Here is a 113,006-nt window from a genome sequence, read left to right on the forward strand (position 1 = left end):
ACGCGGGAGATGCGGCGTTCGGCGTTGGTGAAGGTGCCGTCCTTTTCGAGGAAGGAGCTGCCCGGCAGGAACACGTGGGCGAACTTGGCCGTCTCGTTGAGGAAGATGTCCTGCACCACCACGCACTCCATGGCCGACAGCGCGGCGGTGACGTGCTGGGTGTTGGGGTCGCTCTGGGCGATGTCCTCGCCCTGGCAGTAGAGGGCCTTGAAGGTGCCACCCAGCGCCGCCTCGAACATGTTGGGGATGCGCAGGCCCGGATCGGGCTGCAGGGTCACGCCCCAGGCCTGCTCGAACTGCGCGCGCACGGCCTGGTTGGAGACGTGGCGGTAGCCCGGCAGTTCATGGGGGAAGGAGCCCATGTCGCAGGAGCCCTGGACGTTGTTCTGGCCGCGCAGCGGGTTCACGCCGACACCTTCGCGGCCGACGTTGCCGGTGGCCATGGCGAGGTTGGCGATGCCCATCACTGCGGTGCTGCCCTGGCTGTGTTCGGTGACGCCCAGGCCGTAGTAGATGGCCGCGTTGCCGCCGGTGGCGTAGAGGCGGGCGGCGGCGCGGATTTCCTCGGCGGGTACGCCGCAGACCGGGCCGAGCACTTCCGGCGCGTTCTCAGGCAGGCTGACGAAATCACGCCAGCGGATGAAGTCGCTCGCCTCGCAGCGCGCATCGACGAAGTCCTGCTTGACCAGGCCTTCGCTGACGATGACGTGGGCCAGGGCGTTGAGCATGGCCACGTTGGTGCCGGGGCGCAGTTGCAGGTGCAGCTCGGCGCGCGCGTGGGGCGAGTCCACCAGGTCGATGCGGCGCGGGTCGATGACGATCAGTTGCGCGCCTTCACGCAGGCGGCGCTTGAGCTGGGAGCCGAACACCGGGTGGGCGTCGGTGGGGTTGGCGCCCATCACCAGCACCACGTCGGCCTGCATCACCGAGTCGAAGCTCTGGGTGCCGGCGGACTCGCCCAGGGTCTGCTTGAGGCCGTAGCCGGTGGGCGAGTGGCAGACGCGTGCGCAGGTGTCGACGTTGTTGTTGCCGAACGCCGCGCGCACCAGCTTCTGCACCAGATAGGTCTCTTCGTTGGTGCAGCGGCTGGAGGTGATGCCGCCGATGGAATCGCGCCCGTATTTCATCTGGATGCGGCGGAATTCGCTGGCCGCGTAGGTGACCGCTTCGTCCCAGCTGACCTCCTGCCACGGGTCGCTGATGTGCTTGCGGATCATCGGCTTGGTGATGCGGTCCGGGTGGGTGGCGTAGCCCCAGGCGAAGCGGCCCTTGACGCAGGAATGGCCGTGGTTGGCCTGGCCGTTCTTGTCCGGGACCATGCGCACCAGCTGGTTGCCCTTCATCTCGGCGCGGAAGGAGCAGCCCACGCCGCAGTAAGCACAGGTGGTGATGACGCTGCGCTCCGGCTGGCCGATCTCGACCACGCTCTTTTCCATCAGTGTGGCGGTGGGGCAGGCCTGCACGCAGGCGCCGCAGGAGACGCACTCGGAGTCGAGGAAGTTCTCGCCGCCGGCGGCCGCCACGCGGGACTCGAAGCCGCGCCCCGCGATGGTCAGGGCGAAGGTGCCCTGGGTTTCCTCGCAGGCGCGCACGCAGCGGTTGCAGACGATGCACTTGCTCGGGTCGTAGTCGAAGTACGGGTTGGAGACGTCCTTCGCATCGCCCAGGTGGTTGGCGCCCTCGTAGCCATAGCGCACTTCGCGCAGGCCGACCTGGCCGGCCACCGTCTGCAGTTCGCAGTTGCCGTTGGCCGAACAGGTCAGGCAGTCCAGCGGGTGGTCGGAGATGTACAGCTCCATGACGTTGCGGCGCAGTCCCGCCAGTTTCGGCGTCTGGGTGCGCACCACCATGCCTTCGGTCACCGGCGTGGTGCAGGAGGCCGGGTAGCCGCGCATGCCGTCGATTTCCACCAGGCACATGCGGCAGGAGCCGAAGGCTTCCAGGCTGTCGGTGGCGCAGAGCTTGGGAATGGTGGTGCCCAGCAGCGCCGCGGCGCGCATCACCGAGGTGCCGGCGGGCACGCTGATTTCGCGGCCATCGATGCTCAGGCTGACCTGTACGTCGCTCTCGCGGGCGGGGGTGCCGAGGTCGAGTTCGCTGGAGCTGGAATTGGCGGGATCGAAGTAGTTGATCATTGGTCGGCCTCCTGGGGCGCCAGACCAAAGTCGGCGGGGAAGTGCTTGAGGGCGCTGGTCACGGGGAAGGCGGTCATGCCGCCAAGCGCGCAGAGCGAGCCGTAGGTCAGGGTGTCGCAGAGGTCCTTGAGCAGGATCACCTGCTCGTCCCGCGCTCCGGCGTCAGTCGCTGCCAGGATGCGGTCGACGACCTCCACGCCACGGGTGGAGCCGATGCGGCACGGTGTGCACTTGCCGCAGGATTCCTCGGCGCAGAATTGCAGGGCGAAGCGCGCCATGCGGGCCATGTCGAGGCTGTCGTCAGCCACTACCACGCCGCCGTGGCCAAGCATCGCGCCCATGGCGGCGAAGGCCTCGTAGTCCAGCGGGGTGTCGAATTGCGACGGTGGTACCCAGGCGCCCAGCGGGCCGCCCACCTGTGCGGCCTTCAGTGGCCGGCCGGTGGCGGTGCCGCCGCCGTAGCCTTCTACCAGTTCGCGCAGGGTCAGACCGAAGGCGCGCTCGACCAGCCCGCCGTGGCGGATATTGCCGGCTAGCTGGAAGGGCATGGTGCCCAGCGAGCGGCCCATGCCGAAGTCGCGGTAGAACTGCGCGCCCTTGGCCATGATGATTGGCACCGAGGTCAGGGTGAGCACGTTGTGCACCAGCGTCGGCAGTCCGAACAGGCCTTGCAGCGCCGGCAACGGCGGCTTGGCGCGGACCACGCCGCGCTTGCCTTCCAGGGAGTCCAGCAGGGCGGTTTCCTCGCCGCAGATATAGGCGCCGGCGCCCATCCGCACTTCCAGCTCGAAGGTGCGGCCGCTGCCGCACACGTCTTCACCCAGGAAGCTGGCATCGCGGGCGATCTGGATGGCCTGGTTGAGGGCGGTGATGGAATCCGGGTACTCGGAGCGCACATAGATGTAGCCCATGGTCGCGCCGACGGCGAGGCCGGCGATGGCCATGCCTTCGATCAGCAGGAAGGGGTCGCCTTCCATCAGCATGCGGTCGGCGAAGGTGCCGGAGTCGCCTTCGTCGGCGTTGCACACCACGTATTTCTGCGCGGCCTTGGCGTCACGCACGGTGCGCCACTTGATGCCGGCGGGGAAGGCCGCGCCGCCACGGCCGCGCAGGCCGGAGTCGAGCACTGCGGCGACCACCTCGGCGCCGTCCATGCCGATGGCGCGGGTCAGGCCCTCGAAGCCGCCGTGGGCGCGGTAGTCGTCCAGCGACAGCGGCCGGGTGATACCGGCACGGGCGAACAGCAGGCGCTGCTGGGTCTTCAGATAGGGAATCTCTTCCACCGGCCCGAGGGCCAGCGGATGGCTGGCGGAGTCGCCGGTCGAGTCGCAAGAGAGTGCATCGAGCAGGGCCGGGACCTGGCCCACTGTGAGCGGGCCGAAGCCCAGGCGGCCATTGGCGCCTTCCAGCTCGACCAGCGGCTCCAGCCAGTAAAGGCCACGGGAGCTGGTGCGTTGCACGTCCATCGGCATTTGGCGGCGCTCGGCCTCGGCGGCCAGCGCAGCGGCGATTTCATCGGCACCCACCGAGCGGGCGACCGAATCGCAGGAAACGAACAGCTTCAGCATGCTCCATCCTCCAGGCAGCCGTTCACCAGCTCGCGCAGGCGTTCGGGGGTGAGGCGCGCATGCACGCGGCCGTCCAGCTCCAGGGCCGGCGAGCAGGCGCAGGCGCCCAGGCAATAGACCGGGCGCAGGGCAATCTGGCCGTCGGCGCTGGTGCCGTGGTCATCCAGCGCAAGCTGTTCACGCAGCTGCGCGGCCAGGCCTTCGGCTCCCATGCTCTGGCACGACTCGGCCCGGCACAGGCGCAGGGTATGCCGCGCTGGCGCAGACGTACGGAAGTCGTGGTAGAAGCTGATCACCCCGCGTACCTCGGCGACGCTGAGGTTGAGGGCGTGAGCGATTTCGGGAACGGCGACATCGGGGATGTACCCGATGCCGTCCTGGATGGTGTGGAGGATTGGCAGCAAGGCGCCGGGAGTCGCCTTCTGGCGTTCCAGCACGTCGTGAATCAGGGGCAGGTGGAGCGAGTCATCAGACATTCAGCGAACCTCGACATCGCGAACGCATCTGCCGTCCCCCGGCAGCGGTTCGGAACTCTTCGGCTGCGGCGTGCCGGCCACGTCACGGGAGCGTGGCTCTTCGGAGCGCCATTCTTGTTATCCGGCCAGGCATCTGGGCGCACCTGGTCCTTAACAGTATGGAAGCTTGCCATTGCGCCCACTTCAGAATTGCACTCGAGCGACGCTTCACGTCCTGAAACCGACAGAGGGGCGTGCGGGCGGGTGAGATGGGCTCGCCGCTTGGCGCGTTGATCGTCCATTACGAGGGGAGAGGGTGTGATGTCCTGCCAACCGCCGGAGCGGGCGTGATGCTTCACGCGCTCCTGGAGGCACTCCTGCTTCCGCGGTTGGCGGGCCGGTCAGGCGTCGCGGTAGGTGCCTTTCTGCTTGGCCGCGTGGCTGGCCAGCGCATCCATCAGGGGCGGCGACAGGCAGTCATAGGGCTCCAGATGCAGCTCACGCAGGCGCTTGCGGATCGCCTGCATCTGCGAGGGTGGGGTGCCGCTCTCGATCAGCGAGGAGACGAAGGCGGCGAAGCCCGGCGCCGACCAGCCCTCCTGCGGGGAGAGTTCGGTATGCACGAAGTCCAAACCGTAGAAGGCATGCCCCTTGTTCTCGATGCGGCCGAACAGGTGCACGCCACACTGGCGGCAGGCGTGCCGCTGGATGACGGCGTTCTCGTCGACGATCTGCAGCTTCTCGGGGTGCGCCACCACGCTGACCTTGTCTCGCGGCACCACGGCTATCACGGCGAAGGTCGCCCCGGCGGGCTTCCAGCACTTGGTGCAGCCACAGGCATGGTTGTGCAGCGTCTGGGCGCCGACCGCGACTTCCACCTTGTCGGTTGCGCATAGACATTGCAGCGTGCCGCCGGCAAAGCCGGGCTTCTCCGGGCGGATGCCGTTGTCCACCGATGGATGAATGTGAATCGCGCTCATGTGATTGATCCTCCTCGCGTTCGGTCCGACAGGGAGGACGCAGCGCCATGCCGCGTCGGGAACCCTGTCCGTCGAAATGGATGACGGCGCGACTGAATGGGTCGATGTGCATCAGCTCGAAGGCCTTGTCGATGCCTTCGAGGCGCAGGTGGGGGAGAGGCGAGAGCGATCCTGTCGTTCTTCGTGTCGTCCACCGTGCCGGGAAGCTGGGTGCGCCGCCGACGGCCGAACCCTTCCCCCTACGGCCGTGGACTCATGGGAAGGGACGAGGGCGATCTTCGTACCGGTGTCGACGATAACGATCGACCGCCCTCAATCACGATAGGCGAGTTTTAAGCTGATGATGCCCCGCTTCCTGAGGCATCTGCGGCACTCAGCCCTGCGGCACCACGCGCGCGTCACTGCCGGTGCCTTCGATGTAGACCAGCATGCCCTGGTTCAGGCTTGCATTGACTGGTTGGGTCACGGACACCAGCACGCCGCTCTTCATGCGGACGATGATCTGCTGGGCTTCCTTGGGCTGGTCGTAGCGTTTCTTCTCCGCATAGTTGCCGGCCAGGGCTCCGCCCAGGACGCCTGCAACCATGGCGACGTCGCGCCCGGTGCCTTGGCCGATCAGGCTTCCCAGCGCAGCACCGCCCACCCCGCCAAGGACCGCGCCGATGCCGCTGTCATGGTTGGTCTGCATCTGCGTCATGGTGATCTGTTCGATGCGTCCTGTTCGAATTTCCATTTCGCCGGGCCCTCCATTGCCCGGGCCGACAGTTGCGCAAGCGGTCAGGGAGGCTGCGACGAAGAGAGCGGTGATCCACGAAGTTACGGCTTTCATCAATAGGTTCCTCAACAAGGGCTGTTGCACGGGCGATCACTCTTTGCAGAGTGTCGTGTGCGGGTTCCATGCCATCCGGATGCTTTTTCCTTGCAGATCCGGATACCTGCTCCGCGATAGTCCGGGCAGGTCGTTGGGGCGTAGCGATGCAAAGTTTGCATGACTAGTCCAATAGAGTGACGCGCGCTCTATTTCTTGCCGGAACATTCGAAAGCCGCGTTATCGGGATTCGGTTCATGGCGGGAAAGGGCGGGTTCGTTATTTCGCGCAACTTCGGATGATCGGATTCAGGACTCTCATGCGGACCTCAAGGTGCTCGATGGGGATTCACCAAATGCTCTGCGGTAGTCCATCGAGAAGTTGCCGAGGCAGATGGTTGAAGTCGCCCGGGTCATTAGCCATGAGCCGCTGCATCTGTCATCACTCCTCATCGATTCGTAGGCCGAACGATCTTGGTGCGGATGCCAAAGCGTCGAATCATCCGACACGGGGCCCTACCACCAGCAGCCCCGTGCTCCCTGCTGATTCAGGGACGCGCGCTTGGTGCTCAGCCCGTATAACGGGTCGCTGGCACACTCGACGACAGGTTCGGCAGCAGCTTCTGCCGTGCGGCTTCATAGGCATCCAGATCGGCGATGTCCGGCAGGGCCGGGATGGTGACGAACTCGCCCAGGTCGAGCCCGGCGAGGGCCGCATCCACCATGTCTTCAGCGTTCATGACGATCGCACTGGGCAACTGCTCGACAGGTTTGCCTGAGGCTGCCCAGAAATCGGTGGCCGTAGCGCCGGGAAGAACCACCTGGACCCGCACGTTGTGGTCCTTGAGTTCGCTGTGCAGCGACTGGCTGAAGGCGAGTACGAAGGCTTTCGAGGCGCCGTAGACGCCGTTCAGCACTTCCGGGGCGATGGCCACGATCGAGGCGATATTGATCAGCGCACCGCCGCCGCGTGCGACGAAGCCCGGAATGGCCGCGTAGGTCAGGCGGGTCACGGCGTTCACGTTGAGCGCGATCAGGTCGTCCAGTTTGTCGATGTTCGATTCGAGCAGGGGGCGGGTGGCGCCGATGCCGGCGTTGTTGACCAGCAACGTGATGCTGGCATCAGTCCGCAGGATGTCCTCGACGCGCGCCAGGTCGGCCTTGGCGCCCAGGTCGGCGACCACGACCTCGATGGACCGTCCCGTTTCGTCGGTCAGGCGCTTCGCCAGGGCATTGAGCAGCGCCTCGTTGCGAGCGACCAGGATCAGGTCGTAACCGCGTCGGCTGAGCCTGTCGGCATAGATCGCGCCGATGCCGGAAGATGCGCCGGTAATGAGTGCAGTACCAAGTTTCGTCGTCATGGCTGTCTCCAGAGGGAGGGGTGGTTGTGCTCCCTGTCTGGAAAACATCCTATTGCTTGTTGGGGTGTCTCAAATGACATATAAGACACCTTTTAGGACATGGTGAATCCCCATGCATAGCATCGGCTTCGTCATCTTTCCCGGCTTCCAGATCATGGGGCTCACGGCCATCACCGCGTTCGAGCTCGCCAACCTGACCCTCGGCAAGCCTGTCTATGAAGTCACGCTGCTGTCGGAAGAGGGCGGGCTGGTGCCTTCGTCGGCGGGCTTCCGTATTGAAACCCAGGCCTTCGGCAAACGGACCTTCGATACCGTGATGTTCGGCTCCGGCACCGCCATCGCGCCGGTCACTGCCGGGCTTGCCAACTTCGTGCGGCAATCGATGGAGTCCGCGCGAAGAGTCGCCGCGCCTTGCGTCGGAGCCTTCGTGCTGGCCGAAAGCGGGGTGCTCGATGGCCGGCGGGCAACGACGCACTGGCTATTCGCGAAGGAACTGCAGGACCGATTCCCCGGCGTGAAAGTCGAGGCCGACAGGATCTACATCATCGACGGCCCGGTGTGGACCTCGGCGGGTATGACCGCCAGCATCGATCTGGCGCTGGCGATGATCGAGAAGGACCACGGTCTCGAGACGGCTCGCACCGTCGCCCGCAAACTGGTGGTGTACCACCGTCGCGCGGGCGGTCAGTCGCAGTTCTCGGTACTGCTGGACCTCGAGCCGAAATCCGATCGCATCCAGCAGGCACTGGACTACGCCCGGCGCAACCTGAGGAATACCCTGAGCGTGGAAGAGCTGGCAGAAGTCTCCCACCTGAGCCCCCGCCAATTCAGCCGCGCATTCAGTGCGGAAACCGGCCAGTCGCCGGCCAAGGCGGTAGAGCACCTGCGGGTCGAAGCGGCACGCATGCTGCTTGAGGGCAGCGGACACCCAATCGAAGTCATTGCCAGAGAGACGGGGTTCGTTGATCGCGAACGGATGAGGCGTGCGTTCCTGCGCACCATTGGGCAGACGCCTCAAGCGGTTCGGCGAAGTGGGACGCCAAGCGCCCAGTGAGAGCCTGGCAATGGTTTTCGCCTGGTTCGCTTCGGGTCGCAATCGACGCCGAAGCGTAGGGGTGAGAACCGCGGAGCCTTAGCCGCCCAGCTGGCCCGTCATTTCCACAAGGCGCTGGAGGAATCGCGGAAGGTCTATGATCGCCCGCCGGTGGGTGCCTGCGCCGATAACGCCCTTTTCATCCTGGCACTCCACCTGGAACACCAGCGACCTGCCCTCCAGGGCGGTGAGCTTGACTGTTGCCACTACCCTCATTCCAACCGGTGTAGCGGCAACGTGGCTCACATCCTCGTGGGTGCCTACCGTGCGTTGTTCGGGCGACAGGTAGGACCGAAGCCCCTCGATGCAGGTCTGCTCGATGAATCCGATCATCATCGCGGTGGCAAGGACGGGCGGCATGTCGCTGAAGCCTGGCCAATCGGGCTCCACTTGCGGAACCGTGTGGCGGTCAGCCACGACCAGCGTTTCGTTATGGATCAACCCGATGGCAAGCGGTAAAGGCTGGAGAGGGTTCATAGACGTCCGACTCTCATGTTGATGGGCCAGCTGACCGGGTGCCGCGTGGCGGGGTCTCCCCAGCATTTGGCCATGTCGGCGGCGAACTGGTGCAGCAGGTCTTCGCGGCCGGCCTCCCTGGCGCTGCGCACTGCCGACCAGGTCGAAACGTAGCCGAGGAACTCCTCGAGATTCCATTCCAGCTGAATGGAGATCTCCGGGGCTTGCAGCTCGGGAAAGGGGAGGTCTATGGTCGCGTAGCCGCTGTCCACCAGCTTGCGTTCAGCGGGCCAGTAGGGGCCGATCTCCTGCCCGTAGAACTGCTCGAAGCGAGCGCCCAGCATGCCTTCCAGGTGCAGCACGCCGTAACTGATCAACGCAAGAATCGCATTGGGTTCCGCCACCCGCCGCACTTCGGTGTAGAACCGGGGCAGATCGAACCAATGCGCGGCCTGGGCGGCGGTGATCAGGCTGGCGCTGCGGCCGAGCAGGGGAAGGTCCTCCGCCTGGGCACAGCCGTAGTTGATGTTCTCCTGCGGCACCGTGTGGGCGATCTGATCCATGCTGGGATCGAACCCGACTACCGCATCGAAGTGTTCGGCCAGCTGCCGGGTCAGTTGGCCGCTGCCGCAGCCGACGTCGACCGCGAGCAGCCGGTCGGGAGCGATCGAGGCCAGGTAGGCGGTGAGTTCCGCCGGGTATTCCGGGCGGAAGCGCGCATAGGCCAGACCGCCCTGGTCGAACCAGTTTCTCAGTTCGAGGTGTGGGCTATTCATGACATGAGCCTCCCGTTTCCAGACGTTGCTTGACGCTGTTCAGACGCTCCGAGAAGTCCTGTTTTTCGAGTGCTCTCGCGGTGTCTTCCAGAACGCGGCGCAACGGGTAGCCGATCTCGCTTTCCAGGTGCTCGATGGCTTCGAAGGTCGCAGCCCAGTGGGCATTGAGTTTGTTCACCAGCTTCTTTCCGGCCGGTGTCAGCTGAAGAACGCTCTTGCGGCCATCGTCGGCGCGCTGCCTGGAAATCACCCCGTCAGACTCCATGTGGCCGACGGTCTGGCTGATGGCGCCCTGGGTCAGATGGGTGCGCGCCGTGATTTCGGTGACCGTCTGCGCACCCGAGCGGATGGCGCGCAGCACCGGCGTATAGCGCGCACGGACGTTCAGCCCCGTCTGCTGGTAATGCTCTTCGGCACCAAGCTCCACCAGCTCTGACACGTAACGCAGCAGCTCGCCCAGTCCAGGCTCGTTCTTTCTGTTCATGGCAGCCCTCTCCAGCAATGGCTCGAAATTACATTAGCGCTAATGTAATTTGCAAGCCGGATCTCCTGGGCAATGGGGTGCCGCTGAGGGGAGGGTGGCAAGCCAGCGAATGGCTGGCTAATCCGGTTAGCTACTCGGGCCAGACAGCAGACAAATACGGGATTGAGCGCCTGTTTCTGGCCGGAAGCTGCCCTCGGTGAGCGGCTGCTTACTCCTGTGGATTCAACCCGAAGCGGCCTCTCGCGAATGCCACGGATCTGCCCTTCGACGCGGGGATGCGCTCGTCCGCAAGGGCCTGATCGCTCAGCTCTGCTGATGCCTGCAGAACCACCACATAGTCACAACGGCCGAATCCAGCTCGAACACGCTCCATTATCGACGGGGAGCAGCGCCTTTTGCCCTCAGCAGAGTAACGGCGGCAAGCACCCAACTCAGCACAACATGAGGGGCGATCATGAATACTCGAGAAGGGTCATGGTCGGTCGCAAAGAGACGGGTAAACAGGAGCCCGGAAAAAATACTCAATATCGAACAGGTCCAGATAAGCGAGCTGCGCCTTGTCGCTCTACTCACTGAGATATACATCAGCGCCGCTGGGCCCAGCACCACAATAACAAGCCCGAACACAAAACCACTGCTGGGGCCCGAGTGCATATCTACGTAGATGAATGAAGCCAAATTCACCAAGACGCAAGCTGCCGCAACAATGGCATTAGAACGCTCCATATTCTCCCCGCTTTTGGCCGAGACTCCGTTTCTCAAATAGCTAAGTTCCAAAGACGGCAAACGCAAGCGGCACCTCTGCGATCTGGCTCGTAGCCCCCTGAACCAAACCTGCCGATACCCCATCACCACGCCATCAGCTACGGCTCTGTCTGCACCGCATCAAGGTTGCAAGCGTGGTCTGCCCCCTGACCTGACGCTGAATACCGCGGGCAGCCCGAGCTACCGGATGCACGAGTGCGAACGCACCAGCAGCGAGTGTCGGTAGAGTCTGCACTGCTCAAGCCAACTCACTACGACCTGCCTTCGCTGGTGGAGCACCAGCCGGCAGGGCGCCTTCACCATGGTTGTCGAGCGTGCCGCTCAGGGTGAGGTCGAGTGCACCCTCTTTGCTGGAGCAGGCAAAAAGGGGCAAATAGGTGACAGATTCATTTTCCGTACTATAAGCGTCTGCTTCAGCCAATAGCTGCCATTGCATTCCTGTCCGCCGCCTACGTCTTGCCACGCAATGCGCCCGTATCGAACGCAATGCCAGTCAGGTCACGGTCTTCGCCTGGAGAGACAGCACGACGACTACCCATATGCCGAGCGTGGCGAGGAAGTTGATCGTGAATACCAGTCCGCGCAATCGCACATTCGTGGTGAGTATCTGCACGCCGCTGTGGGCCAAGCGTCCGAGAATGAAAATCCAGGCAAGCCAGACGGCGGCGTTGGCTGCGAGTTGGCTCTGGATCAGTAACAGGCAGGCGGCATAGAAGAATAGCGGCCACTCGAACTGATTGGAGAGATTGGCACTGATGCGCGGTTCTACGGCCGCCCATGGATTGCTGCCATCCGGACGTTTGCCGATCCCCCAGACTTTCGGCGCGCGCGCGACGGTCAGCAGTACGTAGAGAAAGGCGGTCAGCGCAATATGCGCTGACATGGGAGCTATGAGCGGGTGCACGTCAGGTTGCCCTCATTTCGCGATGCTGTTGATCGGCAGGTCGCCCAGGGCCCTGAATGAGGGTTTTGCAAGTGAGTTCCGGATTGCGACACACCATCCCTGCAGTTCCCTTGGCGCGTGGTGTTCAGGCTGGGTTGAGGCTAGCGCCGCCGCAGGCTGGTAGCAATCCCGGCCGTAGCTCCAGACGTGGGCGAGCGCTCAGGAGGCTTGCCGGGACCGATCCCGGACGCAGAGCAATGCCGCGACCTGCACGGCGGTCGCTTTGGCCGATTGCGGGTTCTGCCCGGTGACCAGGCGGCCATCGACCACCACCTTGGGAACGAAGGGCAGCAGGGCCTTCTCGTAGCGCGCGCAACGCCGATTCATTTCCTCTTCGGCGTTGTAGGGCATCTTGCCCGATACGCCGGCCAGCACTTCTTCCCGCCATGAGAAGCCGGTCACCCGGCGTCCTTTCACCAGCAGCGTTCCGTCGCTCAATCGGGTGTTCAGCAGGCCGCAATAGCCGTGGCAGACCGAGGCGACGATGCCGCCGCGCTCGTAGATCGCGCGGGTGATGCGCTGCAGGGGCTCGCAATCCGGGAAGTCCCACATGACCGCGTGGCCGCCGGTGAAATAGATCGCTGCAAAATCGGCAGGATCGATGTCAGCGGGGCTGGCCGTGTTCGCAAGCAGCGCCATCCGGCTCGGATCGGCCAGCCAGGCCTTGGCGGTGGCATCCGCATTCGGCCATTTGAGCGAGCGCGGTTCGAGCGGAGAGGCCCCGCCCAGCGGACTCACGATGTGCTGCTCGAAGCCGTTCTCGGCGAAGACCTGATAGGCATGGGTCAGCTCCGACAGCCACAGGCCGGTGGGCTGCGATGGATCGGTGTAGTGGGCGACATTGCTGACGACGTGGAGGATTCGTGTGCTCATGGGGCGCTCGTCTTTCCGGTGCCGGAGTGCTTCAGGTAGCGCGCCGATCACGGGTTGGTTTCCAGAAGCGTAGGAAGATGCAGCACGATCTGCGCGTCCTTGACGACGTCCAGGCGAACCATCGTCGAGGCTCCCAGCCCGTCCAGCAGCTGGCTCAAGGGCCCGCCATTGCGCGTGAGCCTTGCCTCGCGGGGGAAGAGCCGCTGCGCGAACTCCAGTGTATTGCTCTGCACCTGTGTCTGGTGCCAGCGGCCATCGACCTGGTGGACCATGGTTGTGCTGCCCAGGCGCGATTGCGGCGGGACTGTGTTCAGTTCTGGCAGCGGAGCCTGGAGGACCAGGTCGGCAGTGCCATCCGGCGCAGCGATGCTGGCGTATACATCGCTACCGATGGCCAGCGTGATGCCGGCACGCCATTTGGGCAGCTGGTAGCCATGCACGCCGCGCACCCGGGCGATTTCGGTGGAGACCGGCAGGGCCAGCACATGGGCGACGAAACTGCGCCGGCGCATTGCGTCGAGCAGCTCCAGCGCATGGCTGCCACGGGCGCCTGGACGGCGGATGACCACAGCGACCGAGACTTCGTCGTAAGGGTCGTTGTCGCACACCGAGTACGAGAAGAAGGTGAGGGCGACCAGCCCATGGCCGGGGAGCGCGCGCAGCGGCTCCAGCGGGGAGGGTAGCGCCGCGCGCAAGCGGTCGATGGGCGCCAGGAAAAGGAGCTGGATGCTGCTGGTGCGGTAGTAGAAGTTGGGCGCCCAGGTCGGCCCGACCCGCGATGCGATCAACTGCTTGGGAATGCGCCGGAAGTAGTCGATGTTCCCGGCGGACGGGTCTTTGGCCACTTCGTCCAGGTCCGGGTTCATCCGATAGCGGTCGTAGTAGCCGTCCTCGATCACTTCAACGGTGTGCGTGCCGAACTCGATTTCCTTGAACCGTACTGTCATCTGCTTGCCCTTTTCAGTGCGCTCTGGGAAGTCGCCCGACGTACCGGTCGTGCGACTGACAGTAGAACCCTAAGGTTAAAGTTAACTTTAATGTCAAGGTCTTTCGCGAAGCGATCAGGCCCAGGCTGATCTCACGGGCGAGACGAATGGCCAGGAAGGGGCGATTGGCGCGGAGGGGGGCGGCGTCACGGAACAGGCCGGTGGGGAGGTGTTGTGACGGGCGTCGGGCCCATGAAGTGGGGCCCGCGCTCGATGGCAGATAGTGATCTGCTGGGTGCACCGGCTGCCGGGAAGGCGCCGGTGCCGTGGCTTACTGCGGCTCGACGCTGACGGCGACGGCGGACGTGATGCGCAGCACCACCTGATGGCCCACGTACTCGGGCTTCATTTCCACGTCAGGGCGCACCTTGACGGTGTCCTGGTTACCGTCGGCGAATTGCAGGGTCGCGGTGCGCTTGGCGGTATCGATGGACTTGATCACGGTGGTGACCTCGACGGTATCGGCCGAGACCATGGCCGGCTTGTCGCCGAGGCGCGAGGTGGCCAGCAGGCTGGCGGCACCGTCCACGGCCGCTTCGCCGGGCTTGCGCAGGTAGACGATGCGCTCCAGGACGACGACGGCCTTGACCCGATCCCCGACCTTGAGCTGGTTGAAGTTACGCATCTCCGGCGGTGCCTGGATGGTGCGGCTGTTGCCCTGTTCGTCCTTGAGCGTGAAGGTGCGCTTGGCCGTGTCAATGGCCGAGACCGTGGCCCGCAGCTCCTCCGTCTCGGTAACCGCATTGCCCGGCACGCCTTTGGCGACGGTCTCGGTGCGGTCGTACTCGGTGTTCAGCGGCTGGTCGGCCTGGCTCTGGCAGCCGACCAGCAGGGCTGCGGCCAGTGGCAGGAAAACAAAACGGGATGCACTCACGGCGGGTCCTTGCTTATGGTGTTTGAGGTTCGGTTTCGCGAATTTCGTAGACGGCGTTGTCCGGGCGCATGGGCGTCACGCGGATCAGGTAGCTGGGGCCGGGCTGGAGGAGCATCATTTCATTCAGGTTGAAGCGCACGTCGAGCTTCAGGTACTTGATCTCGCCTGGCGCGATGGAGAAAGTCTGCTTGATGTCGCGCGGTTCCCAGCTCGCCTTGCGGGTCAGGCCGGTCACGCGGAGGCTGTGATTGCCTGGCGCAAGCTCGACGCGGCGATAGGAATTGAACTCCAGCGTACCGACGCTCTGCTCGTCGATCAGGATGTCCGGGTAGGAGAAGCGCAGGGGTTGCCGGCCCGGATTGTCGGCCTTGGGGCGGTACAGGTAGAGGGTCGCCTGCTTCGGACTGCTGGGGGGGATGGGTTCGAAATAACCGGGGCCGCTGCAGCCCGTGAGCAGGAGAAGGAAAGCGAGGAAAATAGGGAGCCGGCGCATGACGGTCTTTCGTGGCGGCCTGGAGCGGCTCAGCGTACCAGAGCCCCTGAGCGTCGTTCAATGCGCACTTGTACGATTATTGCGCCCGCCGCTGGCGGAGTGCGGCCCGTCACATTCGTCCAGGGCCGCTGTGCTCCAACAACTTCACCTGCGGCCCGGTTCGCGCTGACTGCTCAGTACTTGATGTCCCGAGCCCGCTCACGTCCTTGTTGCTTGGTCTGCCGTTTGTCCTGCCGGCATTCGTAGTTGTTTTTCTGATCCGCGGCGCGGCAGTTCTGCTTGGTCTGGCGGGCATCCTGGCGGGTTTCCTGGCGGACGTCGCGCGCCTCTCGACGTTGTTGAGCCTGCTGCGTCGCCCCCCAGGATGTGCCGACCGAAGCCACGAGGAGGGTCGCAGTCAACAACGCGGTAAATAGAGATCTTGCCATGGCATCGTGCCTCCAACTGAGGTGTCGGGAATGTCAGTACAGTCGATTTCTCCGGCGCTTGCCGGGTGATGTCGCTGGGTCGACGAAAGGTGTGAGCGGGCTGCCGCCATCAGCCATGTTGCTGGACTTTCAAGGTCGCCCGGCGCCAGTCTTGTCGTTGGCCCGTTCGTCGACTTGAACGGGCAGCGCCAGCCCGTGATTCTGCCCTGAAGGTGCTGGATAGAGCAGCAGCAAGCAGGGCAGCCAGGGGATTGTAAGTGGTATGAGCCTGGCGATTGAGGGATCTAGTCCATTTGGACGAGGCAATACGCCGCAGCATTTTCATAGTCTCGAACCACCCCTGGTTCTCCCTCAAGGGCGGTGAAGGCAATGAAAACAAAAAAAATCTGCCTGGCTGCGGTTCTCTGCGCTCTCTCTGCAGCCTATGTCCTGCTATTGGTCCAGCCCAAACCGGCTGCTGTGGCCAGTGCCGTCTATTGCAACGCCAATTACCCCAGCTGCTACGCGCCCGCTCCGTCGATCAGCCGGCTGCTGCCCTGATCGCCGACGCCAGGCACGTAACAGCCTGCGCGGGCCGTGCCCTGCGCAGGGCAGGACGCTGCTGCGCCTGACCTAGGGCATACAAGGCGGGTAGGCCCGCGACTCCGGCAGGCGCAGGTAGAGCCGCGCCGCCACCAGGAGCGGCGCCCAGCCGCCGATATGGAACACCAGTTGCCAGTGCTCGGCGCCGGCCGACATGCCGGCCAGCGACGCCAGCGCGCCGCCCAGTGGCACACCGCAGTACATCAGGCTGACCGCCGTGGCGCGGCGGGCGCTGCCGGCGGCCTCGGAGGTCAGGGCGATCAGGTTGGGCAGCGCGGCGCCGAGGCCCAGGCCGGTCATGAAGCGCGCCGCCAGCAGGCTGTCGAGGCTCCAGCTCTGGGCAGTGAGCAGGGAGAACAGACCGAACAGCGCCACCGCGGCGGTCAGCACGCGCTTGCGTCCGATGCGGTCCGCCAGCAGGCCGCCGAGGAGCGCACCGGGCAACAGGCCGAGAATGCTCGCGCTGAAGACCCAACCGAGCTGGATCTTGTCCAGGCCGAAGTGCGCGGCGATCCCTGGCCCGGCAATGCCCGAGGACTGGATGTCGACGCCTTCGAGCAGGGCAACGAGGAAGCACAGCAGGATGGTGAGGCGAGTGGCAGCGGTTCGCCGCGCCGCCGGAGCAGGGGTAGTGTCGTTCATGCCAATAGCGCTCTTGTAGTTTTTGTAGTTCGCAAATTAGTTAATTAAATTAACTAGTTTGTCGATGCCAGGAGGCTTGAACGGATTCGTCAACGGCACGGCCGTCCACCGCCGCGGGGCGGTGGACGGGGGCGATCAGGAAACTGGAGGGGAGCGGGGCGGGGAATTACGCGGGGGTATGGATCTTCTGCAGCAGGCCGAGCAGTTGTTCGCGTTCTGCGTCGTTGAGGCCGGCGGTGGCGTCGAGGTCGCTCTGCAAGGCGACGTCCTTGAGCTGCTTGAGCAGGGTTTCGCCTGCCTTGCTGAGGAAGATGCCGTAGGAGCGCTTGTCCGGCTTGCAGCGTACCCGCACCGCCAGTGCCCGGGTTTCCAGCTTGTTCAGCAGCGGCACCAGTTGCGGCGGCTCGACGCTCAGGGCGCGGGCGAGGTCAGCCTGCATCAATCCGGGATTGCTCTCGATGATCGCCAGGGCGGTGAACTGCGCCGGGCGCAGATCGAACTTGGCCAGCTCGTTCACCAGGTGCTGGAACACCGACAGCTGGGCGCGGCGCAGGGCGTAGCCGACGTAGCTGTCCAGGGGCGAACTCAGGTCCGGGCTGGCGGCCTCCTGGACCTCGTCATCGGGAGCAGCGCTTTTCTTGGCCATACGGTTACTCGTGTTAACGATTTTGGGCGATCTTCGCACTTTTTCGGGTGGGCTGGCCAGACGGTACGGATTTTCCACGCGCGCCGATGCGCTTGAACTCAGGAACGGGGCGGCTCGTCCTTGAACACCTGGCGCATCAGCTCAAGGTAGCGCCGGGCACCCAGGCCGAGCGGGCGGGACTTTATCCAGATGACGTCGACCCAGAGCCGCAGGCGGCTGGCCATGTTGTCGAAGCGGACTTCCGTGACCGCGCCCGAGGCAATCAGCGGTTGCACCAGGGGTTGCGGCAGGTAGGCCCAGCCAAGGCCGGACTGGATGAACTCCAGGGTGGCCAGGTAGCTGTCGGTCAGCCAGATGCGCCGCGACAGCACCATGCGCGGGTCGGACCCGGTGGACTTGCCCGAGGCGACGATGATCTGCCTCTGCTCCGCGAGCTGCTCCTCGCGCAGCGGCACGTCCTTATGCCGGGCGACGGGATGCTGCGGCGAGGCCACCGCGACGAGCAACTGGCTGCCCGCTTCGAGGAAGGACTCGCGCTCGTCGATGCCGGGGCGCTCGAACACCAGGGCCAGTTGCACGGCGCCTTCGTGGAGCATGCGTACCGCTTCCGCCTGCGTGGCCGAGCGGACCTCGATCTCCAGGCCGGGGAACTCCTCGGCCAACTGCACCAGGGGTTGGCCCCAGCGGCCGGTTTGCAGCTCCGGCGCAATCGCGATGCTCAACCGCTGTTCGAGCCCCTTGTGCAACTGCAACGCCTGGGCGTCGAGCAGGTTCAGCTGGCAGATCACCTGCCGGGCCTGGGGCTCCAGGGCCAGTGCGGCCTCGGTGGGCAGGGCCTTGCGGGTGCTACGGTCGAACAGGATGAGATCCAGCTCCGCTTCCAGTTGTGCCACCGCCATGCTGACGGCGGATGGCACGCGGCCGAGCTTGCGCGCGGCGGCGGAGAAGGAGCCGCTGTCCAGCACGGCGAGGAAGATCGAAAGCGAGTCGCTGGAGAATGCCATGGTTTTCAAGAATCCTGATGACGATCTTCGCCGGGTCCGGAGTTGCTGGCCTGAGTCCATTGAAACTCGAGAGTTGGCCTGTCTGGTTGTCAGATTAGCTGATGACAATCGTCTTTTTCGATCTTCCGGATGAGCTTACTTTGGTTCGCAATATTCGAACGAATGCATGCAGCCCAAGGAGGCAGTTATGCCGAATGCACAATGGCACGGCCAGGTCGCGTTGATCAGCGGCGCCGGCAGCGAGCAGGGGATTGGAATGGCGATTGCGCGGCGGCTCGGCCAGTGCGGCGTGAAGCTTATCGTCACCGCCAGCAGCCCGCGTCTGTTCGACCGCGTGGAACAACTGCGCGCCGAGGGATTCGACGCCGAAGGACGGCTGGCGGACCTCTCTGACGAGGCCCAGGTGGGCGCCCTGGTGGAATGGGCCGAAGCGCTCTGGGGCCGCATCGATATCCTGGTCAATAACGCCGGCATGGCCATGCAGGGCAGCCCGGAGCCCTTCGCCGACGTGGTCGACACCGATCTGGCGGCATGGAACCTGGCGCTGTCGCGCAACCTGACCACGGCCTTCCTGCTCACCCGCGGGGTGCTGCGCGGCATGAAAGCGCGTGGCTATGGGCGGGTGGTGCAGGTCAGTTCCACCACCGGCACTCGCGGCAGCAACCCCGGCGAGGCGGCCTACAGCGCGGCCAAGGCGGGGATGGTGGGCATGAACATGGGACTGGCGCTGGAAGTCGCCCGCCATGGCATCACCGTGAACAGCGTGGCGCCAGGCTGGATCGCCACCGGCTCCTCCACCGAAGAAGAAGCCATCGCCGCGCGCCATACGCCCGTCGGCCGGGCAGGGCGACCCGAGGAAGTTGCCGCCGCCGTGGCCTTCCTGGCGTCGCCGGAAGCGAGCTATGTGACCGGTGAGATGCTGGTCATCGACGGCGGCAACTGCCTGGTCGAAAACAAGGCGCCCTGAGTCCACGAAGGAATACAGCGATGAGCAATCCAGTGGTTCTGATAACCGGTGCGTGCGGTGGGCTGGGGCAGGCGTTGGTGCAGCGATTCGCCACCTCGGGTTGGTGGGTGTTCGCCACCGATCTGGACGGCGAGGCGTTGCGGCGCCTGGCGGAGGCGGAGGGCCTGGCTGGCAGCAGCGCGGGTGACATCCGCCAGCCTGCCGAATGTCGGCGGATAGTGGCCGATGCGGTAGCGGTGGCCGGGCGCATCGATGCGCTGGTCAATGCCGCCGGCGTCTGGCGCGAGGGGCCGGTCGATGAATGCAGTGAGGAGGACTTCGACATCGTGCTGGACGTCAACCTCAAGGGGACCTTCTTCATGTGCTCGGCGGCGATTCCGCATCTCAAGGACACCGAGGGGGCAATCGTCAACATCTCCAGCGATGCCGGCCGCCAGGGCAACCGCAATGCCGCCGCGTACTGTGCGAGCAAGGGCGGAGTGACGCTGCTGAGCAAGACCCTGGCGCTGGACCTGGCGCCCTTCGGCGTGCGCTGCAATACCGTGTCGCCGGGCGACATCGAGACACCCATGCTGCGCTTCCAGGCCGAGCGTTACGGCGGCGGCGATCCCCAGGGCTACTACCGCGAGCTGCTCGACAAGTATCCCCAGGGTGACAGGGCAGCGTTCATCCAGCCCGCCGAAGTCGCGGAGCTGGTGCATTTCCTCTGCCAGTCATCCGCTCGCTCGATCACGGGCGCGGACCTGGCGATCGATCGTGGCGTCTCCGCGGGCAACTGAGCGTCCCGATCCACCGTAGTCATGAGAACCACAAGGAAGGTCTCGCCCATGAACAACCTGCACCCGGAAAAGGATTCGCTCGTGCATCGTCCCATCGCCTGGCACGTCACCCACTGGAGCCAGGACATCTATTGCCAGGGCGCGTACAGCACGCTTCTGCCCGGTGGCACGCCGGCACATCGCGCGGCCCTGGGCGAATGCCTGGGCGGCCGTCTGGTCATTGCGGGTGAGGCCTGCAACCCCAAAGCGCCGGCCATGGTTCACGGCGCCTGGGACGACGGTATCCGGGCGGCGAATCTGGCCGTTCGCGCCGGCGCTCGTCGGGTCATCGTGATCGGCGCGGGATGCGCGGGCCTGGGCGCCTCCCGTCACTTGCGCGCACAGGGCATCGACTGCGTCGTGCTTGAAGCCCGGGAGCGCATTGGTGGCCGCACCCACAGCCTGCAACTGGGGCCGGTGACCGTGGATGTGGGCGCCGCCTGGCTGCAGCAGTTCGCCGACAATGCCTTGGCTCGCGAGGCGGAACGTCTGGGTTTGCGCCTGGTGGGGACTGATTTCAGCCAGCCTCTGGCTGCCGCCAGCGACGGACCTGTCGATGGCGTCGATGCCGCCTGGGAAGCGCTGCGCCGGGGAATCGATCGACGGCTGCCTCTGGCCGAGGGTGTGGAGCGCTACCTGGCAGCCCTGGAGCCGGCCGAGGCGCGCGCAACACGCTATGCCATCGACGGCAACCTGATCATCGAGGCCTGCCTGCCGCTGGTGGAGCTGTCGGTGGAGTCGCTGGACGAGGACGGTGTCGGCAACAACGACCATTTCCTGCCCGGCGGCTACAGCCAGGTCGTCGACCACCTGGCAACCGGGCTCGACATTCGGCTGGGGCAGCCGGCCACGCGGATCGACTGGCAGGGCGGCGAAGTCCGGGTGAACGACGAGCGCGGCGACTTCTGCATCTGCACCGTGCCGCTGGGGGTGCTCAAGACGCTGCAGTTCGTCCCGGAGCTGCCGCAGCCCCAGCAGGACGCCATGGCCCACCTGGGCATGGGAACGCTGGAGAAGGTGGTGCTGCAGTTCGAAGAGCGTTGGTGGCCGCGTTCGCCGACAGGCTATCTGCGTTGGTACGACACGCCGGCCAGTTGGGTCGAATGGCTGGACCTGACCGATGCGGTCGGCAAACCCACCGTGGCCGGGCTTATTGCGGCGGACGCCGTGGAGCGGCAGTTCAGCGGCCGCAATGACGAGGAAATCGCCCTGGCTGCCCGCGATGCCCTGCAAGCCTGGGCCTGTGCGGTCGAGGCGACGCTCTGAGATTCGTGGATGAAGGCCCGCCATCGGCGGGCCTTTTCATGGGGCGCCTCGGACTCAGCGCGCTGCCCAGGCATTGAAGCGCTGCTGCAGCTGCTCGCCGTGGTCGGCCCAGAAGCTGGCGTTCATCGCCAGTTGCTTGTCCAGGTTCTCCGGCGCGCTGGGCAGATCGCGGGCCTGGGCGGGGGCGATCTCGGCGGCGGCGGCGAGGTTCACCGGGCCATAGGCAATGTGGTCGGAGTAGGCCTTCTGCTGCTGGGTCTGCAGGGCGAACTCGATGAACTTGCGGCCCTCCGCGGCGTTCTTCGCGCCCTTGGGAATGGCGTAGGTCTCGATGTCGTAGATACCGCCGTTCCAGACGACCTTCAGGTTGCTTTCGTTCTGCACCGCGGCGATGCGGCCGTTGTACACCGCGCTCATCACCACATCGCCGGACATCAGGTACTGCGGCGGTTGCGCGCCGGCTTCCCACCACTGGATGTACGGCTTGATCTCGTCGAGCTTGCGGAAGGCGCGGTCCTGGCCTTCCTGGGTGGCGAGCAGGTCGTAGATGTCCTTGTAGGGCACGCCGTCGGCCATCAGCGCGTACTCCAGGGTGTACATCGGGCTCTTGCGCAGCCCGCGCTTGCCCGGGTACTTCTTCACGTCCCAGAAGTCGGCCCAGCCGGTGGGTGCGACCTTCAGCTTGTCGGCGTTGTAGGCCAGCACCGTGGACCAGACGAAAATACCGGCGCCGCAGGGCTGGACGGCGCCCTTGACCAGCTTGGGCGTCATGGCGGCGATGGCCGGGTCGCTGCCCAGTTCCTCCAGCAGGCCTTCGTCGCAGGCACGGGCCAGTTCGGGCATTTCCAGTTCCACTACGTCCCAGGTGACGCTGCCGGTGTCGACCTGGATCTTGACCTTGGCCATCTCGCCGTTGAACTCGTCGGCAATGATCTTGCTGCCGGTCTGGGCGCTGTAGGGCTCGTAATAGGCTTTCTGTTGCGCGGCCTTGTTGGCGCCACCCTGGGAGGCGACGGTGATGTCGGCCAGGGCGTGGGTTGAAAGGCTGGCGATGGAAAGGCAGGCAATGGAAAGTGCGATGGCGCTGCTCAGAGACTTTGGCATTGTTATGGGCTCCGATGGGTCGTTGGGTGCTGCCGGTGGCAGTGGGCCGGACGGTGAGGTGGGTGCGGCTTGCGCACCAGTTTCGCCACGGGACGGGCGTCGCGATATCAGACGGATTTACAAATCGGCATGACCTGGTTCATATCTTTGTATGGAGTTCATGGCGCTGGGCCGATGGGATCCTCTGCCGTTGAAAACCGCGGGTGAAACCCCCGCCTGCCGGAGATGCCATGTCGATTTCGATTCAGGACCTGCTCGCTGCCCCCGCGCTCTCCACGCGCCTGGTCAGCGGCGCCAGCCAGGCCGGGCGGCGCCTGCGCTGGGCGCATGTGTGCGAACTGCCCGACCCGTCGCAGTGGCTGGGTGAAGGCGAGCTGCTGATGACCACTGGAATCGGCATCCCGGCCGGTGCCGGCCCGCAGCGGGAATACATCGAGCGCCTGGCGGCGGCCCACGTCGCCGGGCTGATGATCGGTGAGAACATGCAGGCGCCCGAGGAGCTCGGCTCGCTTTACGACACGGCGCTGCGCCTGGACTTTCCCGTGCTGCTGATCCATCACTCGGTGCCGTTCTCGGCCGTCGCCCGGGCCATCATCGACGCCAGTCGGCAGGAGGAGCAGGAGCGCCGCAACGCGGTGACGCGCATCTACGAAAGCGCCCGTATGGGGCTGCGCAACCTCGGCCTGGAGTTCCTGCTGCAACGCCTGACAGCGGACCTGCACGCGCAGCTCTACCTGTTCGACGTCGCGACGCTGGAGCCCTGGCATGCCGGGCTCAGGCCGCTGCCGGCGCATTGGCGCGAGGCTCTGGGGAAGCGCTCGCCTACTGCGACCACGGTGACCCGCCTGGCGTCGGAGGAGGGCGATGGCCTGACCATGGCGCTGCCGTCGGTGCCGGCCTGCAAGATTCTCGCGTGCGGCGGTGGCCTTCTCGACTACGGCCTGCTGCACCATGTGACGGCGGTGTTGGGGATCGAGCTGGAGCGGCAGCAGGTCGAGCATGAGCGGGTGCTGCGCCAGGGCGGGGAGCTGCTGGACGATCTCCTGCAACAGCGGCTCAATGAACGACCCGCCCATGAACGACTCGCCGCCATGGGCTGTCAGGTGGGCGACGCGGTGTTCGCCGTGGCTCGCTGCCAGGCGGAGCTGCCCGAGCGCTGGTCGCAGCGCCTGCATCTGCAAGGTGTGACGCTGCTGGCGCGGGTGCAGGGCGAGGAGCTGATCCTGCTGCTGGCCTCGCTCGAGGCCGCCGAGCAGGTCCAGCAGGTGCTCGGTTATCCGCTGGGCCTGTCCAATCCCCTGGGGCATGCCGGCCGCACCGGCGAAGCGCTGCGCGAGGCGCGCCTGGCCCTGGCCCATGCGTCGGCCAATCGTCTGGTCGCCCATTACGGCCGCGCCGCCGGGGAACTGCTGTGGCTGCCGTCGAGCCTGGAAGAGGCACTGTTGGTCTACCGCCGCGCGCTGGGCGCCCTGGCGGATTACGACGCGAAGCAGGGCGCCCAGTTGCAGCACACGCTGCAGGTCTTCCTCGAACAGAACCGCTCCTGGCAGAAGACCGCCGAACGGCTCAACGTGCACCGCCAGACGCTGGTCTACCGCATCCGCCGCATCGAGGAGATCACCGGCCTGTCGCTGGATTCCACCGAGGATGTGGCGGTGCTCTGGATCGCCCTGCGCGCCGGGCAGATATCCGGCATCGGCGCCGGCCTCAGGGAATGATCACGAAGCTCTTGCGCAGGGTTTCGCGGATGTCCCAGGTGCCGTGGCAGTTCGCCGGGAAGAGGATGGCGTCACCCGCGCGCAGCTCGATCGGCTCACCCTCGTCGGGGATGAAGAAGCCGTGGCCGCTGATGAAGTGGCTGAACTCGCGCTCCATGACCTGACGGCGGAAGCGCCCCGGCGTGCATTCCCAGACGCCGGTGTTGAGGCCGCCCTGGCCCGCGGCGGCGTGGGTGGCGGCCGCGGCCACCGGCGTGCCGATGGGTTCCTTGGCGGCAACGGCGGCGGGTAGGGCGAAGCCAGCGGTATCGGGCAGATGGATCAGGGGATTCATGGGGGTCTCCTTGCGTGCTCAGACGCTCTTGTCTTCCAGGCCCGCCGGGGCGAATTTGCTCAGTTGCAGGTCGATCCAGGACGGCTTGCGGTTCTTCGATTCCTGCGCCTCCTTGCGCTGCACCGCGCCGCGCACCAGCAGGCCACCAAAGTAGCGGACGGGTTCCGGGGGGAAGCGCTTGGGACGACGCCCCACCAGGCCGCAGCGGCTCCACTCGTCATTGCGCCCCAGCACCAGGCTGGCGAGGATGCGCCCGCCCAGGCGAGTCGGGCCGACGCCGTTACCGCTCCAACCGATGCCGTAAAAGATGTGCGGCGCGCCTTCCAGATGACCGAACACCGGCATGCTGTCGTAGGTGCGGTCGATGGGGCCGCACCAGGTGTGGCTGATCGGCTCGTCGGCGAGTTGCGGGTAGGTACGGCGGAAGTCCTGTTCGGTCTCCTCGGCCAGCCGTGGGTTGTCGTCGAAGCTTTCGTCGATCTGGCTGGCGTAATTGATCATCCCGGTGCCCTTGCCGAAGGCGATGCGGCCGTCCTGGGTAGTGCGGTAGAAGTCGACCATCAGCTGCGAATCGGTGATCGACTCGCCGCCGGTCCAGCCGATCTGCTCCAGGCGCTTCGGGATCGGATTGGTGGCGACGATGGTGCTGGTGACCGGCAGGATCACCCGGCTCAGCTCCGGAATCTGCGCGGCCCAGGCGTTGGTGGCGAGCACCACGCGGCGCGCGGTGACCGAGCCGCTCGGCGTGCGCAGCACGGCGGGTTGGCTGCGCTGGATGTCTTCGACGGGCGTGTTCTCGAAGATGCGTACGCCTTTCTCCAGCGCCACCCGGCGCAGGCCACGGGCGAGGCGGGCGGGCTGGACCGTCGCGTTGCTGTCCTCGATGACGCCCTCCAGGTGCTGGCGGGAGCCGGCGCGGCGCTCCACCTCGTTGTCGGGGAGCGAGCGGAAGACCCTGGCGCCGAGGTTCTCGCAGGTGCGCTGCACGCCTTTCCAGGCGCCGCGCTGAGCGTCGCTGGTGGCGGTCCACAGCCAGCCGCCCCGGCGGAAGTGCGCGTCGATGCCGTGCTCCTCGCAGAACTTGCCGATCTCCGCGATGTTCGCCTCGGAGGCGCGGGCCAGGCGCAGGGCCTCTTCCTGGCCACACTGCGCCACCAGCGAACTGATCTTCGGCCACCAGGACATGACGAAGCCGCCGTTGCGCCCCGAGGCGCCGCCGCCGCAGATATCGCGTTCGAGAATCACGATCCGGCACTTGGGATCGAGTTCCAGCAGGCGCAGCGAGGTCCACAGCCCGACGAACCCGCCGCCGATGATGGCGACATCGACGTCGAGGTCCTCCTGCAAGGAGGCGGTCGGAGCAAGTTCGTCGGCGATTTCCTGGAGCCAGAGGGAGCGTTTCATGGCGAGGGTCCATGGGTTGTTGTTTCCCCATAATCTCGCCGCACTGGCCTGCCGCTACCTATTGTGCATTCCTAAGGTTCGAGTGGCAGTTGTTCATACAAATGCATGAATGAAGACGCAGCCTACAGCGTCATCACCATCTCGTGCCACGCCATGCCGCCGTGGTCCGATGCGGACGGGCGCACGTACTGGTAGCCGTAGCGGCGGTAGAGATCGACGTGGCGCTCCTTGCACATCAGGTGAATGGTCTGCTTGCCCATGTCCTTCATGCGCTCGATGAAGGTGCGCATCATCAGCGAGGCATAGCCCTTACCCTGGTGGGCGGGGTCGATGACCACCGACATGATCAAGACGTTGGGCGCATCGGCGTCATGGCCAATCAGCTCTTTGAATTCCTCGTCGGACATCACCACGTCATGGGCGCAGCCGCTGTTGATGAAGCCGATCACCTCGCCGTCCAGCTCCATGGTCAGGAAGCCTTGCGGATACTGGGCGATGCGCGTGGCGATCTTTGCCTCGGTCGCCGCTTCATCGCCCTCATAGGCGGAAATCTCGATCTGGTAGCAGCGCGCGACATCGGCCGGGGTGGCCATGCGGAAGGTGGGCGTAGTCATGATGGGTATCGATTTCCTGCCCAATGAACGGGCTCCGGGTGAATGCACCTGGCTATGGTAAACATTCAACGAAATGCATGAAGTGCATTTGATTCGGCGAAGGATGAAAACCATGCACGCCAATCTGTCCCGCCTCGACCTTATGGAGGGCAGGGCGCATTTCGCGCTCGGGGTTGTCCCATGACTTGGCGGGTCAGGGCAACAGCATTACGGCAGTGGACTGCTTTGCTGATGACGACGTGGTGGTTGCCAGTGCGCCCCATCCGAGGATTTTCGACTCGCTGAGCCTTGCGCAGCATCTCGCCGAGCGGCATGTGGCGGTGCAATTGCCCAGCCTGATGGCCGCGCCGGGAGTCATTTCCCGCTCGGACTACGTGCTCACCCTGCCGCGTCAGGCGGCACGGCATTTCGTCGAAGGCGCGTCCCTGAATCCGTTTGCCGCGCCGTTCCAGGGGCCTCGCTACAGCCTCCAGTTGCTCTACCTCATCCGCAACGTCAGTACGGCTGGCCATCGGTGGTTGCGGGAGCAGACTGTCGATTGCGCTGCATGACATGCCGATGGGCCTGAGGATGGGGCTGGGAGCGTTAGCTTCGGACCCAAAGCGGCCTGTCGAATCGTACGATGCGAAGCGCGCCTGGTGACCGGCAGCGGCGAGGAGGCCGTGCTGCTGGTGAACGACTTTGGCGTTTTCCATGTGTTGCAGCGCTTGCGCTGGCCCGAAGGGGTATCACCCAGAAAACAATGTAGGAGCGGGCCATGCCCGCGAAATCAGGCGCGCCCGCCGCTATCACAGGTAGCACGGTTCGCCATTGCGCAGGTGGGGAAATCCAGTGGCGCGGGACCCGCTGCTGGAGGAGAAGGAACCGCTACGCGAAGCCGACGAGTACCCTGGCTGCGTTTGGCCGTTGGGCGTGACGAAGGCGGTACGCAGGGCTCGTGCGCTCCGGGCTTGGAAAAAACTCATGAACAAGGTGAGGAACAGGACGTGATCTTTCTCTACAACGCGGAGCCGGAAAATGCAGAGCAATGGAGCAGCCTGCTGGCAGCCCGACTGCCGGACCTGGAGTTCGTCGAAGGCTTCGATGCTGTCGATCCGGCGCGCGTGCACTACCTGCTGACCTGGGAGCCGGTTACCGATATCGGGCGCTATACCAACCTGCGCATCCTCTTCGCGGCGGGTGCCGGGGTGGACCAGTTCGACCTCTCGGCGATCCCGGATTCGGTTGCGCTGGCGCGCATGGTCGATGAATCGCTGGCAGACATCATGGCGGAGTTCGTGGTGCTCTCCGCGCTGGCGATACACCGCGAGATGCCCGCCTATCGTGTGGCCCAGGCCGCTCAGGTGTGGGAGACGCGGAGCATCCTCCCGGCCTCTGCCAGCCGCGTCGGCGTCATGGGCCTCGGCCAGCTGGGCATGGCCTGCCTGGCGCAGTTGCGCCACCTGCGTTTCCAGCTGCTGGGCTGGAACCGTTCGGCGCGCCAGCTCGACGGGGTGAAGACCTACACGGGCCGGGAGGAGCTGGAAACCTTCCTATCCCAGTGCGACATCCTGGTCAACCTGCTGCCGCTGACCGACAGCACCCGCGCTATCCTCGACCGCGAGACGCTCGCCTGCCTGCCGCAGGGCGCCGGGCTGATCAACGTCGGCCGTGGCGAGCATGTGGTCGAGGCCGACCTGCTGGCGGCGCTGGATTCAGAGCAGGTCGGCGCGGCGATTCTCGATGTCTTTGAACGCGAGCCGCTGGCGGCGGGTCATCCGTTATGGTCGCATCCGCGCGTCTGGGTCACCCCGCACATCGCCAGCACCATGCAGGTGGAAGGCGGCGCGGCGGTGGTGGCGGAAAACATCCTTCGGGACCTTGAAGGCCGGGAACTGCTCTACACCGTGGACCGGGCAGCCGGTTACTGACGGCCGGCGAGGCCCGCTCGGCGGGCTTTGCGGTAAAGCACGCAAGGGCTCGATGGCAGAGGAGGTGCAGCATGGAACGATTCACCGGTGGTTGCCTGTGCGGCAACGTCCGTCTCGTGGCGTCAGGGCGGCCCTATCGGGTCGGCCTGTGTCATTGCCTGGATTGCCGCAAGCATCACGGTGCGCTGTTCCATGCGTCGGCGATATTCCCCCAGGAGGCGGTGGCGATCGAAGGCGAAACCCGTGACTACGCCGGGCGGCATTTCTGTCCGCGTTGCGGATCGTCGGTGTTCGGGCGCAGCGGCGATGAGGTCGAGGTGAACCTGGGTTCACTGGACGCTCCTGACCAGCTCAGGCCGACCTATGAGCTCTGGACGATTCGCCGTGAGAGCTGGCTGCCGCCGTTTCCGCTGTCGCGGCATTACGAGCGGGATCGTAATGCCACGGGGCGTTCCGAGGAATAGGCAGATACCGGGGCTCAGAATCGTGCAAAGCGCTGTCGATACTGCGCCGGCGTGAAGTCGGTCAGTTCCTTGAACATCCGCCGCAGGTTGGAGTCGCTGCTGAAGCCGAGTTCCTCGCTTATCGCACTGATGGACGCCGAGGTCAGTGTGAGGCGTTCACCGACCTGGCTGAGCTTGATGCGCCGGGCGTAGGCGGCCACGGCGGTCCCGGTTTCGCTGCGCACCCGACGCGCCAGGGTGCGCTCCGTGAGGCCGAGTCCATCTGCCAGTTTCTGCACCGTGATCTGTTCCGCCGGCAGGCTTTCCACCAGCAGGTGGAGTCGCTGAAGCAGGCCGCTGGGCTGCCCGATCAGGCTGATGGTCTGGAAAACGTCATGGGACTGCGCAGGGCGTGGGAGCACCATCAGTTTGACGAGGTCGCGCAACACCTCGGCGCTGACGTGCCGCTCGATCAGCGACTGGGCGATCGGCAGGTAGCCGTTGACCCCACTGGCGGTGGCGTTGTGCGCGTTGAGGATGCAGTTCTTTTCGCTTTGCCAGCGTATCCGGGGGTAGCGCCTGTGCAGGGTCTCGGCCAGCCACCAGGTCACAGTCGCGGGCTGGCCGTCCAGCCTGCCACTGGCGGCGGCCAGGCAAACGCCTACGCAATAGCTCCACACCTGGCAGCGCTTGCTGAGTCGAGCCAGGGCCCTCAGCAAGTCGCTGTTGCCTGCCAGGGTGGCGTCGACCTGCTGCGGGGACTCCGCCCAGAATCCGGGGATCAGCAGGGCGTCGAGCGCGAGCTCGGCGATGCCGTGGTTCGCCGGCAGGACCAGCCCGTGGGCGCACTCGACCGGCCCGCTGCGCACGCCGACGTACTGGGTTGAAAAGAGCTCGACACCGGTTCTGCGATTGGCTGCGTGCAGCAGGTCGGCGAAGGCAAGCAGGCCCGCCGGCATGCAGCCGGGGAACAGCAGGAGGCCGATCTGAAGTGTTCTGGGCATGGCGAGAAATGAATTGATTGTGGCAGATGCTGCCATTATGGCGGCTGTTGCGGATCGGCACCATGGAGCCACACCTTAGGAGGGCTCCACGATGAAGATTCAACAGATCCGCAACGCGACTATCGTCCTCGAGCTGGCTGGGCATCGCATCCTGGTCGACCCGATGCTGGCGCCCAAGGGCGCGCTGCCGCCGCTGCGGGTATTGGCCGCGCGGCAGAGAAACCCGCTGGTCGAGCTGCCGGAGGAGGCCGAGCAGGCCCTTGAGGCGGTGACCCACTGCCTGATCACCCACTGCCAGAAGGGGCACTTCGATCACCTGGACCGGGCAGGCGTGCGCTGGCTGAGGGAGCGGGGGATTCCCGTGATCTGCACGCCTCGCGACGCGCCGTACCTGGCCCAGCGCGGGCTGAACGTCCAGCCGTTGCCGGATGATCACGAGCAGCCGTGCTCATTTCTCGGTGGTTGGATTCGCACAGTCCGCTGTACCCATGGCGAGGGCTTCGTCGGCAGGCTGATGGACCACGGCGTCGGCTACCTGATAGAGATGCCCGGCGAACCCAGCCTGTACCTGGCGGGAGACACGTTGCTGAGCTCTACCGTCCGCGACTTCGTGGTGCGGCACCAGCCAGGGGTCTGCGTCATCCCGGCCGGCGGTGCCCGCTTCGACATCGGCGCCGACATCATCATGGGCGTGGATGAGGTACTGGAGTTCATGCACCTCAGTCAGGGGACGGTGATTGCGAACCACCTGGAAGCCATCAGCCATTGCCCCGTTACCCGCGATGAACTGGCGACTGCCGCGATGCAGGCCGGTTTTGCCTCACGCTTGCTGGTTCCCGGCGACGGGCAGACGCTGAGTCTGTAGCCGGGCGTCAGCAGCCTGAGTCGTCTTCCGCCTGTTTCTTCAGGTGGAAGCGGCAGACCTGTCCGCCACGGTGCATGCATTCCAGGTGTTCCACCGGGTGCCCGCCGAGGGTGCCGATCAGCGCCAGGTCGAGTTCGCAGACTTCGGGGTAGAGGTCGGCCAGGTGATGGAACACGCAGTTGTGCGCGACGATCTCCAGCTCGCCGGAGCTGCGGGCGATGATCTGCGCTTCGTAGCCCGTGGCATTCAGGTGCTCGCTGATACGCGCCTCCGGCACCGGTTCGGACTCCAGTTCGGCCGCCAGGCGGGTGCCGAGCTTGCGCATCATCTGCAGCAGGGCGTCATGCCCGATGAGCTGGGCGATCTCGCCGATCAGCAGGTCGCCGAGCAGTTGGTACTGGCGAGGGAACAGCTCCCGGCCTTGGGCCGTCAGCAGATACAGCTGCTCAGGACGGCGCCCGGTCGGACGGGTGGGGCCGCGCACCACCAGGGCGTCGCGCTCCAGCGCCGCCAGGTGCTGGCGCACGGCGGTGCGGGTGACCGCCAGCTGTTCGGCCAACTCGTCGATGCTCATGCCGCCCGCCTGGTAGAGCAGGGCGGCGAGCAGGTCTTGCTGGGTGCGGCCCATTCCTTGAAGCATTCGCGTACCTCACTCAGAACTTGTCCGGGAACTGCTTGACCAGGGCGCCGTTCAACGCGTCGGCGAGCATCAGGATGTGATGCCGCATGGCTTCCCAGGTCTTGGCTTCGCCAACGTAGTCGTGGGCGCCGAGCTGGTCGATCTGCGCGATGTGCTGGGCGCCATGGGTGCTGAGCATGGCCACCAGGTCCTTCTCGGGCAAGTTGGGGTTGGCCGAGGCAAGGAACTTGGCGATGGCGCCGGCATTGCTGGTGAGGTCTGCAATGGCGGCTTTGCGCCCGGCGGCGTCCTTGGCGACGCTGGCGTCACTGTAGTGCTTCACGGCCATCCAGTGACCGGCCAGCAGCTTGAGCAACTGGTCGGCAGCGGGTTGGCCGTAGAGCGGCGCGATGGCGTTGGCAATGCTCGTGGCGTTGGCCACCACCTGGTCGGCGGCCACCTTGGCCTGGGCCTTGTCGCCGTTCTGGTTGGCCTGCACATAGTCGCGAATCCAGAAGATATGTTCCTGCCACAGGTCGCGCAGGGCCAGGCGGTTGTCCAGGGCGGCGGCGGAGGCTGTTGGGGCGCTGGTGCTGGCGTAGCTGGCGGCGAAGGTCGGGGCGCAGAGCAGGGCGGTGAGGACGAAGAGTATCGATGATCCGATTTTCATGACGGTAGCCTCTGAGGGGCGGAGATACTGCAAAATCTATTTAGGCATATAAAAATGCCGTAATTGGTTTATCCGACAAAAGGCTTGTCCTTGGGCGTAATGCTGCTCTGCCGCGACGCCCTGACGGGGTCGTGGCGTTTTTTGTAGCAGGATTGGCTTTTCGTAGGAGAGACGGGGGCGCCTGGCCCTTGTCCGCGAAAAAGCAAAACCGCCTGCCGGCGGATCGCGGAGCAGCTCCGCTCCTATATTGTTTTTGGGTGATACCCCTTCGGGCCAGCGCAAGCGCTGTTCGCGATGAAGCCGCGTCCCGCGTTCGCGGGGATGACGCTGAGGAATGCGAATCCAACTCCCGTAACTCCCGCGAACGCGGGAGCCCAAAAGACAGTTGCTTCTACGGGAGCAGAACCAGTTCGGCGCAGGCCCCCCAGCTTTTGTCTTGCTCGTGAGGATTTCCGGAGAAGTGTCCGCGCGCGCCGAACCGCCCCTTCAGGAGGCCGAGCGGAATCGCAGTTTCAGGGGTTGAGCGGCATGGATGCCGCGAGAGCGTCGTTGGGCCAGGGATGGCCCGTCGACGCGTGCCCCTGAAACTTCGATGGAGCGAAGCGAAGTAACAGCCGAAGGCTGGCCCGAAGGGTGAGCGCAGTGAATCACCCCGGCGAAGCCGGGGGCCGGATGCAGGGGCAGGACCTTTGGTTACTTTTTGTGGGGCGGCCATCCGCAGTTTGAGAAAGTAACTCGCCCGAGGGGGCGAAATAAAATCTCCCAGCACACGCCGAAGCGGCGCAGAAACACCCAAGCCCAGAAACGGCGGATGACGCTTGAAGCGTTATGCGCCCTACGGAAAGCAAAAGCATCGCGGTCGGAGTCCGCTCCTACAGAGTCAAGAGCTCTTCCCCTGCGCGCGGAGCGGCGTTTCACGTCAAGTGAACAGCATTACGCCCTTGAACGGGCCTGGGCTGTTCTTGAATGCACGAAGGGGCGATATCGTCGCCCCTTCGCGGTCAGCAGGTCAGCGCCGCGACTACTCGGGCTGGAACGGCAGGCGCGCGGGCACGCCCCAGAACCGGCCGTGGCGCACGATGGCCCGCTCCTGCGGGACGGCGGCCACGGCTGCCGCCGCGTTGGGCGCCTTGATGACGACGAAGCTGGCTTCATTGCCCACCTTCAGCCCGTAGTCGGCCTTGCCGATCACGCCGGCGGCGGCTTCGGTGGCCATGTCCAGGGCGACCCGCAGGTCCTCGTCGGTGTAGAAGCCGGAGCGGTAGCCCACCAGCATTGCGCGCTGCAGCATGTCGCCGTTGCCGTACGGCCACCAGGCGTCCTGGATGTTGTCATTGCCGGTAAACACCCGCACGCCGCCTTTGCGCAGGCGCAGCACGGGCGGGAAGTTACAGTCGCCCGGCGCGTTGGTCATGATCGACACGCCGGCAACGGCCAGTACTTCGGCGATGCGGTCGAGCTCGGCGGCCGAGATGTCGCCCAGGCCATAGGCATGACTGACCGCGACACGCCCTTGCAAGCCGAGGGCGCGGCTGCGCGCGGCGATGCGTTCGAGCTGGGCGGTGCAGATCTCGCCCGGTTCGTGCAGGTGGATGTCGAGCTTGACGCCATGCTTGTCGGCAATGCCGAAGACGATGTCGAGCTGCTCGTCGGCGGCGCCATCGAGGGTCGTCGGATCGATGCCGCCGACCACCTCCACGCCCTCGCGTGCGGCGGCTTCGAGCACTTCGGCGGTGCCGGGGCAGGACACCACGCCGGCCTGCGGGAAGGCCACCAGCTCGATATCCATCAGGCCCTTCCACTTCTCGCGGGCTTCCATGATCGCGTGCAGGTTGGTCAGCCCGGTGGTGGCGTCCACGTCGACGTGGCAGCGCATGGCGATGGTGCCGAACGAGGCGGCCTGGCGGATCAGCGCATCGGCGCGGCCGACGATGGGCGGTGCAGTGGCCAGCTCGCGCTTCTCGATGGCCAGGCGCTCGCGCAAGCTGTCGGTGTGCTGGTGCGGGCGCCAACGGTCGCCGACGAAGCTCTTGTCCAGGTGGATGTGGCCGTCGACGAAGCCCGGCAGGACCAGGTGGCCCTGCAGGTCGATGACCTCGGCGTGCGGCAGAGCAGGGCGGTCCTGGCCGATCTGGGCGATGCGCCCGTCCTTCACGGCGATGTTCAGCGGCAGGCCGTCGGCGTCGATGGCATTGATGAATAGGCGGTCGTTCATGGCAGGCCCTTTGCGGCGGGGCACGGCTTGAAGCCGGGCTCGGGATGGCGGCGTGCGGCCCCGCAAGTGAAAGCGGCGCACACGATAGGAGAGGCTCCCGATCATTAACAAATTAAATATGAAAATCCTTTTGATCCATTTCAAGAATGCTTGGAGTGTTGCGATCAGCACCCTTGGCGACGGTACAAACTATTAAGAATCAAACTGGACGTGATTCGTATATTTAACTTTCAACTGCATTACCCCTGAACCTAGGATGCGCCGCGAGAAGGGGCTGGGCTCACCCGGCCAGGCCACTTCTGTCGTCGGACGGCTCTGGGACCTGCCTTGCGGAAGGTTCCGGCGGATCGTCCAGAAAATAAAAACAAGTTCTGCGCACAGGGCAGCCCTGGCGGCGGGAAGCTGCATGCGCTCGTGAGGCGCGTCCGAGCAGGACGGCGCACACGATCGAGGTGGGCGAGCCCCCGTGCCGGAACAGAGCGTCAGGGTCCCCGTATGAACAAGAATTCCAAGCTACTGCGTGCCTCCCTCATCTTTATCGCCTGTACGTCGTTCATCGTCTGCGGCGTCCAACCCATCTTCATGGGCCTGCTCACCGAGCGGCTGGGCCTGTCCTTCGACCAGCAGGGCTGGGTCGTCTCGATCGAAATGGTGGGGATGACGCTCGGCACGCTGATCTGCCCGGCCCTGATGAAGCGCTACAGCGGGCGCAGCCTGTGCCTGTACGTCGGCCTGCTGTGCGTGGCCTTCAGCCTGGCCACCGCCTGGGTCGGCAGCAACGCCCTGCTGCTGCTCGTGCGCCTGCTCGCCGGCACCGCGGCGGGGCTGATCTATTCCTACGCCGTCTCCAGCCTCGGTCGCCTGCCCGACCAGGACCGCTCCTTCGGCCTGATGCTGCTGTTGCAGACCCCGGAGTACACCTTCTTCTCCGCCGCACTGCCGCTGCTCGCCGCCCAGAGTGGTAGCGTCATCGCCCTTTGCTCGGTCGCCGGCTGGTACCTGCTGATCTGCCTGGCCGCCCTGGTGCTGCCGCGCGTTGCCGTGCGCTCCGGCGTGCCGGCCGAGCAGATGGCCAGCGACGGCGGTTCCGCCCGCACCGGGCGCAATGCGCTGGTCGGGATGCTGTTCATGCAGATCGCCATCTATTGCGTCTGGGGCTTCGTCGACCAGCTCGCCCGTGACCAGGGCATCTCGGCGGTGGATATCGGCTGGGCCTTCGGCCTCGCCAACATCGCCGGTCTGCCGGGCGCCGGCCTGCCCAGCCTGCTGGGTGCCCGCGTCAACCGCCAGGCGATGATCACCCTGGGCCTGGTGTCCATCTTCGTCGCGATCGGCATGCTTACCGGCCACACCGATACGCCCACCAAGCTATTCGCCGCGCTGTTCCTGCTCACCTTCGGCTGGGTGCTGGCGCTGTCCTACTACATGGCCCTGATCACCACCAACGATCCGCGCGGCAACCTCACTCCGCTGGTCAGCGTGATCCTGATGGCCGCGGCGGCCTTCACCCCGGCGCTGATCGCCCTGCTGGTGGAAGGCTCCAACCACCAGCTGATCTTCCTGCTGGGCAGCGGCGCGCTGGCCATCGCCTTCGCCGTCACCTGCATGAGCGGCCTGGTCCGGCGCGGGAACCTGCAGCAGCCGGTTTCGGGCTGAGCGTCAGACTGACGTTTCGGGCCTTCTACGCAAGGCCGGGGAGGGGACAGGCGACTGTCCCCTTCGTCGTTTCTGCGCTGCCGGATTCCCTGAGTTTGCCCTTAAAATGCAAGTTAACTTGCATTGTTTGACAATATGACAGAAATCCACCATTGTTCCTTCCACCTCGAAGGAGCACCCATGGACAGTTCGATCAAGCAGCGCCTGAAGGACAACCTGACCGCCAAGGCTGCGTCGTCCCGCGCCATCGCCCATTACATGCTGGCGAACCTGACCGAGCTGCCGTTCGAGACTTCCGCCTCCATCGCCGACAAACTGGGCGTCAGCGAGTCCACCGTGGGCCGTTTCTGCCGTTCCCTGGGCTACGCCCATTTCAAGGCCCTGAAGGCCGACCTCAAGGATGACCTGGGCGACAGCCCCTGGCTGATCGGCGACCGCCTGGAGGAGTTCCGCCGGCAGGGCGACGAGGCCCCGCTGGCCGCCTCGAAGAGCCTGGAGCTGGAAATGGCGGCCCTGGTGCGGGTCTACGAGTATTCGCGCACCGAGCAATGGCAAGCGCTGTGCGAGCGCCTGGCGAGCCGCACCTGGCTGTTCGCCGCGGGATTCCAGACCGAGCGCGGCATCGCCATGTCCTTCGTCCACCTGATGCAGTACCTGCGCGAAGGGGTGCGCCTGGTGGACGGCGCCGCCGGCAACTTCAGTGACGTGCTGCTCAGCGACCCGTCCCAGAGCGCCTTGCTGGTCTTCGACACCCGGCGCTATTCGCGCCACGCGATGCTGCTCTGCCAGCGGGCCACCGAGGCCGGCATCCCGGTCACGCTGATCACCGATGAATTCTGCGACTGGGCCGAGCCCTACGTGAGCGAGGTGTTCCGGGTGCCCACGGAGCTGAACCTGTTCTGGAGCTCCGACGCGCCGATGCTGTCCCTGGTCAACCTGCTGGTCAACGACGTGTTCAAGCGCATGGGGCCGGACGTGGAGAAACGCCTGGAATCCATCGCCGAACTGCACAACGAGTTCGTCGGCTACACCACCCCCTTCAACCCATCCCGATAACGGATACGCGGGAGTACCCATGAAGCACTTCGGTATCTGGCGCGTCGGCTGACAGCGCCTCGGGCATCACGCCAGCCTGGCCGGTTCAGGTATTCCAACTGATTTTTTTTTTTCTGCGCCGGGACAGCTCCTGCGGGCCGGCCTGCGCGCGCCACAACAATCTGCATGCCCACGGGCAGGCGCGGACAGGGCGGAGCGTTGCCCATCGCGCGGAGCCCGGGCCGAACACGAGGAAGGTTCATGGATTGCGATGTCATTGTGCTGGGAGCCGGAATCGTCGGCGTGTGTACGGCGCTCCATCTGCAGGAGCGCGGTCGCAGCGTCTGCCTGGTGGACCGGGCGGCGCCGGGAACGGGCACCAGCCACGGCAATGCCGGGTTGATCGAGCGCTCCAGCGTGGTGCCCTACGCCTTTCCGCGCGATCCCCTGGCGCTGCTGCGCTATGGCCTGAACCGCGAGCCGGACGTGCGCTACAACCCGCTGTTCCTGCCGAAGATCGCCGGCTGGCTGCTCAGTTACTGGCGCAATTCCTCGCCGCGCCGGCTGCAGGAGGCGGCCCGCGACATGCTGCCCCTGGTGGAGCGCAGCGTGGAGGAGCATGACCGCCTGGTGGCCGAGGCCCAACTGGAGTCGCTGATCCGCTCGCGCGGCTGGCTGGACCTGTACCGCACCCCCGAAGCGCTGGCGCGGGCAGTCTCCGAGGCCGCCGCGCTGGAGCGCTTCGGGCTGCGTTCCAGCGTGCTGGACCGGGCGGAGCTGGAGCGGCAGCAACCTGCGCTGGGCAGCGCCCCCATTGGCGGCATTCACTGGCACGACCCGAAGACGGTCCGCGACCCCGGCGCGCTGGTGCGCGGTTATGCGGCGTTGTTTGTCAATCGTGGCGGGGTGCTGCTGCGTGGCGATGCCGACAGCCTGAGCAGCAGAGGGAGCCTGTGGCAGGTCGGCAGCAGCGACGGCGATGTGGTCGCCACCGACCTGGTGGTGGCCCTGGGCGCCGACTCCGCCGAGCTGTGCCGCCGCCTGGGCTACCGCATCCCGCTGGCGGTCAAGCGCGGCTACCACATGCACTACGCCGCCAAGGACGCCGAGCTGCAGCACACCCTGTGCGACAGCCAGCGTGGCTATGTACTCGCGCCGATGAGCCGGGGTATTCGCCTCACTACCGGCATCGAGTTCGCCGACCCCGCAGCCGGGCCGAACGAGATCCAGCTGCGCCGGGTGGAAAAGCTCGCCCAGGAAATCTTCCCCCTCGGCCGTCGCCTCGACGCCGAACCCTGGCTGGGCCGCCGGCCCTGCCTGCCGGACATGCGTCCGGTGATAGGCCCCGCGCCACGTCATCCGGGGCTCTGGTTCAACTTCGGCCACGCGCACCACGGACTGACGCTGGGACCCGTCACCGGACGCCTGCTGGCCGAGATCATGTGTGGAGAGCCCACGTTCACGTCCCCCGAACCCTTCGCCGCACAGCGCTTCGCCTGAAGCGCGTCGTGCGGCACCCCAGGCGATTCGCCAAAAACCACTGCCGATACGCAATAAAGAGGACAACAAGATGTTATCGAGCATGACCGCTTTGGTGGTTTCACTGATCTGCCCGCCGTACCACGACCTTGATTCGACCCACGTCTCGCCCGCGCACGACTGCGACTGGCGAACCGGCACCCGCCCGCAGGAGGAGGTCCGTCATGGCTAAGTCCCGGGATAACGCACAACTCAACCGCGCCCTGAAACGACGCCACGTCTTCATGCTGTCGCTCGGGGGTGTGATCGGCACCGGCCTGTTCATGGGCTCGGGCGTGATCATCAACCAGGGTGGGCCGATGGGGGCGATCCTCGCCTATCTGGTGGCCGGCCTGCTGATGTACCTGGTGATGGCCTGCCTGGGGGAATTGTCGGTGGAGATGCCGGTCTCCGGCTCGTTCCAGGTCCACGCCACGCGCTACATCGGTCCGGCCACGGGGTTCATGATCGGCTGGGTGTACTGGATGAGCTGGGTGTCCACCGTTGGGCTGGAATTCACCGCCACCGGGATGCTGATGGAACGCTGGTTCCCTGGCGTGCCGATCTGGATCTGGTCGGCGGTCTTCGTGGTGCTGCTGTTCTCTCTCAACGCCCTGGCCACCCGTGCCTTCGGTGAAGCGGAGTACTGGTTCGCCGGGGTCAAGGTTGTGGCCATCCTGGCGTTCATCGTGATCGGCGTACTGGTGATCTTCGGCGGCATCCACCTGGGCAACGGCGAACCCGCGCCCATGCTGAACAACCTGGTGGGCGACAGCCTGTTCCCCAACGGCTTGTCCGCGGTGTTCGCGGTGATGATGACGGTGGTCTACGCGTTCCAGGGCTGCGAAGTGCTCGGCATCGCGGCGGGGGAGGCGGAGCAGCCGGAGAAGAGCATTCCGCGCGCCGTGCGCAACGTGGTGCTGCGCATCCTGATCTTCTACGTCCTCGCCATCGTGGTGCTGTCGGCGATCATCCCCTGGCAGAAGGCCGGCCTGGTGGAAAGCCCGTTCGTGCAGGTGTTCGACATGGTCGGCATTCCCTACGCCGGGGACCTGATGAACTTCGTGATTCTCACCGCGATCCTCTCGGTGGCCAACTCGGGGCTCTATGCCTCGACGCGGATTCTCTGGTCCATGTCGCGGACCGGGATGGCGCCGAAGATCCTCACCAGGCTGAGCAAGCGCGGCGTGCCGCTGTACGCGCTGCTGATCACCCTGGGCTGCTCGCTGCTTTCACTGCTGACCAGCGTGGTCGCCGCCGACACCCTGTTCATGGTGCTGACGGCGGTGAGCGGCATGGCCGGCACTGTGACCTGGATCGTGATCGCCTACGCGCAGTACCGCTTCCGCCGTGAGCACATGGCCAAGGGCGGCACCGTGGCTGACCTGAAGTACGCCGCACCGCTGTTCCCGCTGCTGCCGGTGGCGTGCATCCTGATCTGCTGCTCGCTGTTCGTCTTCCTGGCAATGGACCCGACCCAGCGACCCTCGCTGTACTGGGGCTTCGGCTTCATGGCGGTGTGCTATGCGGCCTTCTACCTGATCAAGCGCAAGAGCCCGGAACACGCCAGCAGCGTGGCTCTGGGACAGGAGGGCTGATCCAGCCCGCCAAGGCTCTCGGGTTCGTTCCGAGAGCCTTGGCACTTTCACTCAGGCGCCCACGGCGCTCCTCAGCAGCGGGTAGTCGGTATAGCCCCGCGCATCACCACCGAAGAAGGTCTCGCGCTGGGTATCGTTCAGCGGCGCGTTGCTCTTCAGCCGTTCGACGAAATCGGGGTTGGCCAGCACCATCTGCCCGTAGGCTTCCAGGTCGGCCAGGCCGGCGGCGAGATCATTGCCGATCTCGGTACGCGGGCGGTTCGGCCGGTTGAGGATCAGTGTGTGGCTCCACTGCGTGCGGATATCGGCCAGCAGCGCCTCGTCGCCCAGGTGCATGAGGTGCAGGTAGGCGAGGCCGAGCTTGTCCAACTCCTTCACCAGATAGCGGTACAGCGCCGGCCCCTCGGGGCCTTCGTCGATGCCCCACATCTGCATGCCGGGCGAAAGGCGGATGGCCGTACGGTCCGCGCCGATCTCCTCGGCAATCGCCTTGGCCACTTCGATGGCGAAGCGCGCGCGGTTCTCCAGCGAGCCGCCGTATTCATCGGTCCGGGTATTGGCGCTCGGGGCGAAGAACTGCTGGATCAGGTACGCATTCGCGCCGTGGATCTCCACGCCGTCGGCGCCGGCCTCGATGGCGCGACGGGCCGCATGGCGGAAGTCGGCGACGGTCTGGCGCACTTCCTCGGTGGACAGGGCGCGCGGAGCCGGGATGTCCTGCATGCCGGTCAGGGTGAACATCGGGGTGCCGGGGGCGATGGCCGACGGCGCCACGCCCTGGCGGTGATGCGGAGTGTTGTCCGGGTGCGACATGCGCCCGGCGTGCATCAACTGGATGAACAGGCGGCCACCCTCGGCATGCACGGCGGAAGCCACCTGTGCCCAGCCGGCGACGTGGGTGTCGGTGTGGATGCCCGGCGTGGTGAGATAGCCCTGGCCGTCTTCCGAGGGCTGGGTGCCTTCGCTGACGATCAGTCCAAGGCTGGCGCGCTGGGCGTAGTAGTCGGCGGCCAGTTCGCCCGGCGTGCCGTCGAACTGCGCGCGGCTGCGGGTCATCGGCGCCATGACCAGGCGGTTGTGCAGGGTGTAGCGTCCAACGCGGACGGGGGTGAACAGCTGAGTCATGATGCAATCCTCAAGGGTGGTGCGAACTGGGCATTCGCTTGAGGGAGATCATCTTCTCCATTGGATTTGGGATAAATACGGTATTTTTGAAATAATTGACCCATTGATGGAGCAATACCGTGGAGCTGTTGAACGACATGGCGCTGTTCGTGGAAGTGGTGAAAGCCAAGGGCTTCCGTGGCGCCGCCGAGGTGACCGGGGTGCCGAACTCGACCCTGTCTCGGCGCATCAGTGCGCTGGAGAAGGCCATCGGCTTGCGCCTGCTGCACCGCACCACGCGGCGCATCGAACTGACCGAGGCGGGGCAGCTCTACTTCGAGCGCTGCAAGCGCATCGTCGATGAAGCGCGCCTGGCGCACGACCAGCTCGGCGAGATGCTGGCCCAGCCGAGAGGGACGCTGCGAGTGTCTTTCCCGGTGGATTTCGCGATCGCCTACCTCGCGCCGCTGATCGCGGAGTTCGCCGAGCTGTACCCCGGCATCAGCTTCGATTTCGACCTCACTCCACGGCGGGTCGACCTGATCGGCGAGCCGTTCGACGTCGCCATCCGCATTGGCGAGTCGGAGAACTCGCAACTCATCGCCCGCCCACTGGCATCTTTCATCCCTGGTTTGTACGCCTCGCCACGCTACCTCGAGCGGGCGGGCGAGCCGTTGATTCCCGCCGACCTGGCCCGGCACCAGTGCCTGAGCATGCTGAAGGCGGACAGCTGGACGCTGCAGCACGGGGCGCACACGGAAAGCGTCGCCGTCGGCGGGCGCTACAGCCTCAACAGCGTGGGCATGGCCCGGCGGCTGGCGGCGCTGGACCAGGGCATCGTGCTGATGGTCGAGGAGATCGTCGCCGACGAACTGCAGCAAAGCCGGCTGGTACGCATCATGCCGGACTGGCAGGGCATGCCGATCCCGGTCTACGCCGTCACCGAAACCCGCCTGTTGCCGGCCAAGACCCAGCGCTTCATTGAGTTCCTGAAAGAGCGGATCTGAGGGCGCTCGTAGAAAGTCCTTGGCAACGCCCGTCACAGGTCTATAGTTAGCCGTATGGCTAACTATGAAGCGGCAATCAGCGACGTGTTCCATGCGCTGGCGGACCCCACCCGCTGCGCCATCATCGGCGCGCTCGGTCTCGGCGCGCAGCCGGTGTCGACCCTGGCGGCGCCCTTCGACATGGCGCTGCCGTCCTTCATGAAGCACCTGACGGTGCTCGAACGCAGCGGACTCATCCGCAGCCACAAGAGCGGTCGTACCCGCACCTGCGAGCTGGTGCCGCAGCGACTGGCGCAGGCCGAGCAGTGGATCGCCGAGCAGCGCGCCCTGTGGGAAGCGCGGTCGGACCGCATGGCCGAATTCGTCGAACAACTCCACCAAGAGGAGCAGGACCATGACCCGGAATGCTGAACCCGCCGACTCGCGCGACCTGATCATCACCCGTGTGCTCAATGCACCACGCAGCGCCCTGTGGCGCGCCTGGGCGGAGCCCGAGTTGCTCCGGCAGTGGTGGTGCCCCAAGCCCTGGACCACCGAAGTGCTGGCCTTTGAACTGAAGCCGGGCGGTGCCTTCCATACCTTGATGAAGGGGCCGGACGGTGGCGTCAGCGACAACCCCGGCAGCTTTCTCGACGTCGTGCCCGGCGAGCGCCTGGTGTTCACCTCGATGCTCACCGCGGGCTGGCGGCCGAACACGCCGTGGATGGGCTTCACCGCGATCATCAGCATGACCGACGAAGGCAACGGCTGCCGCTATACCGCCCACGTCATGCACCCGGACGACGCCTCACGGGAAAAGCATGAAGAGATGGGCTTCTTCGATGGCTGGAACACCGTCATCACCCAACTGGAAGAGTTCGCCGCCAGCCTGGGTTGATCAGTTTTTGCGCTCTGCTCACATGCAGGAAGGCTACTCATGATTTGAAGTCAAAAGACTTTGCCGTGCCGGCGTCTTAATCGTTCAAAGCGAAGCCGGCACACTGAGCTCCATTGGAACCGATCAACCTTCCTGGAGCCCCAAACATGAGTATTCCTTCCTTCGGCCTCGGCACTTTCCGTCTGACCGGCCAAGCTGTCATCGACTCGGTACGCACCGCGCTGGAGCTGGGCTACCGCACCATCGACACTGCGCAGATCTACGGCAACGAGGCTGACATCGGCCAGGCCATCGCCGAGAGCGGCGTGCCCCGTTCAGAGCTGTTCCTCACCACCAAGATCTGGGTGGAGAACTACGCCGCCGACAAGCTGATCCCCAGCCTGCGCGACAGCCTCGCCAAGCTGCGCACCGATCACGTCGACCTGACCCTGATCCACTGGCCGGCACCGGGCAATGGCGTTGAGCTTCCCGAGTACATGGCCGCGCTGGTAGAGGCCAAGAAGCAGGGCCTGACCCGCCAGATCGGCATCTCCAACTTCAACATCGACCTGACCCGCCAGGCCATCGCCGCCGTGGGCAAGGGCGAGATCGCTACCAACCAGATCGAGCTCAGCCCCTACCTGCAGAACCCGGCGCTTACCGCGTTCCTGAAGGAGCAGGGCATCAAGGTCACCTCCTACATGACCCTGGCCTACGGCAAGGTGCTGAAGGACCCGGTGCTGGCCGCGATTGCCGCCAAGCACAACGCCACTGTCGCGCAGGTCGCGCTGGCCTGGGCGCTGCAGCTGGGCTACGCGGTAATCCCGTCCTCGACCCGCCGCGAGAACCTCGCCAGCAACCTGCTGGCCCAGGAACTGCGCCTGGATGCCGACGACATTGCGAAGATCGCCACGCTGGAACGCAATGGCCGCGAAGTCAGCCCGGAAGGCCTGGCTCCGATCTGGGATTGATCGCCATGTCCGCACCTCTGCATCGCCTGACCGGCGGCGGCTTCAGCGTCGGCCTCGAAGCCCCGCTGGACAATGACTGGACGCCCGCCGGCGAGCAGGCGCGGCAGCAGGCCGGACGCCGCCCCGGCGAGCCCGACCTGGCGCAGCACGCAAAGCTCGCTCAGCTTGCCGACCGCCTCGGCTTCCGCGCCCTGTGGGTGCGTGACGTCCCGCTCTACGACCCGTCGTTCGGCGATGCTGCCCAGGTCTTCGAGGTGTTTTCCTACCTCGGCTACCTGGCCGGAGTTACCCGCGACATCCTGCTCGGCACCGCCGCCGTGGTGCTGCCGATCCGCGAGCCGCTGCTGACCCTGAAGTCGGCGGCGAGCGTGCAACGCCTGAGCGGCGACCGCCTGCTGCTCGGCGTGGCCAGCGGCGACCGGCCTGTGGAATACCCACTGTTCGGTCGCGACTTCGAAGGCCGCGGCAACAACTTCCGCGAGCAGATCGCGCTGCTGCGTGATGCCGCGCGTTCGAGCCTGCCCGAAGGCATGGCCGTGCTGCCGGCGCCGACCTCGCCGCTGCCGCTTCTGGTAGCCGGCCTGGCGCAGCAGACCCCGGCCTGGATCGGTTCGAACCTGGACGGCTGCCTGGCCTATCCCGGCACGCCGGAAGACCACCAGCGCCGCGTCGCCAACTGGCGCGCGGTGGCCGGGGCCAAACCCTATTCGAGCTTCATCCACCTGGACCTGGCCGAGCGCGCCGACGAGCCCCTGCGGCGCTGGCGCTTCGGTTTCCGTGGCGGCCGCGATGCGCTGGCCGCCGAACTGCGCGCGCTGCGTGCCGCCGGCGTCGATCACGTTGGCTTGCAACTGCGGCGCAACCTGCGGCCGCTCGACGAGACCCTGCAGGAGATCGCCGAGTACGTGCTGCCCGAATTCCATGCCCAATCGACCACGGCGGCCAAGCCGCTGGAGGAGATTTGCAATGTCTGAGAATGCATCCCCGCTGTTCCACAGCTATGCGCTGGGTGGCCTCGAACTGCCCAACCGTATCGTCATGCCACCGATGACCCGCTCCCGCGCCAGCCAGCCGGGCGACGTGCCCAACGAGCTGATGGCCGAGTACTACGCCCAGCGCGCCAGCGCCGGCCTGATCGTTAGCGAAGGCACCTGGATTTCCCCGCTGGGCAAGGGCTACGCCTGGACCCCGGGCATCCATTCGCCGGCCCAGGTCGCCGGCTGGCGCAAGGTCACCCAGGCGGTGCACGCCGCTGGCGGGCGCATCTTCGCCCAGCTTTGGCACGTTGGCCGGCTGAGCCACATCAGCCTGCTCGACGGGCAGGCGCCGCTGTCCTCGTCGGCCATGCAGGCCGAGGGCGTCAACGTGTTCGTCGCCGAGACCGATGGCACCCCTGGGTTCGTCCAGGCTTCCAAGCCCCGCGCACTGAAGACTGAGGAAATCCAGGACATCGTCGACGAGTACCGCCAGGCCGCGCGCAATGCCATGGCCGCCGGTTTCGACGGTGTCGAGCTGCACGCCGCCAACGGCTACCTGGTCAACCAGTTCATCGACTCCAACGCCAACGACCGTACCGACCAGTACGGCGGCTCGCTGGAGAACCGCCTGCGCTTCCTCGCTGAAGTGGCCCAGGCGCTGGTCGAAGGCACGGGCGACAAGAGCCGCGTCGGCATCCGCCTGGCGCCGCTGACCACCCTCAACGGTTGCGTCGACGCCGACCCGGAAACGACTTATCTGGCCGCCGCGCGCCTGCTGGGCGAGATCGGCGTGGGCTACATCCACATCGCCGAAGCCGACTGGGACGACGCCCCGCACATGCCGCTGGCATTCAAGCAGCGCCTGCGCGAAGTCTTCCCCGGCGCCCTGATCTACGCCGGCAAGTACACCGCCGAGCGCGCCAACGCCGCGCTGAGCGAAGGCTGGGCGGACCTGATCGCCTTTGGCCGGCCCTTCGTCGCCAACCCCGACCTGCCGGAACGCCTGCGCCAGGGCGCGGCGGTCAACCCGCACCAGCGCGAAACCCTGTTCGGCGGTGGCGCCCACGGCCTTACCGATTACCCGCGCCTGGCGACCGCCTGAGCAACGACAGGAATTCGAGAATGAAAGCCCTTGCGACATTCACCCTGGCTGCCTTGCTGCCGCTGGCCGCTCAGAGCGCTAATGCTGCGGACTGGTACCCGTCCGCCTATGGCGCGGGCGACGAGATCGGCGCCGCCAACCTGCTGACCCCCGAGGTGACCAAACAGGCGGTGCAGCTGGTCAAGACCGGCAAGACCTACCCACTGGCCGTGCCGGTGGACAAGAACCTGCCGGCCTTCCGCCACCGCAGCTTCCACCTCTACAACATCCAGCCGGGCGAGCAGGGCGGCCAGTCCCTCGGCCCGAACAAGTTCACCGTCAACGACGAACTGGTGAACGCCTGGACCGGTGTCGGCACCCAGCTCAACGGCATTGGCCACATCGGCATCGAAAACCTTTACTACAACGGCAACAAGGCCGCCGATTTCGTCACAGTGGAAGGGGTGAAGAAACTCGGCATCGAGAAGGTCCCGCCGTTCGTGACCCGTGGCGTGGTGCTGGACATGACCGCGTACTACGGCAAGGCCATCGTCCCCGGCGGCACCGAATTCAGCGTGGCCGACATCCAGGCGGTGCTGAAGAAGGAAGGCATCACCCTGCGCAAGGGTGACGTGGTGTTGTTCAACACCGGCTGGCTGGAGCTGATCGGCAAGGACAACAAGCAGTTCCTCGAAGTCGAACCGGGGATCGGCATGGAGGCCGCGAAGTGGCTGGCCGACCAGGGCATCGTCGCCTTCGGTGGCGACACCTGGGCCTCGGAGGTCTACCCCAACCCCCACGGCAAGGACGAGTTCCCGATCAACCAGTACCTGCTCGCCAAGCGCGGCATCTACAACCTGGAACTGATCGACAGCCGCGCGCTGGTGCGCGACCAGGCCTGGGAATTCCTCTTCGTCCTCGGCCAGCCGCTGTACGTCGGCTCGACCCAGGTCAACATCAATCCGGTGGCCATCAAATGAGCAAATCCAACCAGACCTCCCTGCCGGTATTCGCCGGTCGCGGCTTCCGTGTCGACTACGACGGCCTGTCCGCCCACAACGTCTACTCGGCGGACGGCAACAGCATCCGCTACGCCATCGTCTCCGGCCCCTATGCCGGCGCCCGTGGCGAGGCAGCCTGCCAATGGCAGGAAATCGCCGAAGGGGTCTACGTGATCTCCTGGCAGGAAGCCGACGGCGCCACCGTGGTGCATGTCGACGACTTCGCCAACGGCCGCTCGAAGGCCTTCTTCACCGCCACGGACCTGAGCTTCTACCGCATGCAGGGCCCGCTGACGGAAATCGACGCCGCCGAATACGGCGCCGGGGAAGGCGGAAAATGAAATCCGGTCGGGTTCTGTTCGCCCTGGCCATCGGCGCCTTCGGCATCGGCACCACCGAGTTCACCCCGATGGGGCTGCTGCCGGTGATTGCCGATGGCGTGCAGGTCAGCATCCCCACGGCGGGGATGCTGGTCACCGCCTACGCGGTCGGCGTGATGGTCGGCGCCCCGGTAATGACCCTGCTGTTCAGCCGCTTCGGCAAGCGCGCCGCGCTGATGGCGCTGATGGCCATCTTCACCGTCGGCAACCTGCTCTCGGCGATGGCGCCCGACTACTACACGCTGCTCGCCTCACGGCTGGTCACCAGCCTCAACCATGGCGCCTTCTTCGGCCTGGGTGCGGTGGTGGCGGCCAGCGTGGTGCCCAAGGACAAGCGGGCCAGCGCGGTGGCGACCATGTTCATGGGCCTGACCATCGCCAACATCGGCGGGGTGCCGGCGGCCACCTGGGTCGGCCAGCAGGTCGGCTGGCGCCTGGCCTTTGCCGGCACCGCCGGGCTCGGCGTACTGGCCATGGCGGCACTGTGGTTCGCGCTGCCCAAGGGCGAGCGCGGCATGGTGCCCCATGTCCGTCGCGAACTGGCGGTGATCGCCCGGCCCAGCGTGCTGCTGGCGATGGCGACCACGGTGCTTGGGGCGGGCGCGATGTTCACCCTCTACACCTATGTCGCCCCGGTGCTGGCCGAGCTGACCGGCGCTTCGAACAGCTTCGTGACCCTCGCGCTGGTGCTGATCGGCGTCGGTTTTACTGTTGGCAACAGCCTGGGCGGCCGTCTCGCCGACTGGTCGCTGGATGGTTCGGCACGGATCTTCCTTGCCGCGCTGGCGGTGATCATGCTGCTGTTGCCGCTGGCCCTGACCAGCCATGTGGGCGCGGCCATCGGCCTGCTGCTGTGGGGCGTCGCCACCTTCGCCGTGGTGCCGCCGCTGCAGATGCGCGTGATGCATGCCGCCGCCGAAGCGCCGGGGCTGGCCTCGTCGATCAACGTCGGCGCCTTCAACCTCGGCAACGCCGTGGGCGCGGCGCTGGGTGGCGGGGTGATCAGCCTGAATCTCGGCTACGCCGCAGTGCCGGTCGCAGGCGCGCTGCTGGCCGCTGCCGGGCTGTTGCTGGTGCGGCTGGGAAGGGCGCAGAAGGTCACCCTTGAAGCTGCGGAAAGTCCGTCTCGCGACAGGGCTTGATACCGCTCGGGAAGAGCGATCGAAAAGGCCGTCTCCAGGTGAGACGGCCTTTTTTGCGTTTCATCCGGGGTCATGGTCTTCGGTCTCGGGCCTTCGCGTCCGGGAGAGTTCTCGTCCGCTTCGTCGTGGCCATTCGCGCGATGCCGGAAAGGATAGGGCCAGTGGTACGGCTTGAAGAAAGAAGCCTGCACGCTGCCTGCGCAAACAAAAGCCCCGGCCTGTCAGCCGGGGCTTGGTTCAGCGGTTCAGGCGCCGTGGCGCCTGCTGCGCCCGACTCAGATCGCCAGGCTGTCCACCACACCCCCATCCACCCGCAGCGCCGCGCCAGTGGTAGCGGAGGAGTAGGGCGAGGCCACGTAGGTGACCAGGGCCGCCACTTCGTCGACTTCAGCGACGCGCTGGATGATCGAGCTGGGACGCTCGCGGCGCACGAAGGCGTCGGCTTCCTCGCGGGGGGTACGGCCGGACTGGCGCACGGCGTCGGCCACCAGGTTGGCGACGCCTTCGGTGAAGGTCGGGCCGGGGAGGATGGCGTTGACGGTCACGCCGGTGCCCGCCAGGCGCTTGGCCAGGCCGTGGGAGACGGCGAGGTTGGCGGCCTTGGTGACGCCGTAGTTGATCATCTGCGCGGGGATGGCGACGCCCGATTCCGAGGACAGGAAGATCACCCGGCCCCAGCCGCGCTCGACCATGCCGGGGGTGTAGTGGCGGGACAGGCGGACGCCGGAGAGCACGTTGATTTCGTAGAAGTCCAGCCAGTCCTGGTCGTCGGTGTCGTAGAAGTCGACATCGTCATAGATGCCCAGGTTGTTCACCAGGATGTCGGCGTGGGGCTCGGCGGCGAACAGGGTTTGCGCGCCGGCGGCGTTGCCCAGGTCGGCGACCACGCCACGGGCCTTGCCGTTGGCGGCGCGGATGCCGGCCACGGCCTCGTCCACGGAGGCGGCGTTGCGGCCAACGATGACCACGTCGGCGCCAGAGGCGGCCAGCTGGCGTGCAATGCCCAGGCCGATGCCGCCGGTGGAGCCACTGATGATGGCGGTCTTGCCGCCGAGATCGATCTGCATGGTGAAATCCTCATCCAGGGGGCACGGAATGTGCCGGTAATCGACTGGAACTGGCGACATCCTAGGGGTGGCCTATAAGATCGTACATAACTTAATTCGACACACTTGAGTCCTGGAAGGTCATATGCTGGATCTCAGACAACTCCGTTATTTCGTCGCCGTGGCCGAAGTCGAGCACGTGGGCAAGGCGGCGGAGCAATTGCACATTTCCCAATCGCCGCTGAGCCGGCAGATCGCCCAGCTGGAGGAACGCCTCGGCCTGCAACTGTTCGAGCGTAGCCAACAGCGACTGCGCCTGACGTCCGACGGACGTACCTTCCTGCACGAGACCAAGGCGCTGCTCAAGCACGCCGAGCGCCTGGAATCCCTCGGCCGCCGGCTGGGCCGGGGTGAGACGGGCGGGCTGTGCGTCGGCTACGTCAGCCACGCCATCCATGCCGGGGTGCTGCCCGATGCGTTGCGCCGCGTGCGCGAGGAACGGCCGGGCATCCACATCGCCCTCTACAACCTCTCGGCCCAGGAGCAGTTCGAAGGCCTGCGCCAGCGCAGCCTGGACATCGCCCTGGTCTGTGAGCCGCCAGCGGCCGACGATCCTGACCTGCTCGCCGCCCCGGTGTTCAATGACCCGCTGCACCTCGCCCTGCCGCTGGGGCACCCGCTGACCGGGAAGGCCGCCATCGAGCCGGCCGACCTGCACGAGCAGGACTGGATCATGGTCGAGGGCCAGACCCAGTTGAACCGCCGGGAGCGCTTCCTCGCCAGTTGCGTGGAAGCCGGCTTTACCCCGCAGATTCGCCTGGAAGCCGCCGAGCCGCTGAGCGCCCTCGGGCTGGTGTCCGCCGGCCTGGGCCTGGCGCTGATCCAGCAGAGCATCGGCGGCGAGCGCAATCCTAACGTGGTGCTGCGCGAGTTGCCCTGGCTGGGGCAGAGCACCGGCCTGTGGGCGGCCTGGCATAAGGTCGACCTGCGGCCGATCGTGAGCGAGTTCCGCGAGATGGTACTGGCCTGCTCGGAAGTCTGAACGGCGCTTTCCGGCAAATCACTCTGGCGAGGCAGGGTAAGGGGTAATGACCTCATGAGTCTCAAGTCTGTCGAATTATGACTTGGACGGTCTTGGCTGGGCGGGCATAGGATTGCCGCCACTGGAGTTCACAAGCGACTCCCCCTTACACGGAGAACCCCGTCATGAGTCTCAAGTCCCTGATCCCCACCCGCCTTGGTTTCGGCACCGCGCCGCTGGGCAACATGTTCCGCGCCGTGCCCGCCGAGGAAGTCCAGGCCACCGTCGATGCCGCCTGGAACAACGGCGTGCGCTACTTCGACACCGCTCCCTTCTACGGTGCCGGCCTGTCCGAAACCCGCCTGGGCGCCGCCCTTGCCAACCGCCCGCGTGACGAATACGTACTGAGCACCAAGGTCGGCCGCATCATCCTCGATGAACTGGAAGACCCGGCCGCCCGTGAACTGGGCGAGAAGAGCGGACTGTTCGAGCACGGCAACCGCAACCGCATCGTCAACGACTACAGCGCCGACGCCACCCTGCGTTCCATCGAGGACAGCCTCAAGCGCCTGGGCACCGACCGCCTGGACATCGTCTGGATCCACGACATCGCCCAGGACTTCTACGGTGACGAATGGCTGACCCAGTTCGAGATCGCCCGCACCGGCGCTTTCCGCGTGCTCACCCGTCTGCGTGAAGAAGGCGTGATCAAGGCCTGGGGCCTGGGCGTGAACCGCGTCGAGCCGATCGAGCTGACCCTCGACCTGGACGAGCCGCGCCCGGACGGCTTCCTCCTCGCCGGCCGCTACTCGCTGCTGGACCATGACCGCGCCCTGCAGCGCGTGATGCCGCAGGCGGTGGAGCAGGGCGTCGGCATCGTCGTCGGCGGCCCGTACAGCTCAGGCGTGACCGCCGGTGGCGCGCACTTCGAGTACCAGAAGGCCAGCCCGGCCGTGTTGGCCAAGCTCGAACGCATCCGCGCGGTAGCCCGAGCCCATGGTGTGGACGTGAAAGCCGCCGCCCTGCAGTTCGCCCTGGCCCATCCGGCCGTGGTGGCAGCGATTCCCGGCTCGACCCGTCCGCTGCACTCCAACGAAGACCATGCCGCGCTCAGCGCCGTCATCCCGGCCGCGTTCTGGAACGACCTGCGCGCCCAGGGCCTGATCAGCGCCGTGGCGCCGGTCCCTGCCGTTTGACCCCTGCGCCGCCGGGCGTCAGGCCCGGCGGCTAGCCTCAAATCATCAGCTCACTGAATCATCGAATCGTTGGGGCCAGAGCCCCGGGAGAAACATCATGGCCAAGGCCACTGCATACATCGATCTCAACACCGACGCCGACAAGGTCTGGCAACTGATCGGCGGCTTCGACTCGCTGCCCGGCTGGCTGCCCTTCATTCCGCAGAGCGCCCTCAGCGAAGGCGGTCGCGTGCGCACCCTGAAGAGCATCGCCGGCGACACCATCATCGAGCGTCTGCTGGACTTCAACGAAGCCGGCCGCACCTACAGCTACACCATCCTCCAGGGCCCGGCGCCGGTGCGCGACTACCAGTCGACCCTGCGCGTAGTGGCAGGCAGCAATGGCAAGGGCGCCCGCGTGGAATGGTTCGGCTCGTTCACCCCCGAAGGCATCAGCGATGCGGATGCCATCGCGCTGTTCACCGGCATCTATGTCGATGGCCTGGCGGCGCTGAAGCAACACCTGGAAGGCTGATCGCCCCCGAAGAAAAGCCCCTTGCCCGGCCTGGGCAAGGGGCTTATTTCGTTCCGCCAGGAGCTGGCCAAGGCAGTGGCTATACTCTCGTCTGCGCCAGGGCTGGATCTGCCACGGGCGCGTCTACTTTGGCGGAGGATGGTCAATGAATGTACCTGGTCCCGTTGTCAGGCCGACGATCCTGATCGTCGACGATACGCCCGAAAACCTGACGCTGCTGACGGATCTGCTCAAGGTCCTGTACCGGGTCAAGGCTGCCCGGAACGGTGAGAAGGCCTTGCAGATTGCCACCTCCGACGAGCCGCCGGATCTCATCCTGCTGGATGTGATGATGCCGGGCATGAGCGGCTTCGAGGTTTGCCAGCGCCTGCGCGAACAGCCGAACACGCGGCACATCCCGGTCATCTTCATCACCTCCCAGGGCGCCACCGACGACGAGGTGCGTGGCCTGGAGCTCGGCGCGGTGGACTACCTCACAAAGCCGATCAATCCGCCGACCGTGCTGATGCGCGTGGACAACCAGCTGCGCATCAAGGCCGCCAACGACTTCCTGCGCGACCAGAACGAATTCCTCGAACAGGAGGTGCAGCGGCGCACCCGCGAGGTGGCGGCCATTCAGGACGTCACCATCCTGGCCATGGCCTCCCTGGCCGAAACCCGTGACAACGAAACCGGCAACCACATCCGCCGCACGCAGCACTACATCAGCGCCCTGGCCGAGCACTTGCAGCGGCACCCGCGCTTCGCCGCCGAGCTGGACGAGGAAACCCGCCATCTGCTGTTCAAGTCGGCGCCGCTGCACGACATCGGCAAGGTCGGCATCCCGGACCACATCCTGCTCAAGCCCGGTCGCCTCACGGCCGCGGAGTTCGAGCTGATGAAGCGGCACACCACGCTGGGGCTCGAGGCCCTGCAGACGGCGGAGGAGCGTCTGGGCATGGATGTTCCCTTCCTCCGGCTGGCCAAGCAGATCGCCTACGGTCACCACGAGAAGTGGGACGGTTCGGGCTATCCCCAGGGCCTGGCCGGCGATGCGATTCCGCTGGCGGCACGCTTGATGGCGGTCGCCGATGTCTACGATGCGCTGATCAGCCGGCGCGTCTACAAGGTCGGGATGCCCCATGAAGGCGCCGTGGAGTACATCCGGGCGCAGCGCGGCCTGCATTTCGACCCGGACATCGTCGACGCCTTCATCACCTTGCAGGACGAGTTCCATAGCATCGCCGAGCGTTTCGGCGACAGCGATAGCGATCTGGCCGGGCGGACCTGACCGGGCAGGCTGGCGCAGGAGCGCTGCTTCGCAACACGCCAACCCTGCCAGGAGGCAGCCCGATGGTGACACCGCTCGGCTTTCTTCAACGTCTGCGACTGCGTACCCGCCTGGTGCTGGGTTTTGGCGGACTGCTGCTGTTGGCGTTCTTCCTCGGTTTGTACAGCCTGAACGTGCAGCGCCAGCAGAACCTGCAGATCAACCAGATCTACGAGAAGGAAATGCTCGGCCTCTCGCACATCGAGGCCGCCCGTGTCGCGTTGGCGGGCATGGGGCGCAACGTCAGGCAGATCGTGCTGGCCCCCGACGAGAGCGGCAAGCAACAGGCGCTCCGGGAATTCAACGAGGGCAAGGCGACCCTGCGCGAGGAAATCGAGCAGGCGCGCCCGCTCATCTACCGCACGAGTGCCCTGCAGGGGCTGGTGCGTTTCGAGGGCGCCTACGAGGAATACCAGGACCAGGTGAAGCACGTCCTGGAGTTGAACGACCAGCGCATCAACGGCGGCAAGGCCAGTGACCTTGCGGCTAGCGCCTTGCTCTCGTCCACGGCGTTGCAGCGTCCCGGCGAGGTGGCCAACCAGGCGTTGGCCGAGGTCGCCCAGATCAAGCGCGCGGGCGCCGATCTGGAAGTGAACATGGCCTCGGAGCGTTTTCACCGCAGCGTCCAGCTGACCTTCTGGCTGCTGGCGCTGGGGCTGGGCGGTGGCGTGCTGTTCGGCGTACTGATCAGCCTGTCGATCCGCCGCCCGGCCGATCTGCTGCGTTTTTCGGTCGATTCGCTGAGCAAGGGGGAGCTGGACGTCGAAGTACCGTTCCAGGACTACCCCAACGAAGTCGGTGAGCTGGCGCGGGCGATCACCGCCTTGCAGTCCGAGGCCCGGCAGATGGCCAGCCAGCGCTGGGTGAAGACCCAGGTGGCGACCCTGAGCAGCGAGATGCAGTCCGTCGCCGGCTCGGCGGAGCTGGGTGACCGGATTCTGGCGGCGTTGGCGCCGCCCCTGGCACTGCGACGCGCCTCGGTGCATGTTCACGAGGAGTCCAGCGATGAGCTGGTATTGCTGGGCAGCTACGCGGCGCCTCCCGCGCTGCCCCGGCGTTTGCCCATGGGGCAGGGGCTGATCGGGCAGTGTGCGAAGCAGCGGCGGCCGATCCAGCTGCGCGATCCCGAGCCCGCCCTGGAGGGTGAATACGCGCCACCGCAGTTCCTTGAAGTGCTGCCGCTGATACACGGCGAGCGCATGGTCGGCGTGCTTGCACTGGAGGTTCTGGATGGCTTCAGCCCGAGCCGGCGGACGCTGCTCGACGAGTTCCTGCCGTTGCTCGCCATGAACCTGGAAATCCTCGAACGCACCTCGCGCACCGAGCAGCTGCTGGCGGAAACCCTCACCCAGGCCGAGTTGATGGAGCGCCAGGCGTCCGATCTTCAGGCACAGAAGCACGAGCTGGAATCCCGGCAGCAGGAAATCCAGGCGACCAAGGCCTGGTACCAGGGCATCCTCGAATCGGCGCCGGACGGCATGCTGGTGGTGGAACAGAGCGGCCGGATCATCCTGGCCAACCCCAAGCTGGAAGTCCTCTTCGGCTATGCCCAGGGCGAACTGCTCGGGCGCTCGGTGGACGAACTGGTGCCCGAGGTTCATCGCGCCCATCATGCGCAACTACGCCAGGGGTTCATTGTGGAACAGGGCAGCCGGCAGATGGGACGAGCCATCGCCGACCTGCATGGCCTGCGCAAGGACGGCAGCCGCTTCTCGGTGGAGATCGCCCTGGCGCCGCTGCCGGACCTGCTCGGCCACGGCGTCTGCGTGTGCGCCTCGGTGCGCGACATCAGCGAGCGGCGCGCCATGGAAGCGGCCCTGCAGGAAAGCGAGAAACGCCTGCAGTACATCCTCGACTGCAGCCCGGTCAGTGTCGCCATCGCCACCGAGCGGCAGCTGCACCTGGTCAACCCGGCCTTCAACCAGACCTTCGGGCTCAGGGCTGGCGACGATGCCAGCGGGCTCTATGTCGAGGCTGCCGAGCGCGAAGCGATCTGGAGCCATATGCGGGCCGGCGAGCGGATGCTTGAACGCGAAGTGCGCCTGTACGACAGCCAGGGCGGGGAACGGGACATCCTGGCGACCTACCTGCCGATCCATCACCACGGCGAATTCGCCGTGCTGGCCTGGCTGTACGACATCACCCAGCGCAAGCTGGCCGAGCAGCAGATGCGTCGCGCCAAGGAGCTGGCCGAGGAGGCGACGCGGGCCAAGAGCGAGTTCCTGGCCAACATGAGCCATGAGATTCGCACGCCGATGAACGTCATCATCGGCATGAGCAGCCTGGCCCTGAAAAGCGGGCTGGATGCGCGGCAGCACAACTACGTGAAGAAGGTGCACCGCTCCGCCGAAGGGCTGCTCGGCATCATCAACGACATTCTCGACTTCTCGAAGATCGAGGCCGGGATGATGTCGGTGGAGCACGTCGAGTTCCGTCTGGAGGATGTGCTCGAACAGTTCTCCGGCCTGGTCGGCTTCAAGGCGGAGGAGAAGTCCCTGGAGCTGCTGTTCCAGCTCAGCCACGACCTGCCCACCGCGTTGGTGGGCGATCCGCTGCGCCTGGGCCAGGTGCTGCTCAACCTGGGCAACAACGCGGTGAAGTTCACCGATCACGGGGAGATCGTCCTCGGCATAGAGCCGGCGGCGGTCGACGACGACGAGACGGAGTTGCACTTCTGGGTCCGCGACACCGGTATCGGCATGACCGCCGAGCAGTGCGGGCGCATGTTCCAGTCCTTCATTCAGGCCGATTCCTCGACCTCGCGGCGTTACGGCGGCACCGGCCTGGGACTGTCGATTTCCAAGAGCCTGGTGGAGCTGATGGGCGGACGGATCTGGGTCGACAGCGAGCCGGGCAAGGGCTCGGTGTTCCACTTCCATGCGTGCTTCGGCTCTCACACAGCCGCATTGCCCCGGCGCATGCTGCGCGCGGATGAGCTGCTCGGCGTGCGGGCGCTGGTGGTCGACGACAATGCCTCGGCTCGCGAGATTCTCTCGGGCATGGCGCTGAGCTACGGGCTTGAAGTGGACATCGCGCGCAATGGCATCGAAGCGCTGGACTGGGTAAGCGATGCCGAACGGCAGGGGCTGCCGTATCAGCTCATCCTGGTGGATTGGCAGATGCCGGGCATGGATGGCATCGAAGTCGTCGCGCGGCTGCGGGAGGGCCATTGCGAGTGCGTGCCGGCGGTGATCATGGTGACGGCCTTCGGTCGCGATGAAGCCATGGATGCCGCGCAGGAACGTGGCGTCGATCTGGGCACTGTGCTGACCAAACCGGTAACGCCCTCGACCCTGCTGGAAGCGATCAACGTCGCCCTGGGCAAGGAAAGCACCGCTGAGCCGCGCAGCCGCGAACGGGACAGCGCCGCCGCCGAGGCCCTGGCCGCGGTGGCGGGTAGCCGTGTGCTGCTGGTGGAAGACAACGAGCTGAACCAGGAGCTTGCCCTGGAGCTGCTGGGCGATGCCGGCATCGAGGTGGTGCTGGCCGGCAATGGCCAGGAGGCGCTCGATCGCCTGGTGGCCGACCAGAACTTCGACTGCGTGCTGATGGATTGCCAGATGCCGGTACTCGACGGCTATGCGGCGACCCGCGCGCTGCGCCGGCGACCGGAACTGAGCACGCTGCCGGTCATCGCGATGACCGCCAACAACATGGCCGGCGACCGGGAAGAGGCGCTGCTGGCCGGCATGAACGACCACATCTCCAAGCCGATCGACCCGCCGGCGATGTTCCTCACCTTGTCCCGCTGGCTGGCCTCTGATCAAACGGTGGGGACGACGGCGGTGGAGGCGAGCGAAGTGGAGCCTGAGGACGTCAGCCTGCCGGGCATCGACATGCAGGCGGGCCTGGCGACCTGCTCCGGAAAGCAGTCGCTCTACGACCGGTTGCTGCGCCGCTTCCAGAGCGGCTACCGCGACTTCGTCGCGCAGTTCCAGGCCATCGATGGGCAGGGCGACCCGACGGCGGAGCGCCGTGCCGCCCATTCGCTGCGCGGCGCGGCTGCCAATATCGGCGCCCTGGCGTTGGCCGGGGTTGCGGCAGCCTTGGAGGAGGGCTGTCGCACGGAGCTGCCGGCAGAGCGTATCGCAGGCTTGCTGGCGGATGTGGGGGCCGAGCTGGACCGCGTGCAGAGTGGGCTTGCGCGCTTCCTCGGCAGCCCCGAGGCGGAGTCCACCGCCGGGAGCGTGGATCAGGGCCAGGCACCGGTCCTGATGCGCCAGTTGCGGGACCTGCTGATGAGCAGCGATACCCGCGCGGAAGAGGTCGTCAGCCAGCTCTGCAGCCTCTATCGGGGCCGCGAGGAGGTGTCCGTCCTGCGCGAGCTGGCCACGGCCATCGAAGACTTCGACTACGACCTGGCGCTGGAGCGTCTCGGGCAGATGCAGGGCGTCAGCTCATGATCCGGGACGACCGCTTTGCCGTCTTGCACGGGTGCAGGCGCAGGCGTCTGGCCCAGTGGTGGTCGCTAGTGCGCTGCGCTGAATATCTGGAACCAGTCGGCCGCCCAGTCCAGGCGCTGATTGATGAAGCTCGCGTTGTCCGGATGCTTGTCTATCAGCTTGGGGTTCCAGGGGCTCGTGTCCCAGTCGCCAGTCGTGGCGTTCTGGGTCTGCGACTCGGGAAAGACGTAGTAGAGCGTCGTCACTGACATCCCGCTGTCAGCCTTGTGGAAGCCCGTGCTCACCGCTGAGTCGGGCAGAGCGATCCCCGATTCCGTGAGGCGGGTGGCGGCAAGCCGGTAGATGGGTTGCTGCCATGGGGCGCTGACATGGTTTGACCAGTAGCAGAGCTGCGGTCCCAGCGGGACGTTCTCGGGCACCTTCTTTACATAATCCGCGGGGAGATTGCAGGCCTTGTACTGGCTGAAGCCCTGATTGTCCTTGGCCGTCTGCAGGTGGATGACCATCAGTTCGGAGAGTTGGTCGCTGGCGCCTTTCGAAAGTACCAGCAGGTGATCGCTACCCCGGCTCGAAGGGGTCTTCACGTAGGCGCGCGCCTGCCAGAGTCCATCGGGCAGGAGCAACGAGCGGCTGTCGATCTCCACGTGATTGCTGAAGCTCCTGCCGGTGAAGGCGTCCAGTTGGCCGACCGAGCCGGCGCCGGTGGGCGTGTTCATCCCGCTGCCAATGGTGAAGCGCTCGCCGGTGTAGGCGCCCTGGAAGGAGGCTGGCGTCAGTCCCGTCAGGTTTTGCAATTGGGTCATGGCCTGGTCGTAGTCCCTCGAGCCCTCCTTGAAGGCATAGAAATATCCGGGTTGCTGCTGGCATTGCTGGCAACGCGGGCGCTCGTAGCTGCGGGCCTCGACAGGGACCGAGTCGGGCAGGCCTTCGATTTCCGGCCCGTAATAACCTGTCAGGATGACCTTGCGCAGATCCACGGCCGGACGGCTCACCACCCTCCAGCGGATGGGCTCGTAGGCCATCAGGGCGAGGACCATGGGGCCGGAGGTGTCGTTCAGATAGACCGTGATGGTTCGACTCGGATGCCGATTGGCGTACTTCGAATGGCACGCCATCATGCCTTCCGGATCGTCGCTGAATGCCCGGCAGTTGTCCCACCAGGGACGATGGTCTTCGTCTGCTGGCGTTGCGCCCTGATAAACACCGATGACATGCAGCCGGGTATTGGCGGAATAGGCCGTCAACGGCAGGGGAACGGGCGTGTCGAGCGCGGGGTCCAGCGTGCCGCGCGACGGGGGCGGACCCAGGCGCGGCGTCTGAATCGTCGCCGCAACCCCCATGACAGCACCCGCCACTGGCGCCGTCTGGGGCGCCACTGTCGGGCTGTACTGCGCCGACGCTGTACTGGTGGGAGCTGGCGGCTTCCAGGGCGCGCACAGCACCACCAGCGCCGACGCCAGTAGCGTCAGGCACAGCGTCCAGCGCCAGGCCGGCGAGTTGTTCCACAAGCTGTCGTCAGCGTCGGCCATCGTTCAGTTCCGGGAGTCCTGGCCGGGAGTCGCTCGTGCCGAGAAACCCTGCTCCTCATCGAGGAACAGCTCTACCTTCATCACTCCGGTCTTCTTGGCCTCGATCAGGGAGTCGGCCAGTTGTTCCTCGATGGCCCGGATCAGGTCGCGGGAGGAGCCGAGCTTGCCAAGCTTCTGGTAACGCTTCATGAGCAGCAGGATGATGTTGGGGTCGATACCCTGGTCGGCGACTTCCAGTCCGTAGCCGTGGATCATCTCTTCGATTTCCAGCGCCGTGACCCGGGCGATGTCGAGCCCCTTGAACGGCTGGAAGACGAAGATCCGGTCCAGCCGGTTGAGCACCTCGGGGGCGAAGCTCGCCTCGCGCAGTGTGTTCACCGCGGCTTCGCGCAGCGCATCCGGGTCCTGCGCGTACTGCTCGGAGATCTCGCTGAGGCGTTTGGTACCGGCATTGCTGGTGAGGACGAAGATGGCCGAGGTGGTGGAGACCTGATTGCTGTCGGAGCGTTCGGTGATGAAGCCGTCGTTCCAGGCCGTCAGGAAGGCCTTGAGTATGTCGGGGTGGGCCTTCTCGATTTCGTCCAGCAGCACCACGGCGTTGGGGCTGTCCTGCAGGCCGGCGGTCAGTTTGCCGTAGGTGTCGGAGCCCACGTAGCCCTTGTTCATGCCCAGAAGTTGCGACAGAGAGTGGCTGCCGGCGGCGAACTGGGTCATGTCGAAGTGCAGAAGCGGGCGCTCCAGCTCCTTGGCAAGGACCTTGGCCAGGTAGGTCTTCCCGGTGCCCGGCGGGCCCGCCAGCAGGAATACCCCCACGGGCTTGCCTCGCTGGGACAGTGCCAGGCGTCGACGTATCTGCGCGGCGATGTCATCGCAGACGGCATCCTGGCCGATGATCCGCTGCTTGAGCGCGGCGGCCAGGCTCTTGGCGTCGATGAAGATCGCGCTTTCCTGTTGCTCCAGCCCTTCTTCCAGCGCCTGCTTGTTGGTGAGTCTGTCCAGTATGTCCATGAGGAGCCTCGATTGCAGAGCGGTTGGCAGTCGTTCGTGAAAGTGCAGCCATCCCAGCAGCAGGAGCAGCCAGCCGAGCAGCGCCGCGGCGGCCAGGTACCAGGCCAATGCGCGAAGGCTCGACAGCAGGGAGGAAATGAGCGGTGGCTGAGGCCAGTGGTTCTCGATGAACTGGAAGAGCATCGTGAACACCATGATCGCGAACAGCAGTGGCATGTACCGGATGATCCAGTTCAGCATTGGCTGGCCACTCAGAAGGTGACGGGAACTTGCAGGGACTGCCCCGGCTCGATCACCGGAAGCGATAGCGCGACGACGCCGCTGCGCAGGCCCAGGGTGATGCCACCGCCGCCATCGTAGACACCGCGAATGGTGATGCTCGAGCTGGCATCGACGGGGACGGCGAAGCGGACCGCTTGCTTGACGATCGGGTAGTCGAGTTCGTAGCCGGCGGAGGAAATGTGTACGACATCGCCGTCCTGCGTGGCGAAGTCCCACAGCTCGATCCAGGCCAGCGTGCTTTGCGTGCCGCTGCTGCCAGGGCTGGAGAGCAGATCGCGCTTGAGCGCGTCGCGCTGGACGGTGGTGAGCTTCATCGTGGCCAGCGCGGTATCGATCTGGTTCATCGGTACCGGCGTCAGCTTGACCGCTTTCGTTGCCGCGAATTGTTCGGTCAGCTGGGACCGGGTGCTCGCCGAAATGGAATCGCTCGACGATGGGTCGAACAGTGCGCTCAGGGCCGCGCCGCCGCCCAGGATCAGGACCAGTGCGGCCACGGCGAAGGCGATCTTCCGATTGCTCCTGCGGGGCTGGCCTTGAGGTGCCGGCTGACTGAGGCCCTCTTGGGGCAGCGGCTCCAGATGCTTCATGTCGAATGCCTTCTAATCCGTTAAAAAGCCGTGTAATCGAGCAGGTCGCGGTGTTCCTGGGCTGTTGCTACGCGTGCTGCTTTCCAGGATTGCGCCAATAGAACGTTAGCATCAATTTCCGCAGGGAAAACAAGGAATCAGGGCCCATCTCACAGCGTTGGATGGCCGCGTCCGGACGCTGTGGTAGTGCCCGGCTCACGCATTCTCCTTGGGGAAGTCCAGCGGCGGCTGATCCAGGTCGATGGCGCTCTGGGTGGTGGCGGTGACACGCGCCTTGAGCCATTCGCTGAAGGCTTTCACCACGGCGCGTTCGGCCTTCACCGGGTCGGTCACCAGGTAATAGCCACGGTTGGACTGGATGGTGATGTCGAAGGGGCGCACCAGCAGGCCACGGCTCAGGGAATCGCCGCTGAGCAGGTTGTCGCCGATGGCCACGCCCTGGCCGGCGATGCAGGCGGCGATGGTGCTGGTGGCATCGGCGAACAGCACGCCCGAGGTAAACTCGATGTCCCGCGCGCCCACGGCGCCCAGCCAGAGACGCCAGTCGGCGAGGTCGTTCATGTGCAGCAGGGTATGGCCGGAAAGGTCCGCTGGGACCTTCAGGCCGTTGCGGGCGTTGAGCAGCCGAGGGCTGCAGACCGGGAAGAAGTGCAGGGCGACTATGGGTTCGACGATCTGGTTCGGCCAGTCGCCGGTGCCGTAGGCAATGAACAGATCGGCCTCCGCCGCGCGGGTGTCCTGCGGCGTTCGGGGCGTGACCACGTGCAGTTGTACCTGCGGGTATTGCGTGAGGAAGTCGCCCAGGTGCTGGCACAGCCAGTAGGTGGCGAACCCCGGATTGCAACTGACACACAGGCGGCCGATGACCTGCTGCTCGTCGAAGCTGGTGCCGGCCAGTTGCACCTCGGCGAGGATGCGCCGCACGTCGCGGGCATAGCGCTCGCCCCGGTAGGTAAGGCGTATGCCGCGCCCGGTGCGCTCGGTGAGGGCGAAGCCCAGGCGCTCCTCCAGGGTCGCGATGCGATGGCTTACCGCGCTGCGGGTGAGGTTCAGCTCGGTGGCAGCGGCGGAGACGCTGCCCAGCCGGGCCACGGCGTCCAGCGCACGCAGGGCGGTCATCGAGGGGTAGTGCATGGGCGTTCCTGGCTGGTTTGCTAACGGCGAATGGTGAAACTATCTGGACAACGAGGCCAAATTGTTTCGCTTGTTGTGAGTTTGGCTTCACCAATACTAGGCCACACGACTACAACAACAGGCAACGATGAGGAAGCCCGCCATGTCGAAATTCAAGGCCTACGTCCAGCAGTGGATCGACGAGCACCGCCAGCAGCTGTCCGACTGGCACCAGGTGATCTGGCATTTCGCCGAGCCGGCGTTCCGTGAGTACAAGTCCTGCGCCTGGTACGTGGAACTGCTGCGCAAGGAAGGCTTCACGGTGGAAGAGGGCAGCGGCGGCATGCCCACCGCCTTCCTCGCCACCTTCAGCAATGGCGAAGGCCCGGTGCTCGCCACCTACGCCGAGTACGATGCGGTGCCCGGCAACTGCCAGGCGGCGGCGACCAAGCCGATGCCGCGCGAGGGCCTGTCGAAGTACGCGCCGGGCCATACCGACCCGCACTCGGCACTGGGCATGAGCGCCCTGGGCGGCGTGCTGGCGGCCAAGGCGGCGATGCTGGAGTTCGGCATCCAGGGCACCATCAAGTTCTTCGGCGAGCCGGCGGAAAAGCTCCGTGCCTCCAAGCCGGTGCATGCCGCCAAGGGTTACTACGACGACATCGACGCGGCCGTCAGCTTCCACCCCACCTACATGCTGCCGCTGAACAACACCACCACCTGGGACACCCACTGCGGCATCGCCTACTCGTACATCTACACCTTCACCTGCGAAGACCCGCAGAACTGGATCGCCGCCGACCGCTACAGCCCGATCCCGCAGAACCACCTGGCCGCCCGCGCACCGGGCGCCAACGATGCGCTGGTGCACTTCTACACCCTGAATGAGAGCCTGCGCCGCTCGACCCTGCCGTTCACCGGCCTGTGGAGCTTCAACGAAGCCATCCTCACCGCAGGGCAGGCCACCGCCGACAACCTGCCGCCGCACATCTCGCAGATCCAGTACCTGCTGCGCTGCGACTCCATCGAGCAGGCCGAGACCATTTCCACGGTGATGGACAATAACGCCGCCGCCGCCGCGCTGGCCACCGGCTGCAAGTGGAAGAAGACCTGGGTCTGCAAGTCCCGTGGCGGCCTGGCCAACCACGTACTGGCCCAGGCCTGCTACGACAACCTGGCGCAGATCGGCGCGCCGACCTGGGGCGAGGCGGCGATCGCGGTCGCCCGCGAGATCCAGACCAACCTTGGCCTCGAACCGATGGACGAGCCCTTCCTGCCGGCCACCGAAGCGCTCATCGAGCCGCAGGAGTGCGAGCGCCAACTGCGCCTGCAGATGCCGGCCTGGCAGAAGTACCTGACCTCCGATGACTACCCCGAGTACACCTGGCATTGCCCGACCGTGCGCCTCTATGTGGCGCGCCCGATGCTCAGCGCGCCGGCCGGCTTCACCTATCCGGACTGGGTCTCCAACGCCCTGGGCGGCATCCGCGAGACCATCGACCCGATGATCGACGTGGCGTCGAAAACCATCGGCAGCACCCTGATCGAGCTGTTCACCGAGCCGGAACTCCTGGCCGCGGCCACCCGCGAATTCGATGAGCGCACCGGCGGCGGCATCGGTGGCACGCAATGGCAGGCGCCGCTGCTGCCCAAGGACTTCCAGGTACCGCATCGCTTCCGCTGGCCGGAGTACATCCGCACGGTGCGTGGCGAGGAATGGTGGATTCCCGCTCGCGACGACGAGTGATCGCGGAGGCTGACAGGGCGCCGGGCATCGAGCCAGGCGCCGACACCGCAACGACAGTGTCCGCCGATTACTGAACTTCCTCCTGCGCCGGGCGACACGTGCGCTTCAGCAACTATGATCATCCGGGGGCTCGATCATCGAAGCGTAATGGTCGTCGAAAAATGGGGGGGAACCATGCGGTGTGCATCGGTGCGGGTGTGCGTGGGTGTATTGGCCGGTTTGGCCGCGTCGTCGGTGATGGCGGGTTCAGCGGGGTTCGCCGGCATTGCAGCCAGCGCAAACAGTGCGGAAACCGCAAGCGATAACCCTGCCGGCATGTCGCGATTGCCGGAGGCCACTTCCACCGTCAGCGTGCTGCTGGGGGCAGGTCTGGGCAGCTTCGAGGTGGACAAGGGGAAAACCACCACCAGTGGCGGTGACCCCAACAACGATATAAGCCCGGTACTGGTTCCCCAGGCCTACTATGTCCGGCCGCTCACAGATTCCCTCCACGCCGGCATCTCGCTCACCATCCCGTCGGGATTCGGTTCGGACTACGGCTCGGACTGGGCCGGACGCTATTACTCCGACAGCTACTCCCTGGTCTACGTCGCCGTGACGCCGGCGCTTTCCTGGCGCATCAACGAGCAGTGGTCGGTCGGTGCTTCGGTGGGCATCAACTACATCTCGTCAGAGTCCGAGGTGGCCATCAATACGCTGGTGCCGGGCGCCTCCGATGGCCGCCTGAAGGCTGACCTCGACGGTGTCGGGACCAACTTCGGACTCTCGATGCTCTGGGAAATGACGCCGAAGACGCGCTTTGGGCTGGTTTATACCAGCGAGGCCAAGACCGATATCGATGGCAAGCTCAAGTTCAGTAACCAGGGGCCCGTGCTGGTCGACTTGCTGAATCGGGGCGTTATCGGTGACAAGGTCAAGGTCGAACAGGTCATGCCGCAGCACATCATTGGCGGCGTGTATCACGATCTGGACACCGGAGGCTTCATCACCGCGGATATCGCCTGGATCGAGTTCTCCAAGTTCGGCGCTGCTTCAGTATCACTGGATGGCGACAAGATCGACGTGGACGACGGCACCTACAACAATATCTGGGCAGGCACGCTGGGCTACGGATTCCCCGCTATCGATGGCCTTCGCTACACGCTGGATGCCTTCTATGTGCAATCCCCGGTCGATGACAGCAAGCGTACGCTGGCGTTGCCCCTCGACCGAATCTGGGGCGTGGGAGCGGGTGTCCAGGTCGATCGCGGCGACCTGAAGTCCGTCGATCTCAACCTGCACCTGGTCGACTTCGGGAAGGCCCCTGTCGATACTGGCCCATCCGCCGCGCGAGGAAGGGTGGCAGGCGAGACCGAGCATCCTTATGCCCTGGTACTCTCCGGGGCTTACCACTTCTAGCGCGTCGCTGCCGTGGCGGCCTGGCCGGATTGAGACAAGGTTCAGACAAGGGCAAAAACTGGCTCAAGCTCGCGGAGCGCCGCGCGTTCAAGGACGATTGCATTACATTCAGGGAGACCCCATGCCGCGCTTGATCACTGCAGTGATGCTCATCCTGTTCCCCTCGTTGGGCTGGTCTGCCGACTTTTGCTCAGGGCAATACAAGAACGTTGGCGAGTTGGTTCATGCGGCCCTGCGAAAATATGACTCTCTCTACTCCGGCGGTGACCACTGGCATGCCATCGATGACGTAGGGGCAACCGTGGATCTGTATCGCCTCTGGCGTAATCTGCCAGACTGGCACCTGCGAGAGCTCAATCATGCAGGACTGTTGAAGTACGACATATTCCCGCAAGACACCCCCTCTGTGGACCAGATGCAATGGGTGGCCGAACAAGTCAATGATGGGAATCTGCAGCCCCAGCAGAAATACGAAGCCATTGTCGGGCTTGACCTTGCCGGCAGGATCACCACACCCGCTGACGCCTGGCTGGATGACGCCGCCGATTATTCACCGCAGTGGCTCTGGCTGCAGTTGGTGATGACCGCATCGGACGCACCCTGGGCAATAGCGCCCCATCTGGCGCAGGAGAATGACGCACGGCTGTCGGGATATGTACGCCTGAGAGACGTGGCCTGGCGACATTACGAAGAGGGTGGCGGTATCGAGTGGGCGGTGGCGGCTCAAACGCTGACCCAGACCGGGGAGGCGGACCTACGAGCGGATCGTCTATTCCAGAACTGGCAAGCCAAGGTGGAAAGCTGCAAGGCCACTCAGGGCGAATACGCCGCCTGGGCCATATCTGCGCCCTTACGCTGGGCATCGAAGGATATGAGCGAGCAGCAGATCGCCAACCTTGCCCTGCCGTTCAAGCATTTGCCCATCGCCTCGCAGCGCATGGTCATTCACAACCTGGCCTGGGCAGCCCTGCTCGAAGGATTGCGGGCCGATTCGGTGGGCAGATCTGCTCCCCGATTGTCAGCCATCGCGGCCCTCGCCGACTCATCCGCCACCTACATTGCACCTTGGGTCAATGTTGCCCGCACCTACCAGGCATCGACCCTCGAGGAGCTGATGAATATCCATCAGAACCATCCAGTCGAAGCCAAGTCGGCGCGTGCCTTCAACCTGTTGTCAGCTGCAGACATGGCGCGCCTGGCCGAGGCCCCAGGGCTCAGTACTGAGATGCGCAAGGCCATGGTGATGACCGCTTTCACCCGGAACGTGGCCCTGGGTAATGCCGAGCAGGCATCTCGCCTTCTCCCCGAGTTGCAGCAGCTTGTCCCGGAGCATGCGCAAGACATCGAAATGCGGCTCCAGCAAAACCTGCCGCAACAGATCCGCCTGGACTTGATAGTGCTCGATAATCCGCAGCTATCTACCTGGCTGGTGGTGGCGGATGAAAATGACGATGATGCCGGTATCTGGTTGCGCAACTCCCAACCACGACGGGATCTGCCACGCGAACTCGCTTTCACCATTGCCGTTCAGCAAGACCTGGAAACCTGGTTGTTGCTTCCGCAGAAATGGGACAGATTCTTCGGACTGCACGGAATCACGCTGAACGCTCTGGATCGAATCCATGCCTCCAGGGCTCGAACCACCCCAACTGCCGTCCCGGCTCCAGCCTTGTTCAAGGTGAGTCCGGGATTGTCAGATCGCTACTTCGAACACCTGGTTGCCTGGAGTGAACTGCCCCGGCTGGTCGAAGGCAATGGCCTGAGCCATGTAATCAGCCGCGATATCGTCGAGTGGGTCGAGAGCGAGTCGGACAATTGGTTGAAACGACTCTTTGTCGACCAGGAGCTGATGGCACAGGCTCTGAGCCAGGTCGTCCGGCTGAACCGCAGAGCGGATGGAGGCCTGCTGGGACAGGTACCCAGCGGGCAAGCGGCGTTCACGCTCCTGCATAGGCGATTCCCGAAGTCGGAGGCAGCAAGGCAGACTCCCCACTGGTTTCACTGGACAGGAGGCGCGCTTCAGGAGCCCTGAATCGTGGCCTATCGCCGCGGGTAGACTGCCCCCGCCGTTGCCTGCTACCCCAGCGCGGTCCTGCCACCCAGTTGCCCTCCGTTTGTTCGCTACACTGAAAGCATTCCGATTGCACTTCTTCAGAACGCCGGAGCCTCAGGTGAAGCTAAGGATCGAACGAGCCTGGAAACAGGACAAACTGATCTGGCTGGTACATGCCTGCGGCTTGACGCTGAGCTTTGCCGATGAGGCTTCCGCCGTTTCTTTCGCGGCCAAGCTGGAAGAGCGGGTCGACGCGCCGCACCAGCTTCCCGCGAAAACCCTCGAGCGCTGGGCGGCCGAGCATTCTCGTCTGCGGGGTGGCTCATAGGTTTCTTCGATCATTGGCGCGCCAATCGCCGGGTACGGTCTGTACGGCGACTTTCTCGATCTTTGATTCAGTGAACGAATGGCGGACGGCATGCGCCGTCCGACGTACTGGAGAAGGTGCAATGGACCGACTTGGAGACGAAACGTCGCGCAGAGTCCTCGACCCCGTGGACCGCATGACCGAAGTGATATTCGGCCTGCTGATGGCAATGACCTTCATCGGCTCGCTGAGCGTTGCGACGGCGGGACGTGAAGAGGCGCGAACCATGTTGATCGCGGCTTTCGGCTGCAACCTCGCCTGGGGGCTGGCCGATGCTGTCATCTTCCTGCTGCGCACCTGGACCGAGCGCACCCGCAGCCGAACGCTCATGGCCCGTTTGCAGGGCGACGCCGATGCGCAGAAAGGCCAGGAGCTGGTCGCCGATGCCTTGCCGCCGCGCATTGCCCAGGCCGCAGGAGCAGAGGGGCTGGAGGTGCTACGGCTGCGCCTGCTCGCCAACGCCGATAAACCCATTCGCGCGCGGTTGGACCTGGACGATTTCAAAGGGGCGTTGGGCACCTTCCTGCTGGTGGTGCTGGCAACCTGTCCCCTGGTCATTCCGTTCCTGTTTATCCACCAGACCGGGCTCGCCATTCGCGCATCCAACCTGGTGGCGCTGGTGATGCTGTTCCTTGCCGGCTGGGTGCTTGCCCATTATTCCGGCGGCAAGCCCTGGCTGGGTGGCGGGGCATTGGCGATAGTGGGGACGGCCTTGCTCTTTGCCATCATCGCCCTGGGCGGCTGAGGCGTCGTGCAGTAACTCTGCATGGGGCGTGCTTTCGTCGACTCTTCAGCGGGTGCCGCCAGTGGCATTCCGATAGAGCATCGGAGGGCAAACGTTGGTTTGCCCTCCGATCAATCGCCTCAACCCGCCGGCGCGTTCGGTGTGACGTTGGCCGGTGCGAGCTGCGGGCCCTGGGCCTTGGCAATCACGATGAGCAGATTGTTTTCCCGGAACACCTCCGCGCCCGGCGGTATCCAGGCGGGCAGGGTGCCACCCGACTTCGCGGAAAGACTCAGCACGATGCCGACGGGCCCTTGCTCCGTGTGTTGGGCCAGCCACTGCGCCATGTTATCGGTGGTGACGCGGCGATCGGCGGCGTCGGGGTAGGCGAGGCCATATTGCAGCTCGCCCTGGACGTCGAGCAGCGTCACGTCGCTGCGGTTCAGTCGCCATGCCAGTGCCGATGCGGCGCCGAGTTCGTTGCTGAGCAGGCTCCTGGATTGCTTCAGGGCGTCCAGGTGACTGGCGATGAATTGGTCCGGCATCTTGTTGTCGACCACTGATTGCGGCATCGCGGCGGGCAGGAGTGCGACCAGTACCCAGAGGCCAAGCGCCGGGGCGAACCAGTAGTTCGCCGGGCGCTTCCACTGGATGAAGCCGCAGGCGGCCCAGGCCAGGCACACCACCAGGGCCATGGCGATCTGCAGGGGCTGGTGGCTATAGACCGGATGCACGACCTGGATGACGATCAGGCCGAGCAGGGTGGCGCCACCCAGCACCAGGTTGAGCAGCCCGTTGCGGGTGACCGCGAGCAGGTCGCTCTGGCGCAGCTTGTCCACCAGGGTGTTGGCCATCAGCAGTGCCAGCGGCACGAAGCACGGCAGGATATAGGTCGGCAGCTTGCCCTTGCTCAGGCTGAAGAACAGGAACGGCATGGCGAACCAGAGGGACAGGTAGGCGATGCGCCGTTCCTTGCGCTCGCGCCAGGCGCGTCTCAGGCTGGGGACGACCAGCAGGGCCCAGGGCAGGGCGCCGGCGAACAGCAGCGGCACGAAGAACCAGAAGGGCGCGGCGTGTTGTGCGTGGGTGCCGGCGAAGCGACGGATATGCTCGTTCCAGAAGAAGAACTGCCAGAAGTCGGCCTCGCGCTGGTGGACCAGGATGGCCCAGGGCAGGCTCAGCAGTACCGCCAGCAGAATGGCCAGCGGCCCGCCCTTGAGCAGTTCGCGCCAGCGCTTGTGCAGCACGACGTAGGGCGCCACCACGATCACCGGCAGCAGCCAGGCGAGGAAGCCCTTGGTCATGAAACCCATGGCGCATGCCACACCCAGCATGCCCCAGCCCGCCCAGCGCTCGCGAGAGGTGTCACCCTCCAGGGCGAACCAGCAGGCGACCAGGCTCAGGGTGATCCACAGCGTCAGTTGCGGGTCGATGTTGGCGTAGCCGGCCTGCCCGGCGGCCAGGCCAAAGCTCATGTAGAGAAGGCTGGCGGTCCAGGTCTTCCAGGCGTCGTTCCACAACCGGCGGCCCAGCAGCCAGATCAACCCCACCGTGGCGGCGGAGGTCAGCGCCGACGCGATACGCACGCCGAACAGGTTGTCGCCGAACAGCGCCTGGCCGATCGCAATCAGCCAGTAGCCGCCGATCGGCTTCTCGAAATAGCGCAGCCCCATGAAATGAGGAGCCGCCCAGTTACCGCTTTGCAGTAACTCCTGGGCCGCCTGCGCGTAGCGGGTTTCGTCGGGTATCCAGAGTCCGTGGGCGCCCAGCGGGGCCAGGAAGAACACCACGAAGGCGATCAGCAGTGCCGGGTAGGCCGCCGTTGGCAGCGCGCTCAGGATGGATGGGGTGTGCGAATTCGGAGCCCGCTGCGTATTGAGCGTGATGTCCTTCATCGGGTCGGTTCCTCGATGGTCTCGTGCGCCTGGGTTGGCGTGAGGCAGGAGATTACGAGGTGAAACTTAGCTGGAGCTGAGGACGTCGCCTGAGTGGACGACGCCCTGCGGCGATCAACCGAGCGAGAGTTCGAGTATGTCGTCGCCGAACGCGTCCCGTTCTCCAGTCGGTACCCAGCCCAGGTAGCGATAGAAGCCATAGGAGCGAACCGTCGGATCGCTGGAGCACGCCAGGAACACGCGCTTGAAGCCTTGACGCGCGAGCTTCCCGACCATCAACCCGAGCAAGGTCTTGCCGATTCCCCGTCCCTCATGGGCGGGCAGCAGGGCAAGAACGACTATCTCCCCCGTATCCCGGTCACCGAAGCAGTAGCCGACCCTCTGGCCGTCCACGCAGGCGACAAAGCCGGGGCAACTGCCGTCCTGGATGCCAAGGCTCCAGGATTCAGCAGTGATGCCCAGTGCGCGCAGCGCTTCTTCCGAAAATGCGTTCTCTCTCGTCAGTCCCCGGATTGTGAGGCACAGGGCAGCATCATCAGGTAAGGCTGGGCGAAAGGTCAGATCAGTCATGGGCCGATTTCACTGAATTGATGATGACGAGCACAGGGTGAAGTCCTGTCGGTTCACCCGTGCATCCGCCAGCACGCAAAGTAGCTCGAACATCAGCGTTGCGGCATTGAGCGCAGTCATTCCGGATGGGTCCAGATCGGGAGCGACCTCGACCACATCGCCACCGATGAGGTTGAGGCCGCGCAGTCCCTTCAGCAGGCGCATGGCTTCCCGCATCGAGATGCCGCCGGCCTCGGGGGTGCCGGTTCCGGGAGCAAAGGCCGGGTCGAGTCCATCGACGTCGAACGAAACATAGGTCTGGCCATCACCCACAACCCTGCGTACCTCCTTGAGCACGCCTTCGACGCCCAGGTCGTCGAACTCCTCGATGAAAATGACCCGCATGCCGCATTCGAGGCTGTAGTTCGGGGTGCCCGAATGTTCGGAGCCGCGGATGCCGATCTGGATGGTGCGCAGTGGGTCGAGAAGCCCATCCTCGACCGCTCTTCTGAACGGCGCCCCGTGGAAGAATTTCGATCCGTAAAGGCTGTCCCAGGTATCGGTATGCGCGTCGATGTGGACCATGCCGATAGGGCCGTTCTTCGCCAGCGCCTTGAAGATCGGATAGGTGATCGAATGGTCCCCGCCCACCGTCAGGGGCATGATATTGCGTGCGCAAATCTCCCGGTAATAGTCCTCGATGCAGGCGTGGGCGTCTTCGATGTTGTACATGCGCTCAAGGTAAACATCGCCCAGGTCGCGAATGTTGCACAGGTCGAAAGGCGCAATGCCCGAAGCGTGATTTCGCGTCCGCATGAGGCAGGATTGTTGCCGAACTCCACGGGGACCGAGGCGCGCACCTGGCTTGAAGGAGGTGCCGCCATCGTATGGCACGCCGATCAGGCCGATATCGACGCCATCCAGCGTGTCCGCGATGGGGGCGCGCATGAAGCTCGCAATCTCGTTAAATCTCGGGCGCTTTTGCGGGTCGTATGAAGTCCCGTCCGAGAAGTTCGTCTTGAGTTTAGAGTCAGACATGGTCACCCCGCAGTTATTGCAAGTTCGTAAAGCGTTGCCATTGCTTGTTGTTCAGTGCAGGACAACAGTCTGGAGTGCGCATGTGCACTGACCACAATGGGTCGTCGATATGACATCGGGGTTCATTTAAGCGGCTGCTCAGGCAGGGATAAATAGCGAATCGTCAGTTGTTGGTTAATGATATTGTGAAGATAATTCTACGATTCTTGACAGGCTTTCGGCGTTGTGCGAACAAGGCGGGTCAATGGCGTGTTTGGTTGCGTGATGAAAGAGAATATCTACAACATTCGTCTGCTGCGGGTTTTTGTTGCGGTCGTCAGGAACAAGGGATTTTCCGCGGCGCAGCAGGACCTGAACATGTCGACGCCGGCCATCAGCGGCTATATGAGTCAGCTCGAGGCGCAGCTGGGGATGCAGCTGTGCAGCCGCGGCAGGTCGGGGTTCAGTCTGACCAGTAAGGGGCAGTTGATTTACGATGAGGCGCAGAATCTCCTGAACCAGATCGATGGTTTCGAGAATTATGTGCTTGAGTTGAAGGGCGAGCTGCGGGGGACGATTTCCGTAGGGATTCTTGACTCCATGATCACCGACAAGCAGGTCAATATCGTGGACCTGCTCGGGAACTTCGCATCGAAGCACCCCAAGGTGCATGTCAATCTTAAAGTCCTGAGTCCTTTCGAACTTCAACGGGAAGTCCTGGAAGGAAAGAGCGATCTGGCAATCGGCTCGTTGCCGACGAAGATGAGCGGGTTGAAATATATAGACCTGTATATCGAGCAGCATTGGCTTTACTGCAGTGATCGGCATCCGCTGTCGCGCGAATTGCAGAAGGCTCCCGAAAAAATCAGGCAGCACGCACTGGTCAAGCGGGGCTACTGGTCGAACGCGGAAGTGGCGCGGCACGGATTCAAGGAGTGCTCCGCCACTATCGACAGCATGGAGGCCGAGCTGATCCTGGTGTTGTGCGGGAGCTATATCGGTTACCTGCCGGATCATCTGGCCCAGCAGTGGGAGCAGCAGGGCAGGCTCATCAAGCTCCTGCCGGACCACTTCGGCTATCAGGCCGAATTCTCGCTCATCATGAAGAACGGACGAACCCGCGAGCCGCTGATCCAGGCGTTCAGGAATGAAATGACGGAACTCTATGACAAAGAGGTGGGGTAGCCGGTCAGGTAAAGCGTGCTCGATTCCGTCGCATTGGTCATAATCCTGCCGCGTACAGCGTCATTGACGCTCGAGGCTGATTGGCACTGCTCTTGTTGCGTGCGGACGTCAGCCATTGCTAGGCTGATAGTTAATAATATTAATAAATTTCCGGGTGTGTGATGGCGATCAAGGTGATGGAGGCTCGCGAGGTTGACGAGCCGCGCGCGGTGCTGCCGGGTTGGGAAGAGCAGTACACGCAGATGTCAGCTGGTCGCTTTTGCGGTCGACTCGTGCATGCGGAGACGGGGGCGGTCCAGCTCTACGAAGAAAGCATGAACCTGCGGGTCGAGCAGGAGTTCCACGCTCCGGCCGATACCCTGGTGTTCAGTTTCGACATGAACGAAAGCGCCCTCTACCTGCTGGACGGGCACACGCACAACGCCTGGGTTACCCCCGAGAATTACCGCGAAGTCGCCGTGGTCCTGAAGGACGCCTCCGCCTGGGGCCGTTCCGCCGCGGACTTCGAAGGCCTGGTGCTGCAACCGTTGCGCTCGGAAAATTGCAGCGCCTTCGCCAGCTCCTTGAGCCAGCTGTTGGCCGGCGCCGTGGAAGGCCGTGTCAACGTCGATGCGCCCGGATTCGCCCAGCAAGTGGCCGATGGTTGTTTCTCGCTGCTGGAGGCGGCGGTCGACGTGGGCCAGCGTCGCCGCTCCGACCGCAATGCCAAGCGCGTCGTCGAGCGGGTGAAAGAGGTGGTCAATGACTGTCCGCAGGACAGCTTTGGCGTCCCCGAGCTGGCGGAGATCGCCGGTGTCTCGGTGCGGCAGTTGCAACAGTCGTTCGTCCAGTACGCCGGCATGCCGCCCACCGCGTGGCTGCGCAACCGCCGGCTGAATGCTGCCCGACGTGATCTGCTGGCCGCTGGCGGCGCGGGTGTCAATGTGGCCGAGATCGCGATGCGCTGGTCGTTCTGGCATCTGGGGCGATTCTCCCAGGCCTACCAGGCACTCTTTGGCGAGTATCCGAAAGCGACGCTCAAGCGCGGAGCCGAGCGCTGCGTCGTGAGTATGCTGCCGAGCTGAAAAAAAGCGGAGCTCCCTCGGCGAGATGCTCCGCCTGGCTTATTCAGCCCATTGCCTCTCGAATCCGATACCAGAGCATGCCCAGCGCCAGCAGGGGCGAGCGCAGCAGCTTGCCGCCCGGGAAGGTCAGGTGCGGTACCGCGCTGAACACATCCAGTCCCTGGCTCTGGCCTGCGGAGATCGCTTCGGCCAGGAGCTTGGCGGTCCAGTGGGTCACGTTGAGACCATGTCCCGAGTAGCCCTGCGCGAAGTACACGTTCGGGTGCTGGGCCAGGCGGCCCACCTGCGGGAAACGGTTCGACGTGATGCCGATCATGCCGCCCCACTGGTAGTCGATGCGCACATCGGCCAGCTGTGGGAACACCTTCAGCATCTTCGGCCGCATGTAGGCACCGATGTCCGCAGGGTCCCGTCCGGAGTAGTGGCAGGCACCCCCGAACAGCAGGCGCCGGTCGGCGGTCAGTCGGTAGTAATCCAGCCCCACCTTCTGGTCGCACAGTGCCATGTTCTGCGGAATCAGCTTCGCCGCCACCTGCTCCGGGAGCGGTTCGGTGACGATGACGTAGCTGCCCGCCGGCAGGACCTTGCCGGTCAGACGCGGCTCGAGCTCTTCCAGGTGCGCGTTGCAGCCGAGCACCAGCTTTTCTGCCCGCACCCGCCCGTTGGCACAGTGCACCGTGACCGAGTTGCCGTGGCTGATGCGCAGCACCGGGCTCTGCTCGAAGATCTTCACGCCCAGGCCGCTGGCGGCCCGCGCTTCCCCGGTCACCAGGTCCAGCGGATGAAGGTGCCCGGAGCCCATGTCGATCAACCCGCCGGCATAGCAGTCACTGGCCACTACCTCGCGGATCTGGCCGGCGCCCACCAGCTTGGTCGGGTGCGCATAACCCATCGACTGCAGCTCGCGCAGTTCCTCCGCCATGGCGGTGAACTGCGCGGGCGTATTGGCCAGCTCGCAGAAGCCCCAGCGCAGGTCGCAATCGATGCCGAACTGCTGGATGCGGTCCGCCACCAGCTTCACCGAGTCGAAACCCGCCTGGTTCAGGTAGCGAACGCCATCCTCGCCGACGTACTTGGCGAAACCGCTGACGTCATGGCCGATGCCACGGATCAGCTGGCCGCCGTTGCGACCACTGGCTCCCCAGCCGATGCGTCGACCTTCCAGAAGCACCACGGAGTGGCCCCGAAGGGCCAGCTCCAGTGCTGTGTTGACGCCGGTCAGGCCGCCGCCGATAACGCAGACCTCTGCGTGAACCTCGCCCTCCAGGGCGGGGTACGTCTGCTTGTCGCGCGCAGTGGCCGCGTAATAGGACGCGGCGTGTTCGCCGGCATGGATCATGGGACGCTCTCGAATCATTGGTTGAACTTGATCTTGCTCCAGCTGCGAGTCATCAGGCGCATGATCTTCGGCGGCGGGGCATTGGAGATGTACAGCTTGTCGAGCACGGCCTGAGACGGATAGACCTCGGGGTTGTTCAGCGTCTCGGCATCGAGGAAGGCCTTGGAGTCGGCGTTGGCGTTGGGATAACCGACGTACTCGCTGACCCCGGCGATCACCTTGGGCTCAAGCAGGTAGTTGATGAACGCCAGGGCCTGCTCCGGGTTCTTCGCGTCCGACGGAATGGCCATCAGGTCGAACCAGAGGTTGGCGCCTTCCTTGGGGATGGCGTAGGCGATCTGGATGCCGTTCTTGGCTTCCTTGGCCCGATTGGCCGCCTGGAAGACGTCGCCGGAATAGCCGAAGGCCACGCAGATGTTGCCGTTGGCGAGGTCGGAGATGTACTTCGAGGAGTGGAAGTAGGTGACGTACGGGCGCAGCTCCATCAGCCTGGCCTCGGCCTTCGCGTAGTCCGCCGGGTCGGTGCTGTTGGGGTTCATGCCCATGTAGTTGAGCACCGAGGGAATCAGCTCGTCGGCGGAGTCCATGAAGGCGACGCCGCACGCATTGAGCTTCTTCAGGTTCTCCGGCTCGAACAGCACAGACCAGGAGTCGATCTTGTCGACGCCCAGTACCTGCTTGACCTTCTCGACGTTGTAGCCGATGCCGTTGGTGCCCCACAGGTAGGGTACCGAGTGCTTGTTGCCCGGGTCGTTCTGCTCAAGCAGCTTGAGCAGCGTCGGGTCCAGGTGCTTCCAGTTCGGCAGCTTTTCGCGGTCGAGTTCCAGGAAAACCCCGGCCTGCACCTGGCGGGTGAGGAAGTGGTTGGAAGGCACGACCACGTCGTAGCCGGAACGGCCCGCCAGCAGCTTGCCTTCCAGGGTCTCGTTGGAATCGAAGACGTCGTAGACCGGCTTGATACCGGTGGTCTTCTGGAAGCCGGCGAGGGTGTCCGGGGCGATGTAGTCGGTCCAGTTGTAGATACTGACCGTGGGCTCGGCGAGGGCGCTTTGCGCCATCGCCGCAAATGCGAAGGCCGCAAGGGGCTTCAGCAGTCTCATGTCGACTCCTATCCGTATTCTTGTGATTGGGTGGGATCGGGTGCGTCAGACGCTCAGCAGCAGGAATTCACGTTCCCAGGAGCTGATCACACGCTTGAAGTTCTCGTGCTCGGCGCGCTTCACCGCGACGTAGCCCTGGACGAACTTGCGGCCCAGGTACTCTTCCAGCACCTTGCACTCTTCCATGTGCGCCAGCGCGTCTTCGATGGTGATCGGCAGGCGCAGGTTGCGGCGCTCGTAGGCGCGGCCTTCGACCGGGGCGCTGGGGTTGATCTGCTCGACCATGCCCAGGTAGCCGCAGAGCAGGCTGGCGGCCAGTGCCAGGTAGGGGTTGGCATCAGCGCCCGGAAGGCGGTTTTCCACGCGCATGGCTTCAGGCGAGGCGGCGGGCACGCGCAGGCCGACGGTGCGGTTCTCCACGCCCCACTCGACGTTCACCGGCGCGGAGGTGTCCGGCAGGAAGCGGCGGAAGGAGTTCACGTTCGGCGCGAACATCGGCAGCACCTTCGGGATGTACTTCTGCAGGCCGCCGATGTAGTGCAGGAACAGCTCGCTCATCGAACCATCGACATTGGCGAAGATGTTCTTGCCCGTCGCCACGTCCAGCACGCTCTGGTGAATGTGCATGGCGCTGCCCGGCTCATCGGTGATCGGCTTGGCCATGAAGGTCGCCGCCACGTCGTGCTTCAGCGCGGCTTCACGCATGCTGCGCTTGAACACGGTGATCTGGTCCGCGAGGCTCAGGGCGTCGCCGTGACGGAAGTTGATTTCCATCTGCGCCGGGCCGTCTTCGTGGATCAGGGTGTCCAGGTCCAGGCCCTGGGCTTCGCACCAGTCGTACACGTCTTCGAATAGCGGGTCGAACTCGTTGGCCGCGTCGATGGAGAAGCTCTGGCGACCGCTTTCCGGGCGGCCCGAACGGCCCACCGGAGCTTCCAGCGGGAAGTCCGGGTCGCTGCTGCGCTTGGTCAGGTAGAACTCCATTTCCGGCGCCACGATCGGGCTCCAGCCCTTGTCTGCGTACAGCTTGAGCACACGCTTGAGCACGTTGCGCGGCGACAGTTCGACGGGGTTGCCGTACTTGTCGTAGGTGTCATGGAACACCATCGCGGTCGGCTCGATAGCCCAGGGCACCACGAATACCGCGTCCGGATCGGGACGGCAGACCATATCGATGTCCGCTTCGTCGAGCAGGTCGTAGTAGATATCGTCGTCGACATAGTCCCCGGTGACGGTCTGCAACAGCACACTCTCGGGGAGACGCATGCCTCCCTCGCCGAGGAACTTGTTGGTCGGGGAAATCTTGCCGCGGGCGATACCGGTCATGTCACTGACGACGCACTCGACTTCGGTGATCTGGTGTTGCTTCAGCCAGGAACTCAGCTGATCGGCGGGGGTGCTCATGCAAGCCTCTAATGAGTAGATGAAACGCACAGGAAGGAAGTCGACCCGGTAGTGGATCGACGCCCGGCTAGTGTTGGGGAGAGCGGGGGGGCGGTTCTATCCACTTTCTGCAGATTCCAGTCGCACCGGGTCATTTAGCTGGCGGGGAGCGCCCGGAGCGGGCCGGGCCCGCGGATAGTCTGATCGGGGGATGGAGGGCGAGCTGGCCGCCCCTTATGTTGACTGCCGCACGCGTAGCGCCTCCCTGATCGAGCCGCTGGTCTTCCTGGCTTTCTGCACGCCTGGTCTGCCGTGCCGACACCACCACGGACTTCATATGGAGAGCGGGATGACAGACTTCGCAGGCAAGGTCGTAATCGTGACGGGCGCATCCACCGGTCTCGGCCGGCAGACCGCGCTGCGGTTCGCCGAGGCGGGCGCGCACCTGGTGCTGGCCGACATCGAAACGGTCAGCGGTGAGGAAACCGCTCATGCTGTTTCTGCGGCGGGCGGGGAGGTGGTGTTCGTGCGCACGGACGTTTCCCGCAATGCCGACGTCGAACACATGGTCAGCGAGGCGGTGCGCAAGTTCGGCCGGCTCGACTGCGCCTTCAACAATGCCGGCATCGCCCAGCGTGGCCGGCCGGTGGCCGAGTTGCCGGAAGAGGAGTGGGACCGCGCCATCGGGGTCAACCTCAAGGGCGTGTGGCTCTGCCTCAAACACGAATGCGCGCAGATGCTCAAGCAGGGCGGCGGCGCCATCGTCAACACGTCGTCGATCATGGGCGTGGTCAGCGGCCCCGGCCTGTCCGCGTATTCCGCGTCGAAGTCGGGCGTGCTTGGCCTCACCCGCTCCGTCGCGCTGGATTACGCGACCGCCGGTATCCGGGTCAATGCGGTCTGCCCCGGCGGCATCGCCAACACCGCCATCACCAATCGCGCGGACGTCCAGGACGCCATGGAAAGCCTCAAGATGGCCACGCCCATGGGCCGCCTGGGCGAGCCGGACGACATTGCCAGCGCGGTGATGTGGCTGTGCTCGCCGGCATCGCGCTTCGTCACCGGTCAGGCGTTGACCGTCGACGGCGGGTTCACCGCCTGGTGATGGGTGTTTAGCGTGGTGCGCAGGTCATCCATTTTCTTGACCTGCCTTTGACTCGTCTTTGACATCGCGGCCCCGATCATGGCGGCACATTGTCAACCGACGAGTCATTCCCGTGCCCATCAATTCCCTCTCCGCCGCCATGCTTCTGCTGGCTTTTGCCGCTCCGATGAAAGCCCACTCGGAAGACCTGCCGATCCGTGGCTGGATCGAGGAAGCGAAGATCTACCCCGAGGGTGTTCCAGTCAAAGCCAAGCTGGATACCGGCGCGCTGACCTCGTCGATGGACGCGAAGGACCTCGCGTACTTCGACAAGGACGGCAAGAAGTGGGTGCGCTTCAAGGTCGTGGTCAAGAACAGCGATACCGGCGACGAGACGGTCCAGGAGTTCGCCCGCCCCGTGCTGAGAAAGGTCAAGGTCAGCGGTGCCGGCGGCGCGGATCATCGTCCGGTGGTATCGCTGCAGATCTGCCTGGGCAACCAGCTGCTCGACGAAGAGTTCTCGCTGCGGGATCGCAAGGACATGCTCTACCCGGTGCTGATCGGTCGAAAGACCCTGGAGCACATAGGCCCCGTCGATGTGCGGCGTACCTTCACCCAGAAGCCCAGCTGCGAGGGCTGAGTGGCACAGAGCCGCCCGTTGCTGCGGCGGTCCATCGCCATTCGTGGCATAGCTCCGGCGGCCTCGCAGGAGCAGGCTCTGGCCGCGATGACCCCGAACGGGACCTTGATCGCTGCACGGATGAATCCGCGCCTGCAGTAATGGCACCTTCGGGTCTTTGTGCCGGGCGCAGCCTCAACGGCGCTATGATGCGCGGCACGAGGAACAGGGAGTGATCTCCAGGGAGGAGCGGCAATGGTTCATGGATACAACCTGGCGCTGATCATGGCCGCAGCGCTGGATGCACTGGCCGCTGCGCTGCACATCGGCGTCGTGATCGTCGGGCCGCGCTGGTATCGACTCTTTGGAGCGGGCGAGCGCATGGCTCGCGCCGCCGAAGCCGGCAGGCTGTACCCGGCGGTGATCACCCTCGGCATCGCCCTGGTCCTGTTCGCCTGGGCAGGCTACGCACTCTCCGGCGCTGCGGTAATCGGCCCTTTGCCATTGCTGCGCCCGGCTCTAGTCGCGATCACACTGGTGTACCTGTTCCGGGGCATCGCCGGCCCCTACCTGCTGCACGGTACTGGCCGGAGCCGGCAATTCATCATCCTCAGCTCGGCTATTTGCCTGGGCGTTGCGCTCACCCATCTGCTGGGGCTGCTCCAGGTATGGAGCCGGCTGGGCTAGGTGCTGGGTCGGTAGCTGCGGCCTGTCGGGCATTTCGCCTCGGATAGCTCCAACGCTGCGGGTGCACGGTGTTATCATGTAACGCTAACGGAGAATGTTTGAACAGGCGGGCCGATATGCAGGCCTGTGCCGATTCCGTGTCGAACAGAATCGGCGGCAATCTTGAGCAAGTGCGGACTTAGCGTGGTGATTTGAGTGAAGCGCAATGATGTAAAAGCCCGGAATGCCGCGGGCATATCCTTTGATACCCACGTGATCGCCAACCCGACCAATACCCGAGAGTGGATCGTGTTCTTCAAGAAGGACGCGGGGCGCAGCTTTTTCCTCGTGGACGAGAGCGAGCAGGTCGAGTCGTTCGCGCAGCTGGATAGCCTGATCGGCGAGTTGCGCGAGCTGGGCATCAAGAACGTGGAAATCCATCTCTGATCCGCAGAGTCATCCAGAGGCACCGCCATGTCCAATCAGCATCGATTTCCGCAAATGATCAACAGCGGCATGGGATGGGCACTCCAGTGAGTTGTTCGACCGGCCGGAAGATCGACCATCTGCGCCGGCAGATCCCGAATTTCGCCTGCGTGCCGGGTTGCCACGACTGCTGCGGGCCGGTGACCGCGTCCTCTGAGGAAATGTCGCGCCTGCCGGTGAAGAGCGATGCCGAGCATGAGGCCGCGCTCGCGCACTGGAACTGCGTGCACCTGGGGCCCCAGGGCTGCGAGGTGTACGACGAGCGTCCGCTGATCTGCCGGTTGTTCGGCACCACCCCGAGCCTGCCATGCCCGCGCGGCCGTGGGCCGGAAATCGCAATCGATGAGCAGGTCGAGCGCCAGGTGCATGAGTTGATCGCGACGACCCGGCAGGTGCTGGTCTAGCGGGTAGGGCGCTACGACAGCGGCGCCCCCTGGCGCTAGCGGGTCATGTAGCCGAGCTGCCAGGAGCGCGGGACGAAGTAGACGATCACCGCCAGCGCGCAGGCCAGCGCTCCGCTCATGGCCATCGCCGCCATCCCCAGGTGATGTTCCAGGAACGCGCCCAGCGCACCGCCCAGCAGCATGCCGCTCCAGGGCACGAGCTGCACCCGCCAGCCATCATGGCGTTCCCCCAGTAGCCAGCGCCCGAGGCCACGGCCGAAACGGGACAGGGCACCGGTTACGTAGGTGAGGCCGATGGGCATGCCATTCACCTGCTCCACAACCGCGTTCAGCATCCCCATCGCGACGATTGCCGCAACGAAGGCGGGGAGGGTCTGCGCCTCGGGCCAGAGTGCGGCGAGCCCGAGCAGTGCTGCGACGACCATCAGCAGCGGCGTGGCCCGCCGCTTGAACCAGCGGGCCAGGACAACGCCCAGGGCGTTGCCGGCAACGAAGCACAGCACTGCCAGCGACAGTCGCCACAGGCTCGTCAGGTCGTGGTCATTCACGGCGACGGCAAGCCGGGTGGTGTTGCCGCTCATGAAGGACACGAAGTCGCCAGTGGCCAGAAAGCCGATCGCATCGGTCATCCCCGCCAGCACGGACAACCCCGCGACGAGCCCCAGCCCGACACGCCCACGCAGGAGGTGGAGCCGCGATCGTTTGGCGCTGCGGGGCGTCGGAGCATGAGGAAGCATGGAGATACCGCCTGGTTGGATGAGGCTATGACTAGGGGGAGGGGATCAGCCTTGCGCGGTGGGCACTTCGTCTTCGCTGATGCAGTGCTCGATTTCGGTCACCTTGCGCAACGCCAGGTCGGCGTTGGGATAGGCGCCAAACATGCGCCCCTGGTAGAAGACCACCCAGACGAAGCCTGACGGCTCCATATCCGGGAGCCCTTTGAGCCGCGACTGGAATCGGTCGGGCAAATCGTCGATGTGCATCTGTGCCATACCGCGCAGGATCATGGCGGGTCACCTCCATTTCGCTCGGCGGTATTTTCGATCCGCGCTGACGGTTGGGCAATACGACGGAAGTTTGTCCCGGACCATGATGGCGGGCGGTCACTGGGACGCCGGTGACGGATAGAGGCCGGCCAGACGCGCGATGAGGACGCCCACGTAGAAGACGCCGGTGAACTCTTCGATCATCACCAGCGAGCGGGCGTGATTGGTCAGCGGCACGATGTCGCCATACCCGGTGGTGGTGAGGGTGGTGAAGCTGAAGTAGATCAGCTTGAAGAAGGTCCCGGTCTGGGTGAAGTCCAGACGGGTGGGGCCGAACGAGCCGGGAAAAGTCATCTCGACCTGGGCATGGATGAAGGACCAGGCGAAGGCCAGCATGATGTAGCCGGCCAGCGCGCCGTGCAGCTTGTCCGCGGTGATCTGCCCGCGCCTGAGTACATAGCGAAGCACGCCGCCGCTCGGCCAATACGATTCGAGCAGGCTGATCAATCTCGGCAACAATCGCTGGTTGTTCAAGCCGGAACTGGGCATCTCCAAGCGCCTGGGCGCCGTGACCCTGGAGTTGTCCGGGGCGGGCACCTTCTTCACGGACAATGACGACTTCTACGGCCACCGGGAGCTTTCCCAGAATCCGATCTACCAGGTGCAGGGACATCTGATCCATGCCTTTGCCAATAACGTCTGGGCGGCGTTGGATGCGACGTACTTCGCGGGTGGGAGCACGTCAATCGATGGCGTAGGCAACCACGACTTCCAGGAAAACACCCGCTACGGCGCCACCCTCGCATTGCCGTTAAGCCGACAACATTCGCTGAAGCTGTATGCGAGCAATGGTGCGCATAAGCTACGAGCAAGCGTCCCGGTAGGGGCGCCTTCTGCCACTATTTCTCGCAGCCGCCCCCGAGCGGACCACTGCCGGGTGCCTGAATCAACCTGGCACGCCGAACCAGCTCTTGACCACGCGCATGGTCGGTGGAATGGGCGTGGTGACGGTATCGAGGACGCGGCGGTAGCCGGTCGACAGGATGAGCCAGGCGCCGTCGCGCTTGACGTATTCGTCCTGGTAAAGCGCCGTGCCCTGGACCATCCAGTCGTCATCGAGGTTGATCACCTGATCTTCCAGGTACCACACGCCACGGGCGCGATCGGGGGCGATCAGCTCGATCTCGGGATGGTGTCCCTGGTGCTTGGACAGCAAGGTCGGACGGTCCATCAGCTGCCTCAGCCCGGCGATGAAGGCGTCGCGGCCGACGAAGGCGTATGTGCCACTGTCCAGCTGGGTCGTGACGTCCTCGGCGAGGCAGGCGGCGAACAGTGCCCAATCATGGGTATCGATGGCGCGGAAGTAGCGGTACTTGAGTTGGCGGATCTGTTCGATCTCCAGAAGGGCTTCGAGGGGCTCGATCATCTGCCTGGCTCCGGCGGCTATGGGGGGAGCAAAGAGCGTGTCAGTGTGCCATCGACAGCTCATCGTCCAAGGGGACTAGCCCTAGTCCGATCGGCCGATTCCCACCCTTGCGAACGATGCAAGTCTGCTCCCTGCCTGCCTCACCGCAGGTCGAGCTGCAAGGCTCGTGGCATGCCCGAGGACATCCCCCAACCGACGCACCGAGCAATCCACGTCAGGCAACGTCACCGCCGCCCCTTCGGTGACCTTCGGCTAACGCGGGCAACGCCGCCTCCACACAACAATAAGGAAAGGAGAAATCACCCATGAACATGCTGCAAGGCAAGGTGGCGCTGGTCACCGGTGGCGGTCAGGGCGTGGGCCAGGGCATTGCCTTCGCCCTCGCCGCCGAGGGCGCCAGGGTCGCCGTCGCGGGCCGCACCCGCGCCACACTGGAACAGACCGTGGAAGAAATCCGCAAGCGGGGCGGCGAAGCGCTGGCGGTAGAGTGTGACGTGATGAGCGCAGCCGATCTCGATCGCAGCGTGGCCCAGGTGGTGGAAGCCTTCGGCGGCCTCGATATCCTGGTCAACAACGCGCAGATCGTGCCGCTGGGGCGCATCCTCGACGTCAGCGACGAGGAGTTCATGAAGGGCATCGATTCGGGCCCTATTGCCACCCTGCGCCTGATGCGCGCCTGCTACCCGCACCTCAAAGGCAATGGATCGATCGTCAACCTGGCTTCTTCCGCCTCCGTACGCTGGGATGCCTCTGGCTACGGCCACTACGCCGCCACCAAGGAAGCCATCCGCTCCCTGAGCCGCGCGGCCGCCTGCGAATGGGGCGTGGACGGCATCCGCGTCAACGTCATCGCCCCTCATGCCCTGTCACCGGGACTGCGCGGCTGGGTGGATGCCCATCCGGCGGAGGCCGAGGCGTTCTTCCAGAGCATTCCGCTGCGGCGGGTCGGCGACTGCGAAGCGGATATCGGCCGCACCGTGGCCTTCCTGGTCAGCGACAACGCCCGCTACCTGACCGGCGCCACCATCCCGCTGGATGGCGGCCAAGCCTACTGGGGTTGAACAAGGAGTCTTTCATGCAACGTCTGGCAAACAAGATCGCCATCATCACCGGAGGCGCCCGCGGCATGGGTGCCGAAACCGCGCGCCTGTTCGTCTCCGAAGGCGCCCGCGTGGTCATCGCCGACCTCCTCGAACAGGAAGGCGCGGCCCTGGCCGTCGAGCTGGGTGAAGCGGCCAGCTTCCAGCGCCTGGACGTCAGCTGCGAGGAAAACTGGCAGCGCGTGGTACAGGCCACCCTGGAACGTCACGGACGAATCGATGTGCTGGTGAACAACGCTGCCGTACTGGTGTTCGGTGCCATCGAAGAACTGTCCAAGGCGGAGTTCGAACGGGCGCTGTCGATCAACCTGACCGGCACCTTCCTCGGCATCCACAGCGTGGCGCCGATCATGCGCGAACAAGGCCGTGGCGCTATCGTCAATATTTCCTCGGTGGATGGCCTGCGAGGCGTCAATGCCCTGGCCGCCTACGTATCGAGCAAATGGGGCGTGCGCGGCCTGACCAAGGTCGCGGCACTGGAGCTCGGCCCACACGGCGTGCGGGTCAACTCGGTGCATCCGGGCGGCGTCGATACGCTGATGTCCAACCCCACCGGCGCCGCGCGCGACGAACTGGCCGGGCAGTACCGCACGGTGCCGCAGCAGCGCATCGGCGCACCGGAAGAGATAGCCCGCGCCACGCTGTTCCTCGCCAGTGACGAGGCCAGCTACTGCAACGGCAGCGAACTGTCGGTGGATGGTGGCGTAGCGGCGGGCGCTTATTATCCGGGCTTGCCGGGTTCGCCGATCTAGGCCGGAGCGGGCGGTCCTGTCCCTAAGACTGCCCGCACTGTTTTTCACCTGGGGCCACTGCGTTTCATGGGCCCGACAGCTCAGTACTCCACGTCCTTCGGCGATGGCTGTGCCTCGCGCAGCTCGGCCCTGATTGCAGCATGGACAATCGCTACCGTGGCAGCATGCACCATCCAGCCGTGGCTCAAAATTAGCCGCGGCGAGCGTGGTCGCTTTGTCCGTAACCATGAGGTGCCAGGCTGGCTGCAGGCGCATGATCAACGTCCGCTACTGGCCGATAGTTGCCGCCAACCAGCGGCAACTTCCGCCCCAAGCGGCCACTCACGAACAGCCGCATCCGGCCAGAAGGGACGTTCAGAGGAGAGACATTGAATCTGTCCTCTTTCCCGACAGGCCCAGGGCGGGTGCGCAAGCGGGGCGCAGTGAACCTCTGGGCGCTTCGGCTGGATTTCGGCTACGCCTTGCCCAGGACAGGTTCACGCTCGCGCCGTCATGTACGCCTGTTCACAAGGCATTCATTTCAGCAATATCGCGCGCCACCTGATCTGCAGAGTGGTCGAACATCGCCTGCTCCTGCGCATCCAGCGACATCTCGATCACCCGCACGAGCCCCTCGTCTGAGAGTACACAGGGGACACCCATGGCAATCCCTGTTCGCCCGTACTCGCCCTCGAGAATCGCGACCGCCGGCAAAATGCGGTTTCGCCCATTGGCGATAGCGTCCACCATCTGTGCAATTGCCACGCCCGGCGCGTCGCAGGCGCTCCCCAGCTTCTTCAAGCCCAGAATCTCGCCGCCACCCTTGCGTGTGCGCTCTACGATCCGCTCTATCTGCTCACTGGACAGGAAGTGAGACAGTGGCACCGAACCGACCGCGCAGTATCGCATCAGCGGCACCATGCTATCGCCATGCCCGCCCAGGACCAGCGCGGTGATATCCCGAGTAGAAAACCCTGTCTCCTCGGCAATGAAGCACTTCATGCGCGCTGTATCGAGCACGCCCGCCTGCCCGAAGACCCTGTTGCGTCCCAGCCCACTAAGGCTGCAAGCCCGATAGGTCAGCACGTCGACCGGGTTCGATACCACCAACACCGTCGCCGCCGGAGCATGACGATTGATATCGAGCATGATGCTGTCGAGGATCGGCAGATTGATACTCAATACATCCTGGCGCGACTGACCAGGCTTGCGGGGAACTCCCGCCGTAATCACCACCAGGTCAGAGCCTTGCAGCAATTCGGCATTGGACCCGCCGTAAACCCGGGTGTCTGACCCCGACTCGACTGCCGCCTGCCAGATGTCCAGCGCCTTGCCCTTTGCCAACTCACCCTGCACATCAATCAACGCCAACTCACGACAGAGTTCATCCAGGGCGATGATCTGAGCCGCCGCCTCACCGACTATACCGGCACCCACAATTGATAGTTTGTTCACCTCACACCTCCGCGCGGTGCGGGCCACGAGCAATACGCGCACCTTTGCAGATAAGTATTAGCCGCTAACGCAAAAAGGCCACACGGAGGTGACCGAAGTCGTCACGGATGGACAGTCCTGGCCGAAGCCGGACGCGTGACGCATGAGAAGAAGTACTAGGGCTGGGCGAGGTGCGCGTTGCTGGTGATGACGCCTTGCACGATTTCCACCGCTCCGTTGATGGCGAACTGAACGCCCATGCAGACGAGCAGGAAACCCATCAGGCGGGATATGGCATCGATGCCGGATGCGCCTGTCGCTTTCATGATCCAGTCCGAGGCGCGCAGGCAGATCCAGAGCGTCAGTGCCGATGACAGGAAAATCAGTGGCGGGGCGGTCAGCAGGACCCACTGCGGAAAGCTCGTGCTGTGTTTGATCGTGGCGGAGGAGCTGATGATCATCGCGATGGTGCCAGGGCCGGCGGTGCTGGGCATGGCGAGCGGGATGAAGGCGAAACTGGCGCGTTCGGCATTGCCTTCCTGCGGGGCCGTGGACGGGATGGGTTGGGGGAACAGCATCCTGCCGCCGATGATGCAGAGGATTCCGCCCCCGGCGATCCGCAAGCCGGGGATGGAGATGTTGAAGACATCCATGATGAATTCACCGATGTAGTAGGTGAAGGTCATGATGAGGAAGACGTAGAACGCGGTCAGGAGTGCCTGTCTGTTCTTTTCTTCGCGGCTGAATCCTTGGGAAAGCGCCAGGAACAGCGCGACGGTCGTCGGCGGGTTGATCAAGGGAAGTATTGCCAGAAGACCGAGAACGATAGCGTCGAACAGACTGCTCATATCCGGGGGTCCTTGTCATGTTCCGGATGTTCTCCGCGGCTTGGACGCCGCGGATTTTCGCTCATGCCAGTGGGGGGCGGGCTACTTGCTGAGCATGATGCTCAGGTCGCTGTTCACTTCCTTGATGGCCTGCTTGAAGTCGTCGGCGGTAATGGCCTCCTTGTCGTTCTCGAGCGTCTTGCCGAAGATCTTGCGCACCACATAGACCATGGGTTTGCCGGTCGCGACGTCGGTGATGCTGGCCTCGACATAGAGCTCGGTATTCTGGTCCCGATGTCCGGTGGCGGCGGATGTGGCGCCGACGATCGCGGCGATGGGAACCACTTCGTACCACTTCATGCCTTCGTTGGAGGCACTGACGCCGGTAATGGCGGCCTTCACCTGCATGGCGCGCTGGCCGGCGGGGACGGCCTGCCGGGTGGGAACTACCTTGTACTGCAGGGCGATCGTCTGCTTCGCGGTGGAGCTGGCGTAGTTCTGCAGGTCCTGCAGGGTCTTCTGGTTCACCCGCTCATTCGGTTTTGGCGCCGGGTACAACACCAGTTTGTCGAAAACGACCGTGCTATAGGAGCGCGGCTTGAAGTCCGGAGACACCCAGCGCATCACTGGATGTCCACTGGGCGACGTCGCTTCCTGGAGCCCCGAATAGTTGGGCAGGAAGCCGGAGTACTGCTCTTTTTCCGTAACTTGCGAAACACAGCCGGTGATAAGGACGCTGCTGAAGATGGCGCAAAGTAGCGTTTTATCAAATCTGCTCATGATGGGTTTCCTTGCCGACGTTAGGGCGCATTGGGAGCTGGATTTCACGTTTCGATGGGTGAACTTTCCGTTGGCGTCCGATGCCGCGACAAAGGGCGCCTGAAGCAATTACCGGGTGTCATGTCTTCGATTCGAATTGCAGTATTGGCCTGTGTGAAAAGTAGTGCGAAGAAGTTTAGGCGTGATTTTGCCCGCAGCCACTGTGGGGATTTTCTTCAGCAACCGAATCGAACGGATTCGGTTAAGGCCGCTCCCGAGCTGGGCAGCCTTCTGGCGTTCGACGGCGTGTTTTCCCGATAGCGCTGCGCGCGGTCCGGCCCTTCAACGGTCGAGGCTGTTGCGTTGCTGCTCGAACCAGTCCAGCACGGCCTGGCACGCCGGGTGCGCGGCGCCGCTGTCGCGCAGCCAGAGGGCGTAGCGGCCGCCGGTCTTCAAGGCTTCGCCAAAGGGCACGATGAGGTCGCCGCGCTGCAGGGCATCGTGGGCGAGCATGCGATCGGTCATGGCCACGCCCAGGCCTCGGGTGGCGGCATCCAGCGCCAGGTCGTCGAGGTTGAACAGGATGTGCTTGAACTGCGTGGGCGGCGCGTCGGCCTGCGCGCGCAGCCACTGCGGCCATTCCAGGCGGCCGGTGGAGGCGTGGATCAGCGCATGCCGGGCCAGTTCCTCCAGCGAGCGTGGCGGCTCCTGGCCATCGTCCAGACGCGGGGCGCACACCGGGATCAGGTATTCGTCGTAGAGCGGCATGAGCGTGCGGCCCTGTGGGTCGCTGCCGCTGGGAAGATAGAGCACGTAGGCATCGCAGTCACCGCCATCGTCCACCACTTCGCCACCCACGGTCTCGATGGACAGGCATAGCTCCGGGTGCTGGGTGTAGAAGGAGCTCAGGCGCGGCAGCAGCCAGCGCACCGCCAGCGACACGAAGGTGCGGATGCGGAAGGGGCGGTCCTGCGAGGCGGGGGCCAGGCGCTCTTCCAGGCGCAGCAACTGCTTGAGCATGCCCTGGGCCACCGTGTACACCTCACGGCCGGCATCGGTCAGGGCGACCTTGCGGCTGGTGCGGTCGAACAGCGGCACCCGGTAGTGCTCCTCCAATTGCTGTACCTGCCGGCTGATGGCGCTCTGGGTCAGGTGCAGCTGCCGCGCCGCCTCGGTGAAGCTGCCGGCCTCGGCGACCTGCACCAGTGCCTGGAGTGCCTGCAGGGAGGGAACGCGAAGCAATCTGTCCATACGGGTGATCCATGCAAATCCGGAATGGAAGGATGAAAAATGAGCGTTGGCGCAACTCGCGCAACTGCCCGTAGATTCTGGCCATAACGCGCCATCGGGGAGAATCGCTTAGATACCCTCAGCGCATGGATTGTGAAGGAGTACCAGGCAATGAACAATCACTGTGGCTGGATCGCCCAGGCGGGCGAATTGCCAGCCCGAGCGCAACTTGTCGGTACCCAGCGGGCGGACTGGCTGATCATCGGTGGCGGCATCACCGGCCTGTCCGCCGCGCACACCCTGGCCCGGCGTTTTCCGCAGCAGCGTATCGTTCTGCTGGAGCGCCAGCGCATCGCCCAAGGCGCTTCCGCGCGCAATTCCGGCTTCGTGGTCGCCCATGAGCTGCCGTCGCCCGCCGAGCGGCTCGGCCAGCCGGGACACGGCGCTTACCAGGTGGCTTCGCGTATCGGCGTCAGCGCTGCGCAGGAAGTCCGCCAGCGCATCGCCGAACTGGGCATCGACTGCGAGCTGAATGACGACGGCTACCATTTCGCCGCGCACCGCCCCGAGCACCTGGAGGACATCGACAACATCCTCGCAAGCCTGGCATCGGTCGGCGCGACCGCGCGCTATTTCGAGGGCGCCGCCCTGGAACAGCGACTCGGCAGCGCCTTCTATGCGCGGGCCATCCATTGCACCGGCGGCAATGCGCTGCTGCAGCCGGCCCGCTATGTGCGGGGTCTGGCCGAGGGCCTGCCGGCATCTGTGGACGTCTACGAGCAGAGCGCCGTGACCGACCTGAGCCGCAGCGGCCAGGGCTGGACGGCGCGCACCGCGCAAGGCGAGGTGCACGCTCCGCAAGTATTGGTGTGCCTCGGGGCTTTCATCGCCCGCGCCGGGGTGCGCAACAGCGGAGCCTTCCCGCTGGAGCTCAGCGCCAGCATCACCCGCCCGCTGGACGAGCCGCGTTGGCAGTCGCTGTTCGGCGAGCGCCAATGGGGCGTGCTCGCGCCGCTGCCGGGCGGTGGCACCGTGCGCCTGCTGCCGGGGCGGCGGCTGCTGATCCGCAACACCGTCGAATATCGCCATCGCGACCTCGGCGCTGGTGCCCTGGCGGAGCGTCAGCGCCGCCACCTGGCGGGCCTGCAGAAGCGCTTCCCCGGCATCGTTGCGGACGACATCGCCTACACCTGGACCGGCCACCTGAGCGGCACCCGCTCGGGCGAACCCTACTTCGCCCGCGTCGACCGGGGCCTGCATGCCGTGGCCGGCTGCAACGGTTCGGGCGTGGCGCGCGGCACCCTGTGGGGTCGCCTGCTGGTGGAAATGGCGGCGGGCGACAGTTCGCCCGTGCTCGCCGATGTGCTGGCCCAGGCCAGCCCCGGCTACCTGCCACCCAGCCCGTTCTTCGATATCGGCGCCTCGCTGCGCATGGCCTGGGAAGTGCGCCGCGCGCGCGCCGAGGCTTGATCCATCCCTTTACCCCCGCACGACAACCCATAAAGACAAGAAACGAGGGCAGCATGATCAACCGTTCCATGACTCTGGCCAGTCTCACCCTGACGGGCCTCACCCTGGCCTCTGCGGCCGGCACCGTCCAGGCGGCGCAGACCGTCACCATCGCCAACTGGAGCAGCTACATCGCCGACGACACGCTGGCCAATTTCACCCAGCAGACCGGTATCCAGACCACCTACGACCTGGTGGACAGCAACGAGACCACCGAAGCCAAGCTGATGACCGGCGTCAGTGGCTACGACCTGGCCAGCCCGTCCAACCACTTCCTGCCGCGCCTGATCAAGGCGGGTGCCATCCAGGAGCTGGACAAGAGCAAGCTGCCGCACTGGAATAACCTCGATCCGAAGCTGATGAAGATCCTCGAGGTCAGCGACCCGGGCAACCGCTACGCCATTCCCTATCTCTGGGTGACCGTGGGCATCGGCTACAACGAGGACAAGATCAAGGCCATCTTCGGCAACACCGACGTCACTAAGAGCTGGCAGTTGCTGTTCGATCCGAAGAACCTCTCGAAGCTCGCCCAGTGCGGCGTGGCGGTGATCGACAACTCCACGCAGATGGTGCCCATTACCCTCAAGGTGCTGGGCCGCGACCCGGCCAGCCAGAACCCTGACGACTTCAAGGCGGCCGAAGCGGCGCTGCAGGCCATCCGCCCCTCGATCAGCTACTTCCACCAGTCCAAGTACGTCAGCGACCTGGCCAACGGCAACATCTGCCTGGCCATCGGCTTCAGCGGCGACGTGCTGCAGGCCATGACCACCGCCAGGCAGGCCGGCAACGGCGTGAAGATCGGCTACAGCCTGCCGCGCGAGGGCACCACCATCGCCGTGGACACCGTGGTCATCCCCAAAGGCGCGCCGCACCTGGACAACGCCTACGCCTACATGGACTACCTGTTGCAGCCGAAAGTGATCGCCAACATCAGCAACGCCGTGCAATACCCCAACGGCAACGCCGCGGCCAGCCAGTACGTGGACGCGGAGCTGCGCAGCAACCCCGCCGTCTATCCGCCGCAGGAAGTGCTCGACACCCTGTTCCCGATCAAGACCTTGTCCCCGGCTGGCATGCGCATGAACACCCGCCTGTGGACCCGTGTGAAGAGCGGTCAATGAGCCAGTCCATCGCCCCGCGCCGCCACGCCCTGGTGGTTGGCGCCGGCGTGGTCGGCCTGGCCACCGCGCTGCAACTGCAACGCCGCGACTTCCAGGTGACGCTGCTGGACCGCAACCCGCCGGGCCTGGCCACGTCTTTCGGTAACGCCTGCACCTTCGCCACCTACTCGGTGGAGCCGGTGGCCACGCCGGGCATCTGGCGCAAGGCGCCGGGCATGCTGCTGCGTCCGGACAGCCCGCTGGCCATCCGCCCGGCCTACCTGCCGCGCATCGCGCCCTGGCTGTGGCGGTTCCTCGCGGCCTCGCGACGTAACCGCGTGGAAGCCATCGGGCACGACCTCAACACGCTGCTGCGCCCGTGCATGGACGCCTGGCAGGGACTGTTCGACGAGGCGGGCGCCAACGATCTGATCTGCCATGACGGCTCGCTGTACGTGTTCGAGGCCCATGAGCGCGGCGATGCCGAAGCCATGGTGGATTACCACCGGCGCTACGAGGTGCCCATCCGCCTGGTGGAAGGACCGGAGCTGCGCGAGCTGGAGCCGGCGCTCAACAGCCGCGCCAGTTGTGCGGTGGAGCTGCCCGGCGTCAGCCGCACCCTCGACCCGTACGCCCTGAGCCTGCGCCTGTTCGATCGCTTCCTGGCGCGCGGTGGCGAGTTCCGCCGGGGCGAACTGCTGGGCATCGAGCCGGCCGGGGCAGGGCGGGACGCGGTACAGGCGCAGCTGGTAACCGGTGAACGCCTGGAAGCCGACCGCCTGGCACTGTGCACCGGCGCCTGGTCGCGCCGCCTGGTGGATCAGTTGGGGGATGCCGTCCCGCAGGACACCGAGCGCGGTTATCACGTGCTGTTCGGCCACGCCGGACAGGTGTTGAACCGTCCGGTCTGCTGGGGGGCAGGGGGCTTCTACATGACGCCCATGGCCCAGGGCCTGCGCGTGGCCGGCACGGTGGAGTTCGCCGGGCTGGAGGCATTGCCGAGCCCCGCACGCTATCGCTACCTCACCCGTGGCGCGCGGCGCTTCCTGCGTCTGCAGCACGAGCCGGTATCGCAATGGATGGGCTTCCGCTCCTCAGTGCCCGACAGCAAGCCGGTGCTCGGCCCGTCACGGCGGCTGCCGCAGGTGTTCTACAACTTCGGCCACGGCCATGTGGGCCTGACGCTGGGCGCCATCACCGGCCAGCTGCTCGCCGAGCAGGCCAGCGGCGCGCCCACCAGCGTGCCGTTGCAACCCTTCCTGGCGAGCCGCTTCAGCCAGGGATAGGACGCACGGCGCCGCGCCCTTCGGCGCCATTCCACTCACCGTATCGAGCAGGAGAACTCGACATGCCCCAGCTGACCCTCGTTGCCCCCCGCAGCCACGCCTTGCGAAGCGTGGGCCTGATGCTGTTGTCGATGTTCTGTTTTGCCGTGGTGGATGCCCTCGCCAAGACCGTGGCGATGAAGTACCCGGCCAACGAAGTGACCTTCTTCCGCATGGCCTTCGGTGTGCTTCCGGCCTTTCTCCTGTGCCTGCGCGGGCAGCCGCTGGCGCAGCGCTTGCGGCATCTCGACGTGCGCGGCCAGACCATCCGCGCGGTGACCCTGCTCGGTGCCTCGGCCCTGTTCTTCGCCGGCCTGCCTTACATGGCGCTGAGCGAGGCGATCTCCATCGCCTATTCCGAAGCGCTGCTGGTCATCGTGCTGGCGCCGCTGCTGCTGCGCGAACGCCTGCTGCCGCGCAATGCCCTGGCGGCGCTGCTCGGCTTCACGGGCGTGCTGATGGTGGTGAAACCCGATGGCACCGAGGCCAGTCTGCTGGGGCCGTCGCTGCTGCTGGCCAGTGCCTTCCTCGGCGCGCTGTCGATGATCCAGATCCGCCGCATCCGCGAGACGGACGACTCCACCACCACGGTCCTGTACTTCACCGTGCTGGGCGCGCTGGTCACCGGCGCGAGCCTGGCGTTCTCCTGGCGCACGCCGACCTTGCCGGACCTGGGGCTGATGCTCGCCCTGGGCCTGCTCGCCACCCTGGGCCAGCTGCTGTTCACCATCGCCGTGCGGCGGGCTCACGCCGCCACGCTGGCGCCCTATACCTACACCAGCATCATCTGGGCGAGCCTGTTCGGCTATGTGATCTGGGGCGAAGTCCTCAGCCTGCTGTCGCTCGTCGGCATCCTCCTCATCGTCGGCAGCGCGCTGGCGGTGGCGGTGCTGGACCAGCCACCGGAAGGCTCGGTGGTTTGACTTTCCTGCCTATGCGCCCTGAAGCCCGAGCGTTGGCGCGAACCCACAAGAGACTCTGCAATGCACCAGAAAGCCGTACTCGACCAACTCGACGTCAGCCGAATCCTCGCGGCCGCCACGCAGGAAGCCCAGCGCCAGGGCTGGGCTGTCTCAATCGCGGTGGCCGATGACGGCGGGCATCCCCTGGCGCTGCTGCGTCTGGATGGCTGTGCCCAGGCCAGCGCCTACATCGCCACGGAAAAGGCGCGCAGCGCGGCGATCGGCCGGCGTGAAACCCGGGAGTACGAGGCGATGGTCAACGGCGGTCGCACCGCGTTTCTCAGCGTAGCGATGCTGACCGCCCTCGAAGGCGGCGTCCCGATCCTGGTGGATGGGCAGGTCGTCGGTGCGGTGGGGGTTTCCGGTGTCAGGGCGGATCAGGATGCACTGGTGGCCCAGGCGGGAGTGGCCGGGCTTTGGCGCGAACCGGACCGATTGAAACCGACGGCGGCGGGCGTGGCCCACTGACCGACGGATTGTTTTGCAGCGAGCGCCAGCCTTCGCAAGCCGCCAACTCTGATAGGCTCAAGCAGATCCATTCCGAGGGTGGCCCATGGAAAACGAGCGCAACAATTCCCCCGTACCCCAGGCAGTCGACAGCCCGATCACCCGTTGCGCGATCTTTCTCGTCGCCACCCTGGCGCCGGGCCAGGCGCATCGGGACACCCTGCGCTCACTGTGCGCAGACGTCGCCGCGCTGGTCCGTTCGGTTGGCAAGCGTGTACCGGCCGGCAACCTGTCCTGCGTAGTGGGTTTCGGCGCCCAGGCCTGGGATGCCCTGTTCGGCGCGCCACGGCCGGCATCCCTCCATGTGTTTCGCGAAATCGATGGCGGCGAGCGTGTCGCCGTGTCCACGCCGGGCGACCTGTTGCTGCACATCCGTGCCGAGCACATGGACCTCTGCTTCGAACTGGCCACGCAACTGCTGGCGCGGCTGGGTGACGCCGTCACCGTGGTCGACGAAGTCCACGGCTTCCGTTATTTCGACATGCGCAGCATGATCGGCTTCGTCGATGGCACCGAGAACCCGGTGGGCCGCGAGGCGGCACACTTCACCCTCATCGGTGACGGAGACCCGGACTTCGCCGGCGGCAGCTACGTGCTGGTGCAGAAGTACCTGCATGACATGGCGGGCTGGAACCAGCTTTCCACCGAAGCCCAGGAGCGCATCATCGGGCGCACCAAGCTGTCGGACATCGAGCTGGATGATTCGGTCAAGCCGAGCTGTTCCCACAGCTCGCTGACCACCCTGGAGAAGAGCGGCCAGGAGGTGAAGATCCTGCGCGACAACATGCCGTTCGGCCGTCCCGGGGCAGGGGAGTTCGGCACCTATTTCATCGGCTATGCGCGCTCGCCGGAGCCGATAGAGGAAATGCTCGCGAACATGTTCATCGGCCGCCCGCCGGGCAATTACGACCGCCTGCTGGACTACAGCAAGGCGGTGACGGGGAGCCTGTTCTTCGTGCCGTCGGCCGATCTTCTGGAGGCGCTGGCCGACAAGGCGCCGTAACAGGTAATCCACTCGAAGGTCGGGAAGGTTTCCGGGACTGCGCTTCTGACGGAGCGATGCGGCTCCGGTCATCGGCCTTTCAAGGATTCATCCATGACAGGGATTCAGTCTGATGAGTTGGCAACGAACAGCATGGCGCTGGCTTCGGCCTGTCTTCTTCATGGGGGCAGTCTTGCTGCCGGCCCTGGTTCTAGCTGTGATCAGCCTTGGCGCACTGTATGCGGGCAGGTTTGGCGTGTTTGTCAGCGCAGCGGCGTGGCTGGGAACGCTCGGGCTCGTCCGGGCAGGGCTCAATCGGCCCGCCGACGTTGACTGGCATCCAAGGTTGGCGACAGCCGCTCTGCTGATGTCGGGCCTGCTTGCCGTTGCACCGCTGTTGCTCTGGGCATTACTGGAGCCGTTGGGCGGCACGCTGGTGGTTCTGGCCGTTACCGCAGGCCCCATCTTATCGGCCCTGCACTATGTCTGGCAGGCGGGTCGAGTCTCCACTGCCGGAGAGCGGCGAGTTCTTGCAGCGGTCCTGATTGGCATGGCGGCCGTGCCTGTGATGGTGTATCTGGTCAAGCCAAGTCCTCCCCGGCAGGTCATCCATGAATCGGCGCGCACTGACGAAATCACCTTGGTAGTCGATGCGGACGCCGGGCTGGAAAAAGAGAGCATGGGGCTGCTTTACATCGCCAAATTGCCCTACCGGAGAATCAACTTTGCCGGTCGCGCGTACACGCCGATAGCACCCAGGGCGCAAGTTTCGGTTCCCTGGGATGGTACTCCGTCGCGTTATGTAGTCACGGAGCGCGTGCGAAAGAATCCCCGCAGCGATTGGTGGCCCATTCAGGTGATCTGGACCTTGCGTGACCAGCAGACTGGCAAGGTCATGGCGCGGCGCGAGCTGTGGCGCAACGGCTCGAACGAGTGGTCGAACGATACCCCACGTGGCTGGCAGGGCGATCATGCCGCCAGGTTTGTCCAGGAAGTTCTGCAACCGTCCCGAACGTGGCCTGGGAACATTCATAGGTATCCGCTTGTAAATGCCCGCATCGAGAGGGTGGCGGCGGAAGGGCTTACGTGGGAGGACACCAAAGACAGGGTCTCCGGGTGCAACGGACGAGTGGAGTCTGTCGGCAAGGGAGCCGACTCCTACGTACAGTCGGTTGACCCTGACTGGAGATTCAAACCTGAAACTTCGGTCGATCGGGTGTTCTGCATTGGCCCGGATATCTATGTCGTTTCAGGTAGTTTCACGAGGGATTTCGATATCGATAAACTGGGCTCGGACGGTTACCCGGTCGACCAGTTTCAAATCTATGTGCGAGAAGGGTCGACCTCGGAGGACTATTTCTTCCGATATATTTCGTCGTTTTCCGCCGGGCCGAACGGGGTGAGCATGCTGGTCGACTTCATTTCACCTCGGAACCCTGGGCCTTTGCGCCGCGCCGACCTGACTCTGAAGATCAGTACCGAGTAAAAGGGATCTGACTGGAGGCAGGGTTCATTTCCCACCGTTGGGTGGACTGCGATGAGTCGCAGTCGCCGCGAGGTGCATTCGGGTTGCCGCATTCCCAATGTGCCCAGCAGTATCGGCGGGATTACTGGGTGGCGGGTCAGGGCGCGACGTTGTCGGAGGTTCAGTCTCTACACCAACGCGCATCGTCGTTTGGCTTGCCTGAACTTAATGTGATTCGTCTTCAGTACCCCGTGGGAAATTGATCTAGCTTGAATGGAGGGGAGCCGGTGATGCAGTCGTGAGCCGGTACTTTCGGCTCCACGAGCACCGGGCGAAGTCGCGAATCGCGCCATCGCCCCATTGTCCCTGACGCATGGGTGACGACAGCAACATGGCCTCCAACAAGAACGCTTCTACCAAGAAATCCAGCAAGACCGAATCCGCAGCACATTTCCTTTCCCGCGAGGAGCGCCTGGCCAACGGACAGCGTCTGCGCACCCAGATTCCCCGTGAAGCGCACGCCAAATGGAAATCGCCCGGCCGGCAGCGCGACGTCATCGCCATCCTGGAAAAGTCCAACCGCGACCGGCTCAAGGAGCTGGTGCCGATCCGCTACGGGCGCATGCTGCGCAGCCCCTTCACCTTCCTGCGCGGCTCGGCCGCGTTGATGGCCCATGACCTGTCCAGCACCGCGCACATCGGTGTGAACGTGCAGGCCTGTGGCGACTGCCACCTGCTCAACTTCGGCCTGTTCGCCACCCCCGAGCGCAACCTGGTCTTCGACCTCAACGATTTCGACGAAACCCTGCCCGCGCCCTGGGAATGGGACATCAAACGCCTGGCGGCGAGCTTCGCCGTGGCGGCGCGTGAAGGCGGGCTGTCCGATGCCCGGGCGCGAGATGTGGTCATCACCTGTGCGCGCGCCTACCGCGAGAACCTGCGCGTCTACTCGAAGATGAGTCCGCTGGAAGTCTGGTATTCGCGCCTGGATACCGAGGCGCTGCTGGCGATGGCGCCGGACGCCAAGGCGCGCAAGTACCGCCAGCAGCTGTTCGACCGCGCCCGCGAGCGGGTGATGGAAAGCGCCTTCCCGAAGATCGCCGAGCTGGTCGCCGGGCAGCCGCGCATCATCGACCAGCCGCCGATCATCTATCACGTCGCCGAAGACAACTTCATGCAACGCGTGCTGCACAGTCTGGCCGACTACCGACGCAGCCTCACCGATGATCGCCGGGTGCTCTTCGATCGTTACCGCGTGGTCGATGCGGCGCTGAAGGTGGTCGGCATCGGCAGTGTCGGCACCCGCTGTTTCATCGCGCTGCTGTTCTCCGAGGAGAACCATCCGCTGATCCTGCAGTTCAAGGAGTCCTGCCGTTCCGTGCTCGAGCCCTACGCCGGCAAGAGCCAGTACCAGCACCAGGGGCAGCGGGTGGTGATGGGGCAGCGCCTGATGCAGTCCTCCAGCGACATTTTCCTGGGCTGGATGCGCAGTCCGGGTGGACGCGACTATTTCGTCCGGCAACTGCGCGACATGAAGCTGTCGGTGCCGGTCGAGGGCGACATCAGCGCGCCGCAACTGGAGCGCTACGCTGACATTTGCGGCCTGACCCTGGCGCGCGCCCATGCCAAGTCCGGTGATTCCGCGACCATCAGCGGCTACCTGGGCAAGGGTGATGCCTTCGACGAGGCGCTGGGGGACTTCGCCTTGCTCTATGCCGACCAGACCGAGCGCGATCACGGGCTTCTGGTCAAGGCTGCCCGCGCCGGGCGCGTGAACGTACTGATCGAGGAGGCGTAGATGGCGCCACCGAAGGCTTGCCGGATCAAGCGTTGCGGGTGGCGCTGGCCGGCAGGTGGCTTGGCCGCGCTTGTGCTGCTGGGCGGCTGCAGCCATCTCGGCCCCGGAACCGTCACCGTGGACCGCTTCGACTACAGCTCGGCGGTGGCCGATTCCTGGAAGCAGCAGACCCTGCTGAACATCGTCAAGTTGCGCTATGTCGACATGCCGGTGTTCGTCGACGTGGCTTCCATCGTTGCCGGCTACTCTCTGGAAACCGGGGGCAGCCTGGGCGGGCAGGTCTCCTCGGCGGACGCGGTGCAGGGCAACAGCGTGCTACTGGGTGCCACCAGCAAGTATACCGACCGCCCGACCATCACCTACGTGCCCTTGACCGGGGAGCGCTTCCTCGCGGGCCTGGTGGCCCCCATCGACCCAAAGAAGATCTTCGGCCTGCTGCAATCGGGTTACGCGGCGGACTTCATCCTCGGCCTGACGGTGGACTCGCTGAACGGCGTACGCAACCGCTCGGCGGTGGCCGGCACGGTGCGCGAGGCCGATCCCGAATTCCTCCAGGCCCTGAAGCTGCTGCGGGAAGTCCAGGCCGCCGGCGCCGTCGGCATGCGCGTGGAGGAGGACAAGAGCAAGGGCCAGATCGCTGTGCTGTTCATGCGCCGCAACGACATCACGCCGGATATCCAGGCCAAGCAGAAGGAACTGCGCGGGCTGCTGCACATGCCGGAGGATCGCCAGCAGTTCGTGCTGCGTTATTCGCCGGTGCGCGGCGAGGCGGATGAGCTGGCCGTCAGCAGCCGCTCGTTGCTGCAGATCCTGACGGCGTTTTCCAGCTACGTCGACGTTCCCCAGGAACACCTCGATGACCACAGCGCGCTGCCGGCGTTCGTGGACGGCAAGGGGAGCGGCGCCAAGCCGCAGATCCACATTCGCAGCGGCAAGGACAAACCCCAGCAGGCCTACGTCGCGGTGTACTACCACGGCTACTGGTACTGGATCGAGGACAGCGACCTGGCGGCCAAGCGCGCGCTCGGTGCGGTGATGCTGTTCTTCACACTGGCCGATACCAGCGGCAATGAGAAAGCTCCAGTGATCACGATTCCCGCGCAGTAGGGATTCGTTGAAGTGAGCGGTGCGAGGGTGGCTCTCCAGAGTCGTGAACGTCGCTGATCGGCATGGGTTCTTGTCATGAAAAGTGCTGTTGGCGGCAGTAAATTCTGTAGCGCGGGTGAAAGCGGTAACAACGGACTGTTTCTATCTTCTGGCGATCTCATCGATTAAAAGGGCCCTCAAATGGAAGCCTCTGGCAAGAAAATGACGCTGACCGGGCTGACCACCCTGGTGGCGGTAAACATGATGGGGTCGGGCATCATCATGCTGCCGACCAGCATGGCGCAGCTGGGGGCGATCTCGCTGCTGTCATGGGCCGTTACCGCCGTCGGGTCGATGGCCATCGCCTACTGCTTCGCCCAATGCGGCATCTACTGTACGCGCTCGGGCGGGATGTCGGCGTATACCGAGGAAGCCCACGGCAAGTCGGCCTTCTTCCTCTGCTCGTATCTCTACTTCCTGTCGCTGGCCATCGGCAACGTGGCCATCGCCATCTCGGCGGTGGGCTACCTGACGCCCTTCATCCCCTGGCTCGGTACCGGCGCGATGCCGCTGTTCATCGGTTCGGTGGCGCTGATCTGGCTGACCACCCTGGCCAACTTCGGAGGCCCCAAGGTGACCGGGCAGATTGGCTCGCTCACCGTCTGGGGAGTGATCATTCCCGTGGCGGGGCTGTCGGTGATCGGCTGGTTCTGGTTCGACCGGCAGGTGTTCGACGCGGCCTGGAACCCCAACGGAATCGCCACGCACGAGGCCATTACCCAGAGCATTCCGCTGACCCTCTGGGCCTTCCTCGGCATGGAGTCGGCAGCGCAGAACTCCGATGCCGTGGAAAATCCCAAGCGCAACGTGCCGCTGGCCTGCCTGCTGGGCACCCTGGGCGCGGCGGTGGTCTACGTGCTGTCCACCTCGGTGATCATGGGCATCGTGCCGAACGCCGAGCTGGCCAACTCCAGCGCGCCCTTCGCCTATGTCTACGCGAAGATGTTCAACCCGGTGATAGGCAACATCATTATGGGGCTGGCGGTGATGGCCTGCGTCGGTTCGCTGCTGGGCTGGCAGTTCACCCTGGCGCAGACCGCCAAGGTCACCGCCGACCAGCGCATGTTCCCCAAGCTGTACAGCCGCGTCACCCTGATCGGCGCGCCCATCGCCGGGCTGGTGGCGAACGCGGCGCTGCAAAGCGCCATGGCGGTGTCCACCATTTCCCCCAATGCCTCCGAGCAGTTCGGCAAGCTGGTCAGCCTGGCGGCGGTGACCAACATCGTGCCCTACATCACCGCGCTCTCGGCGCTGCTGGTGATCATGCAGAAGGCCGGCGTGGTCGGCTATCCGCGCTACCGCAACGTCATCGCGCTGCTGATCGCCATGGTCTACAGCTTCTACGCGCTCTATGCCTCGGGCATGGAGGCGGTGTTCGGCGGCATGATCGTCACGGCGGTGGGCTACCTGATGTTCGGCTACATCGCCGACCGGCTCCTCGAACCGCAGTCGCCCAGCAGCGCGGAGGGTCGGCCATGAAGCGCATGCTCCCTCGCGTTGCCGTCCTGCTGGCGGCCATGCTGCCGCTGCTGGCGCCGGCCCAGACCCTGGAACGCATCCGCAGCAGCGGCACCCTGACCCTGGGCTACCTGCCGGATCTTCCGCCGTTCTCGATCACCGAAGGCGAGGGCGCTTCCGGCTACGGAATCGATCTGTGCCAGAAGGTGGCGGCGCAGCTCAGGACCCAGCCGGGCCTGGAACAGATGAAGGTGCGCTTCGTGCCGCTGGCGTCGGACAAGGCGCTGGACGTGGTGCATGACGGCGGTGTCGACCTGTTCTGCAGCCCGATGGTGGAAACCCTGACGCTGCGCCAGAGCCTGGACTTCTCCCTGCCGGTGTACACCGCCGGACTGGGCGTGGTGGTGCGCAAGGATGCCCCGCCGTTCCTGCTCAAGGCGCTCAATGGCGAAGTGGAGCAGAGTGGCCCGACCTGGCGCGCCACGCTCAATCGCGGCCTGGCGGCGTACAGCTTTGCGGTCCAGGGCGGCACGGCGGTGGAAACCTGGGCCCATGAGCGGATGCGCCTGCTCAAGGTACTGGTCACCCTACGGACCGTGGCCAGCCCGGCTGAGGGTGTCGATCAGGTCGCGGGCGGCAAGGTCGATGCGTTCTTCGCCGATCAGATGACCCTGCGCAGCCTGGTGGCGCGCCAAGGGGCCAGTGCCAAGCTGATGGTGCTCAGCCGCCGCTTCGAATTCGCGCCGGTGGCCCTGGCCATGGCGCGGGGTGACGAGGACTTCCGCCTGCAGGTGGATACGGCGCTGAGCCAGGTCTATCGCTCGGGCGCCATCGGGCCGCTCTACGGCAAGTACTTCGGTGCGCCCAGCGAGCTGGACCAGACCTTGTTCAAGATCTATTCGCGTCCATAGATGATCCCGCCGGCGTTCAGCGCGGGTTGCCGCCGCTGACGCCGCGCAGGAAGCTCGTTTCGATCAGCTTGGCCAGGTCCGCCCGGGCGATGCGGCCGCGTCGCTCGGCGTGCAGCAGGCCGATCAGCTGCCGGCTCCACAGGTCGGTCAGGGTTGGCGCGGGCACGTCGACCCTGAAGACCTTCTCGCGTTGGCCGCGCAGGAAGAAAGCATCCAGCTCGGCTTCCCACCTGGCGATTTCCTCGGGTCGCGCCTTGGCGTTGTTGCTGTGGTGCATCAGGAAGATCGCCAGTTCCGAATGCCTGAGGCTCCCGCGTGTCATGCACCTGAGCGCTTCGAGCGGAGGGGCGCCGGCGAGATCGGCTTCCTCAAGGATGGCGCGGGACGCGGCGAGGGCTCGGGCGAGCAGTTGCTCGGTCAGCTCATCACGGGTCCTGCAGACGCGATAGAGGGTGGCTTTGCTGACACCGACGGCCTTGGCCAGCCCCTGCAGGGAGAGGCGTGGCTGGTCGACCAGTACCCCCGCCAGGGGGACGAGAAGGTCAGGATGCTGGGCTGCGCGGGACAAGGTCGCTCTCCGGTCGGGTCGCGTCGCTACGGCCGGTCCGGTCGCTGCTTGCTGATGGAGGGCAGCGCCAAGAGCATCAGAGCCCCGCACGCCAGCAGTGCCGGGGTGTAGGAGTGGGCGCGGTCGACCACGTAGCCGACGGCCTCCGGGCCGAACGCCGCCACCAGGCCGGAGATCAGGTTGCCGATGCCGAGCAGGCTGCCGAAGTTGCGCTGGCCCATGATGTCCACCAGCAGCAGGGGCGCGAGCTGGTTGACCAGGTTGAAGGTTGCGCCCCAGAGCAGCGCGAACAGGACGATGGCGCCGGTGCCCAGCTTCGGGAGCGGGGCGCCCAGCAGGCAGAGAAGTCCCACGGTGCCGATGAGCGTGCCCAGCAGCAGGATGTTCCTGGCGCTGTAGCGCGAGCTGATCAGACCGAAGACGAAATTGCCGAGCATGGCGGCGCCACTGGTGCCGGCCAGGAAGGCGGCCGCCGTGGAGGCGTCGAAGCCTGCGGACACCAGGTAGGGCACCAGGTTGATGAAGATGCCGATGCTGCTCAGGATCAGCAGGGTCTGCATGGCGATCCACCACCAGTAGGTCGGCGTGCGCAGGGCGTCGCCGATGCCGGCGCCTGTACTGTGGGCGTCGGCCGGTTGGGCGGGGTCCGTGCCCTGCGCCGGCGGTACGCGTGCCAGCACCAGCGGCAGTGGAACGCAGACGACCAGCAGGAGGAGGGCGATGGCCTGCATCGTGTCGCGCCAGCCCAGCCTGCCGATGGCTTCGGTGAGCAGCATGGGGAACAGCATCGCGCCCACCGACGCGCCCGCCAGCAATACGCCGAAGGCCAGGCCCTGGCGCCGGGGGGTGATCCAGCGCGAGGCCAGGATGATCGCCGGCACGTAGGTCGAGGCGCCGATCCCGGCGCCGCTCAGGGCCATGGCCAGGGTGAGCTGGCCGATGTCCGCACTGTGAGCGCCCAGCAGGTTGGCCAGCGCGGTGAGCGCCGCACCGCTGACCATCACGGCGCGCGGCGCGATGCGGTCGAGCAGCCAGCCGACCACCGGCGTTGCCAGGGTCATGCTGAAGATGAAGGCGGTGGCGAGGAAACCGGCCTGGGCATTGCTGCACCCGAAGGTCGCCGAGATCGGCAGCATGAAGACGCCCAGGGAGTTGAGCGTGGTGCCGAAGCCGACGCAGAGGACCAGGGTGAGCCCGAGCACCACGCGCCAGGCCTGTCGCTGATCGGGGAACGCGGCAAGACCTGCAGGGGCGGCCGTTTCGGACGGCGCGGGCCATTCCGCGTCCAGTTCCGCGCTGGTGTTCTGGGTGCGCTGCATGGCGGTAACCTCTTCGTTCATGGGTGGTGGCGGTACGCATGGCCGCCAGGGTTTGCCGGGCCGCGCCCGGTTGCCTGGATCAATGCGTGGGTGTCCTGCCGCGGGGACGACGCGCAAGGCGCGAGAGCCTTGCCCGGACTTGCGGGCGGGATCTGATACCGCGGATGGGTGGGGGGCGGCTCACGGCAGTTGCCGCAGGCAATCGCTCTGGCTGCACGGGGATTGCCGGGCGTCCAGGCTGGCCTGCCGGGCCGAGGCTTCGTATATGTCCAACATGTAGCGCGCGGCCAGGAGGCAACCGCAGATGATGATCGCGATCAGCAGCGGAATGAACCTGGACATGGCATCGGCCTCGTCGACTAACCCCGGGGGTTCGCAAGGTAGTCTCGCTGGCCGATAGCCAAATCGTCCGCTAGGACTAGCCCAGCGAGGCGACGCTGCGCAGGATCAGGCGTACCAGCATGGTCTGCCGGGTCACACCGGTCTTGGAGAAGGTCGAGCGCAGGTGCGCGCGCGCCGTGTTGCGGCTGATGTTCAGCTCATCCGAGGCTTCGTCCAGCGTCAGGCCGTTGGCCAGCAGCATTGCCAATTGGGATTCGGCCGGGGTCAGGTCGAACAGGGCCTTGACGATTTCCTGGGGGGCGCGGGCTTCCTGCTCCGGATCGCTGACGAAGATCACCACGGAGGGGCAGTGCTTGCCTTCGTTCCACTCGCTCAGCGGTACCGAACGCACGATGATGCCCAGGTCCGCGCGGCCGGACGGGCGTTGCACGCGCATGGCCTCGACCACCGACGGCTGCGAGCTTTTCTGCGACTGCAGGGCCTGCTTCACCAGGCGGCGGAACTCCTGGCTGTCGCGCGGGGTACCGACCTGCAGGGTATCGCCGCTGATTTTCAGGCCGTCCTTTTCGCCCAACAGGTTCTCGGCCACCTGGTTGGTCTGCAGGATCTTGCCATTCTCGTCGAGGATGATGGTGCCGACGGCGAACTGGTCCACCGCGCCGGCGTAGAGATTGCGCTCGCTCTCGATGCGGTTGATCTGCGTGTGCAGCACCACCGAGCGCTCCAGGTGCGGTATGAAGTAGGCCAGCCGGGCCTTGTCGTTCTCGCTGAAGCCGGGGGACTCCATGCCGCGGCAGACGCGGATGCGGCACAGGGCGCCGTCGCTGCTGCGGATGTCCGCGCCAAGGATGTGGAACACCCCCGCTGGGGCCGCAAAGCTCTGGTAGAACTCCGAGGCCAGCCATGCCTCTCTGGAAATGAACTCGTCCACGGTCACCACCTGGCCGCTGGGCAGGTCGACGAAGGGGTCGAGGTTGAAATAGTGCTGGTTGTACGAGGCGACGATTTCGGCCGAACTGCCGTTGGCGTTGACCATCAGCCCCTCGTTCTGGTCGCTGGGCGGACGCAGGATGAAGGTGGTGTACTTGCCGTCGAGGAACTCGTTGATCTGGTTGAGAAAGGACTGCCACGGCGTGGGCTCCAGAGGGCCCTGATAGAGATTGCCGAGCATTCCGCTGAACTGGTCGAGCGAAAGCGAGTGTGCCATTTGGAACCATTTCTTATTTTTGTAGTAGGAAAGCGCTGGCGAGATTAAGCGGCACTTCCTGCAAAAGGCAATCCGTCGCGCTCGCCAGGGGATGGATGGCAAAGTCGCCGTCAAGGGCGCGCCAGCCGGCAGGCGGCCGGGAGCACGCCGTCAGCGCTGCTACGCCGGGTTGTCCTGGGCTAGTTCAATCGGACGAGGGCTGTCCGTCCCGCTGTCGATAAGGTTGGCGCCTCCCTGCCCGCCGCGGCGGTGCGGCGCCGGTCTCACGCCGGCCCCGGTGTTTCGCCAGATATCCGCTGCTTCTGTTGGATCGCGGCTGCAGGCCTATTTGCCAGAACAACAACAAGAAGGAGCATCCGCATGTCATCCCCGTTCTCCGTGAACCGTCCCTGCCGTCTGCAGGAAGTCCCCGTGTGGGACCAGGAAACCGAGGTGCTGGTGGTCGGTTTCGGCGCCGCCGGCGCTTCCGCCGCCATCGAGGCCGCCACTGCGGGGGCGCGCGTCGTGTTGCTGGAGGCCACCTCCGGCAACGGCGGCACCAGCGCGCTCTCGGGCGGCGAGATCTACCTCGGCGGCAGCGGCGGTACCCCGGCCCAGCGCAACGCCGGCTTCAGCGACGACACCGAAGACCTGTACCGTTACCTGATGCTGGCCGGAGGACCCGACGCCGACGAAGCCAAGGCGCGCCTCTACGCGGACAACAGCCTGGACCACTACCACTGGCTGGTGGCCCAGGGGGTGCCGTACAAGAACACCTTCCTGCCGCAGAAGATGGTGGAGCCGGCCACCGACGACTGCCTGATCTGGTCCGGCAGCGAAGAGGCCTGGCCTTTCGCGGCCGAGGCCAAACCCTGCCCGCGAGGCCATACGCCGCAATGGGAGGGATGGGGCGGCGGCCGCCTGCTGATGGACATCCTGGCCGCCCGCGTGGTCGAACTCGGCGTCGAGGTGAGCTATGACAGCCGTGTACTGGCGCTGGTCGTCGACGACCAGGGCAGGGTCCACGGCGTGGTGGCGCGTCGCGACGGCCAGCAGCGCTTCGTCCGCGCCAGCAAGGGCGTGATCCTGTGCGCCGGAGGCTTCGTGATGAACCGCGAGATGGTGCGCCGCCATGCCCCGCAACTGATGCACAACGACAACCCTATCGGTACGCCGGGGGACGATGGCAGCGGCATCCAGCTGGGCATGAGCGTCGGCGGCGCGGCGATCCACATGGACGAGGCCTTCGTCAGCCTGCCGTTCTACGCGCCGGAGTCGCTGGTCAAGGGCATCTTCGTCAATGAGCGTGGCCAGCGCTTCATCAACGAGGACTGCTACCACGGCCGAACCGGCTATCACATCCTTCGCCAGGGCGGGAACCGGGTATTCCTGTTGGCCGACGACGCCTGCTTCGAGCGTCCGGCCGAGTTCACCCGCATCGACATCGCCGCCGTCGGCGAGACCTGGGAGGAGGTGGAGCAGGAGTTGGGACTGCCGGCGGGGACCCTGGCCGAAAGCGTCGCCTTCTTCAACCGGCATGCCGCCGAGGGCCAGGACCCGCTGTTCCACAAGGCGGCGAAATGGCTCAAGCCGTTGGATGAGCCGCCCTTCCTTGCCCTGGACTGCCGCATCGATTACGCCTTCTACCCGCACTTCACCCTCGGCGGGCTCGATACACTGCCGACGGGGCAGGTGCTGACCCAGCAGTGCGAGCCCATCGCCGGGCTCTACGCCGCCGGTCGGACCACCTGCGGCCTGCCACGCTGGGGCGGTGGCTACAGCTCTGGCCTGTCACTGGCGGACGCCAGCTTCTTCGGCCGCCAGGCCGGTCGCCACGCCGCAACGCAGGGCTGACGGGACGCCCTGGCGGTCGACGCCAGGGCGACTTACCATGGGCGCCTCCCGAGGATCTCCGGGCTCCGACCGATGACGCGGGTGGCACTCCTGTCCATTCGGACGATTCTCGCCCTCGGCGCCGCCTCCAGACTGAACCCATCCGACTCAACAGGGGTTGCCTGCCATGAAGTTCGCCTTCACCGACGAGCAGGAAACGATCCTCGTCGCCGCTGCCGATGCCGCTTCATCCGTGGCCAGGACCCAGTACGAGCAAGTGCTGCCAGGACCGCACGCCTATGGGCGCTGAGTACTCGGCGGTCAGGGCGCCGGTCCGCGTTGGGGGGGGCGGTGTGCTGCTGCGCGGTGTGCAGCTTGCCCGGCCACCGGCTTGGGAACCTGCACAGGCGCTATCCGAGCTGATCGGCTTGGCCTACGAAGGGATCGGCGAAGCGCGGCCCTGGTTCACCCTGGCTGAGCGCCTGCGTCAGTTGCTCGGCGCCTTCAACGTGACCATCACCCTGTATCACCATCAGGACCGACCCATTGACATCCAGGTCATGGCCCTGGACCCCCATGACCGCACTGACTGGGAGCGTGCCGAGAGAGACGCTCGCGAGCGCTTCGGGCACGTCGAACTGCTGCGTGCGGAAACGGTGGCGCCGGGGACACTGATCGAGTTCGGTCCGGGCGACGTGGAGGCGGAATGTGCCGCCTTCATGACCTCGCTCGGCGTTGGGCGCTGTCTGCGCAGCTGCTTCGCCGAACCGGGCGGCATGCGCTGCTGGGTCGATGTGGTACGCGGCCTTCGCGTGTCGGGACAGGCTTTCGTCGAGGAGGAGAGGTCGCTGCTGCTGGAGTTGCTGCCACACCTGTCCCGTGCGCTGGGGCTGTACGCCCGGCTCAAGCGTGAAGAGGCAGAGAAGGCGGTGTACGAAGTGAGCCTCGACCACATGTCGCTCGGCTGCCTGCTGCTGGACGGCAATGCGCGGGTGCTGTGCGTCAACCGCACGGCAGGCGCGATCATCGCCCGGCAGGTTGGCATCGAGCTTCGCCAGGGGCGACTGCTGGTCGAGGAGCGCGGCGTGCAGCGGGCGCTGGAGGGCGCGATCGCGAAGGTCATGGCAGCGCGTGCGAGGGGCGAGGCAGCCTGTCCTGGCGAGCTGGTCCGCTTGCGCACGCGCGACGGCATGCTGCTGGGCATCCTGGTCGAGCCGGTTCCGCCTGCGCCCTACTACCAGGGCGTGCAGGTGCCGAGCCTGATCCTCCACCTCTGCGAGCTCTCCCAGTGCGAGGCGGCCATGCAGGCGCCACGCGACCACTCGCCCGAGCTGATCGCCCAGCTCTTCGGCCTGACCCGCCAGGAAGCGCGCCTGGCGGCCTGGCTGGGCGCCGGGCGGAGTATCGCCGAGGCGGCCGAGCAGATGAACATTGCGGTTGCCGCCGCGCGCAACTACTCGAAGAACATCTACGCCAAACTCGACATCAAGGGGCAGACCGATCTGGTTCGCCTCATGTGCCGTAGCGTCGCCTTGCTGCGCTGACGTCGGAATCCGCGCCGTCAGTACCAGTTGGTACTGGAGCGGTGTCTCCCCCTCTCTCTAGGATCGATCCCACTGGAGCCACCCCGGCCATACCGGCCGGCGGCGCAAACCTGGGAGTCGCCAGTGAGCCAAGCGATCGATCGGCAAGTCGTATGCGGAGCGGTTCCGCAGTATCCCGTTGCCCAGGCCTACGAGGCCGGCGTCGTGCCGATCCGCTTCAGTGGCTGGCCGACGGCGCAACCGGCGCCGGTCTATGCAGCGCTCGAGGGCGATGTGGAGGCCGATGTGGTCGTCGTTGGCGCCGGCCTTGCCGGGACGTCCCTGACCCTGCACCTGGCCGAGCTTGGCGTGCGCACCGTGCTGCTGGAGGCCGACCAGCCGGCCAGCGGCGCTTCCGGGCGCAACGCCGGGCACGTGCAGCCCTACCTGAGTTCCTTCGAGCCGCTGCGTGCGCACCGCGACAACGGGCGGCGCTTCATCGAAACCTTCGTCGAACAGCGGAATATCGTCTTCGAACTCAGCCGCAAGCACGCTCTTGCGGCCGACGTGGCTGCCTGCGGCCTGCTCGAGGTGGCGCGTCGGCCGCAGGCGGCGCTTGAGCGCCAGGCACGGCTGTGGAAAGGCATGGGCTATGACGTCGAGCTGATCGCCGGGGCGCGTGTACGGGAGATGCTCGGCACCAGCGTCTACACCCAGGGCCTCCACTGGCGGGAGGGCGGGCGGGTCAACCCCTACCTCTTCACCCAGGGGCTGGCCGCCAGCGCCGTGCGCGCCGGGGCGTCGATATATGGCAATTCCTGTGTGCTGGCCTGCGAGCGCGACGGTAGCCGTTGGCGCGTACGGACTGCCACCGGCAACGTGCGTGCGGCGCGTGTCGTACTGTGCACCAGCGGCCACACCGGCAACGGTTTCTTTCCGGAGCTTTCGCGGACGCAGTTCCCTCTGGTCGCCTGCGGCATGGCCACGCGCCCGCTGCCGACGGCCGTGCTCGATGCGATCAACCCGGCGCGGGTCACGCTCATGCAATACCCCGCGGGGCTCTATCCGCTGGTCATCGACGGTCGCGGCCGGCTGATCACCGCGACCATCCCGCGACACCGCCGCGCGCAGTGCGCCGAGGTGCATTTCGCCGATTTCCTGCGCTACCTGCGACGTACCTATCCGGGGGTGGGCGATGCGCCCATCGAACTGGAGTCCTACTGGACCGGGATGACCGCCAACTCCTCGGTCGCCTACGACGCCGCCTACCCGAAGCTGTACCAGGTGGAGCAGGGCGTGCTGGCCCTGATGAACCTGGGCTCCTGGGGCAACCTCATGGGACCGCTGCTGGGCATGGACCTGGCGCGGGCGCTGGCGGCCGACCGTCCGGACGATGCCCTGCTGCCCCTGGAGCAGCCGCAGGCCGTGCGCCTGCCGGGGCGCTTCGAAACCAAGATCCGCCGCGTGCTGATCCCCATGGCCAGGCTGGCGGACCGCCTCGACCTGGTCTGACGGGCGTGGCCTGCGAGGGCCGCGTTCGGGGTGATTACCGCTTTACACAAAAACAAGAAGCACAATGAGAGGTAAGCATGAAGATCTTGCTGTTGGGATGTGGGAATGTCGGCGCCAACGTTGCGCGCCAGCTGGTGCCGCGCCACCCGTCGGTGGAATACGTGGTGGCCGACCTGAACCTTGAAGTCGCCCAGAAACTCGCCGCCGCACTGGGCGCAAACGTGAGCGCCGAGCGGGCGGACGTGCTCGATCCGGCGTGCCTGGATGCGCTGCTCGATGGCGTCGACCTGGTGTTCAACGCGGTCGGTCCGTTCTACCGCAGTGCGGTGCCGGTGATCGAGGCGGCCCTGCGTGCCCGCGTCGATTACATCGACATCAATGACGACCACGATGTGGCCGAAGCCCTCTACCTCGATCCGGCCTACCACCAGCGCGCGCTGGAAGCGGGGATTCGCCTGATCGCCGGATGTGGCTCGACACCGGGCCTGACCAACGTGATCGCGCGCATGCTGGTCGATCGCCTGGACAGCGCCCAGGAAATCCACCTGGCCACCGCCGTCCCCTTCGTGCCCGACCTGCTGTCGCCGGCGGTGATCGACCACATGATGCACATCACCTGCGGCGAGGTGGTGCAGTTCGTCGACGGCGAGTACCGCAAGATGCCCGGCTGGGGCGGTCGCCTGGAGGTGCCGTACGCGGCGCCGTTCAAGCACTACCCGGCGTTCTTCATCGGCCACGGCGAAACCGTCACCCTGCCGCACTGCATTCCGGGGCTGCAACAGGTCACCAACCGCATCGGCTTCTTCCCCGAGGCCGGTTCGAAGATCTGGCAATCGATGATCGATCTCGGCCTGGGCAGCCCGGAGAAGAACGAGGCGCTGGGTATCTCGCCGCTCAAGTTCCTCACCCAGCACCTGTCCAGCGACGTCGCTCGCAAGAGCCTCTGCGTCGACCTCTCCGACGAGCCCTGGGCGGTGGCCATGCGTGTGGAGGTTCGTGGCCTGCGCGACGGCGCCGAGGTCTGCTGCGTGGTGGAACAGCACCTGGAACTGCCGGTGGAAGAGACCGAGGACAGCACCGCTGACCCGACCCCGACCTGCGCGCGCCTGTTCATCGAGGCTTACCTGGATGGACGCATTCTCGGCCAGGGCCTGCTGGCCCCGGAAAGCTGCGTGGACGCCGAAGCCTACGTGCGCGCGTTCGCCGATGAGACCGGCGCGACCTTCATCGCCAGCGAAACCCGGGTACGGCGCGATCTCAACGCCTGATCCCGTGCCGCGTGCCAGAGCGGCACGCGGCCGCTACCCGAGGATGACGACAAGGCCGGCCGCCCCGCGTGGCCGGACCTTCG

Annotated in this window: 106 protein-coding genes and 4 pseudogenes (1 of these 110 cut by a window edge); 59 read left to right on the forward strand and 51 right to left on the reverse strand. The window is 65.3% G+C overall.

The features are described 5' to 3' along the window. The 6 genes from fdhF to GA645_RS12665 form a co-directional block, all read right to left on the reverse strand. A protein-coding gene (gene fdhF / locus GA645_RS12640) for a formate dehydrogenase subunit alpha (RefSeq protein WP_152223237.1) crosses the window boundary here: on the reverse strand, positions 1-2,135 show its 5' portion. 754 nt of this gene lie to the left of the window's left edge; only the first 2,135 of its 2,889 coding nucleotides appear in the window; its start codon is at positions 2,133-2,135; the stop codon falls past the left edge of the window. Continuing rightward, positions 2,132-3,703, reverse strand: a complete 1,572-nt coding sequence (locus GA645_RS12645; RefSeq protein WP_152223239.1) for an NADH-ubiquinone oxidoreductase-F iron-sulfur binding region domain-containing protein — start codon at positions 3,701-3,703, stop codon at positions 2,132-2,134. Before GA645_RS12645 ends, fdhF begins: the two co-directional genes overlap by 4 nt. Next, positions 3,697-4,179: a formate dehydrogenase subunit gamma gene (locus GA645_RS12650; RefSeq protein WP_152223241.1), complete on the reverse strand. Its 483-nt coding sequence runs from the start codon at positions 4,177-4,179 to the stop codon at positions 3,697-3,699. The genes GA645_RS12645 and GA645_RS12650 overlap by 7 nt, the downstream gene beginning before the upstream one ends. Before the next feature lie 380 nt (positions 4,180-4,559). Then, positions 4,560-5,138, reverse strand: a complete 579-nt coding sequence (gene gfa / locus GA645_RS12655) for an S-(hydroxymethyl)glutathione synthase (RefSeq protein ID WP_152223243.1) — start codon at positions 5,136-5,138, stop codon at positions 4,560-4,562. A gap of 373 nt (positions 5,139-5,511) precedes the next feature. Next, the gene (locus GA645_RS12660; protein ID WP_152223245.1) at positions 5,512-5,967 is read right to left on the reverse strand and encodes a glycine zipper 2TM domain-containing protein; all 456 of its coding nucleotides are present in this window, start codon (positions 5,965-5,967) and stop codon (positions 5,512-5,514) included. Positions 5,968-6,514: 547 nt separating this feature from the next. Continuing rightward, entirely contained in the window at positions 6,515-7,306 is a 792-nt protein-coding gene (locus GA645_RS12665; protein ID WP_152223247.1) for an SDR family oxidoreductase, read from the reverse strand. A 112-nt stretch (positions 7,307-7,418) separates the two neighbouring features. Here GA645_RS12665 and GA645_RS12670 point away from each other — a divergent pair, with 112 nt between their 5' ends. Further along, positions 7,419-8,360, forward strand: coding sequence for a GlxA family transcriptional regulator (locus tag GA645_RS12670; protein WP_152223249.1), 942 nt, complete (start codon positions 7,419-7,421; stop codon positions 8,358-8,360). A gap of 78 nt (positions 8,361-8,438) precedes the next feature. Here GA645_RS12670 and GA645_RS12675 read toward each other — a convergent pair whose 3' ends face one another. Genes GA645_RS12675 through GA645_RS12685 form a run of 3 tightly spaced genes read right to left on the reverse strand, consistent with a single transcriptional unit; the run spans position 8,439 to position 10,115 of the window. Further along, the gene (locus GA645_RS12675) at positions 8,439-8,876 is read right to left on the reverse strand and encodes a thioesterase family protein (protein WP_152223251.1); all 438 of its coding nucleotides are present in this window, start codon (positions 8,874-8,876) and stop codon (positions 8,439-8,441) included. Then, entirely contained in the window at positions 8,873-9,631 is a 759-nt protein-coding gene (locus GA645_RS12680; protein WP_152223253.1) for a class I SAM-dependent methyltransferase, read from the reverse strand. The genes GA645_RS12675 and GA645_RS12680 overlap by 4 nt, the downstream gene beginning before the upstream one ends. Beyond that, on the reverse strand, positions 9,624-10,115 hold the full coding sequence (locus tag GA645_RS12685) for a MarR family winged helix-turn-helix transcriptional regulator (protein ID WP_152223254.1): 492 nt from the start codon (positions 10,113-10,115) through the stop codon (positions 9,624-9,626). The genes GA645_RS12680 and GA645_RS12685 overlap by 8 nt, the downstream gene beginning before the upstream one ends. Positions 10,116-11,025: 910 nt before the next feature. On the opposite strand from GA645_RS12685, the pseudogene GA645_RS29025 reads away from it, so the two are divergent. Continuing rightward, positions 11,026-11,168: pseudogene (locus tag GA645_RS29025) on the forward strand (DSD1 family PLP-dependent enzyme); the annotation flags it as partial. Here GA645_RS29025 and GA645_RS12695 read toward each other — a convergent pair. The 10 genes and pseudogenes from GA645_RS12695 to GA645_RS12740 all read right to left on the reverse strand — a co-directional run bounded on the left by GA645_RS12695 (position 11,119) and on the right by GA645_RS12740 (position 18,351). Next, positions 11,119-11,316: a hypothetical protein gene (locus GA645_RS12695; protein ID WP_152223256.1), complete on the reverse strand. Its 198-nt coding sequence runs from the start codon at positions 11,314-11,316 to the stop codon at positions 11,119-11,121. The pseudogene GA645_RS29025 and the gene GA645_RS12695 sit on opposite strands and share 50 nt — an antisense overlap. A 57-nt stretch (positions 11,317-11,373) precedes the next feature. Next, on the reverse strand, positions 11,374-11,763 hold the full coding sequence (locus GA645_RS12700) for an MAPEG family protein (protein ID WP_218572355.1): 390 nt from the start codon (positions 11,761-11,763) through the stop codon (positions 11,374-11,376). Between the two features lie 219 nt (positions 11,764-11,982). Continuing rightward, positions 11,983-12,696: a type 1 glutamine amidotransferase domain-containing protein gene (locus GA645_RS12705; RefSeq protein ID WP_152223260.1), complete on the reverse strand. Its 714-nt coding sequence runs from the start codon at positions 12,694-12,696 to the stop codon at positions 11,983-11,985. A 47-nt stretch (positions 12,697-12,743) separates the two neighbouring features. Further along, positions 12,744-13,643: an acetoacetate decarboxylase family protein gene (locus tag GA645_RS12710; protein WP_152223262.1), complete on the reverse strand. Its 900-nt coding sequence runs from the start codon at positions 13,641-13,643 to the stop codon at positions 12,744-12,746. Between the two features lie 310 nt (positions 13,644-13,953). Then, positions 13,954-14,556 carry a hypothetical protein gene (locus tag GA645_RS12715; RefSeq protein ID WP_152223264.1) on the reverse strand — a complete coding sequence of 201 codons (603 nt, stop codon included), beginning with the start codon at positions 14,554-14,556 and terminating at the stop codon, positions 13,954-13,956. Positions 14,557-14,569: 13 nt separating this feature from the next. Then, complete coding sequence (locus GA645_RS12720) at positions 14,570-15,049, reverse strand: DUF2846 domain-containing protein (RefSeq protein WP_152223266.1); 480 nt, start codon at positions 15,047-15,049, stop codon at positions 14,570-14,572. A 173-nt stretch (positions 15,050-15,222) separates the two neighbouring features. Continuing rightward, positions 15,223-15,477 carry a hypothetical protein gene (locus GA645_RS12725; protein ID WP_152223267.1) on the reverse strand — a complete coding sequence of 85 codons (255 nt, stop codon included), beginning with the start codon at positions 15,475-15,477 and terminating at the stop codon, positions 15,223-15,225. A gap of 630 nt (positions 15,478-16,107) precedes the next feature. After that, a pseudogene (locus GA645_RS12730) lies at positions 16,108-16,701 on the reverse strand (MFS transporter); the annotation flags it as partial. 166 nt (positions 16,702-16,867) lie between these two features. Beyond that, positions 16,868-17,347 carry a MarR family winged helix-turn-helix transcriptional regulator gene (locus GA645_RS12735; RefSeq protein ID WP_152223271.1) on the reverse strand — a complete coding sequence of 160 codons (480 nt, stop codon included), beginning with the start codon at positions 17,345-17,347 and terminating at the stop codon, positions 16,868-16,870. Positions 17,348-17,445: 98 nt separating this feature from the next. Continuing rightward, the gene (locus GA645_RS12740) at positions 17,446-18,351 is read right to left on the reverse strand and encodes a LysR family transcriptional regulator (protein WP_152223273.1); all 906 of its coding nucleotides are present in this window, start codon (positions 18,349-18,351) and stop codon (positions 17,446-17,448) included. Between the two features lie 187 nt (positions 18,352-18,538). Between GA645_RS12740 and GA645_RS12745 the strand changes: the two genes are divergently transcribed. The 3 genes from GA645_RS12745 to GA645_RS12755 are packed head-to-tail and all read left to right on the forward strand — an operon-like array spanning position 18,539 to position 21,402. Further along, positions 18,539-19,318, forward strand: coding sequence for an SDR family NAD(P)-dependent oxidoreductase (locus GA645_RS12745; RefSeq protein ID WP_152223275.1), 780 nt, complete (start codon positions 18,539-18,541; stop codon positions 19,316-19,318). A gap of 20 nt (positions 19,319-19,338) precedes the next feature. Further along, positions 19,339-20,097: an SDR family NAD(P)-dependent oxidoreductase gene (locus GA645_RS12750; protein ID WP_152223276.1), complete on the forward strand. Its 759-nt coding sequence runs from the start codon at positions 19,339-19,341 to the stop codon at positions 20,095-20,097. Between the two features lie 48 nt (positions 20,098-20,145). Next, complete coding sequence (locus GA645_RS12755; protein ID WP_152223278.1) at positions 20,146-21,402, forward strand: NAD(P)/FAD-dependent oxidoreductase; 1,257 nt, start codon at positions 20,146-20,148, stop codon at positions 21,400-21,402. A 54-nt stretch (positions 21,403-21,456) separates the two neighbouring features. Here GA645_RS12755 and GA645_RS12760 read toward each other — a convergent pair whose 3' ends face one another. Further along, positions 21,457-22,506, reverse strand: a complete 1,050-nt coding sequence (locus tag GA645_RS12760; protein WP_152223280.1) for an ABC transporter substrate-binding protein — start codon at positions 22,504-22,506, stop codon at positions 21,457-21,459. Positions 22,507-22,736: 230 nt separating this feature from the next. Between GA645_RS12760 and GA645_RS12765 the strand changes: the two genes are divergently transcribed. Next, a complete protein-coding gene (locus GA645_RS12765; RefSeq protein ID WP_152223282.1) occupies positions 22,737-24,224 on the forward strand; it encodes a PucR family transcriptional regulator ligand-binding domain-containing protein in 1,488 nt (495 codons plus the stop codon). On the opposite strand, the gene GA645_RS12770 is transcribed toward GA645_RS12765, so the two are convergent. The 3 genes from GA645_RS12770 to GA645_RS12780 all read right to left on the reverse strand — a co-directional run bounded on the left by GA645_RS12770 (position 24,214) and on the right by GA645_RS12780 (position 26,576). Beyond that, complete coding sequence (locus GA645_RS12770; protein WP_152223284.1) at positions 24,214-24,558, reverse strand: cupin domain-containing protein; 345 nt, start codon at positions 24,556-24,558, stop codon at positions 24,214-24,216. The two genes, GA645_RS12765 and GA645_RS12770, sit on opposite strands and share 11 nt — an antisense overlap. An 18-nt stretch (positions 24,559-24,576) precedes the next feature. Further along, complete coding sequence (locus GA645_RS12775; protein ID WP_152223286.1) at positions 24,577-25,962, reverse strand: FAD-binding oxidoreductase; 1,386 nt, start codon at positions 25,960-25,962, stop codon at positions 24,577-24,579. 122 nt (positions 25,963-26,084) lie between these two features. Further along, positions 26,085-26,576 (reverse strand): GNAT family N-acetyltransferase, encoded by a 492-nt coding sequence (locus tag GA645_RS12780; protein WP_152223288.1) that lies wholly within the window; start codon positions 26,574-26,576, stop codon positions 26,085-26,087. 215 nt (positions 26,577-26,791) lie between these two features. Here GA645_RS12780 and GA645_RS12785 point away from each other — a divergent pair, with 215 nt between their 5' ends. From GA645_RS12785 to GA645_RS12795, 3 genes are all read left to right on the forward strand, one after another. Continuing rightward, the gene (locus tag GA645_RS12785; RefSeq protein WP_152223290.1) at positions 26,792-27,127 is read left to right on the forward strand and encodes a hypothetical protein; all 336 of its coding nucleotides are present in this window, start codon (positions 26,792-26,794) and stop codon (positions 27,125-27,127) included. Between the two features lie 435 nt (positions 27,128-27,562). Beyond that, positions 27,563-28,486: a glyoxylate/hydroxypyruvate reductase A gene (locus GA645_RS12790; RefSeq protein ID WP_152223292.1), complete on the forward strand. Its 924-nt coding sequence runs from the start codon at positions 27,563-27,565 to the stop codon at positions 28,484-28,486. 71 nt (positions 28,487-28,557) lie between these two features. After that, positions 28,558-28,950 (forward strand): GFA family protein, encoded by a 393-nt coding sequence (locus tag GA645_RS12795; RefSeq protein WP_152223294.1) that lies wholly within the window; start codon positions 28,558-28,560, stop codon positions 28,948-28,950. Positions 28,951-28,964: 14 nt separating this feature from the next. Here GA645_RS12795 and GA645_RS12800 read toward each other — a convergent pair whose 3' ends face one another. Next, the gene (locus tag GA645_RS12800; protein ID WP_152223296.1) at positions 28,965-29,933 is read right to left on the reverse strand and encodes a GlxA family transcriptional regulator; all 969 of its coding nucleotides are present in this window, start codon (positions 29,931-29,933) and stop codon (positions 28,965-28,967) included. 91 nt (positions 29,934-30,024) lie between these two features. On the opposite strand from GA645_RS12800, the gene GA645_RS12805 reads away from it, so the two are divergent. After that, positions 30,025-30,798, forward strand: a complete 774-nt coding sequence (locus tag GA645_RS12805; protein ID WP_152223298.1) for an MBL fold metallo-hydrolase — start codon at positions 30,025-30,027, stop codon at positions 30,796-30,798. Between the two features lie 7 nt (positions 30,799-30,805). Here GA645_RS12805 and GA645_RS12810 read toward each other — a convergent pair whose 3' ends face one another. From GA645_RS12810 to GA645_RS12820, 3 genes are all read right to left on the reverse strand, one after another. Continuing rightward, the gene (locus tag GA645_RS12810) at positions 30,806-31,438 is read right to left on the reverse strand and encodes a metalloregulator ArsR/SmtB family transcription factor (RefSeq protein WP_152223300.1); all 633 of its coding nucleotides are present in this window, start codon (positions 31,436-31,438) and stop codon (positions 30,806-30,808) included. A 13-nt stretch (positions 31,439-31,451) separates the two neighbouring features. Beyond that, complete coding sequence (locus GA645_RS12815) at positions 31,452-32,087, reverse strand: hypothetical protein (RefSeq protein WP_152223302.1); 636 nt, start codon at positions 32,085-32,087, stop codon at positions 31,452-31,454. 1,021 nt (positions 32,088-33,108) lie between these two features. After that, positions 33,109-34,302, reverse strand: coding sequence for an amidohydrolase family protein (locus GA645_RS12820; protein WP_152223304.1), 1,194 nt, complete (start codon positions 34,300-34,302; stop codon positions 33,109-33,111). Between the two features lie 495 nt (positions 34,303-34,797). Between GA645_RS12820 and GA645_RS12825 the strand changes: the two genes are divergently transcribed. The 4 genes from GA645_RS12825 (at position 34,798) to GA645_RS12840 (ending at position 40,109) form a co-directional block, all read left to right on the forward strand. Continuing rightward, positions 34,798-35,958, forward strand: a complete 1,161-nt coding sequence (locus tag GA645_RS12825; RefSeq protein ID WP_152223306.1) for an MFS transporter — start codon at positions 34,798-34,800, stop codon at positions 35,956-35,958. Positions 35,959-36,138: 180 nt separating this feature from the next. After that, entirely contained in the window at positions 36,139-37,014 is an 876-nt protein-coding gene (locus GA645_RS12830; RefSeq protein WP_152223308.1) for a MurR/RpiR family transcriptional regulator, read from the forward strand. Positions 37,015-37,254: 240 nt separating this feature from the next. Beyond that, positions 37,255-38,493, forward strand: a complete 1,239-nt coding sequence (locus GA645_RS12835) for an FAD-binding oxidoreductase (protein WP_152223310.1) — start codon at positions 37,255-37,257, stop codon at positions 38,491-38,493. Between the two features lie 203 nt (positions 38,494-38,696). Next, positions 38,697-40,109, forward strand: coding sequence for an amino acid permease (locus tag GA645_RS12840; protein ID WP_152223312.1), 1,413 nt, complete (start codon positions 38,697-38,699; stop codon positions 40,107-40,109). Between the two features lie 51 nt (positions 40,110-40,160). Here GA645_RS12840 and GA645_RS12845 read toward each other — a convergent pair whose 3' ends face one another. Beyond that, on the reverse strand, positions 40,161-41,234 hold the full coding sequence (locus GA645_RS12845) for an alkene reductase (RefSeq protein WP_152223314.1): 1,074 nt from the start codon (positions 41,232-41,234) through the stop codon (positions 40,161-40,163). A 119-nt stretch (positions 41,235-41,353) separates the two neighbouring features. On the opposite strand from GA645_RS12845, the gene GA645_RS12850 reads away from it, so the two are divergent. The 9 genes from GA645_RS12850 to GA645_RS12890 all read left to right on the forward strand — a co-directional run bounded on the left by GA645_RS12850 (position 41,354) and on the right by GA645_RS12890 (position 48,628). Next, the gene (locus GA645_RS12850; RefSeq protein ID WP_178119531.1) at positions 41,354-42,220 is read left to right on the forward strand and encodes a LysR family transcriptional regulator; all 867 of its coding nucleotides are present in this window, start codon (positions 41,354-41,356) and stop codon (positions 42,218-42,220) included. Positions 42,221-42,274: 54 nt separating this feature from the next. Further along, positions 42,275-42,631: a helix-turn-helix transcriptional regulator gene (locus GA645_RS12855; RefSeq protein ID WP_152223316.1), complete on the forward strand. Its 357-nt coding sequence runs from the start codon at positions 42,275-42,277 to the stop codon at positions 42,629-42,631. Continuing rightward, on the forward strand, positions 42,615-43,097 hold the full coding sequence (locus tag GA645_RS12860; protein WP_152223318.1) for an SRPBCC family protein: 483 nt from the start codon (positions 42,615-42,617) through the stop codon (positions 43,095-43,097). Before GA645_RS12855 ends, GA645_RS12860 begins: the two co-directional genes overlap by 17 nt. A 146-nt stretch (positions 43,098-43,243) precedes the next feature. Beyond that, positions 43,244-44,047 carry a 2,5-didehydrogluconate reductase DkgB gene (gene dkgB / locus GA645_RS12865; protein ID WP_152223320.1) on the forward strand — a complete coding sequence of 268 codons (804 nt, stop codon included), beginning with the start codon at positions 43,244-43,246 and terminating at the stop codon, positions 44,045-44,047. 5 nt (positions 44,048-44,052) lie between these two features. Further along, positions 44,053-45,021 (forward strand): TIGR03571 family LLM class oxidoreductase, encoded by a 969-nt coding sequence (locus GA645_RS12870; protein WP_152223322.1) that lies wholly within the window; start codon positions 44,053-44,055, stop codon positions 45,019-45,021. Beyond that, the gene (locus GA645_RS12875; RefSeq protein ID WP_152223324.1) at positions 45,014-46,126 is read left to right on the forward strand and encodes an alkene reductase; all 1,113 of its coding nucleotides are present in this window, start codon (positions 45,014-45,016) and stop codon (positions 46,124-46,126) included. The genes GA645_RS12870 and GA645_RS12875 overlap by 8 nt, the downstream gene beginning before the upstream one ends. Before the next feature lie 20 nt (positions 46,127-46,146). Then, complete coding sequence (locus tag GA645_RS12880; RefSeq protein ID WP_152223327.1) at positions 46,147-47,085, forward strand: cyclase family protein; 939 nt, start codon at positions 46,147-46,149, stop codon at positions 47,083-47,085. Next, positions 47,082-47,447: an adenylate cyclase gene (locus GA645_RS12885; RefSeq protein ID WP_152223329.1), complete on the forward strand. Its 366-nt coding sequence runs from the start codon at positions 47,082-47,084 to the stop codon at positions 47,445-47,447. The genes GA645_RS12880 and GA645_RS12885 overlap by 4 nt, the downstream gene beginning before the upstream one ends. Next, positions 47,444-48,628: an MFS transporter gene (locus GA645_RS12890; protein WP_152223331.1), complete on the forward strand. Its 1,185-nt coding sequence runs from the start codon at positions 47,444-47,446 to the stop codon at positions 48,626-48,628. The genes GA645_RS12885 and GA645_RS12890 overlap by 4 nt, the downstream gene beginning before the upstream one ends. A 275-nt stretch (positions 48,629-48,903) precedes the next feature. Here GA645_RS12890 and GA645_RS12895 read toward each other — a convergent pair whose 3' ends face one another. Further along, a complete protein-coding gene (locus GA645_RS12895; protein WP_152223333.1) occupies positions 48,904-49,695 on the reverse strand; it encodes an SDR family NAD(P)-dependent oxidoreductase in 792 nt (263 codons plus the stop codon). Between the two features lie 124 nt (positions 49,696-49,819). Between GA645_RS12895 and GA645_RS12900 the strand changes: the two genes are divergently transcribed. From GA645_RS12900 to GA645_RS12920, 5 genes are all read left to right on the forward strand, one after another. After that, positions 49,820-50,716: a LysR substrate-binding domain-containing protein gene (locus GA645_RS12900; protein WP_152223335.1), complete on the forward strand. Its 897-nt coding sequence runs from the start codon at positions 49,820-49,822 to the stop codon at positions 50,714-50,716. A 164-nt stretch (positions 50,717-50,880) separates the two neighbouring features. Then, on the forward strand, positions 50,881-51,891 hold the full coding sequence (locus GA645_RS12905) for an aldo/keto reductase (RefSeq protein WP_152223337.1): 1,011 nt from the start codon (positions 50,881-50,883) through the stop codon (positions 51,889-51,891). A gap of 97 nt (positions 51,892-51,988) precedes the next feature. Continuing rightward, positions 51,989-52,405 (forward strand): SRPBCC family protein, encoded by a 417-nt coding sequence (locus tag GA645_RS12910; protein WP_152223339.1) that lies wholly within the window; start codon positions 51,989-51,991, stop codon positions 52,403-52,405. Between the two features lie 145 nt (positions 52,406-52,550). Beyond that, positions 52,551-53,675, forward strand: coding sequence for a two-component system response regulator (locus tag GA645_RS12915; RefSeq protein ID WP_152223341.1), 1,125 nt, complete (start codon positions 52,551-52,553; stop codon positions 53,673-53,675). 62 nt (positions 53,676-53,737) lie between these two features. After that, positions 53,738-58,117 carry a response regulator gene (locus GA645_RS12920; protein WP_152223343.1) on the forward strand — a complete coding sequence of 1,460 codons (4,380 nt, stop codon included), beginning with the start codon at positions 53,738-53,740 and terminating at the stop codon, positions 58,115-58,117. Between the two features lie 65 nt (positions 58,118-58,182). Here GA645_RS12920 and GA645_RS12925 read toward each other — a convergent pair whose 3' ends face one another. The 4 genes from GA645_RS12925 to GA645_RS12940 all read right to left on the reverse strand — a co-directional run bounded on the left by GA645_RS12925 (position 58,183) and on the right by GA645_RS12940 (position 62,657). Then, positions 58,183-59,646, reverse strand: a complete 1,464-nt coding sequence (locus GA645_RS12925; RefSeq protein WP_152223345.1) for a hypothetical protein — start codon at positions 59,644-59,646, stop codon at positions 58,183-58,185. A 3-nt stretch (positions 59,647-59,649) separates the two neighbouring features. Then, the gene (locus GA645_RS12930) at positions 59,650-60,870 is read right to left on the reverse strand and encodes an AAA family ATPase (RefSeq protein WP_152223347.1); all 1,221 of its coding nucleotides are present in this window, start codon (positions 60,868-60,870) and stop codon (positions 59,650-59,652) included. A 35-nt stretch (positions 60,871-60,905) separates the two neighbouring features. Beyond that, entirely contained in the window at positions 60,906-61,523 is a 618-nt protein-coding gene (locus GA645_RS12935) for a hypothetical protein (protein ID WP_152223349.1), read from the reverse strand. A 195-nt stretch (positions 61,524-61,718) separates the two neighbouring features. Next, positions 61,719-62,657 carry a LysR substrate-binding domain-containing protein gene (locus GA645_RS12940; RefSeq protein WP_152223351.1) on the reverse strand — a complete coding sequence of 313 codons (939 nt, stop codon included), beginning with the start codon at positions 62,655-62,657 and terminating at the stop codon, positions 61,719-61,721. A gap of 142 nt (positions 62,658-62,799) precedes the next feature. Between GA645_RS12940 and GA645_RS12945 the strand changes: the two genes are divergently transcribed. The 5 genes from GA645_RS12945 (at position 62,800) to GA645_RS12965 (ending at position 68,946) form a co-directional block, all read left to right on the forward strand. Beyond that, the gene (locus tag GA645_RS12945) at positions 62,800-64,383 is read left to right on the forward strand and encodes an amidohydrolase (protein ID WP_152223352.1); all 1,584 of its coding nucleotides are present in this window, start codon (positions 62,800-62,802) and stop codon (positions 64,381-64,383) included. Between the two features lie 147 nt (positions 64,384-64,530). Continuing rightward, on the forward strand, positions 64,531-65,781 hold the full coding sequence (locus GA645_RS12950) for an OmpP1/FadL family transporter (protein ID WP_178119532.1): 1,251 nt from the start codon (positions 64,531-64,533) through the stop codon (positions 65,779-65,781). Between the two features lie 121 nt (positions 65,782-65,902). Then, positions 65,903-67,813: a hypothetical protein gene (locus GA645_RS12955; protein WP_152223356.1), complete on the forward strand. Its 1,911-nt coding sequence runs from the start codon at positions 65,903-65,905 to the stop codon at positions 67,811-67,813. 139 nt (positions 67,814-67,952) lie between these two features. Continuing rightward, positions 67,953-68,162 carry a hypothetical protein gene (locus GA645_RS12960; RefSeq protein ID WP_152223358.1) on the forward strand — a complete coding sequence of 70 codons (210 nt, stop codon included), beginning with the start codon at positions 67,953-67,955 and terminating at the stop codon, positions 68,160-68,162. Between the two features lie 121 nt (positions 68,163-68,283). Further along, a complete protein-coding gene (locus GA645_RS12965; RefSeq protein ID WP_152223360.1) occupies positions 68,284-68,946 on the forward strand; it encodes a hypothetical protein in 663 nt (220 codons plus the stop codon). 119 nt (positions 68,947-69,065) lie between these two features. On the opposite strand, the gene arnT is transcribed toward GA645_RS12965, so the two are convergent. From arnT to speB, 3 genes are all read right to left on the reverse strand, one after another. Next, positions 69,066-70,820 carry a lipid IV(A) 4-amino-4-deoxy-L-arabinosyltransferase gene (gene arnT / locus GA645_RS12970; RefSeq protein ID WP_178119533.1) on the reverse strand — a complete coding sequence of 585 codons (1,755 nt, stop codon included), beginning with the start codon at positions 70,818-70,820 and terminating at the stop codon, positions 69,066-69,068. A 114-nt stretch (positions 70,821-70,934) separates the two neighbouring features. Continuing rightward, positions 70,935-71,390, reverse strand: coding sequence for a GNAT family N-acetyltransferase (locus tag GA645_RS12975; RefSeq protein ID WP_152223362.1), 456 nt, complete (start codon positions 71,388-71,390; stop codon positions 70,935-70,937). Between the two features lie 9 nt (positions 71,391-71,399). Continuing rightward, positions 71,400-72,407, reverse strand: a complete 1,008-nt coding sequence (gene speB / locus GA645_RS12980) for an agmatinase (protein WP_152223364.1) — start codon at positions 72,405-72,407, stop codon at positions 71,400-71,402. Positions 72,408-72,671: 264 nt separating this feature from the next. Between speB and GA645_RS12985 the strand changes: the two genes are divergently transcribed. Further along, entirely contained in the window at positions 72,672-73,571 is a 900-nt protein-coding gene (locus GA645_RS12985; protein WP_152223366.1) for a LysR family transcriptional regulator, read from the forward strand. Positions 73,572-73,732: 161 nt separating this feature from the next. After that, positions 73,733-74,635 (forward strand): AraC family transcriptional regulator, encoded by a 903-nt coding sequence (locus GA645_RS12990; protein WP_152223368.1) that lies wholly within the window; start codon positions 73,733-73,735, stop codon positions 74,633-74,635. 43 nt (positions 74,636-74,678) lie between these two features. Here the strand turns inward: GA645_RS12990 and GA645_RS12995 are convergent, their stop codons facing one another. The 3 genes from GA645_RS12995 to GA645_RS13005 are packed head-to-tail and all read right to left on the reverse strand — an operon-like array spanning position 74,679 to position 78,478. Further along, positions 74,679-75,974 carry an FAD-binding oxidoreductase gene (locus tag GA645_RS12995; RefSeq protein WP_152223370.1) on the reverse strand — a complete coding sequence of 432 codons (1,296 nt, stop codon included), beginning with the start codon at positions 75,972-75,974 and terminating at the stop codon, positions 74,679-74,681. Between the two features lie 14 nt (positions 75,975-75,988). After that, complete coding sequence (locus tag GA645_RS13000; RefSeq protein WP_152223372.1) at positions 75,989-77,074, reverse strand: polyamine ABC transporter substrate-binding protein; 1,086 nt, start codon at positions 77,072-77,074, stop codon at positions 75,989-75,991. Positions 77,075-77,119: 45 nt separating this feature from the next. Beyond that, positions 77,120-78,478, reverse strand: a complete 1,359-nt coding sequence (locus GA645_RS13005) for a glutamine synthetase family protein (RefSeq protein ID WP_152223374.1) — start codon at positions 78,476-78,478, stop codon at positions 77,120-77,122. A 328-nt stretch (positions 78,479-78,806) separates the two neighbouring features. Between GA645_RS13005 and GA645_RS13010 the strand changes: the two genes are divergently transcribed. The 5 genes from GA645_RS13010 (at position 78,807) to GA645_RS13030 (ending at position 81,716) form a co-directional block, all read left to right on the forward strand. Beyond that, the gene (locus GA645_RS13010) at positions 78,807-79,562 is read left to right on the forward strand and encodes a glucose 1-dehydrogenase (RefSeq protein WP_152223376.1); all 756 of its coding nucleotides are present in this window, start codon (positions 78,807-78,809) and stop codon (positions 79,560-79,562) included. A gap of 139 nt (positions 79,563-79,701) precedes the next feature. Next, positions 79,702-80,181, forward strand: coding sequence for an ATP-dependent zinc protease (locus GA645_RS13015; RefSeq protein ID WP_152228067.1), 480 nt, complete (start codon positions 79,702-79,704; stop codon positions 80,179-80,181). A 234-nt stretch (positions 80,182-80,415) separates the two neighbouring features. After that, complete coding sequence (locus GA645_RS13020; RefSeq protein ID WP_152223377.1) at positions 80,416-80,847, forward strand: hypothetical protein; 432 nt, start codon at positions 80,416-80,418, stop codon at positions 80,845-80,847. 195 nt (positions 80,848-81,042) lie between these two features. Then, complete coding sequence (locus GA645_RS13025; RefSeq protein WP_152223379.1) at positions 81,043-81,273, forward strand: hypothetical protein; 231 nt, start codon at positions 81,043-81,045, stop codon at positions 81,271-81,273. Between the two features lie 86 nt (positions 81,274-81,359). Further along, a complete protein-coding gene (locus GA645_RS13030) occupies positions 81,360-81,716 on the forward strand; it encodes a YkgJ family cysteine cluster protein (RefSeq protein ID WP_152223381.1) in 357 nt (118 codons plus the stop codon). Between the two features lie 35 nt (positions 81,717-81,751). Here the strand turns inward: GA645_RS13030 and GA645_RS13035 are convergent, their stop codons facing one another. The 3 genes and pseudogenes from GA645_RS13035 to GA645_RS13045 form a co-directional block, all read right to left on the reverse strand. Beyond that, positions 81,752-82,453, reverse strand: a complete 702-nt coding sequence (locus GA645_RS13035; protein ID WP_152223383.1) for a YoaK family protein — start codon at positions 82,451-82,453, stop codon at positions 81,752-81,754. Positions 82,454-82,498: 45 nt separating this feature from the next. Then, a complete protein-coding gene (locus GA645_RS13040; protein WP_152223385.1) occupies positions 82,499-82,723 on the reverse strand; it encodes a hypothetical protein in 225 nt (74 codons plus the stop codon). A gap of 96 nt (positions 82,724-82,819) precedes the next feature. After that, positions 82,820-83,173 (reverse strand): annotated as a pseudogene (locus tag GA645_RS13045) (potassium channel family protein); the annotation flags it as partial. Between the two features lie 55 nt (positions 83,174-83,228). On the opposite strand from GA645_RS13045, the pseudogene GA645_RS13050 reads away from it, so the two are divergent. Continuing rightward, positions 83,229-83,468 (forward strand): annotated as a pseudogene (locus tag GA645_RS13050) (transporter); the annotation flags it as partial. A 180-nt stretch (positions 83,469-83,648) separates the two neighbouring features. Here the strand turns inward: GA645_RS13050 and GA645_RS13055 are convergent. Further along, positions 83,649-84,128 (reverse strand): nuclear transport factor 2 family protein, encoded by a 480-nt coding sequence (locus GA645_RS13055; protein WP_152223389.1) that lies wholly within the window; start codon positions 84,126-84,128, stop codon positions 83,649-83,651. Positions 84,129-84,433: 305 nt separating this feature from the next. On the opposite strand from GA645_RS13055, the gene GA645_RS13060 reads away from it, so the two are divergent. Both GA645_RS13060 and GA645_RS13065 read left to right on the forward strand, forming a co-directional pair. Further along, on the forward strand, positions 84,434-85,189 hold the full coding sequence (locus GA645_RS13060; RefSeq protein ID WP_152223392.1) for an SDR family NAD(P)-dependent oxidoreductase: 756 nt from the start codon (positions 84,434-84,436) through the stop codon (positions 85,187-85,189). Between the two features lie 14 nt (positions 85,190-85,203). Next, positions 85,204-85,980, forward strand: coding sequence for a glucose 1-dehydrogenase (locus tag GA645_RS13065; protein ID WP_152223394.1), 777 nt, complete (start codon positions 85,204-85,206; stop codon positions 85,978-85,980). 504 nt (positions 85,981-86,484) lie between these two features. On the opposite strand, the gene GA645_RS13070 is transcribed toward GA645_RS13065, so the two are convergent. The 4 genes from GA645_RS13070 to GA645_RS13085 all read right to left on the reverse strand — a co-directional run bounded on the left by GA645_RS13070 (position 86,485) and on the right by GA645_RS13085 (position 90,230). After that, entirely contained in the window at positions 86,485-87,414 is a 930-nt protein-coding gene (locus GA645_RS13070) for a malate dehydrogenase (protein WP_152223396.1), read from the reverse strand. A gap of 155 nt (positions 87,415-87,569) precedes the next feature. Beyond that, positions 87,570-88,241: a MarC family NAAT transporter gene (locus GA645_RS13075; protein ID WP_152223398.1), complete on the reverse strand. Its 672-nt coding sequence runs from the start codon at positions 88,239-88,241 to the stop codon at positions 87,570-87,572. Positions 88,242-88,322: 81 nt separating this feature from the next. Further along, complete coding sequence (locus tag GA645_RS13080; protein ID WP_152223400.1) at positions 88,323-89,000, reverse strand: DUF3313 domain-containing protein; 678 nt, start codon at positions 88,998-89,000, stop codon at positions 88,323-88,325. A 321-nt stretch (positions 89,001-89,321) separates the two neighbouring features. Further along, a complete protein-coding gene (locus GA645_RS13085; RefSeq protein ID WP_152223402.1) occupies positions 89,322-90,230 on the reverse strand; it encodes a LysR substrate-binding domain-containing protein in 909 nt (302 codons plus the stop codon). Between the two features lie 150 nt (positions 90,231-90,380). Between GA645_RS13085 and GA645_RS13090 the strand changes: the two genes are divergently transcribed. The 11 genes from GA645_RS13090 to GA645_RS13140 all read left to right on the forward strand — a co-directional run bounded on the left by GA645_RS13090 (position 90,381) and on the right by GA645_RS13140 (position 103,372). Further along, a complete protein-coding gene (locus tag GA645_RS13090; RefSeq protein WP_152223404.1) occupies positions 90,381-91,679 on the forward strand; it encodes an FAD-binding oxidoreductase in 1,299 nt (432 codons plus the stop codon). A gap of 53 nt (positions 91,680-91,732) precedes the next feature. Further along, entirely contained in the window at positions 91,733-92,839 is a 1,107-nt protein-coding gene (locus GA645_RS13095; protein ID WP_256676141.1) for a polyamine ABC transporter substrate-binding protein, read from the forward strand. Then, a complete protein-coding gene (locus GA645_RS13100) occupies positions 92,836-94,104 on the forward strand; it encodes an FAD-binding oxidoreductase (protein ID WP_152223406.1) in 1,269 nt (422 codons plus the stop codon). The genes GA645_RS13095 and GA645_RS13100 overlap by 4 nt, the downstream gene beginning before the upstream one ends. A 62-nt stretch (positions 94,105-94,166) precedes the next feature. After that, positions 94,167-95,066: a DMT family transporter gene (locus GA645_RS13105; RefSeq protein ID WP_152223408.1), complete on the forward strand. Its 900-nt coding sequence runs from the start codon at positions 94,167-94,169 to the stop codon at positions 95,064-95,066. Positions 95,067-95,126: 60 nt separating this feature from the next. Further along, positions 95,127-95,573 (forward strand): heme-binding protein, encoded by a 447-nt coding sequence (locus GA645_RS13110; protein WP_152223410.1) that lies wholly within the window; start codon positions 95,127-95,129, stop codon positions 95,571-95,573. Between the two features lie 85 nt (positions 95,574-95,658). Then, a complete protein-coding gene (locus GA645_RS13115) occupies positions 95,659-96,615 on the forward strand; it encodes a Dyp-type peroxidase (RefSeq protein WP_152223412.1) in 957 nt (318 codons plus the stop codon). A 112-nt stretch (positions 96,616-96,727) separates the two neighbouring features. Beyond that, complete coding sequence (locus GA645_RS13120; RefSeq protein ID WP_152223414.1) at positions 96,728-98,080, forward strand: hypothetical protein; 1,353 nt, start codon at positions 96,728-96,730, stop codon at positions 98,078-98,080. Between the two features lie 370 nt (positions 98,081-98,450). Beyond that, a complete protein-coding gene (locus tag GA645_RS13125) occupies positions 98,451-99,857 on the forward strand; it encodes a DUF2252 domain-containing protein (RefSeq protein ID WP_152223416.1) in 1,407 nt (468 codons plus the stop codon). Continuing rightward, positions 99,858-100,964, forward strand: coding sequence for a hypothetical protein (locus GA645_RS13130; protein ID WP_152223418.1), 1,107 nt, complete (start codon positions 99,858-99,860; stop codon positions 100,962-100,964). 180 nt (positions 100,965-101,144) lie between these two features. Next, positions 101,145-102,482 carry a putrescine-ornithine antiporter gene (gene potE / locus GA645_RS13135; protein ID WP_152223420.1) on the forward strand — a complete coding sequence of 446 codons (1,338 nt, stop codon included), beginning with the start codon at positions 101,145-101,147 and terminating at the stop codon, positions 102,480-102,482. Further along, complete coding sequence (locus GA645_RS13140) at positions 102,479-103,372, forward strand: amino acid ABC transporter substrate-binding protein (RefSeq protein ID WP_152223423.1); 894 nt, start codon at positions 102,479-102,481, stop codon at positions 103,370-103,372. Before potE ends, GA645_RS13140 begins: the two co-directional genes overlap by 4 nt. A 16-nt stretch (positions 103,373-103,388) precedes the next feature. Here GA645_RS13140 and GA645_RS13145 read toward each other — a convergent pair whose 3' ends face one another. The 4 genes from GA645_RS13145 to GA645_RS13155 form a co-directional block, all read right to left on the reverse strand. Then, complete coding sequence (locus tag GA645_RS13145; protein WP_218572356.1) at positions 103,389-103,940, reverse strand: TetR/AcrR family transcriptional regulator; 552 nt, start codon at positions 103,938-103,940, stop codon at positions 103,389-103,391. 26 nt (positions 103,941-103,966) lie between these two features. Further along, the gene (locus tag GA645_RS13150; protein WP_152228073.1) at positions 103,967-105,259 is read right to left on the reverse strand and encodes an MFS transporter; all 1,293 of its coding nucleotides are present in this window, start codon (positions 105,257-105,259) and stop codon (positions 103,967-103,969) included. Between the two features lie 180 nt (positions 105,260-105,439). Then, positions 105,440-105,601, reverse strand: coding sequence for a hypothetical protein (locus GA645_RS28800; RefSeq protein WP_178119534.1), 162 nt, complete (start codon positions 105,599-105,601; stop codon positions 105,440-105,442). A 76-nt stretch (positions 105,602-105,677) separates the two neighbouring features. After that, entirely contained in the window at positions 105,678-106,808 is a 1,131-nt protein-coding gene (locus GA645_RS13155) for a LuxR C-terminal-related transcriptional regulator (protein ID WP_152223425.1), read from the reverse strand. A 360-nt stretch (positions 106,809-107,168) separates the two neighbouring features. On the opposite strand from GA645_RS13155, the gene GA645_RS13160 reads away from it, so the two are divergent. The 5 genes from GA645_RS13160 to GA645_RS13175 all read left to right on the forward strand — a co-directional run bounded on the left by GA645_RS13160 (position 107,169) and on the right by GA645_RS13175 (position 112,923). After that, on the forward strand, positions 107,169-108,641 hold the full coding sequence (locus GA645_RS13160) for an FAD-dependent oxidoreductase (protein ID WP_152223427.1): 1,473 nt from the start codon (positions 107,169-107,171) through the stop codon (positions 108,639-108,641). Between the two features lie 166 nt (positions 108,642-108,807). After that, on the forward strand, positions 108,808-108,930 hold the full coding sequence (locus tag GA645_RS29030) for a hypothetical protein (protein WP_256676143.1): 123 nt from the start codon (positions 108,808-108,810) through the stop codon (positions 108,928-108,930). Beyond that, positions 108,920-110,164 carry a helix-turn-helix transcriptional regulator gene (locus GA645_RS13165; protein ID WP_152223429.1) on the forward strand — a complete coding sequence of 415 codons (1,245 nt, stop codon included), beginning with the start codon at positions 108,920-108,922 and terminating at the stop codon, positions 110,162-110,164. Before GA645_RS29030 ends, GA645_RS13165 begins: the two co-directional genes overlap by 11 nt. 123 nt (positions 110,165-110,287) lie before the next feature. Beyond that, positions 110,288-111,655, forward strand: coding sequence for an FAD-binding oxidoreductase (locus GA645_RS13170; protein WP_218572357.1), 1,368 nt, complete (start codon positions 110,288-110,290; stop codon positions 111,653-111,655). A 77-nt stretch (positions 111,656-111,732) separates the two neighbouring features. Further along, positions 111,733-112,923 carry a saccharopine dehydrogenase family protein gene (locus tag GA645_RS13175; RefSeq protein ID WP_152223431.1) on the forward strand — a complete coding sequence of 397 codons (1,191 nt, stop codon included), beginning with the start codon at positions 111,733-111,735 and terminating at the stop codon, positions 112,921-112,923. The last annotated feature ends 83 nt before the right edge of the window (positions 112,924-113,006 follow it).

This window comes from Pseudomonas sp. SCB32 (assembly GCF_009189165.1).
Lineage (GTDB): Bacteria > Pseudomonadota > Gammaproteobacteria > Pseudomonadales > Pseudomonadaceae > Pseudomonas.

Coding starts and splice junctions, on each gene's coding strand:
- GA645_RS12645 (WP_152223239.1), bottom strand. CDS start 3,703: ATGCTGAAGCTGTTCGTTTCCTGCGATTCGGTCGCCCGCTCGGTGGGT.
- GA645_RS12650 (WP_152223241.1), bottom strand. CDS start 4,179: ATGTCTGATGACTCGCTCCACCTGCCCCTGATTCACGACGTGCTGGAA.
- gfa (WP_152223243.1), bottom strand. CDS start 5,138: ATGAGCGCGATTCACATTCATCCATCGGTGGACAACGGCATCCGCCCG.
- GA645_RS12660 (WP_152223245.1), bottom strand. CDS start 5,967: ATGAAAGCCGTAACTTCGTGGATCACCGCTCTCTTCGTCGCAGCCTCC.
- GA645_RS12665 (WP_152223247.1), bottom strand. CDS start 7,306: ATGACGACGAAACTTGGTACTGCACTCATTACCGGCGCATCTTCCGGC.
- GA645_RS12670 (WP_152223249.1), top strand. CDS start 7,419: ATGCATAGCATCGGCTTCGTCATCTTTCCCGGCTTCCAGATCATGGGG.
- GA645_RS12675 (WP_152223251.1), bottom strand. CDS start 8,876: ATGAACCCTCTCCAGCCTTTACCGCTTGCCATCGGGTTGATCCATAAC.
- GA645_RS12680 (WP_152223253.1), bottom strand. CDS start 9,631: ATGAATAGCCCACACCTCGAACTGAGAAACTGGTTCGACCAGGGCGGT.
- GA645_RS12685 (WP_152223254.1), bottom strand. CDS start 10,115: ATGAACAGAAAGAACGAGCCTGGACTGGGCGAGCTGCTGCGTTACGTG.
- GA645_RS12695 (WP_152223256.1), bottom strand. CDS start 11,316: ATGCAATGGCAGCTATTGGCTGAAGCAGACGCTTATAGTACGGAAAAT.
- GA645_RS12700 (WP_218572355.1), bottom strand. CDS start 11,763: ATGTCAGCGCATATTGCGCTGACCGCCTTTCTCTACGTACTGCTGACC.
- GA645_RS12705 (WP_152223260.1), bottom strand. CDS start 12,696: ATGAGCACACGAATCCTCCACGTCGTCAGCAATGTCGCCCACTACACC.
- GA645_RS12710 (WP_152223262.1), bottom strand. CDS start 13,643: ATGACAGTACGGTTCAAGGAAATCGAGTTCGGCACGCACACCGTTGAA.
- GA645_RS12720 (WP_152223266.1), bottom strand. CDS start 15,049: ATGCGCCGGCTCCCTATTTTCCTCGCTTTCCTTCTCCTGCTCACGGGC.
- GA645_RS12725 (WP_152223267.1), bottom strand. CDS start 15,477: ATGGCAAGATCTCTATTTACCGCGTTGTTGACTGCGACCCTCCTCGTG.
- GA645_RS12735 (WP_152223271.1), bottom strand. CDS start 17,347: ATGGCCAAGAAAAGCGCTGCTCCCGATGACGAGGTCCAGGAGGCCGCC.
- GA645_RS12740 (WP_152223273.1), bottom strand. CDS start 18,351: ATGGCATTCTCCAGCGACTCGCTTTCGATCTTCCTCGCCGTGCTGGAC.
- GA645_RS12745 (WP_152223275.1), top strand. CDS start 18,539: ATGCCGAATGCACAATGGCACGGCCAGGTCGCGTTGATCAGCGGCGCC.
- GA645_RS12750 (WP_152223276.1), top strand. CDS start 19,339: ATGAGCAATCCAGTGGTTCTGATAACCGGTGCGTGCGGTGGGCTGGGG.
- GA645_RS12755 (WP_152223278.1), top strand. CDS start 20,146: ATGAACAACCTGCACCCGGAAAAGGATTCGCTCGTGCATCGTCCCATC.
- GA645_RS12760 (WP_152223280.1), bottom strand. CDS start 22,506: ATGCCAAAGTCTCTGAGCAGCGCCATCGCACTTTCCATTGCCTGCCTT.
- GA645_RS12765 (WP_152223282.1), top strand. CDS start 22,737: ATGTCGATTTCGATTCAGGACCTGCTCGCTGCCCCCGCGCTCTCCACG.
- GA645_RS12770 (WP_152223284.1), bottom strand. CDS start 24,558: ATGAATCCCCTGATCCATCTGCCCGATACCGCTGGCTTCGCCCTACCC.
- GA645_RS12775 (WP_152223286.1), bottom strand. CDS start 25,962: ATGAAACGCTCCCTCTGGCTCCAGGAAATCGCCGACGAACTTGCTCCG.
- GA645_RS12780 (WP_152223288.1), bottom strand. CDS start 26,576: ATGACTACGCCCACCTTCCGCATGGCCACCCCGGCCGATGTCGCGCGC.
- GA645_RS12795 (WP_152223294.1), top strand. CDS start 28,558: ATGGAACGATTCACCGGTGGTTGCCTGTGCGGCAACGTCCGTCTCGTG.
- GA645_RS12800 (WP_152223296.1), bottom strand. CDS start 29,933: ATGCCCAGAACACTTCAGATCGGCCTCCTGCTGTTCCCCGGCTGCATG.
- GA645_RS12805 (WP_152223298.1), top strand. CDS start 30,025: ATGAAGATTCAACAGATCCGCAACGCGACTATCGTCCTCGAGCTGGCT.
- GA645_RS12810 (WP_152223300.1), bottom strand. CDS start 31,438: ATGCTTCAAGGAATGGGCCGCACCCAGCAAGACCTGCTCGCCGCCCTG.
- GA645_RS12815 (WP_152223302.1), bottom strand. CDS start 32,087: ATGAAAATCGGATCATCGATACTCTTCGTCCTCACCGCCCTGCTCTGC.
- GA645_RS12820 (WP_152223304.1), bottom strand. CDS start 34,302: ATGAACGACCGCCTATTCATCAATGCCATCGACGCCGACGGCCTGCCG.
- GA645_RS12825 (WP_152223306.1), top strand. CDS start 34,798: ATGAACAAGAATTCCAAGCTACTGCGTGCCTCCCTCATCTTTATCGCC.
- GA645_RS12830 (WP_152223308.1), top strand. CDS start 36,139: ATGGACAGTTCGATCAAGCAGCGCCTGAAGGACAACCTGACCGCCAAG.
- GA645_RS12835 (WP_152223310.1), top strand. CDS start 37,255: ATGGATTGCGATGTCATTGTGCTGGGAGCCGGAATCGTCGGCGTGTGT.
- GA645_RS12840 (WP_152223312.1), top strand. CDS start 38,697: ATGGCTAAGTCCCGGGATAACGCACAACTCAACCGCGCCCTGAAACGA.
- GA645_RS12845 (WP_152223314.1), bottom strand. CDS start 41,234: ATGACTCAGCTGTTCACCCCCGTCCGCGTTGGACGCTACACCCTGCAC.
- GA645_RS12855 (WP_152223316.1), top strand. CDS start 42,275: ATGGCTAACTATGAAGCGGCAATCAGCGACGTGTTCCATGCGCTGGCG.
- GA645_RS12860 (WP_152223318.1), top strand. CDS start 42,615: ATGACCCGGAATGCTGAACCCGCCGACTCGCGCGACCTGATCATCACC.
- dkgB (WP_152223320.1), top strand. CDS start 43,244: ATGAGTATTCCTTCCTTCGGCCTCGGCACTTTCCGTCTGACCGGCCAA.
- GA645_RS12870 (WP_152223322.1), top strand. CDS start 44,053: ATGTCCGCACCTCTGCATCGCCTGACCGGCGGCGGCTTCAGCGTCGGC.
- GA645_RS12875 (WP_152223324.1), top strand. CDS start 45,014: ATGTCTGAGAATGCATCCCCGCTGTTCCACAGCTATGCGCTGGGTGGC.
- GA645_RS12880 (WP_152223327.1), top strand. CDS start 46,147: ATGAAAGCCCTTGCGACATTCACCCTGGCTGCCTTGCTGCCGCTGGCC.
- GA645_RS12885 (WP_152223329.1), top strand. CDS start 47,082: ATGAGCAAATCCAACCAGACCTCCCTGCCGGTATTCGCCGGTCGCGGC.
- GA645_RS12890 (WP_152223331.1), top strand. CDS start 47,444: ATGAAATCCGGTCGGGTTCTGTTCGCCCTGGCCATCGGCGCCTTCGGC.
- GA645_RS12895 (WP_152223333.1), bottom strand. CDS start 49,695: ATGCAGATCGATCTCGGCGGCAAGACCGCCATCATCAGTGGCTCCACC.
- GA645_RS12900 (WP_152223335.1), top strand. CDS start 49,820: ATGCTGGATCTCAGACAACTCCGTTATTTCGTCGCCGTGGCCGAAGTC.
- GA645_RS12905 (WP_152223337.1), top strand. CDS start 50,881: ATGAGTCTCAAGTCCCTGATCCCCACCCGCCTTGGTTTCGGCACCGCG.
- GA645_RS12910 (WP_152223339.1), top strand. CDS start 51,989: ATGGCCAAGGCCACTGCATACATCGATCTCAACACCGACGCCGACAAG.
- GA645_RS12915 (WP_152223341.1), top strand. CDS start 52,551: ATGAATGTACCTGGTCCCGTTGTCAGGCCGACGATCCTGATCGTCGAC.
- GA645_RS12920 (WP_152223343.1), top strand. CDS start 53,738: ATGGTGACACCGCTCGGCTTTCTTCAACGTCTGCGACTGCGTACCCGC.
- GA645_RS12925 (WP_152223345.1), bottom strand. CDS start 59,646: ATGGCCGACGCTGACGACAGCTTGTGGAACAACTCGCCGGCCTGGCGC.
- GA645_RS12930 (WP_152223347.1), bottom strand. CDS start 60,870: ATGCCACTGCTGTTCGCGATCATGGTGTTCACGATGCTCTTCCAGTTC.
- GA645_RS12935 (WP_152223349.1), bottom strand. CDS start 61,523: ATGAAGCATCTGGAGCCGCTGCCCCAAGAGGGCCTCAGTCAGCCGGCA.
- GA645_RS12940 (WP_152223351.1), bottom strand. CDS start 62,657: ATGCACTACCCCTCGATGACCGCCCTGCGTGCGCTGGACGCCGTGGCC.
- GA645_RS12945 (WP_152223352.1), top strand. CDS start 62,800: ATGTCGAAATTCAAGGCCTACGTCCAGCAGTGGATCGACGAGCACCGC.
- GA645_RS12950 (WP_178119532.1), top strand. CDS start 64,531: ATGGTCGTCGAAAAATGGGGGGGAACCATGCGGTGTGCATCGGTGCGG.
- GA645_RS12955 (WP_152223356.1), top strand. CDS start 65,903: ATGCCGCGCTTGATCACTGCAGTGATGCTCATCCTGTTCCCCTCGTTG.
- GA645_RS12965 (WP_152223360.1), top strand. CDS start 68,284: ATGGACCGACTTGGAGACGAAACGTCGCGCAGAGTCCTCGACCCCGTG.
- arnT (WP_178119533.1), bottom strand. CDS start 70,820: ATGAAGGACATCACGCTCAATACGCAGCGGGCTCCGAATTCGCACACC.
- GA645_RS12975 (WP_152223362.1), bottom strand. CDS start 71,390: ATGACTGATCTGACCTTTCGCCCAGCCTTACCTGATGATGCTGCCCTG.
- speB (WP_152223364.1), bottom strand. CDS start 72,407: ATGTCTGACTCTAAACTCAAGACGAACTTCTCGGACGGGACTTCATAC.
- GA645_RS12985 (WP_152223366.1), top strand. CDS start 72,672: ATGAAAGAGAATATCTACAACATTCGTCTGCTGCGGGTTTTTGTTGCG.
- GA645_RS12990 (WP_152223368.1), top strand. CDS start 73,733: ATGGCGATCAAGGTGATGGAGGCTCGCGAGGTTGACGAGCCGCGCGCG.
- GA645_RS12995 (WP_152223370.1), bottom strand. CDS start 75,974: ATGATCCATGCCGGCGAACACGCCGCGTCCTATTACGCGGCCACTGCG.
- GA645_RS13000 (WP_152223372.1), bottom strand. CDS start 77,074: ATGAGACTGCTGAAGCCCCTTGCGGCCTTCGCATTTGCGGCGATGGCG.
- GA645_RS13005 (WP_152223374.1), bottom strand. CDS start 78,478: ATGAGCACCCCCGCCGATCAGCTGAGTTCCTGGCTGAAGCAACACCAG.
- GA645_RS13010 (WP_152223376.1), top strand. CDS start 78,807: ATGACAGACTTCGCAGGCAAGGTCGTAATCGTGACGGGCGCATCCACC.
- GA645_RS13015 (WP_152228067.1), top strand. CDS start 79,702: ATGCTTCTGCTGGCTTTTGCCGCTCCGATGAAAGCCCACTCGGAAGAC.
- GA645_RS13020 (WP_152223377.1), top strand. CDS start 80,416: ATGGTTCATGGATACAACCTGGCGCTGATCATGGCCGCAGCGCTGGAT.
- GA645_RS13035 (WP_152223383.1), bottom strand. CDS start 82,453: ATGCTTCCTCATGCTCCGACGCCCCGCAGCGCCAAACGATCGCGGCTC.
- GA645_RS13040 (WP_152223385.1), bottom strand. CDS start 82,723: ATGATCCTGCGCGGTATGGCACAGATGCACATCGACGATTTGCCCGAC.
- GA645_RS13055 (WP_152223389.1), bottom strand. CDS start 84,128: ATGATCGAGCCCCTCGAAGCCCTTCTGGAGATCGAACAGATCCGCCAA.
- GA645_RS13060 (WP_152223392.1), top strand. CDS start 84,434: ATGAACATGCTGCAAGGCAAGGTGGCGCTGGTCACCGGTGGCGGTCAG.
- GA645_RS13065 (WP_152223394.1), top strand. CDS start 85,204: ATGCAACGTCTGGCAAACAAGATCGCCATCATCACCGGAGGCGCCCGC.
- GA645_RS13075 (WP_152223398.1), bottom strand. CDS start 88,241: ATGAGCAGTCTGTTCGACGCTATCGTTCTCGGTCTTCTGGCAATACTT.
- GA645_RS13080 (WP_152223400.1), bottom strand. CDS start 89,000: ATGAGCAGATTTGATAAAACGCTACTTTGCGCCATCTTCAGCAGCGTC.
- GA645_RS13085 (WP_152223402.1), bottom strand. CDS start 90,230: ATGGACAGATTGCTTCGCGTTCCCTCCCTGCAGGCACTCCAGGCACTG.
- GA645_RS13090 (WP_152223404.1), top strand. CDS start 90,381: ATGAACAATCACTGTGGCTGGATCGCCCAGGCGGGCGAATTGCCAGCC.
- GA645_RS13095 (WP_256676141.1), top strand. CDS start 91,733: ATGATCAACCGTTCCATGACTCTGGCCAGTCTCACCCTGACGGGCCTC.
- GA645_RS13100 (WP_152223406.1), top strand. CDS start 92,836: ATGAGCCAGTCCATCGCCCCGCGCCGCCACGCCCTGGTGGTTGGCGCC.
- GA645_RS13105 (WP_152223408.1), top strand. CDS start 94,167: ATGCCCCAGCTGACCCTCGTTGCCCCCCGCAGCCACGCCTTGCGAAGC.
- GA645_RS13110 (WP_152223410.1), top strand. CDS start 95,127: ATGCACCAGAAAGCCGTACTCGACCAACTCGACGTCAGCCGAATCCTC.
- GA645_RS13115 (WP_152223412.1), top strand. CDS start 95,659: ATGGAAAACGAGCGCAACAATTCCCCCGTACCCCAGGCAGTCGACAGC.
- GA645_RS13120 (WP_152223414.1), top strand. CDS start 96,728: ATGAGTTGGCAACGAACAGCATGGCGCTGGCTTCGGCCTGTCTTCTTC.
- GA645_RS13125 (WP_152223416.1), top strand. CDS start 98,451: ATGGCCTCCAACAAGAACGCTTCTACCAAGAAATCCAGCAAGACCGAA.
- GA645_RS13130 (WP_152223418.1), top strand. CDS start 99,858: ATGGCGCCACCGAAGGCTTGCCGGATCAAGCGTTGCGGGTGGCGCTGG.
- potE (WP_152223420.1), top strand. CDS start 101,145: ATGGAAGCCTCTGGCAAGAAAATGACGCTGACCGGGCTGACCACCCTG.
- GA645_RS13140 (WP_152223423.1), top strand. CDS start 102,479: ATGAAGCGCATGCTCCCTCGCGTTGCCGTCCTGCTGGCGGCCATGCTG.
- GA645_RS13150 (WP_152228073.1), bottom strand. CDS start 105,259: ATGCAGCGCACCCAGAACACCAGCGCGGAACTGGACGCGGAATGGCCC.
- GA645_RS28800 (WP_178119534.1), bottom strand. CDS start 105,601: ATGTCCAGGTTCATTCCGCTGCTGATCGCGATCATCATCTGCGGTTGC.
- GA645_RS13155 (WP_152223425.1), bottom strand. CDS start 106,808: ATGGCACACTCGCTTTCGCTCGACCAGTTCAGCGGAATGCTCGGCAAT.
- GA645_RS13160 (WP_152223427.1), top strand. CDS start 107,169: ATGTCATCCCCGTTCTCCGTGAACCGTCCCTGCCGTCTGCAGGAAGTC.
- GA645_RS29030 (WP_256676143.1), top strand. CDS start 108,808: ATGAAGTTCGCCTTCACCGACGAGCAGGAAACGATCCTCGTCGCCGCT.
- GA645_RS13165 (WP_152223429.1), top strand. CDS start 108,920: ATGGGCGCTGAGTACTCGGCGGTCAGGGCGCCGGTCCGCGTTGGGGGG.
- GA645_RS13175 (WP_152223431.1), top strand. CDS start 111,733: ATGAAGATCTTGCTGTTGGGATGTGGGAATGTCGGCGCCAACGTTGCG.